This is a genomic window from Oerskovia rustica, from assembly GCF_014836555.1.
Taxonomy (GTDB): domain Bacteria; phylum Actinomycetota; class Actinomycetes; order Actinomycetales; family Cellulomonadaceae; genus Oerskovia; species Oerskovia rustica.
The window spans coordinates 47008-160959 of record NZ_JACSQQ010000003.1 but is presented as its reverse complement, the minus strand read 5'-3'; the positions used below and the strand labels follow the sequence as shown (position 1 = coordinate 160959).

100 protein-coding genes and 1 riboswitch (1 of these 101 only partly in view) are annotated in these 113952 nt (G+C 72.7%); of the genes, 58 read left to right on the top strand and 42 right to left on the bottom strand.

All coding sequences use genetic code 11. The annotated features are described in order from the left end of the window. The 4 genes from H9652_RS02845 to H9652_RS02830 all read right to left on the bottom strand — a co-directional run. A protein-coding gene (locus H9652_RS02845) for a hypothetical protein (RefSeq protein ID WP_191794571.1) crosses the window boundary here: on the bottom strand, window positions 1-140 show its 5' end (the start). 457 nt of this gene lie to the left of the window's left edge; only the first 140 of its 597 coding nucleotides appear in the window; it begins with the start codon at window positions 138-140; its stop codon lies beyond the left edge, outside the window. A 140-nt stretch (window positions 141-280) separates the two neighbouring features. Continuing rightward, complete coding sequence (locus tag H9652_RS02840; RefSeq protein ID WP_191794570.1) at window positions 281-1501, bottom strand: aminoglycoside phosphotransferase family protein; 1221 nt, start codon at window positions 1499-1501, stop codon at window positions 281-283. Between the two features lie 57 nt (window positions 1502-1558). After that, complete coding sequence (locus tag H9652_RS02835; RefSeq protein ID WP_191794569.1) at window positions 1559-3694, bottom strand: DUF11 domain-containing protein; 2136 nt, start codon at window positions 3692-3694, stop codon at window positions 1559-1561. Between the two features lie 151 nt (window positions 3695-3845). Continuing rightward, entirely contained in the window at window positions 3846-4376 is a 531-nt protein-coding gene (locus tag H9652_RS02830) for an Mce/MlaD family protein (RefSeq protein ID WP_191794568.1), read from the bottom strand. A 239-nt stretch (window positions 4377-4615) separates the two neighbouring features. Between H9652_RS02830 and H9652_RS02825 the strand changes: the two genes are divergently transcribed. The 3 genes from H9652_RS02825 to H9652_RS02815 all read left to right on the top strand — a co-directional run bounded on the left by H9652_RS02825 (window position 4616) and on the right by H9652_RS02815 (window position 8938). Further along, window positions 4616-6394 (top strand): M15 family metallopeptidase, encoded by a 1779-nt coding sequence (locus tag H9652_RS02825; protein WP_191794567.1) that lies wholly within the window; start codon window positions 4616-4618, stop codon window positions 6392-6394. Between the two features lie 4 nt (window positions 6395-6398). Further along, window positions 6399-6905: a nucleoside deaminase gene (locus tag H9652_RS02820; protein ID WP_191794566.1), complete on the top strand. Its 507-nt coding sequence runs from the start codon at window positions 6399-6401 to the stop codon at window positions 6903-6905. A 221-nt stretch (window positions 6906-7126) separates the two neighbouring features. Continuing rightward, window positions 7127-8938 (top strand): ABC-F family ATP-binding cassette domain-containing protein, encoded by a 1812-nt coding sequence (locus tag H9652_RS02815; protein WP_191794565.1) that lies wholly within the window; start codon window positions 7127-7129, stop codon window positions 8936-8938. Window positions 8939-8975: 37 nt separating this feature from the next. On the opposite strand, the gene H9652_RS02810 is transcribed toward H9652_RS02815, so the two are convergent. Further along, window positions 8976-10139, bottom strand: a complete 1164-nt coding sequence (locus H9652_RS02810; protein WP_191794564.1) for a PrsW family intramembrane metalloprotease — start codon at window positions 10137-10139, stop codon at window positions 8976-8978. Then, a complete protein-coding gene (locus H9652_RS02805) occupies window positions 10136-10762 on the bottom strand; it encodes a hypothetical protein (protein WP_191794563.1) in 627 nt (208 codons plus the stop codon). The genes H9652_RS02810 and H9652_RS02805 overlap by 4 nt, the downstream gene beginning before the upstream one ends. Window positions 10763-10927: 165 nt before the next feature. Here H9652_RS02805 and H9652_RS02800 point away from each other — a divergent pair, with 165 nt between their 5' ends. From H9652_RS02800 to H9652_RS02785, 4 genes are all read left to right on the top strand, one after another. Further along, the gene (locus tag H9652_RS02800) at window positions 10928-11407 is read left to right on the top strand and encodes an aminoacyl-tRNA deacylase (RefSeq protein ID WP_191794562.1); all 480 of its coding nucleotides are present in this window, start codon (window positions 10928-10930) and stop codon (window positions 11405-11407) included. 119 nt (window positions 11408-11526) lie between these two features. Beyond that, on the top strand, window positions 11527-11871 hold the full coding sequence (locus H9652_RS02795; RefSeq protein ID WP_030152374.1) for an STAS domain-containing protein: 345 nt from the start codon (window positions 11527-11529) through the stop codon (window positions 11869-11871). 102 nt (window positions 11872-11973) lie between these two features. Further along, window positions 11974-13263, top strand: a complete 1290-nt coding sequence (locus H9652_RS02790) for an exonuclease SbcCD subunit D (protein ID WP_191794561.1) — start codon at window positions 11974-11976, stop codon at window positions 13261-13263. Beyond that, window positions 13263-16502, top strand: coding sequence for an AAA family ATPase (locus H9652_RS02785; RefSeq protein ID WP_191794560.1), 3240 nt, complete (start codon window positions 13263-13265; stop codon window positions 16500-16502). The genes H9652_RS02790 and H9652_RS02785 overlap by 1 nt, the downstream gene beginning before the upstream one ends. Before the next feature lie 39 nt (window positions 16503-16541). On the opposite strand, the gene H9652_RS02780 is transcribed toward H9652_RS02785, so the two are convergent. The 4 genes from H9652_RS02780 to H9652_RS02765 form a co-directional block, all read right to left on the bottom strand. After that, window positions 16542-17318, bottom strand: coding sequence for a uracil-DNA glycosylase (locus H9652_RS02780; protein WP_404821987.1), 777 nt, complete (start codon window positions 17316-17318; stop codon window positions 16542-16544). 19 nt (window positions 17319-17337) lie between these two features. After that, window positions 17338-17709 carry a VOC family protein gene (locus H9652_RS02775; RefSeq protein WP_191794608.1) on the bottom strand — a complete coding sequence of 124 codons (372 nt, stop codon included), beginning with the start codon at window positions 17707-17709 and terminating at the stop codon, window positions 17338-17340. A 155-nt stretch (window positions 17710-17864) separates the two neighbouring features. Beyond that, complete coding sequence (locus H9652_RS02770; protein ID WP_318243954.1) at window positions 17865-19199, bottom strand: multidrug effflux MFS transporter; 1335 nt, start codon at window positions 19197-19199, stop codon at window positions 17865-17867. Between the two features lie 183 nt (window positions 19200-19382). Next, window positions 19383-20165 carry an LLM class F420-dependent oxidoreductase gene (locus H9652_RS02765; protein WP_191794558.1) on the bottom strand — a complete coding sequence of 261 codons (783 nt, stop codon included), beginning with the start codon at window positions 20163-20165 and terminating at the stop codon, window positions 19383-19385. Between the two features lie 125 nt (window positions 20166-20290). Between H9652_RS02765 and H9652_RS02760 the strand changes: the two genes are divergently transcribed. After that, entirely contained in the window at window positions 20291-20977 is a 687-nt protein-coding gene (locus tag H9652_RS02760; RefSeq protein ID WP_191794557.1) for an LmeA family phospholipid-binding protein, read from the top strand. A 33-nt stretch (window positions 20978-21010) separates the two neighbouring features. Further along, window positions 21011-22171 (top strand): winged helix DNA-binding domain-containing protein, encoded by a 1161-nt coding sequence (locus H9652_RS02755; RefSeq protein WP_225227631.1) that lies wholly within the window; start codon window positions 21011-21013, stop codon window positions 22169-22171. An 89-nt stretch (window positions 22172-22260) separates the two neighbouring features. Here H9652_RS02755 and H9652_RS02750 read toward each other — a convergent pair whose 3' ends face one another. Beyond that, window positions 22261-24156, bottom strand: coding sequence for an ATP-binding cassette domain-containing protein (locus H9652_RS02750; RefSeq protein ID WP_191794555.1), 1896 nt, complete (start codon window positions 24154-24156; stop codon window positions 22261-22263). 5 nt (window positions 24157-24161) lie between these two features. Then, window positions 24162-26156 carry an ABC transporter ATP-binding protein gene (locus tag H9652_RS02745; protein ID WP_191794554.1) on the bottom strand — a complete coding sequence of 665 codons (1995 nt, stop codon included), beginning with the start codon at window positions 26154-26156 and terminating at the stop codon, window positions 24162-24164. Between the two features lie 589 nt (window positions 26157-26745). Between H9652_RS02745 and H9652_RS02740 the strand changes: the two genes are divergently transcribed. The 10 genes from H9652_RS02740 (at window position 26746) to H9652_RS02695 (ending at window position 35649) form a co-directional block, all read left to right on the top strand. After that, window positions 26746-27675, top strand: a complete 930-nt coding sequence (locus H9652_RS02740) for an ABC transporter substrate-binding protein (protein ID WP_191794553.1) — start codon at window positions 26746-26748, stop codon at window positions 27673-27675. Window positions 27676-27905: 230 nt separating this feature from the next. Then, entirely contained in the window at window positions 27906-28829 is a 924-nt protein-coding gene (locus tag H9652_RS02735; protein ID WP_191794552.1) for an ABC transporter substrate-binding protein, read from the top strand. A gap of 29 nt (window positions 28830-28858) precedes the next feature. Then, on the top strand, window positions 28859-29902 hold the full coding sequence (locus H9652_RS02730) for an amino acid ABC transporter permease (RefSeq protein WP_191794551.1): 1044 nt from the start codon (window positions 28859-28861) through the stop codon (window positions 29900-29902). Between the two features lie 86 nt (window positions 29903-29988). Next, on the top strand, window positions 29989-30753 hold the full coding sequence (locus H9652_RS02725; RefSeq protein ID WP_191794604.1) for an amino acid ABC transporter ATP-binding protein: 765 nt from the start codon (window positions 29989-29991) through the stop codon (window positions 30751-30753). A 598-nt stretch (window positions 30754-31351) separates the two neighbouring features. Further along, entirely contained in the window at window positions 31352-31705 is a 354-nt protein-coding gene (locus H9652_RS02720) for a hypothetical protein (RefSeq protein WP_191794550.1), read from the top strand. A gap of 33 nt (window positions 31706-31738) precedes the next feature. Beyond that, complete coding sequence (locus H9652_RS02715) at window positions 31739-32101, top strand: hypothetical protein (protein ID WP_191794549.1); 363 nt, start codon at window positions 31739-31741, stop codon at window positions 32099-32101. A 110-nt stretch (window positions 32102-32211) separates the two neighbouring features. After that, the gene (locus tag H9652_RS02710; protein ID WP_191794548.1) at window positions 32212-32682 is read left to right on the top strand and encodes a hypothetical protein; all 471 of its coding nucleotides are present in this window, start codon (window positions 32212-32214) and stop codon (window positions 32680-32682) included. Window positions 32683-32854: 172 nt separating this feature from the next. Beyond that, window positions 32855-33958 carry a peptidoglycan-binding protein gene (locus H9652_RS02705; RefSeq protein WP_191794547.1) on the top strand — a complete coding sequence of 368 codons (1104 nt, stop codon included), beginning with the start codon at window positions 32855-32857 and terminating at the stop codon, window positions 33956-33958. 1 nt (window position 33959) lies between these two features. After that, entirely contained in the window at window positions 33960-34583 is a 624-nt protein-coding gene (locus H9652_RS02700) for an ABC transporter ATP-binding protein (RefSeq protein WP_191794546.1), read from the top strand. A 1-nt stretch (window position 34584) separates the two neighbouring features. Continuing rightward, the gene (locus tag H9652_RS02695) at window positions 34585-35649 is read left to right on the top strand and encodes a hypothetical protein (RefSeq protein WP_191794545.1); all 1065 of its coding nucleotides are present in this window, start codon (window positions 34585-34587) and stop codon (window positions 35647-35649) included. 126 nt (window positions 35650-35775) lie between these two features. Here the strand turns inward: H9652_RS02695 and H9652_RS02690 are convergent, their stop codons facing one another. After that, window positions 35776-36786 carry an excalibur calcium-binding domain-containing protein gene (locus tag H9652_RS02690; RefSeq protein WP_191794544.1) on the bottom strand — a complete coding sequence of 337 codons (1011 nt, stop codon included), beginning with the start codon at window positions 36784-36786 and terminating at the stop codon, window positions 35776-35778. A gap of 269 nt (window positions 36787-37055) precedes the next feature. Here H9652_RS02690 and H9652_RS02685 point away from each other — a divergent pair, with 269 nt between their 5' ends. Further along, window positions 37056-40991, top strand: a complete 3936-nt coding sequence (locus H9652_RS02685; RefSeq protein WP_191794602.1) for a TM0106 family RecB-like putative nuclease — start codon at window positions 37056-37058, stop codon at window positions 40989-40991. Window positions 40992-41055: 64 nt separating this feature from the next. Here the strand turns inward: H9652_RS02685 and H9652_RS02680 are convergent, their stop codons facing one another. The 4 genes from H9652_RS02680 to H9652_RS20160 form a co-directional block, all read right to left on the bottom strand. Further along, window positions 41056-41763: a hypothetical protein gene (locus H9652_RS02680; RefSeq protein WP_191794543.1), complete on the bottom strand. Its 708-nt coding sequence runs from the start codon at window positions 41761-41763 to the stop codon at window positions 41056-41058. Window positions 41764-41892: 129 nt separating this feature from the next. Next, complete coding sequence (locus H9652_RS02675; RefSeq protein ID WP_191794542.1) at window positions 41893-42267, bottom strand: hypothetical protein; 375 nt, start codon at window positions 42265-42267, stop codon at window positions 41893-41895. A gap of 105 nt (window positions 42268-42372) precedes the next feature. Continuing rightward, a riboswitch (SAM riboswitch) is annotated at window positions 42373-42484 on the bottom strand. A gap of 128 nt (window positions 42485-42612) precedes the next feature. Continuing rightward, entirely contained in the window at window positions 42613-42816 is a 204-nt protein-coding gene (locus H9652_RS02670; RefSeq protein ID WP_030152390.1) for a cold-shock protein, read from the bottom strand. Window positions 42817-42998: 182 nt separating this feature from the next. Beyond that, window positions 42999-44543, bottom strand: a complete 1545-nt coding sequence (locus H9652_RS20160) for a polysaccharide deacetylase family protein (protein WP_191794541.1) — start codon at window positions 44541-44543, stop codon at window positions 42999-43001. 213 nt (window positions 44544-44756) lie between these two features. Here H9652_RS20160 and H9652_RS02660 point away from each other — a divergent pair, with 213 nt between their 5' ends. From H9652_RS02660 to H9652_RS02635, 6 genes are all read left to right on the top strand, one after another. Further along, window positions 44757-45608 (top strand): aldo/keto reductase, encoded by an 852-nt coding sequence (locus H9652_RS02660; protein WP_191794540.1) that lies wholly within the window; start codon window positions 44757-44759, stop codon window positions 45606-45608. Window positions 45609-45929: 321 nt separating this feature from the next. Further along, window positions 45930-47171, top strand: coding sequence for a branched-chain amino acid ABC transporter substrate-binding protein (locus tag H9652_RS02655; RefSeq protein WP_191794539.1), 1242 nt, complete (start codon window positions 45930-45932; stop codon window positions 47169-47171). Between the two features lie 174 nt (window positions 47172-47345). Further along, complete coding sequence (locus H9652_RS02650; RefSeq protein WP_191789974.1) at window positions 47346-48380, top strand: branched-chain amino acid ABC transporter permease; 1035 nt, start codon at window positions 47346-47348, stop codon at window positions 48378-48380. Next, entirely contained in the window at window positions 48377-49768 is a 1392-nt protein-coding gene (locus H9652_RS02645) for a branched-chain amino acid ABC transporter permease (RefSeq protein ID WP_191794538.1), read from the top strand. Before H9652_RS02650 ends, H9652_RS02645 begins: the two co-directional genes overlap by 4 nt. Before the next feature lie 125 nt (window positions 49769-49893). After that, window positions 49894-50787, top strand: coding sequence for an ABC transporter ATP-binding protein (locus H9652_RS02640; protein ID WP_225227649.1), 894 nt, complete (start codon window positions 49894-49896; stop codon window positions 50785-50787). Further along, complete coding sequence (locus H9652_RS02635) at window positions 50774-51493, top strand: ABC transporter ATP-binding protein (protein ID WP_056653240.1); 720 nt, start codon at window positions 50774-50776, stop codon at window positions 51491-51493. The genes H9652_RS02640 and H9652_RS02635 overlap by 14 nt, the downstream gene beginning before the upstream one ends. 121 nt (window positions 51494-51614) lie before the next feature. On the opposite strand, the gene H9652_RS02630 is transcribed toward H9652_RS02635, so the two are convergent. Beyond that, window positions 51615-52832: a glycoside hydrolase family 3 protein gene (locus tag H9652_RS02630; protein WP_191794537.1), complete on the bottom strand. Its 1218-nt coding sequence runs from the start codon at window positions 52830-52832 to the stop codon at window positions 51615-51617. A 320-nt stretch (window positions 52833-53152) separates the two neighbouring features. Continuing rightward, window positions 53153-53560 (bottom strand): winged helix-turn-helix transcriptional regulator, encoded by a 408-nt coding sequence (locus tag H9652_RS02625; protein WP_191794536.1) that lies wholly within the window; start codon window positions 53558-53560, stop codon window positions 53153-53155. Window positions 53561-53668: 108 nt separating this feature from the next. Here H9652_RS02625 and H9652_RS02620 point away from each other — a divergent pair, with 108 nt between their 5' ends. Together H9652_RS02620 and H9652_RS02615 are read left to right on the top strand one after the other, a co-directional pair. Continuing rightward, window positions 53669-54694, top strand: coding sequence for an NADP-dependent oxidoreductase (locus H9652_RS02620; protein ID WP_191794535.1), 1026 nt, complete (start codon window positions 53669-53671; stop codon window positions 54692-54694). After that, window positions 54687-55592, top strand: a complete 906-nt coding sequence (locus H9652_RS02615) for an alpha/beta fold hydrolase (RefSeq protein WP_225227629.1) — start codon at window positions 54687-54689, stop codon at window positions 55590-55592. Before H9652_RS02620 ends, H9652_RS02615 begins: the two co-directional genes overlap by 8 nt. Window positions 55593-55754: 162 nt before the next feature. On the opposite strand, the gene H9652_RS02610 is transcribed toward H9652_RS02615, so the two are convergent. The 3 genes from H9652_RS02610 to H9652_RS02600 form a co-directional block, all read right to left on the bottom strand. Next, window positions 55755-56372, bottom strand: coding sequence for a carboxymuconolactone decarboxylase family protein (locus tag H9652_RS02610; protein WP_191794534.1), 618 nt, complete (start codon window positions 56370-56372; stop codon window positions 55755-55757). A 210-nt stretch (window positions 56373-56582) separates the two neighbouring features. Then, window positions 56583-57173, bottom strand: coding sequence for a TetR family transcriptional regulator (locus H9652_RS02605; protein WP_138826837.1), 591 nt, complete (start codon window positions 57171-57173; stop codon window positions 56583-56585). 27 nt (window positions 57174-57200) lie between these two features. Next, on the bottom strand, window positions 57201-57701 hold the full coding sequence (locus H9652_RS02600) for an FBP domain-containing protein (RefSeq protein ID WP_191794533.1): 501 nt from the start codon (window positions 57699-57701) through the stop codon (window positions 57201-57203). A 199-nt stretch (window positions 57702-57900) separates the two neighbouring features. Here H9652_RS02600 and H9652_RS02595 point away from each other — a divergent pair, with 199 nt between their 5' ends. From H9652_RS02595 to H9652_RS02585, 3 genes are all read left to right on the top strand, one after another. After that, window positions 57901-59442 carry an amidohydrolase family protein gene (locus tag H9652_RS02595; protein WP_191794532.1) on the top strand — a complete coding sequence of 514 codons (1542 nt, stop codon included), beginning with the start codon at window positions 57901-57903 and terminating at the stop codon, window positions 59440-59442. Between the two features lie 64 nt (window positions 59443-59506). Beyond that, window positions 59507-61246 carry a S41 family peptidase gene (locus H9652_RS20155; RefSeq protein WP_191794531.1) on the top strand — a complete coding sequence of 580 codons (1740 nt, stop codon included), beginning with the start codon at window positions 59507-59509 and terminating at the stop codon, window positions 61244-61246. Window positions 61247-61277: 31 nt separating this feature from the next. Then, window positions 61278-62057, top strand: coding sequence for a uracil-DNA glycosylase family protein (locus H9652_RS02585; RefSeq protein WP_191794530.1), 780 nt, complete (start codon window positions 61278-61280; stop codon window positions 62055-62057). Between the two features lie 34 nt (window positions 62058-62091). Here the strand turns inward: H9652_RS02585 and H9652_RS02580 are convergent, their stop codons facing one another. The 6 genes from H9652_RS02580 to H9652_RS02555 form a co-directional block, all read right to left on the bottom strand. Beyond that, on the bottom strand, window positions 62092-63624 hold the full coding sequence (locus tag H9652_RS02580; protein WP_191794529.1) for a glycosyltransferase 87 family protein: 1533 nt from the start codon (window positions 63622-63624) through the stop codon (window positions 62092-62094). A gap of 71 nt (window positions 63625-63695) precedes the next feature. Then, window positions 63696-64022 carry a hypothetical protein gene (locus H9652_RS02575; protein WP_191794528.1) on the bottom strand — a complete coding sequence of 109 codons (327 nt, stop codon included), beginning with the start codon at window positions 64020-64022 and terminating at the stop codon, window positions 63696-63698. Continuing rightward, window positions 64019-66103: a ferrous iron transporter B gene (gene feoB, locus H9652_RS02570; RefSeq protein ID WP_318243953.1), complete on the bottom strand. Its 2085-nt coding sequence runs from the start codon at window positions 66101-66103 to the stop codon at window positions 64019-64021. The genes H9652_RS02575 and feoB overlap by 4 nt, the downstream gene beginning before the upstream one ends. A 17-nt stretch (window positions 66104-66120) precedes the next feature. Beyond that, window positions 66121-66351, bottom strand: a complete 231-nt coding sequence (locus H9652_RS02565) for a FeoA family protein (RefSeq protein WP_191794527.1) — start codon at window positions 66349-66351, stop codon at window positions 66121-66123. Between the two features lie 75 nt (window positions 66352-66426). Further along, a complete protein-coding gene (locus H9652_RS02560; protein ID WP_191794526.1) occupies window positions 66427-66633 on the bottom strand; it encodes a hypothetical protein in 207 nt (68 codons plus the stop codon). Window positions 66634-66764: 131 nt separating this feature from the next. Further along, window positions 66765-67775 carry a LacI family DNA-binding transcriptional regulator gene (locus H9652_RS02555; RefSeq protein ID WP_191794525.1) on the bottom strand — a complete coding sequence of 337 codons (1011 nt, stop codon included), beginning with the start codon at window positions 67773-67775 and terminating at the stop codon, window positions 66765-66767. A gap of 188 nt (window positions 67776-67963) precedes the next feature. On the opposite strand from H9652_RS02555, the gene H9652_RS02550 reads away from it, so the two are divergent. The 5 genes from H9652_RS02550 to H9652_RS20150 are packed head-to-tail and all read left to right on the top strand — an operon-like array spanning window position 67964 to window position 75390. Continuing rightward, window positions 67964-69274 carry an ABC transporter substrate-binding protein gene (locus H9652_RS02550; protein ID WP_225227628.1) on the top strand — a complete coding sequence of 437 codons (1311 nt, stop codon included), beginning with the start codon at window positions 67964-67966 and terminating at the stop codon, window positions 69272-69274. 25 nt (window positions 69275-69299) lie between these two features. Further along, window positions 69300-70220 (top strand): carbohydrate ABC transporter permease, encoded by a 921-nt coding sequence (locus tag H9652_RS02545; RefSeq protein ID WP_191794523.1) that lies wholly within the window; start codon window positions 69300-69302, stop codon window positions 70218-70220. Continuing rightward, window positions 70220-71182: a carbohydrate ABC transporter permease gene (locus H9652_RS02540; protein ID WP_191794522.1), complete on the top strand. Its 963-nt coding sequence runs from the start codon at window positions 70220-70222 to the stop codon at window positions 71180-71182. The genes H9652_RS02545 and H9652_RS02540 overlap by 1 nt, the downstream gene beginning before the upstream one ends. A 7-nt stretch (window positions 71183-71189) precedes the next feature. Further along, complete coding sequence (locus tag H9652_RS02535; protein ID WP_191794521.1) at window positions 71190-73661, top strand: beta-xylosidase/alpha-l-arabinosidase; 2472 nt, start codon at window positions 71190-71192, stop codon at window positions 73659-73661. Window position 73662: 1 nt separating this feature from the next. Next, window positions 73663-75390 carry a glycoside hydrolase family 43 protein gene (locus H9652_RS20150; RefSeq protein ID WP_191794520.1) on the top strand — a complete coding sequence of 576 codons (1728 nt, stop codon included), beginning with the start codon at window positions 73663-73665 and terminating at the stop codon, window positions 75388-75390. A gap of 77 nt (window positions 75391-75467) precedes the next feature. On the opposite strand, the gene H9652_RS02525 is transcribed toward H9652_RS20150, so the two are convergent. The 4 genes from H9652_RS02525 to H9652_RS02510 all read right to left on the bottom strand — a co-directional run bounded on the left by H9652_RS02525 (window position 75468) and on the right by H9652_RS02510 (window position 78050). Continuing rightward, a complete protein-coding gene (locus tag H9652_RS02525) occupies window positions 75468-75824 on the bottom strand; it encodes an iron chaperone (RefSeq protein ID WP_191794519.1) in 357 nt (118 codons plus the stop codon). A gap of 139 nt (window positions 75825-75963) precedes the next feature. Further along, the gene (locus H9652_RS02520; RefSeq protein ID WP_191794518.1) at window positions 75964-76545 is read right to left on the bottom strand and encodes a VanZ family protein; all 582 of its coding nucleotides are present in this window, start codon (window positions 76543-76545) and stop codon (window positions 75964-75966) included. Between the two features lie 163 nt (window positions 76546-76708). Beyond that, window positions 76709-77446 carry a HEAT repeat domain-containing protein gene (locus H9652_RS02515; RefSeq protein ID WP_191794517.1) on the bottom strand — a complete coding sequence of 246 codons (738 nt, stop codon included), beginning with the start codon at window positions 77444-77446 and terminating at the stop codon, window positions 76709-76711. Between the two features lie 88 nt (window positions 77447-77534). Next, a complete protein-coding gene (locus tag H9652_RS02510; RefSeq protein WP_318243952.1) occupies window positions 77535-78050 on the bottom strand; it encodes a VanZ family protein in 516 nt (171 codons plus the stop codon). Between the two features lie 133 nt (window positions 78051-78183). On the opposite strand from H9652_RS02510, the gene H9652_RS02505 reads away from it, so the two are divergent. Next, window positions 78184-79101, top strand: coding sequence for a phosphotransferase (locus tag H9652_RS02505; protein WP_191794515.1), 918 nt, complete (start codon window positions 78184-78186; stop codon window positions 79099-79101). Between the two features lie 13 nt (window positions 79102-79114). Here H9652_RS02505 and H9652_RS02500 read toward each other — a convergent pair whose 3' ends face one another. Genes H9652_RS02500 through H9652_RS02490 form a run of 3 tightly spaced genes read right to left on the bottom strand, consistent with a single transcriptional unit; the run spans window position 79115 to window position 82004 of the window. Next, window positions 79115-79867, bottom strand: coding sequence for a DinB family protein (locus tag H9652_RS02500; protein WP_191794514.1), 753 nt, complete (start codon window positions 79865-79867; stop codon window positions 79115-79117). 48 nt (window positions 79868-79915) lie between these two features. After that, entirely contained in the window at window positions 79916-80956 is a 1041-nt protein-coding gene (locus H9652_RS02495) for a hypothetical protein (protein ID WP_191794513.1), read from the bottom strand. Window position 80957: 1 nt separating this feature from the next. After that, window positions 80958-82004 carry an SPFH domain-containing protein gene (locus H9652_RS02490; RefSeq protein ID WP_191794512.1) on the bottom strand — a complete coding sequence of 349 codons (1047 nt, stop codon included), beginning with the start codon at window positions 82002-82004 and terminating at the stop codon, window positions 80958-80960. A gap of 96 nt (window positions 82005-82100) precedes the next feature. Between H9652_RS02490 and H9652_RS02485 the strand changes: the two genes are divergently transcribed. The 5 genes from H9652_RS02485 (at window position 82101) to H9652_RS02465 (ending at window position 90025) form a co-directional block, all read left to right on the top strand. After that, the gene (locus H9652_RS02485) at window positions 82101-82874 is read left to right on the top strand and encodes an NUDIX hydrolase (RefSeq protein WP_191794511.1); all 774 of its coding nucleotides are present in this window, start codon (window positions 82101-82103) and stop codon (window positions 82872-82874) included. A gap of 108 nt (window positions 82875-82982) precedes the next feature. Beyond that, a complete protein-coding gene (locus tag H9652_RS02480) occupies window positions 82983-83459 on the top strand; it encodes a VOC family protein (protein WP_191794510.1) in 477 nt (158 codons plus the stop codon). A 195-nt stretch (window positions 83460-83654) separates the two neighbouring features. Further along, window positions 83655-84938: an inorganic phosphate transporter gene (locus H9652_RS02475; RefSeq protein ID WP_191794509.1), complete on the top strand. Its 1284-nt coding sequence runs from the start codon at window positions 83655-83657 to the stop codon at window positions 84936-84938. After that, on the top strand, window positions 84935-85213 hold the full coding sequence (locus H9652_RS02470; RefSeq protein ID WP_191794508.1) for a hypothetical protein: 279 nt from the start codon (window positions 84935-84937) through the stop codon (window positions 85211-85213). Before H9652_RS02475 ends, H9652_RS02470 begins: the two co-directional genes overlap by 4 nt. A gap of 342 nt (window positions 85214-85555) precedes the next feature. After that, window positions 85556-90025: a DUF5979 domain-containing protein gene (locus H9652_RS02465; protein WP_191794507.1), complete on the top strand. Its 4470-nt coding sequence runs from the start codon at window positions 85556-85558 to the stop codon at window positions 90023-90025. 79 nt (window positions 90026-90104) lie between these two features. Here the strand turns inward: H9652_RS02465 and H9652_RS02460 are convergent, their stop codons facing one another. Then, entirely contained in the window at window positions 90105-91214 is a 1110-nt protein-coding gene (locus H9652_RS02460; protein ID WP_191794506.1) for a threonine aldolase family protein, read from the bottom strand. 251 nt (window positions 91215-91465) lie between these two features. Here H9652_RS02460 and H9652_RS02455 point away from each other — a divergent pair, with 251 nt between their 5' ends. Together H9652_RS02455 and H9652_RS19535 are read left to right on the top strand one after the other, a co-directional pair. Further along, window positions 91466-92941, top strand: a complete 1476-nt coding sequence (locus tag H9652_RS02455; RefSeq protein ID WP_191794505.1) for a tyrosinase family protein — start codon at window positions 91466-91468, stop codon at window positions 92939-92941. After that, a complete protein-coding gene (locus tag H9652_RS19535) occupies window positions 92938-93840 on the top strand; it encodes a copper chaperone (protein WP_191794504.1) in 903 nt (300 codons plus the stop codon). The genes H9652_RS02455 and H9652_RS19535 overlap by 4 nt, the downstream gene beginning before the upstream one ends. Window positions 93841-93883: 43 nt before the next feature. Here the strand turns inward: H9652_RS19535 and H9652_RS02445 are convergent, their stop codons facing one another. Then, the gene (locus H9652_RS02445) at window positions 93884-94327 is read right to left on the bottom strand and encodes a YchJ family protein (protein ID WP_318243950.1); all 444 of its coding nucleotides are present in this window, start codon (window positions 94325-94327) and stop codon (window positions 93884-93886) included. A 28-nt stretch (window positions 94328-94355) separates the two neighbouring features. Here H9652_RS02445 and H9652_RS02440 point away from each other — a divergent pair, with 28 nt between their 5' ends. Genes H9652_RS02440 through H9652_RS02430 form a run of 3 tightly spaced genes read left to right on the top strand, consistent with a single transcriptional unit; the run spans window position 94356 to window position 96146 of the window. Further along, window positions 94356-94787 (top strand): VanZ family protein, encoded by a 432-nt coding sequence (locus H9652_RS02440; RefSeq protein WP_191794503.1) that lies wholly within the window; start codon window positions 94356-94358, stop codon window positions 94785-94787. A 46-nt stretch (window positions 94788-94833) separates the two neighbouring features. Then, a complete protein-coding gene (locus H9652_RS02435) occupies window positions 94834-95619 on the top strand; it encodes an SDR family NAD(P)-dependent oxidoreductase (RefSeq protein ID WP_191794502.1) in 786 nt (261 codons plus the stop codon). Further along, on the top strand, window positions 95616-96146 hold the full coding sequence (locus H9652_RS02430) for a MarR family winged helix-turn-helix transcriptional regulator (RefSeq protein WP_191794501.1): 531 nt from the start codon (window positions 95616-95618) through the stop codon (window positions 96144-96146). The genes H9652_RS02435 and H9652_RS02430 overlap by 4 nt, the downstream gene beginning before the upstream one ends. A gap of 18 nt (window positions 96147-96164) precedes the next feature. On the opposite strand, the gene H9652_RS02425 is transcribed toward H9652_RS02430, so the two are convergent. After that, window positions 96165-96794: a hypothetical protein gene (locus tag H9652_RS02425; RefSeq protein ID WP_191794500.1), complete on the bottom strand. Its 630-nt coding sequence runs from the start codon at window positions 96792-96794 to the stop codon at window positions 96165-96167. Window positions 96795-97086: 292 nt separating this feature from the next. Here H9652_RS02425 and H9652_RS02420 point away from each other — a divergent pair, with 292 nt between their 5' ends. From H9652_RS02420 to H9652_RS02410, 3 genes are read left to right on the top strand one after another with little or no spacing between them, the layout of a single operon-like run. Then, window positions 97087-97383 (top strand): hypothetical protein, encoded by a 297-nt coding sequence (locus H9652_RS02420; RefSeq protein ID WP_191794499.1) that lies wholly within the window; start codon window positions 97087-97089, stop codon window positions 97381-97383. A 23-nt stretch (window positions 97384-97406) separates the two neighbouring features. Continuing rightward, window positions 97407-98162, top strand: a complete 756-nt coding sequence (locus tag H9652_RS02415) for an SDR family oxidoreductase (protein WP_191794498.1) — start codon at window positions 97407-97409, stop codon at window positions 98160-98162. Between the two features lie 48 nt (window positions 98163-98210). Further along, window positions 98211-98672: a hypothetical protein gene (locus H9652_RS02410; RefSeq protein WP_191794497.1), complete on the top strand. Its 462-nt coding sequence runs from the start codon at window positions 98211-98213 to the stop codon at window positions 98670-98672. 78 nt (window positions 98673-98750) lie between these two features. Here the strand turns inward: H9652_RS02410 and H9652_RS02405 are convergent, their stop codons facing one another. Then, the gene (locus tag H9652_RS02405; RefSeq protein ID WP_191794496.1) at window positions 98751-100655 is read right to left on the bottom strand and encodes a glycosyl hydrolase 53 family protein; all 1905 of its coding nucleotides are present in this window, start codon (window positions 100653-100655) and stop codon (window positions 98751-98753) included. 54 nt (window positions 100656-100709) lie between these two features. Continuing rightward, window positions 100710-102779, bottom strand: coding sequence for a beta-galactosidase (locus H9652_RS02400; RefSeq protein WP_191794495.1), 2070 nt, complete (start codon window positions 102777-102779; stop codon window positions 100710-100712). A 199-nt stretch (window positions 102780-102978) separates the two neighbouring features. On the opposite strand from H9652_RS02400, the gene H9652_RS02395 reads away from it, so the two are divergent. From H9652_RS02395 to H9652_RS02380, 4 genes are all read left to right on the top strand, one after another. Continuing rightward, entirely contained in the window at window positions 102979-104289 is a 1311-nt protein-coding gene (locus tag H9652_RS02395) for an ABC transporter substrate-binding protein (protein ID WP_191794494.1), read from the top strand. Between the two features lie 106 nt (window positions 104290-104395). Continuing rightward, on the top strand, window positions 104396-105358 hold the full coding sequence (locus tag H9652_RS02390; RefSeq protein WP_404821986.1) for a carbohydrate ABC transporter permease: 963 nt from the start codon (window positions 104396-104398) through the stop codon (window positions 105356-105358). 2 nt (window positions 105359-105360) lie between these two features. After that, window positions 105361-106302 (top strand): carbohydrate ABC transporter permease, encoded by a 942-nt coding sequence (locus tag H9652_RS02385; protein ID WP_191794493.1) that lies wholly within the window; start codon window positions 105361-105363, stop codon window positions 106300-106302. Window positions 106303-106436: 134 nt separating this feature from the next. Continuing rightward, on the top strand, window positions 106437-107417 hold the full coding sequence (locus H9652_RS02380; protein WP_318243958.1) for a LacI family DNA-binding transcriptional regulator: 981 nt from the start codon (window positions 106437-106439) through the stop codon (window positions 107415-107417). A 127-nt stretch (window positions 107418-107544) separates the two neighbouring features. Here H9652_RS02380 and H9652_RS02375 read toward each other — a convergent pair whose 3' ends face one another. Both H9652_RS02375 and H9652_RS02370 read right to left on the bottom strand, forming a co-directional pair. Beyond that, window positions 107545-108198, bottom strand: a complete 654-nt coding sequence (locus H9652_RS02375; protein ID WP_191794491.1) for a chitinase — start codon at window positions 108196-108198, stop codon at window positions 107545-107547. Window positions 108199-108288: 90 nt separating this feature from the next. Next, entirely contained in the window at window positions 108289-109446 is a 1158-nt protein-coding gene (locus tag H9652_RS02370; protein ID WP_191794490.1) for a hypothetical protein, read from the bottom strand. Window positions 109447-109716: 270 nt separating this feature from the next. Between H9652_RS02370 and H9652_RS02365 the strand changes: the two genes are divergently transcribed. The 4 genes from H9652_RS02365 to H9652_RS02350 all read left to right on the top strand — a co-directional run bounded on the left by H9652_RS02365 (window position 109717) and on the right by H9652_RS02350 (window position 113921). Continuing rightward, window positions 109717-110757, top strand: coding sequence for a LacI family DNA-binding transcriptional regulator (locus H9652_RS02365; protein ID WP_191794489.1), 1041 nt, complete (start codon window positions 109717-109719; stop codon window positions 110755-110757). After that, a complete protein-coding gene (locus H9652_RS02360) occupies window positions 110754-111722 on the top strand; it encodes a carbohydrate ABC transporter permease (protein WP_191794488.1) in 969 nt (322 codons plus the stop codon). Before H9652_RS02365 ends, H9652_RS02360 begins: the two co-directional genes overlap by 4 nt. Before the next feature lie 4 nt (window positions 111723-111726). After that, the gene (locus tag H9652_RS02355) at window positions 111727-112554 is read left to right on the top strand and encodes a carbohydrate ABC transporter permease (RefSeq protein WP_030151257.1); all 828 of its coding nucleotides are present in this window, start codon (window positions 111727-111729) and stop codon (window positions 112552-112554) included. Between the two features lie 80 nt (window positions 112555-112634). After that, window positions 112635-113921 carry an ABC transporter substrate-binding protein gene (locus tag H9652_RS02350; RefSeq protein ID WP_191794487.1) on the top strand — a complete coding sequence of 429 codons (1287 nt, stop codon included), beginning with the start codon at window positions 112635-112637 and terminating at the stop codon, window positions 113919-113921. Window positions 113922-113952 lie beyond the last annotated feature (31 nt).

Sequence of the window (113952 nt, the reverse complement as noted above, 5' to 3'; positions counted from 1 at the left end):
CCCAGGACGATCTGCGTCGGGAGGGTTCCGCGGACCGCGAGGCTCGCGGTCGTCGTGGCCCCCGAGACCTCGTGAGGGACGGCACGTACTGCTCGGGCCGAGCGGGCCGAGCCGGCCGGACGTTCGATCGTTGCACTCATGTCGTCTGTCTTCCTCTCCAGGACCGGATCCCCATCCGGTGCGTTGACTCCATTCCACCGGAGCGGGAGGGCTCGGACCTGGGGCGAAGGTCGAGGAACGCGGGGGACCTAGGTCCTCCCGTGCCGGGACCAGCGGTGCGTCAGTCGAACGCGGGATACCCGCCCGACGGCGTGGGTCCCCACTCGCGCTCGGCCCACGCGACGGCGTCGGACAGGACGGTCGCGATGCTCGGGGTGACGTCGCGCAGGTGCTCGGCACCCCAGCGCCAGCGGGACGTCATGAGCTGCCGGTACGACGGCGACCTCCCCTCGGGTCCGACGCGCGGGCGGTCCGCGACCGCTCCGTCGAGGAGCCAGCCCGTCATGGCGAGGATCCAGCCGGCGCACGCGAGCAGGACGTCGCGGGTCCAGGCGGGCTCGACGACGGCGTCGGGCCGGTGCCTGCGCAGGCCCGTGGTGAACGCGGCGAGGAGGCCGTCGGTCAGGCCGGTCGGCGGGTCGAACACGCACCAGCACGTCGAGAACGGCATGAGCGTGTACGCGGCGTCGAGCGCGGGGTGGTGGACGTTCGTGTCCTCCAGGTCGAGGAACACCCACCCGGCCGGTGTGCGGACGGCGTTGTCGGGGCACGTGTCGCCGGGCGAGACGACGGCGGGGCTCCCCGCCGCGCGCAGGCTCGCGACAGCCTCGAGGTCGTCGTGCACGAACGCGAGCATCGCGTCGAGCGGTTCTCGCGCCAGACCCGTGGGGGTGGGCAGGGCGTCGACGAGCCGGCGCACCCCGGCACGGGCGTCCGCGTCGAGGTCCCACCCCTTGACGACGCCGCGCGCCGCGAGCTCGGCCGAGAACCGTTCGACGCGCCGCCCGGACGCACCCGCGAGCTCGCCGAGCGCGGTCGCCCAGTCGTGCGCGCCCTGCCAGGCGGCGTCGCGGTCGCTGCCGAGCAGGAGGTCGGCGAGCGTGGGGCCGTCGCCGACGTCGCTCATGACGATCAGGCGGTGCGCCTCGTCGACGGCCAGCAGGACGGGGGTGTGGTCGAGGGTCAGGAGCCCCGCGACCTCGTGCTCGAACGGGAGGCCGTGCACGCCCGGGCCGTCCAGGAAGCGCTTGACCACGACCGTGCTGCCCGGTACGTGCGCCGCGGCACGGGTCGTGTCGAGGCGGTCGTCCGTGAGCCCGGCGACGACGCGGGCACGGACGACCAGCGACCGCGTCGACCCGCCGAGGGGCTCGGGCTCGGCGAGCGCCGCGCCGAGGGCGATGCCGGCGAGCGCGAGGGTCTCGTCGAGGTCGGGTACGAGGGCTCGCGTGGTCTGCGCGGGCGGCGATGCAGGCGCAGGCGTCGGGGCGGCGGAAGGCATGCCTCAGTCTGCCCGCCGGGCGCCGCGCCGGTCCACGGTTCGAGCGGGGCGAGGTCGTCAGGGCCGCGCGGCTCGTCGCGTGACGAGCACGGACGTCCCTGCCGCGACGAAGAGCAGGGCCACCCACACCGTGGCCAGGGAGTCGGAGCCGGTGGTCGCGAGGTCGGACGCACGTGCGCCCGTGCTCGTCCCGCCGTCACCGGGTGCCGGCGACGCGGCGACGGTGACCTGTGCACTGGCCGTGTCGTCGCCGGGGTCGTCGTCGGGGGTGCTGGCGGAGACGGTCGCGACGAGGGGGAGCGTGGTGCCAGGCGGGGTCGCCGCGTCGACACGGAGCGAGACGGGGACGAGGAGCTGGTCACCGGGGGCGACGGTCCCTGCCTCGCACGTGATGACCGTGCCCGACGCCGGGCACGCGGCAGCGAGCTCGATCACGGCCGTTCCCGGGGTGCCCGTCCCGCCGGCGTTGAGGAACGTCGTGCCGGGGGGTGCGTGGGTCACGACGGTGACGCCTGTCATCGGTGCGTCGCCGGTGTTGGTCACGGCGATGACGGGATCGAGCCGGGCTCCCGCGACGACGGTGGCCGGCGCCTCGAGGGAGACCGCGAGGTTGCCGCGGGCGGGACCGACGACAGGGAGCGAGGTCGCGGTCGCGGAGTTGTCGGACGGGTCGGGGTCGTGGGCCGAGGTCCCGACCGTGGCGGTGTTCGTGATCGCCGTCCCGGCCAGGGCAGGGTCCTCGACGCGCAGGACGACCGCCCCGGTCCAGGTCTGGTCGGTGGTGAGCGTCCCCAGGGTGCACGTGGTCCGGGCGGTGTCGGCGGTGCACTCGTCGGGACCGGAGACGTAGCTCGTCCCCGGGGGCAGCGCGTCGGTGACCTCGACGTCGGTCGCGTCGCCCGGCCCGGTGTTGGTCACCGTCAGGGGCCAGGTCGTCTCGCCACCGACCTGCGGGGGCGCTGTCGGTGCCGTCTTGGCGATCTGCACGTCCGCGACGTCCGCGGCGTCCGTGGTGGGACCGGCGAAGGCGCTCGCGGAGTTGTTGTCGTGGTCCGGGTCCCGCTGAGGGCTGTAGGCGGTCGCGTCGTTGGTGAGGGCCGTGCCCACGGGGGTGTCGGGCAGGACCTGGGTCCATGCCCGGACGGTGATGGAGTCGCCCGAGGCCAGAGCGCCGAGGGAGCATTGTCCCCAGGACGTGCACGTCACGCCGTCCACGCGGTCGAGCGTGAGGTGAGGACCGGGGTACTCGTAGAGAGTGACGGCGTCAGCAGCGTCGGGGCCGACGTTGGACACGGTGACGTCCCACGCGATCAGGTCGCCCGCGACGATCGGGGCCGTGCCGACGAGCGACTTCGTGACGGAGATGTCGGTGGTCCGGGGTGGGAACGGGGTCACGCCGGCCAGGCTCACGACGGTCGAGTCGTGGGTGTACGCCTTGGGTCCGTCCGGCCCGGTGGCGGAGAAGTGAACCCAGGTGCGCGCGCTCGTCCTGGGGGTCGAGGCGTTGTCGGTGTACTTGTAGCTGAGGGTGCAGGTCCCGCTCACGGGGATCGGGGAGGCGCACGTGCCGAGGTCGAGCGTGAAGTCGGGGCCCTCGCCGCCGGTGTCGAGCGCGGACAGCGGGACCCTCGCGAGGTTGGTGAACGTCACGGTCTGCGGTGCACCGGTCGTGCCAGGGACGGCGACGAAGCCCAGGGAGCCCGGCTCCCAGGACAGCGCGTGGACGACAGCCTGGTAGGAGACGGGCTGGTCCGTCGTCGCGGGTCCTGCCGCCCCTGTCGCGTTCCACGTGCGCCCGCCGGAGACGGAGCTGGACGGGCTGAGGATCGTGCTCGGGTCGAACGTCACCGTGATGACGCACTCCTGGCCGGCGGCCAGGGTGACGGTGCCGTCGACCGACAGACCTGGGCAGGCATCACCGCTGACCTCACCCCACGGCTCGTCGGGCCCGGGCGTGTACCACCCGTCCGTCGAGAGCGTGGTGTCCTGCACCGCGGTCAGGCTGTAGGACAGCGTGACGTCCGGGTCGCCGAACCGCAGGTCCTGCCCGAAGTCCAGCGTCGTCTCGGACACCGTCACGTAGTCGTTGAACTCGGCCGCGGAGGCCGGGGGTGCGAGCGCCACGGCCCCGCCGAGGCTCAGCAGGACGACCAGGCCCGCCGCAGCCGGTCTGCGCGTCGGACGGGTGCTCATCCTGCCCCCCGGGATCGTCTCTGCGTCGATGGAGAAGCTTCACCCATGGTGGCACCCGGTCACCCGGCGCGCTCTCCGTGTGCTCGAGGTCGTCCCGACGAACCCGCCCGGTGGCGCAGAGAGCTGGTCGTCCCTGCGCCGCTGGCGGCCGTCAGGACGTCGCGCCCTCGACGTCCTGCGAGAACTTCTCGACCTCGCCGCGGAGGTCGTCGAGCGAGCTGCTCACGGCCTCGTCGGCCGACTTCACGGCCTCGGACGCCGACTGGAGCTGCGCCGACGCCTCGTCGAGCCGCGCCCGGGCGTCCGCGACGCGCTGCTCGGCCTGCGCCTTGGTCTCCTCGGTCGCGGTGGCCGCCTCGTCGAGGGCGGTCTGGAGGTCCTCCGACGCGGTCTTGGCCGCGGTCACGGCCTCCTCGACCTGGGCTCGCTGGTCCGCGGGCAGCGAGCCGAGCGAGTCGACGAGCGACTGGACGTCGCCGCCGATGGCCTCGGCCTGTGCCTTGGCGTCGTCGAGGAGCTGGTCGAGCTGGTCGCTCGAGATGGAGATCTCGGGGATCGTGATGCTGCCGTCCTCGCCGCACGCGCCGAGCACGGACGTGGACAGGACGAGCGCGAGACCGACGGCGGCGCTCCGGCGGGTGCGTCGGGCGCGTGCGGTGTGCTGCGTTGCGTGGGTGTCCATCTCTCCATTGTGCAGACCTCTGATGAGAAGTCACCCATGAAGTTCCCAGACAACGGGTGGCGCGCACGCCCAAACTCCCTCAGGCTGGAGTCTGGTCGTGTTCGCCGATACCCTCGCACGGTCGAACGTCGCAGAACGGACATGGGAGTCTCGTGGTGACCTTGCCGACGCACCGGGTGCGTTCCAGCGGCCCAGGGGGCCGGCATGGCGCGTCTCGCGCCGAGCCCGCCGCCAGCGGTATGCCCGCTGCCGACGCCGCCCCCGTCGCGCTCGACGAGGCGATCGAGCCCGTCCGTCCCCCGACCGGGCCGGGTCATCACGTCGACGCCCGTCACGTGCGGCGCCCGGCGCGGGCGGTCCCCATGATCCTCTCGTCGACGCTGGTCCTCGGGTCGGTCATGACGGTCGGCTTCGTCGGGTCCTCGATCACGCACCGCGAGTCGTGGTCGGTGCAGTACGCGGCGGAGGAGCCCGTGGCCGGTGCTGCGTTCGGCGTGCAGCCACCGGCCTACGAGCCGCCCAGCGAGGACGTCCAGCTCGACCGCGTGGTCAAGATGCTCGACCGGTCGGACGAGGTGATCGGCGCCGACGCCGCGGTCTCGGAGACCGTGCTGCAGGCGCGCTCTGAGCTCGGCATGCTGCTCGCGACCTATCAGGCCCAGCAGGCTGCGGCCGGTGGAGGCCAGCGGGGCTCGGTCGACGCCCCCGGGCCCGTCGCGCCCGGCGCGCTGCCCGGCGAGGGTCTCGCGACGCCACCCGCGGCCCCGGACCCCCTGACCCCGACGACGCCGGACGCTCCGGACGCCCCAGCCGCTCCGGGCGCCCCAGGAGTCGTCGACGGGCAGGCGCCGACCGCGCCACCGGCGACCGGTACGCCATCGACCGTCGTGCCGGTGGGCCCCGGGGTCGCGCCCGCCGCCACCCCGGTGGCCCCGCCCCCGACGAGCCCCGACGACGGGCCCGGGGCCGCGGACGCCCAGGCGACCGATCTCGACCCGGGCACCGCCACGGACGGGACGGCGACCGCAGGCGCTCCGACGGCTCCTGCGGCTCCTGCGGGTGGTGCGGGGGACGGGTTCGACCCCGAGACGGGTCTTCCGTCGGAGCCGGCCCCCGACCCCGGCGACCCCACCGACGACGAGGCTCCCTCGCACGAGGGTCTGGTGACGATCGACGACGTCGTCGCCGCCGCGACCCGGCTCGCCGAGCTCATGGGGCCCGCGTACGCGCTCGCGGCGGTCGGCGTCGTCCCGGCGGACGGGGCGGTCCCCACCGGCGACACCCTGGCCGACCAGCTCGCCGCCGCCGTCGCGAAGTACGCCGACAGCACGTCCCAGTACGCCAACGGACAGCTTCCGGACTCGGTGCTGTGCCCGCTCGCGTTCGCGCCCGGGCAGAGCCTGCGCTGCGACGCCGCAGAGCAGCTCGAGGCGCTCGCGGCCGAGTACCAGAAGGCGTTCGGCAAGCCGCTGCGCATCACCGACTCCTACCGCAGCTACGACGACCAGGTCGCGGTCAAGGCGGCCAAGCCGTTCCTCGCCGCTGTCCCCGGCACCTCCCAGCACGGGTGGGGTCTCGCGATCGACGTCGGCTCCCCGGTCTCGACCGGGAAGAGCGCCGAGTACCTGTGGATGCGCCTGCACGCACCGGACTACGGCTGGGACAACCCCACGTGGGCGCGCCCCGACGGGCGCAAGCCCGAGCCGTGGCACTTCGAGTTCTACGCGGCCGGGGCCATGCCGGACCGGTACACACCAGGAGCCGAGGGGACGCCGACGGCACCTCCCTCGCCGACGGCCCCGACCTCGCCGACCTCGCCCCCGGCGCCCGCGCCGTCACCGACGACCCCCGTGCCGACGCCGACCCCGACGACTCCGGCCCCGACGGACCCGCCGACGACCCCGGCCCCGTCACCGACCACGCCGTCGCCGACCGAGTCCGTCGCGCCGTCGTCCGCGCCGTCAATCGCGCCGTCGACCTCGCCGACGAACATCCCGGCGCCGACCGCGACGTCCTAGACCAGTGACCGCCCCGACCGTCGACCGTCCCGACGCGCGCGACCACGCGTTCCTCCGGGTGTGCGTCGACCTCGCTCGGGGCGCGCTCGACGCGGGCGACGAGCCGTTCGGCTCCGTGCTCGTCGACGTCGAGGGGACGATCCTGCGGTCGGACCGCAACCGGGTCCGCGGCGGCGACGCGACCCAGCACCCCGAGCTCGCCCTCGCGCGCTGGGCTGCCGAGCACCTCGACGCCGAGCAGCGTCGGACGAGCACGGTCTACACCTCGGGAGAGCACTGCCCGATGTGCAGCGCGGCTCATGCGTGGGTCGGGCTGGGACGGATCGTGTACGCCGCGAGCGGTGCGCAGCTCGCCGGGTGGCGTGAGCGGTGGGGAATACCCCCCGGGCCAGTCGCGCCGTTGCCGATCCACGTCGTCGCACCGGGGATCCCGGTGTCCGGTCCGGACCCCGAGCTCGTCGGCGAGGTCAGGGCGCTCCACGCGCGCCTTCTGGGTGTGGCCGACCGGTAGACCGGCGAGCAGGACCGTGGCGTCCGGGTAATCGGCTCGCGGCCCGCCCGCGCGACGCCGTAGGGTGGCACTCATGTGGATCTGAGCCTGCTCGCGAGACCCCCTTCCTCTCGCGCCCCGACGTCGCCCCGCGACACGACCTTCCCGTCGTGCCCCGGCTGCGCTCGACGTCGGCAGGCAGCCTCCGTGCCGCCGCGGCGCCCTCTTCGTCAGGTGATTCCATGCCCCAGCCTTCCTCCGCTCTTCTCACTGCCGTCGACCTCACCAGGTCCTACGGCCACCGCACCGTCCTCGCCGGGGTGAGCCTCGCCGTCGACCCGGGTCACCGCACCGGCCTGGTGGGCGAGAACGGCGTCGGCAAGTCGACGCTCCTGCGCCTGCTCGCGGGGGTCGAGGACCCCGACTCGGGGACGGTCACGCGGCCGCCGGACCTCGGCTACCTGCACCAGGAGCTCCCGTACGGCCCGACGACGTCGGTCGGCGAGGTCGTCGAGGACGCCCTCGCGGGGGTCCGGGAGATCGAGCGCGAGCTCGAGTCGGCGGCAGCGGCGCTCGCCGAGCTGTCCGACGCCGGGGTGTCAGAACGAGCGAGCGGTATGGGCAACGCTCGTTCTGACAGCTCCGGTGCGGACGTCGACGCCCTCACCGCGGCCTACGACCTGGCGCTCGCGCGCGCCGAGCAGTCGGACGTGTGGGGGGCCGACGCCCGTGCGTCCCGCGCCCTCGCGGGCCTGGGCCTCGACGTGATCCACCGCGACCGCCTGGTCTCGCGGCTCTCGGGCGGGCAGCGCACGCGGCTGGGCCTCGCGGCTCTCCTCATCCGCCAGCCGGGCGCGCTCCTGCTCGACGAGCCGACCAACCACCTGGACGACGAGGCCGCCGAGTTCCTCGCCTCGGCCCTGCGCGCCCTGCCCGGGGCCGTGCTGCTCGCGAGCCACGACCGCGTGTTCCTCGACGAGGTCTGCACCGAGATCCTCGATCTCGACCCGTCGCAGGAGGCCAGCTCTGCGGGTCGCACGGGCGGCACCCTGTACGCGGGCAGCTACCGCGACTACCTGCGGGCCAAGCGTGTCGAGCGGGCCCGCTGGGAGCAGCAGTTCGCGGCCGAGCAGGACGAGCTCAAGGCGCTGCGCCGGTCGGTCGCGACGACGGCCCGCAACGTCTCGCACAACCGTGAGCGCGGCAACCAGTCGAAGCTGCTCTACGACGCGAAGGGCGAGCGCGTGCAGTCTCAGGTCTCTCGGCGCGTGCGCAACGCGCAGCAGCGCCTCGACACGCTCCAGGCGGAGCAGGTGCGCAGGCCGCCCGAGCCCTTGCGGTTCGCGCCGCCGCACCTCGTGCGTGAGCGTGCGACGAGCTCGTCCCCGGGACGCTCGGGCGGGCGGCGTGGCCCCCGGGGTGCGTCGGACGGGACCGACGGCCTGGCGCTGTGGGCGCGTGACGTCGTCGTGCAGGGAGGGGCGACCGAGCCCGACCCCGCAGCCCCCGGGCGCCCCCGCCTCGACCTGCGGGCGTCCGGGGTGCCGTCGATCGACCTCGCTCCGGGCGCCAAGCTGCTCGTGACCGGGGCCAACGGGTCCGGGAAGTCGACGCTGCTGCACGTGCTCGCGGGCGACCTGCAGCCGTCGTCGGGCACGGTGGGGCGCGCGCGAGGCGTCGACGTCGCCCTGCTGGAGCAGGACGTCCGCCTGCACGACGACGCGCGCACCCCGCGCGGCCTGCTCGCCCTCGTCACGGGGCAGGACCCCGCGGACCGCCCGCACGTCGACGCGCACGGGCTCGTGGCGCCCCGCGACCTGGACAGGCCCCTGGGCATGCTGAGCGTCGGCCAGCGGCGGCGGGTCGTCCTCTCGATGCTCGTGACGCAGGCCCCCGACGTGCTGCTGCTCGACGAACCGACCAACCACGTGTCCCTCACGCTCGCGGAGGAGCTCATGGCCGCGGTCGAGACGTGGCCCGGCGCCGTGGTCGTCGCCTCGCACGACCGGTGGCTGCGGCGGACCTGGAAGGGCGACGTGGTGCACCTCGGCTGAGGCGACGAGGGGTTGTCGGCGAAGCCGTCGGCGCCCCTCAGAGGGGCACGGTGAGCTGCGCGCGGATCTCCCGCACGACCTCCTTCTGGACCTCGACGGGCGGTGCCCCGTCGGGATACAGGCCCAGCAGCGTCGCGAGCCGGAGCTGCGCCTCCTGGAGGTCGGCCAGCCGGCGGCTCTCGGCCCGCCCGCCCGCGCGGCGGGCCGCCTTGCGCGCCGCGCGGCGTCCGTGGACGGACCGCAGGGCCTCCCTCTCGCCGGGGGTCACGACGTCGTCGGGCTGGTCGGCGAGCGCCGCCTCGAACCAGCGGTGGTCGATGTGCCGCGCGTACCGGAACACGAGCACGAACGCGAGGATCAGGACGACGTACTTGAGGACGACCGACGCGAACGCGCCCGCCTCCGACGCCGGGAAGAAGATCTCGGGGGCGTTCCACGCGAAGTGCAGCACCCAGGCGAGCGCGTAGGTCGCGACCGCCACGGTGACGCGCCGCACCGTGGAGACGTGGAACGCCACGAGGGCGTAGGCGATGCCGAAGCCCGCGATCGCGGTGAACATCGCGTGCCCGCCCAGGCCCACGAGCACGCGGCTCAGGCCGACCTGGAGAGCGCCCACGGCGTCGGCGTTCGGGTCCATGATGGCGCCCTGCACGATGTAGCTGACGTTCTCGCTGACCTCGAAGCCCAGGCCGACCATCGCCCCGTAGACCAGGCCGTTGAGGGGGCGGGTCACGTGTGCGCGGCCCGCGTACAGGACCAGGACCACGCCGAGGAGCTTGATGAGCTCCTCGTCGGTCGGCCCGACGACGGCAGCGGCCCAGGAGGCGAGGCCCACCCGCTCGAACACGGTGATGAGGTGGTCGTTCGCGACCACGACGAGCGTCGGCGCGACGACGAAGCCCCACGCGTAGGCCGCGACGAGCATGCCGCCCGGCTCGTCCTCGAACAGGTCGAGCCGCCGGATGATCGCCGTGAGGAGCAGCGTGACGACGGCCGCGAGCAGGATCCCGATCCCCAGACCCTCGGGGGTGAGGAACACGTCCTGGCGGGCGACCCGCAGCATCCCGAAGCCGGCGACGACCAGGCACACCCAGTACAGCCAGGTCGCCCACTGGTAGTGGGGGAAGAGGCCGCGGCGCCGCCGCCCGGGTGAGCTCGTGGGGAGGACCACGGGGACGTTGCGCAGGCTCTGCTCGGTCATGAGATCGTCACCGCCCCCACCAGGTCGGCCACGGCCCCGGCCTGTGCCTGGAGGTCCGACGCCGTCCCGTACGCGAGGATCGACACCCCGCCCTGGGCGTGCTGCGTCGTGACCTTGACCGAGAGCGAGGCGGCCTCGGGGCCGCCCGACCGGAAGACGCCCGAGACCTCGGCGGGGTCGCCCTCGGACACGATCTGCGCGTCGTACAGGGTCGTGCCCGTCGCCAGCTCGGCGAGCCGGGCCCGCCGCGTGAAGAACACGTTCGGACTCTCGACGCCCGAGACGACCTCGATCTGGACCTCGACGCCCCGGCGGTCGACCGTGAGGCTGCCGCCCTCGAACGTCGACTCGCTCGCGTCCCCGGACGCGCTGATGTCGGCCGTGGTGGACCATCCCGCAGGGAACCGGACCGTCGCGGTCGAGGCGCCGTCGGACACCGTGACGACCCTCCCCGCGGGGATCTCGGTCTCGGTGGGCGGGGTGCCTTCGTCGACCGCCGTCGGGACGAGCCACAGGGCGACCATCGCGAGCAGCACGACGGCCGTCGCGACGGACCCCACGCGGTCCATGCCGAAGCGCCCGCGGCGTTCGGGCCGCAGCAACGGGGGAGGTTCGGGGCGCATCGCTCTCCTTCGGCTCGTCCGGGTCGGACGTCACTCGATGCAAGCATCGGGACGTCAGGTCCGCGACCGGGACGACCGCGGACGCCGCGGGGAGGTGACGTGGACGACACGTGCTGATCCGCCCTTCGCATGGTGAGTGTGGGCGGCGATGCCTAGGGTCGAGACATGAGCGAAGAGCGGGCACGCGCCGCACTGGAAGCGTCCGGGATCGACTTCACGATCACCCGTCACGGCCCGGTGAGCTCCCTCGAGGAGGCGGCGGCGGCGCGGGGGATCGACCCGGCGAACATCGTCAAGACGCTCGTGGTGCGCCGCGGTGACGACGACTACCTGTTCGTCCTCGTCCCGGGCGACCGGACCATCTCGTGGCCCAAGCTGCGGACCCTCCTGGGCGTCTCGCGCCTGTCCATGCCGGACAAGGAGGTCGCCCGCGAGGTCACGGGGTGCGAGCGAGGGACGATCACCCCGTTCGGCGCGACGACGGCCTGGCCCGTCGTCGCCGCCTCCCGTGTCGTCGACCGTGACGGGACGTCCCCGCTCGTGTCGATCGGCGGGGGTGCTTTCGGCGTCGCGGCGAGCGTCGACGGCGCGAGCCTCGCGACGGCGTTGGGCGCGCAGGTCGCGGACGTGACCGAGCCGGTCTAACCTCTCAGAGTTTGACCTTCACGGATCCCGACCGCGGGAACACCGTTCATTGCCCGATCGTTGACCAGGAGGACGGTCCGCGAGGCCACCCTCACCGACTGACGGAGCACGAGAAGAGCATGACCATCCCCAGTACGTACGACTCAGGCATCAGCTACGAGGCGACCCCCGAGGGATCGCTCATCTCCCTGTGGGGAGAGATCGACGCAGCGCTGAGGGACCGCGCGAGCGACGCCATGGCGCAGGTGCTCACGCACCCAGGACCGGTGACGATCGACGTCGGACGCGTGACGTTCATCGACTCGTCGGGCATCGCCTTCATCCTCCAGGTCTACATGCTGGGCTCCGAGGACGGGCGTCCCGTGGTCCTGCAGGACCCGACGACCTCGCTCGAGGACCTGCTCGACATGATCGGCATGGGCGGGACCATCCCCGTCGTGCGGACCGCGACCGCAGGGTCGTAGTCCGCGGGGCCCGTTCGGCCTGCACGGGGTGACGACGAGGTCATCCCTGAGGCTTCGGGCTGTGGCGCAGGGCTGTGGGTGGCGCCCGCTACCGTTCGGGTCATGCGCATCCTGCACACCTCGGACTGGCACCTCGGTCGCACGCTGCACGGCGTCGACCTGCTGGACCACCAGGCTGCGTACCTCGACCATCTCGTGGAGGTCGTCCGCTCGGAGGGGGTCGGAGCCGTCCTCGTCGCGGGCGACGTGTACGACCGTGCCATCCCGCCCGTGGACGCCGTGAACCTCCTCTCGGACACGGTCGCACGGCTCGCCGAGCACGCGGACGTCGTGCTCACGCCGGGCAACCACGACTCGGCGATCCGGCTGGGTTTCGGGGCGTCGCTCATGCGTGCGGGCGTCCACTTCCGGACGCGTGTGCCCGACGTCGGCACGCCCGTCGTCCTGGACCCCGCCGCGCGCGGTGGCTCGGGCGGGCGCGTCGCGGTGTACGCGATGCCCTACCTCGACCCGGACGCCGTGCGGTGGGAGCTCGCGGACGGGTGCTGTGCTGCCGTCGACGACGGCGAGGTCCCTGAGGCGAACCAGGTTCCGACACGTGAGAAGGGACCGTTGCCGCGCTCGCACGAGGCCGTGACCGCGGCGGCCGTGCGACGGGTCAGGGCGGACATCGCGCGCCGCCGCGAGGGTGGCGGTGACCGGTTGCGGAACGTGGTCGTGGCGCACGCGTTCGTCGTCGGCGGGCAGGCCTCGGAGTCCGAGCGGGACATCCGGGTGGGCGGCGTGGACTCGGTGCCCGCCGGGGTGTTCGGAGGAGCGGGCGTGGACTACGTGGCCCTGGGCCACCTGCACGGCCCGCAGACCGTCACGGTGCCCGGTGTTTCACGTGAAACCACAGGTCAGGATCGCGACGCGGCCACGACGGCCCGCTACTCGGGGTCGCCCCTCGCGTACTCGTTCTCGGAGATGCACCAGAAGAAGTCGACCGTCCTGCTGGACCTCGACGCGACCGGAGACGCCCGGACGGAGCTGCTCCCGGCGCCGGTCCCGCGACGCCTCGCCGAGGTCACCGGGACGCTCGACGACCTCCTCGGGGCGTCCGGTGAGCCGCACACCGACGACTGGCTCCGCGTGTTCGTCACCGACCCGGCCCGGCCCACCGAGATGTACGCGCGCGTCCGCGCACGGTTCCCGCACGCGCTCCAGGTCCAGCACCGCCCACCGGTGACGGCCGAGCGCGCGGTGATCTCCGTCGTCGGGCAGGGGCGTGACCCGCTCGAGGTGACCCACGAGTTCGTCCAGCACGTCACGGGGACGGGCCCCGACGAGTCCGAGGGAGCCGCGCTGCGTACCGCGCTCGAACGCGCCCTCGCGAGCGAGCGGAGCGCCTGATGCACCTGCACACCCTGACCCTCCAGGCGATCGGGCCGTTCGCCGGGCGCCACGTGATCGACTTCGGCGAGCTCGCGACCTCGGGCATCTTCCTGCTCGAAGGCCCCACGGGTGCCGGGAAGTCGACCATCATCGACGCCGTCGTCTTCGCGCTGTACGGCAAGGTCGCGTCCGAGGCCGCGAGCGAGGACCGGCTCCGCTCGGCGTACGCCGCCCCCGACGTCGAGTCGTTCGTGGACCTCGTCTTCGAGACGGGTTCCGGGGTCTACCGCGTGCGACGGACCCCCGAGTTCCAGCGCGCCAAGAAGCGCGGCACCGGGACCACGACCCAGCAGGCCGGAGTGAAGCTCTGGCGGCTCGCGGGCGCGGACCAGGCCGTCGCGGCGCCGGGGGCCGACGCCGACGACGTGCCGGGCGAGCTGCTCTCGACGCGGCTCGACGAGGCCGGGCTGGAGATCCAGCGGGCCGTCGGGCTCGACCGCCGACAGTTCGTCCAGACCATCGTCCTGCCGCAGGGGGAGTTCGCGAACTTCCTCCGGGCGGACCCCGAGCACCGTCGCAGCCTGCTCCAGAAGGTCTTCGGGACCGAGATCTACGACCGCGTGCAGACCGAGCTCGCGGCACTGAACCGCGAGGCGCAGGGCGCGGTCTCCGTCGCCAAGGGAGCCGCGACCGGAGCCGTCGAGAACTTCGTCGGTGCCGCCGGGCTCACGAGCGACGCGGCGGCGACCCTGCGCGAGGCCGCGCGCGACGACGTCCGGCTCGCGGGGCCGCTCGACATGGCCGACGAGCCCACGGGCGAGAGCGGCGTCGACGGCGGCGGGGATGGGGACGGCGACAGCGACGGGGCCGGCGGGGCCGGCGGGGTCGGTGACGACGCCGCCCAGGTCGCGGCTGTTGCCGCCCAGCCGTCGGTCCGGACCCTCGTCCACCGTCACGTCACGGCCATGCAGCGGACGGCCGACGAGCTCGGCGCACGGGAGGTCTCGGCCAACAGCGCGCTCGTCGCGGCCCGTGACGCCTTCGAGGCGGCGCGCACGCTCAGCGCAGCAGTCGTGCGCCGCGACGCCCTGCTCGCCGAGCAGGCGGCGCTCGACGCCGCCGCGGACCAGGTGGCCACCGACCGGGAGGTCCTCGCCGCCGCGCAGCGGGCCGCCGTCGTGGAGCCCGTGCTCGCGGGCGCCCGCCGCGCCGCCACGGAGCACGCCGCCGCGCACGAGCGGCTCCTGCTCGCCCGCACGGGGGTGCCGGAGTCGCTGGCCTCGGCCGACGTCACGGCCCTCGACGTCCTGCGGTCGAGCCTCGCCGCTGCGAGCGCGCGCCTCGCCCGGCTCCTGCCCGTCGGGGAGTCGTTGCCGATCCGGGAGCGCGACCTCGTCGACGGCCGCAAGGAGGTCGAGCGCGACCGCGAGGAACGCGCACGCGTCGTCGCGGACCTCGCGGCTCGTCCCGCCAACCGTGCCGAGCGGGAGTCGCGGCGCGACGAGCTCGCCGACGTCGCCGGACGGCTCGGCGAACGGCAGGAGAAGGTGCTCGCGGCCGAGTCCGTGCTGCGTGCGGCCCGCCAGGCAATCGAGACCGGCACGGCTCTCGACACCGCCCGGGCTGGTCAGGAGCGGGCGGTCGCCGACGCCCGCACCGCGTCCGACGCCGAGCACGCGCTGCGCACGGCCTGGCTGGGCGGGATCGCGGGTGAGCTCGCGGCGGGCCTGGAGCCCGGGGACGCGTGCCCCGTGTGCGGCGCGCACGAGCACCCCGCGCCCGCCCGGACGAGCGACGAACACGTGGGCCGGGACGACGTCGAGACTGCGGAAGCCGCGCGCCGGGCCGCGGAGGAGGTCGTCGCGGCGGCGTCCGCCGAGGTCGCGACCCTCGCCGAACGCCTCGACGGGTTCCTGCGGGCGGCGGGAGGTGTCGAGGTCGACCAGGCACAGGTGGCGCTCGCCGCGGCCAAGGAGCTCGTGTCGGCATCCTCCGCAGCCGCCACCGAACGGGCCGCGGCGTCCGCGGCTCTCTCGGCCTTCGACGCCGAGACCGGCGACCTGACCACCCTGGCCTCGACCCTCGCCGAGCGGGTCGCGGGCGAGAGCGCGCGCCTCGACGCCCTCGCCGCGGGGATCGAGCAGGACCGCCGGGACATCGTCGCCGAGCTCGACGCGACCGGACCGCTCCTCGCCGACGCCGACCTTCCGGACCCCTGGGCCGACGAGGGCGCGCCCGCCAACCCCGTCGCGGTGCTCGCGGCAGCGCTGCGGGACCGCGACCTCGCCGTGAGCACCCTGCTCGACGCCGAGGCTGCCGTCGCCCGCGCGTCGGCCGCGCTCGAGGCTCGGGCTGCCGAGGTCGCGGCAGTCGTCGCCGAGGCCGGGTTCGAGGACGAGCACGAGGCGGTCGGCGCGCTCCTGGCGACGGAGAGCCGCGAGGCGCTCGAACGCAGGCTCCGCACGATCGACGCGGACACCGAGCGCATCCGGCGGGGTCTCGCCGAGGAGGCGATCGTCTCCCTGCCCGCGGACGTGGACGTCGACCTCGACGGGGCGCGCGACGCCGTCGGGCAGGCAGAGGCTGCCGAGAGGATGGCCGCCCTCCAGGCGAACGGCGCGTCCCGGCGGGCGACCGCGGCGGCCACCGCCGCGACGGAGATCGAGTCGACCGTGGCCGCCTGGGGCCGCGCCCGCGAGGACGCCGCACCTGTCGCCCGCATGGCCGCGCTCGCCGCGGGGTCCGGCAGCGACAACGCCAAGGCACTGTCCCTCGCGACGTTCGTGCTGGTCAGGCGCTTCGAGGACGTCGTCGCGGCAGCCAACGAACGCCTCCGCGAGATGTCGGACGGCCGCTACGAGCTCGAACGGTCCGACGAGAAGGAGGACGTCCGCACGCGCCGGACCGGCCTCGCGATGAAGGTCCTCGACCACCGCACCGAGCAGGCGCGCGACCCCCGCACGCTCTCGGGCGGCGAGACCTTCTACGTGTCGCTGTGCCTCGCGCTCGGCATGGCCGACGTCGTGACCGCCGAGGCGGGAGGCGTCGACCTCGGGACGCTGTTCGTCGACGAGGGCTTCGGGACGCTCGATCCCGAGACGCTCGAAGCGGTGCTCGGTGAGCTCGGCAAGCTCCGCGCGGGGGGCCGAGTCGTCGGCGTCGTGTCCCACGTCGACGCGCTCAAGCAGTCCATCGCGGAACGCGTCGAGGTGCGGCGGCTCGCGAACGGGTCGAGCACGCTCACGGTGCGGGCGTAGCGCCGGCCTCCGGGGTGGCCTCGGGTTCGGCGCAGGGCGTCAGCGGGAGAGGTCTCGCGCCCGCAGCAGCACCGCGTCGAGCATCTCGGGCGTCAGCCGGCCCGTGAACGTGTTCTGCTGGCTGACGTGGAAGCAGCCCAACAAGGTCAGGTTGCGCCCGTCGGGGTGCGCGACCCGTACCTCGGCCCCGTGACCGAACACCGGTCGAGGCCGCGGCACCGCCCACCCCTGGTCGGCCAGCGTCGCGAGCAGCGCCTGCCAGCCGAACGCCCCGAGCACCACCGCGACCCGTGGGCCGACGAGCTCGAGCTCGCGCCCCAGGTACGGCGCGCACGTGCGACGCTCGGTCGGGGTCGGCTTGTTCGCGGGCGGGGCGCAGCGCACGGGAGCCGTGACGCGGATACCGGTCAGCTCGAGCCCGTCGTCCGCGCTCACCGACGTCGGCTGGTTCGCGAACCCCGTGCGGAACATCGATGCGAACAGGAAGTCGCCCGACCGGTCGCCCGTGAACATGCGTCCCGTGCGGTTCGCGCCGTGCGCGGCGGGCGCCAGCCCGACCACGAGGACCGCGGCCCGCTCGTCGCCGAACCCCGGCACGGGCCGCGCCCAGTAGGTCTCGTCACGGAACGAGGCGCGCTTCTCCGCCGCGACCCGTTCGCGCCAGGTGACCAGGCGCGGGCAGGCCCGGCACCCGACGAGCACCTCGTCGAGCGCCGCGACGCTCCCGGCGGAACGGACCTGGAGGGGGTACGTGACGTCGTCGGGCCCGACGACGGCGCCCACCTCGCGCGGCACGTCGCGTCCCGAGGGGCTCACCGGCAGGACCGGGCTGCTGTCACGCCTGCGGGACGAGCTGCTGCAACGCCCAGGTGTTGCCGTCGGGGTCCGCGAAGTACGTGAACCGGCCCCATGGCAGGTCCTCGACGGGAGGGGCGTCGACGCCGTGGTCGAGGAGGTGCTGACGGGCCACGTCGGCGTCGGGCACGACGATCTGCAGGCCGCGCTGCGCGCCCGACGGCATGTCGGTCATGTTGACGTCGAGCACGATCGAGCAGGCGGAACCCGGAGGAGTGAGCTGCACGAACCGCAGGTCGTCGTTGACGGGGATGTCGTGGTCGGCGTTGAACCCGACCTGGTCGACGTAGAACGCCTTGGCCCGGTCGATGTCCGACACGGGCACGGGGATGAGCTCGAGCTTCCAGTCCATGGTCGTCGCTCCTGCTGATCGGCTGGTGACCTGCGCGGCCCGCCGGGGGGCGGGCACGTCTCCACCGTACGAAGAGAAGCGGCCACCCGCTGACCGGGACTCCCGCAGCCCCGCGGCGGGTGCGGTGGGCTCAGGCGTGGCGGCCGCGGCGGGGCTCAGGCGCGGCGGTTCACCGGGGCCACGGGGGCCGCCGCCTCGGCCGCCTCGACCACTGCCTCCGCCGCAGCGACGACCCCGAGCTCGGAGGCGTCGGAGACCAGCACCGGCTCGTCGGCCGTGTCGGTCGCGGCCGCTGCGCCCGTTGCGGCGCCGTCGGCCGTCCCGTCGACAGGAGCCGCACGCAGCGACCGTGTGAGGCTCAGCAGCAGCAGTCCCGCGACCGAGATGACGCCGAACATCACTGCGGCCATGGTGATCGTGACGTCGCCGCCGAGGAGGCCCGTCAGGGGCGCGATGCCCGCGCCGACGCCGAACTGCATCGCCCCGAGCAGGGCAGCGGCGCTGCCCGCGCGGTGCGCGTTGCGCTCGAGGGCGACCGCGGGGACCGACGGCATGACGAACCCGGCCGTGCCGAGCGTCAGGACGATGAGAGCGACGATGACGGGCAGGCCTGCGCCGCTCAGGGTCGCGGCGAACAGCGCGGCCGACAGCAGGATCCCGACCGGCACGATCACGCGCAGGATCTGCTCGGGCGTCACGCGCCCGACGAGCGCGCCGTTGACCTGGCTGCCGATCGTCACCGACACCGCGCCCGCGCCGAAGATGATCGCGTACTGCTGGGCGCTCAGGCCGAACTGCTCCTGGAAGACGAACGTCGACGCCGAGATGTAGGTGAACATCGCGGCCATGTAGAAGCCGCCGAGCAGCGCGAGGCCGAAGAACGACCAGTCGCGCACGAGCGACCCGTACGAGCGCAGCGCCGCGACGGTCCCTCCCGTCCGTCGCCTCGCGGGGGGCAGCGACTCCTTGAGCCGCAGCGCGGCGAGCACGAGCAGCAGCACGCCGAAGACGGCGAGGGCCACGAACATCAGGCGCCACGAGCCCATGCGCAGGAACTGGGCGCCGATCGTCGGGGCGAGGATCGGCGCGACGCCCACGACCAGCATGAGGCGCGCGATGACCTTGCCGACCAGGAAGCCCTCGAAGTTGTCGCGCACGATCGCCATCGACAGGACCATGCCTGCCGCGGCCGTGAGGCCTTGGACGAACCGCAGCACGGTCAGCATCTCGATCGACTGGACGAACACGATCCCGACCGAGGCCAGCACGTAGATCGAGAGCGCGGACAGCAGCGGGAGGCGCCGACCGATCGCGTCGGAGAGCGAGCCGATGAGGAGCTGGCCCAGCGCCAGGCCTGCGAGGGTCGCGGTGAGCGTGAGCTGGATGCGGGACTCGGTCGTGCCGAGGTCCGTGACGATCTGCGGGAAGGCCGAGAGGTACAGGTCGATCGTGAGCGGGCCGATCGCCGTGAGCGCCGACAGCAGCAGCACGAAGCCGACGGTGATCCGGGTGGCGCGCGTGGGCGCGGACGCCGAAGACGCTGACGGGGCTGCCGGGCGGGAGACCGCGTCAGTGGTGGACGACGCTGGTGGTGGGGTGGCCATGACTGCGCCAACCCCGACCACCAGGTCGTTGTTCCCGGACGGCGTACGGCATCCGAGGGGTGAGACGGGTCAGGCCTGGGCGCGCGCGTCGCGCCACGCGACCCACTGCTTCACGAGGGACAGGTCGTAGTCGGGTCCGCTGACCCCGACGGTGAGGAGCGTCGCGCCGAGGCCCACGAGCTCCTCGCCCACCTCGGCGGGCGGGCGGTTGACCGCGACCGACCGCTCGACGAGCGAGGCCGTGTCCCGACCGACGGCGGCGCCGTGCTCGTCGAGGATCGCGCTCTTGCGGGCGAGCGTCGCGGCGTCGCCGAACGAGTGCCAGGCCGTCGCGTGCTCGGCGACGATGCGCAGCGTCTTCCGCTCACCACCGCCGCCGACGAGGATCGGGATCTCGCGCGTGGGCGCCGGGTTGGACGCGGCCCAGCGGGACTTGATGCGGGGGAGCGCGTCCGCGAGGTCGGCGATGCGCGAGCCCGCGGTGCCGAACTCGTAGCCGAACTGGTCGTAGTCCTTCTCGAACCAGCCGGCGCCGATCCCGAGGATCAGGCGGCCGCCCGAGATGTGGTCGACCGTCCGGGCCATGTCGGCGAGCAGCTCGGGGTTGCGGTAGCTGTTGCACGTGACGAGCGCCCCGATCTCGACGCGGCTCGTCTGCTCGGCCCACGCGCCGAGCATGGTCCAGCACTCGAAGTGCTTGCCGTCGGGGTCGCCCGTGAGCGGGAAGAAGTGGTCCCAGTTGAAGATCACGTCGACCCCGGCGTCCTCGGCGCGGGCGACCGCGTCACGGATCTGGGGGTAGTCGGCATGCTGGGGCTGGAGCTGGACACCGATGCGTACGGGACGAGTCATGGGGATCACCCTAGACAGACGGCGTGCCGCGGTGGCGAGGCCTTTCCCGAGGACGCACCCAAGTCCGCAGGTCACAGATGTGCAACGGCCAGGCGATGTCCAGATTCGGCACCTACTGTGGGCGGATGAAGCGATGGTGGTGGGTGGTCGGCGGGCTCGTCGTCCTGGTGCTCGTGCTCGTGGTGGTGGACCGTGTCACGGTGCGCATCGCCGAGGCGACCGCGGTGCGGTCCATGGAGCAGGGGGACGTCGAGCTGATCGACGCGAACCTCGACATCCTGGGCTTCCCGTTCCTGACCCAGGTCGCGGGTGGCGAGCTGGACCATGTCACGGGGTCCGCCGCGACGGCGACGTTCGGCGGGTACACCGTGACCGACCTGCATCTCGACGCCCACGGCGTCTCCACGAGCGACCCCTACGTCGTGCGGTCGGGGACCGCGACGGGGTTCCTCGCGCCGTCGTCGCTCGACGCGGTCGTGAGCAAGGCGGCCGGCGACCAGGTCACGTTCAGCACCGAAGGGGACCTGCTCGTCGCGAGCATGGACGTCCTGGGGGTGCCGCTGTCCGCGAGGCTCACGCCGCGCGTCGACGGCAACACGATCGCGGTCGACGTCTCCGCGCTCACCCTCGGCCCTGCGACCATCACGATCTCGGACCTCCCGGCCCCGATCGCGAGGCTCGTGACGAACCTGACGGTCCCGCTCGACCTCCCGCCCGGCGTGAGCCTCACCTCGGTCGGGGTGAGCGACGGGGCGATCCGGGTCGAGCTGTCCGGGAAGGACGTCGCGCTCGCGGACCTCGCGGTGTCGTGAGCCGCGCGTGAGAGACCGGGTGGGGTGAGAGACATGGCGGGTGCCGGGTCGTCCGACGCGGCGACGGTCGTCGCGACCCGCCTCGCCGCGCACCACCTGCGGGGCGCCGGTCTCGCGAGCGTGCGCGACGTCGTCGGGCACCTGGGGGCCGTCCAGTCGCAAGAGTTCCACCCGTCCCTGTGGGGGATCGCGCAGCGCACCGAGGGGACGCCGTCCGCCGCGTCGGTCCGCGACGACTTCTCCGCGGGAGCGTTCCTGCGGACGCACGTGCTGCGCCCCACGTGGCACCACGTCCTGCCCGACGACGCCCGCTGGCTCCTGCGCCTCACCGCGCCTCGGGTGCATCGCCTCAACCGGCCGTACTACCCGGACCTGGGTGGTCCGGCGCAGGACGCGGCCGCGACCGACCTGCTCGCCGAGGCTGTCGCGGGAGGAGACCATCGCACGCGCGCCGAGCTCGCGGCGCTGCTCGCGGACCGTGGCCTGCCGTCGAGCGGGCTCGCGTTCACGTACATCGTGATGCGCGCCGAGCTCGACGGGGTCCTCGTCAGCGGCGTACTTCGCGGTAGGCAGCAGACGTACGCGGCGTTCGACGAGCGCGTGCCGGCCGGGTTCGGGCCCCTCGGCGCGACGTACGACGACGACGCCGCGCTCGTCGAGCTGCTGCGGCGCTACCTCCGTGGCCGAGCGCTCGCGTCGGTCAAGGACTTCGCGGGCTGGTCGGGTCTCACGCTCACGCGGACGCGCGAGGGGCTGGCGCTGCTCGGCGCGGACGTCGAGCAGGTCGCGGGTGCGGGCGATACCGAGGGCCTGTCGTTCTGGCGGCTCGTCGACGGCCCGCCGCCCGCCGCGCAGGGCGCCACCGAGCGCGTTGTACAGGTGGACCTGCTCCAGGGGTACGACGAGTACTTCGTGTCGTACAAGGACAGCCGTGACCTGGCCCGCGACCCGCTCTCGGCCGAGGTGCCCGCCGTGCTCCCGCTGCGGCTTCCCGGCAAGGAGGTGTCGCCGTTCCTGCACGTGATCGCCGTGGACGGCCGCGTCGTCGGGCGGTGGCGGCACGCCCTGACCGCGAAGACCCTGCGCCTCGACACGCAGCTCTTCCGGCCGCTGACCCGGGGCGAGCAGCGGGGCTTCGAGGCCCAGGCGGAACGGCTCGCGGCCCACTGGGGCGTGGCGTACGAGGCGTCCTGACGCGGTGCCGGACCCGGTGCCGGACCCGAGGTGGGTCAGGCAGCTCGACCGAGCCACCCGACCCACCCCACCCACCTCGGGTGCGACCCCTACGCGTACGCGCCCGCCTGGAGGCCGAACAGCTCCGCGTACAGGTCGCCGCGCGCCATGAGGGCCGCGTGGTCGCCGTGCTCGCGGACCTTGCCGGCGTCGAGCACCACGATCTGGTCCGCGTCGCGCACGGTCGAGAACCGGTGCGAGACGAAGCACGTGATCGCGCCGCCGGCCCGTCCGGCCTCGTCGGCCGTCGCGACGAACCGCTCGAACAGGGCGTGCTCGGCCGCGGCGTCGAGCGCCGCGGCGGGCTCGTCGAGGACGAGCAGCAGCGGCTCGCGGCGCAGGAGCGTGCGCCCGAGCCCGAGCGTCTGCCACTGGCCGCCCGACAGCCCGACGCCGTTCCCGTACCCGTGCCCCAGGAGCTGGTCGAGCCCGCCCGCCTGCTTCTCGACGATGCCGCGACCGCGCGCCCGGTCGAGCGCGGCCCACAGGTCCTCGTCGACGTCGAGCGACGCGAGCCGCCCGACGCCCACGTTCTCGCGGATCGTGAGCTCGAACCGCGCGAAGTCCTGGAACAGGGTCGCGGTCCGCGCCTGCCACTCGGCGTCGTCGAGGTCGCGCAGGTCGACGCCGTCCACGAGGATCCGCCCCGACGTCGGCCGGTACAGCCCGCACAGGAGCTTGACGAACGTGCTCTTGCCCGCGCCGTTGTCGCCCACGACCGCGAGGGTCGACCCCGCGGGCACGTCGAGGCTCACGCCGTCGAGGATCACGCGGTCCGTGTCGGGGTAGGCGAAGGTCACGTCCTCGAAACGCACGCCGCGCGTGAGCCGCGCGGGCACACCGCCCGAGCCCACGGGCTCACCCACGGGCGCGGTCACGGTGCCCGACGACGCGGTCGCCGGGTCCTCGCCGACCAGGGCGCCGGACGCACCCGGGTGCGCGGCGCCGTCGGGCACGGGCTGTCCCGGCCCTGCCGCGGAGGCAGGTCGCGCGACGGCCGCGCGCAGCTCCTCGACGTGCGACACCGTGCGCCCGACCCCCTGCAGGGTGCCGAGCAGCGCGAGCGCACCCGAGACCTGGACGCTCACCTGGACCGCGAGCGTGATGACCAGGACGACCTGACCCACGTTCGCCGACCCCGTGACTGCCTGGCGCACGACCAGGAACACCGCGACGCCGTACGCGCACGCGAACCACGCCTGCCCGGCCGCGCGCAGCAGGGCGCTGCGGCGGTGCGCCGACCACACGCGGGCCGTCGTCGCCGACCACGCGGCACGCTGGCGCGCGACGATCGGGGCCTGCGCGCCGAACAGGCGGACCTCCTTGGCCGAGCTGCCCGTGGTCGCGAGCGAGACGAGGTGCGTCGAGAGCTGGACCTCGTGCGCGGACGCGTCGCGCGCGGAGTCGAGCACCTTTTGCGCCGTGTTGTTGAGGAGCACGGGCGGCAGCGCGGCGAGCGGCAGCAGCAGCAGCCACGGCTCGACCATCGCCAGGATGACGGTCGTGATCGTGACCTGGAGCAGGAGCCCGCTGAGCTGGAGCGTCGCCTCGAGCGCGGACCGCACCCGCTGCAGCCCCTCGGTGACCAGGGTCAGGAGCTCGGCGAACCGCGGCCGGTCGAACTGGTCGATCTGCGGGTTGCCGTGCGCGAGCCTCGCGACCTCGTCGGTCAGCTCGAGCTGCTGCAGGTCGGCGAGCTCGAAGTAGTACAGGTGCGCGAAGTGGCCCATCATGAGCTCGAAGATCAGCAGGGTCGCGACGCACACGCCCAGGCTGACCGCGAGGCTCGTCTGCTGGTCGAGGGCGGCGTTCGTCAGGGCACCGAGCGCGACGCCGACGAGCGGCCCGGCGAGGTAGCCGATCGTCATGAGGATCGCCGCCGTGAGCAGGCGCCGCCTGTCCGTGCGGTAGCCCAGGACGAGGAAGAAGCGTGCGGCTCTGAGCATGGTCCTCACGATGCGGTCTCCTTCTCTGCGGTGGAGCGGCTGGGGTCGTCGGTCTCTGTGGACGGCGTCGCGCCCACGGACGCGGTGTCGCGGAACCGTTGCGCCTGGAGCTCGAACAGGTCGGCGTACCGGCCTCCGAGCGCGACGAGCTCGACGTGGTCGCCGCACTCGACGACGCGGCCGTGCTCGATCACCGCGATCCGGTCCGCGTGGCGGACGGTCGAGAAGCGGTGCGAGATGACGACGCTCGTGATGTCCTCCGTGGTCGCGAGGAAGCGGTCGAAGAACTCCGCCTCGGCACGCACGTCGAGCTGCGCCGTCGGCTCGTCGAGGACCAGGACGGACGAGCCGCCCTGGATCGCGAGGAGCGCCCGGGCGAGCGCGACCCGCTGCCACTGTCCGCCCGACAGGTCGCGCCCGCCGGGGTAGCGGCGCGACAGCGTGGTGTCGAGCCCTTCCGGAAGGCCGCTCAGGGCGTCGAGCGCCCCGGCCCGGCGGGCCGCGGCCGTGACGGCCTCACGGTCGTCGAGCAGCGCGGGCGCGCCCAGGCCGATGTTCTCCGCTGCCGTGAGCTCATAGCGCACGTAGTCCTGGAAGATCAGCGCGAGCTGCCGCTGCCAGTCCTGCGTGTCGAGGTCGCGCAGGTCGACGCCGTCGACCAGGATCCGGCCCTCGACCGGCTCGTAGAGCCCGGCGAGGAGCTTGACGAGCGTGGTCTTGCCCGCGCCGTTGAGCCCCACGATCGCGGTGGACCGCCCGGCGCCGAGCTCGAGGTCGAGGCCGTCGAGCACCCACGGGGTGTCGTCGGTGTAGCGGAAGCGCACGCCCTCGAAGCGGATGCCCTGCTCGGGGCGTCGCGCGGCGACGGGTGCCGCCGGGCGAGCCGGGCGTGCCGAGGCGATCTGCTGCTCGAAGGTCCGCAGCGCGTGGAACGAGTGCAGGCCGAACTGGGTCTGCACGTCGGCCTCGGGGAAGTAGACGCCGAACCGCATGGGGATCAGCACGGCCTGGAGCGCGACGCCGAGCTGGAACAGGTTCAGCCTGCCGGACGCGGCGGCGTCGGCCAGGAGCGCGAGGACGACCGCGCCACCCACGAGGCCCACGCACGAGAGACCGATGATCGGCCAGAACTGGAGCTTGCGGCTCCCCGCCCAGGCGGGCTCGTAGGCGGCCATGGTGTCCGCACGCAGGCGGGCCCGCACCCACGGGAGCAGGCCCAGCAGACGGATCTCCTTGGCCGCCCGCGCCCCCGTGGCGAGGTCCCGCAGGTAGAAGACCTTGCGACGCGAGCCCGACAGCGCGTCCCACATGTCGGCGAACTTCCCGAGGGTCCCGCGCACCCCGAACCGCATCGAGAGCCCGGTCGCCAGGATCACGACCCCCGCGAGGGGGGAGACGACGACGCCCACCAGCACGATCGCGCCGAGCAGCTGGACGTAGCGCGACAGGAGCGACAGCAGCGCCGCGGCCGCGTCGCCCGGCGGGCGGGCCTCGCGGGCGAAGGCCGCGCGGGCGTCGGCCAGCAGGTCGAGGGCCTCGGGGCTCTCGAGCGCGTTCAGCGGTGCGTCGTGCAGCGCGGCGCTCATGAGCCGGTCGATGCAGTGCTCGTCGACGCGGCGCGCGACGACCTCGGTGACGCCCGCCTGGAAGGGCGCGAGGACCTGCTGGACCACGAACACGCCGACCGCGAGGGCAAGGGTCGTCCAGAGCTCGGACCAGCCGGGGGTACCGGGCGGGCCGCCCGTCCCGCGCGTGCTCTCGGCGACCAGCGGGACGAGGTACAGGACGTAGCCGATGAGCACGATGAACGCGAGCGGCAGCAGCCCCAGGAGGACGTTGAGCAGCGCGGCCGCGGCGACGAGCGGCTTGCCGGCCTGCGGCAGGAGCTGCGCGAGGTCGATCCAGCGCGACGCGCGGGCGGCGAACACGGCCTTCAGCGCGCGCGTACGGGGGAGGCGCGCCGCGCCGTCGGGAGCGGGCGCGGGTGGGTCGTCGGTCATCGATACCTCCGGTGGGTGGGACGGGTCGGTCTGCGGGCGCGCCCGCCGGCGAGGGCGCGCGGCCCGACGGCGTCGCTCACGTCCGGGGACGGGCACGCCGACGGATGGGTCGGGTGGGGTGCGGGTGTGTCGCAGCGGCCCGCCGGGTCGCGTCGGTGCGCGGGCCGCGGGGACTGCGTGCGGCGGGCGTACGGAGGCTGCGGGACGGACTGCGGGATACGGACGGGGCGGGCCCGGAACGGTGCTGGTCGGCTCCGAGGAGCCTGCCGAGCGAACGTCCCGTGCCGCGTCATCCGGCGGTGACCTGGCGGGGTGTGCAGGGGGAGGGGCGCCAGCGGTGGCACGTCGGTGTGCGTGTCATGGGCGGCTCCCCTCCGGAGGCGTGCGGCTGCCGTCGGTGGCGGCCGGCTGTCGGTGCGCGCCGACAGTAGCGCAGGTGGTTGGTGAGGGTCGCTTCCTTTTCGCAGGGTGGTCTGCCGAGGGGTACCCGGGCTGGCCAGGTGCCGAACCGAAACCCGTCCGTGACGCGAGCGAGACGTATCACCCCTAGAGTGACGCGCCTCGACGTACCCACCCGATCGGAGCTCTCATGCGCAAGATGCCACTCCTCGTCGCGGTCGCGGCCGCTGCGACCCTGGCGCTCACGGCCTGTACGGACGCCTCGCAGCCCGCCGACTCCTCGTCTGCCGGCGCCTCGGACGAGACGGCGACGGTGACCCCCTTCGACCTCACGTCGGTGCAGAAGGACGACGCCGCGGCGGCGCTGCTGCCGGCCGAGATCGCGAGCGCGGGCAAGCTCGTCGTCGCGTCGAACACCGAGTACGCGCCGGCCGAGTTCATCGCGGCGGACGGTTCGACGCCGGTCGGGTACGACATCGACATCATCTCGGCCGTGGGCGCGGTCCTGGGGCTCGAGGTCGTCGTCGAGTCGGCGGACTTCCCCGGCATCATCCCGGCGCTGGGGACCAAGTACGACGTCGGGATCTCGTCGTTCACGATCACGGCCGAGCGCATGGCCGAGGCCAACATGATCAGCTACTTCAACGCGGGCGAGGCGTTCTCGGTGCAGAAGGGCAACCCGAAGGACGTCGACCCGACGAACATCTGCGGGCTGACCGTCGCGGTCCAGACGGGCACGGTCGAGGACGACGGCGCAGCCGAGATCAGCACGACGTGCGAGGAGGACGGCGAGCAGCCGCTCCAGATCCTGCGCTACGACAACCAGGCGGACGCGACGACCAACCTCGTCGGCGGCAAGGCCGACATCATGTACGCGGACTCGCCCATCGTGTCCTACGCGATCGAGCAGACGAAGGGCCAGATCGAGCAGATCGGGGAGGTCTTCGACTCGGCGCCCCAGGGCATCGTGACCGCGAAGGCCGACACCGAGCTCGCGGCCGCGATCCAGGCGGCCCTCACGGTCCTCATGGAGGACGGCACGTTCACCGACATCCTGGCCTCCTGGGGCAACGAGGAGGGCGCTCTCGACGAGGCCGTGGTCAACCCGCCGGCATCCTGACGCTGCGTGTGGTGCCGGTCCCGCCGTCGGTCGGGCAGCCGCGTCCGACGGGCTGACCGCCCTCGGGACCGGCACCGTCGCGCGCCCCCGTTTTGCCAGTCCGGCCGCCCGCGCGGGAAACTGGAAGGGCAACGGTGCGGCGCCGCTCCGTGCTGCCCGCGTTGCGCGGTGCACGACCCACCCCCCTGAGGCCGGCGCCGGAGATCACCACCACGAAACGAGAGACCCCCATGCGCAGGCTGCCCGTCCTCACCGCCCTCACCGCCATCGCCGCGACCCTCGCGCTCACGGCGTGCACCGACGCCTCCTCGGGCTCTGGTTCCTCGCCCACCGAGGGCGGCTCGTCCGCCGAGGCGTTCGACCCGTCGACCATCGCCAAGGACGAGACGATCGCGGCGATGCTCCCGGCCGACGTCGTCGAGGCCGGCACCCTGACGGTCGGCACCAACGCGACCTACGCCCCGGCCGAGTTCATCGGCGACGACGGCAAGACCATCGTCGGGTACGACGTCGACCTCGCCAAGGCGATCGGTGCCGTCCTGGGTCTCGACGTCGAGGTCACCAACGCCGACTTCGCGTCGATCATCCCCGCGATCGGCAGCAAGTACGACATCGGCATCTCGGGCTTCACGATCACGCCGGAGCGCACGGCCGCGGTCGACATGGTCAGCTACTTCCGTGCGGGCGAGGCGTTCGCCGTGGCCAAGGGCAACCCCAAGGACGTCGACCCGTCCGACGTGTGCGGCCTGAGCATCGCCGTCCAGACCGGCACGGTCGAGGACGACGCGCTCGACGGGCTGATGGCGGACTGCGAGGCTGCGGGCAAGGCGGACATCACGCCGCTGCGCTACGCGAGCCAGGCCGACGTCACGACGAACCTCGTCGGTGGCAAGGCCGACGTCATGTACGCGGACTCGCAGGTCGTGGCGTACGCCGTGACGCAGACCGGTGGCCAGATCGAGCAGCTCGGCGACATCTTCGCCGACTCGCTGCACGGCATCGCGATCGCCAAGGACGACACCGCGCTCACGCAGGCCGTCCAGGCCGCGGTGCAGAAGCTCATGGACGACAGCGACTACACGACCATCCTCGACACCTGGGGCAACACCTCCGGTGCGGTGACCACGGCCGAGCTCAACCCCGTGGTCTCCTGAGCCGATCCCCTGACAGAACAGAGGTAGCCATGGCCCAGCCGCCCAGCACCCCGACTCCCGACGGTCGCCCGAGCGGTGGCCCAGCGAGCCACGGCACGGCGACCAAGCCCGCAGACCGGATACCGGACCGCATCCACGCGGTCCCGGTGCCGCGGCCGGGGCGCTGGGCGGCGGCCGTGGTCCTCCTGGTCCTCGCGGCCATGGCCGTGCACGGCCTGGTCACCAACGAGAAGTTCCGGTGGGACGTCGTCTGGCTCTACCTGCGGGACGTGCAGATCATGCGCGGCGTGGGCTGGACCCTGATCCTGACGTTCTCCTCGATGGCCATCGCGGTCGTGCTCGCGGTGATCCTGGCGATCATGCGGCGCTCGGACAACCCGGTCATGCGCGCGACGAGCTGGTTCTACATCTGGTTCTTCCGCGGCACCCCGATCTACACGCAGCTCGTGTTCTGGGGCCTCATCTCTGTCCTGTACCCCAAGCTCAGCCTGGGGATCCCGTTCGGGCCCGAGTGGTTCGTGTTCGACACCGCCGACCTCTTCACGGCTGCGCGCGCCGCGATCCTGGGCCTGGCGCTCAACGAGGCCGCGTACCTCGCGGAGATCGTGCGCGCCGGTCTCGGGTCGGTCGACCCGGGGCAGGCCGAGGCCGCCAAGGCGCTGGGCATGAAGGACGGCAAGATCCTGCGCCGCATCATCCTGCCGCAGGCCATGCGCGTGATCGTCCCGCCGACGGGCAACGAGACGATCTCGATGCTCAAGACCACGTCGCTGGTCCTCGCGGTGCCGTTCAGCCTGGACCTGACGTTCGCGTCCAACGCGATCGCGAACCGCATCTTCCTCCCGATCCCGCTGCTCATGGTCGCGGCGATCTGGTACCTGCTGATCACGAGCATCCTCATGGTCGGCCAGCACTTCATCGAGCAGCACTACGGGCGCGGGTTCGGCACGTCGACGGGCTCGTCTCGTCGTCGCAAGCCGGGCAAGGGCCCGAAGAAGCCGAGCAAGCAGGAGGCGATAGCGGCGTCGGGCACGACCGCGAACGCCGACCCCTTCCTGGAGGTGACCCCGTGACCGCGGACGCACTCGACAGCACGTCCGGCGCAGCGGCCGCGGCGACGGGCCCGACGGCGTCGCTCGCCGACGCGTCCGTCGCGCCCATGGTGGAGATCGCCGGGGTACACAAGGCCTTCGGTGACGTGCACGTCCTCAAGGGCGTGGACCTCGAGGTGCCGCGGGGCTCGGTGTGCGTCGTGCTGGGCCCGTCGGGCTCGGGCAAGTCCACGCTGCTGCGCTGCATCAACGAGCTCGAGGACCTCACGGCGGGACGCATCTACGTCGACGGCGACCTGATCGGCTACCGCGAGGTCGACAAGAACGGCAAGAAGCGGCTGCACCGCCTGCACCCCAAGGTGATCGCGGAGCAGCGGTCGCGCATCGGCATGGTGTTCCAGCGCTTCAACCTGTTCCCGCACATGACGGCGCTCCAGAACGTCATGGAGGCGCCGGTGCAGGTCCGCGGGCTGTCGCGGGCGCAGGCCAGGGCGCGAGCCGTGGAGCTGCTCGAACGGGTCGGCCTCGCGGACCGCATGGACCACTACCCGGCCCAGCTCTCGGGTGGTCAGCAGCAGCGCGTCGCGATCGCGCGGGCGCTCGCGATGGACCCCGAGCTCATGCTGTTCGACGAGCCGACGTCGGCGCTCGACCCCGAGCTCGTGGGCGAGGTCCTCGCGGTCATGCGCGACCTCGCCGAGAGCGGCATGACGATGATCGTCGTGACCCACGAGATCGGCTTCGCGCGCGAGGTCGGCGACCACGTGGTGTTCATGGACGACGGCGTCATCGTCGAGCAGGGCGACCCCCGCGAGGTGCTCACGAACCCGCGCGAGGAGCGGACCCGGGAGTTCCTGGCGCACGTGCTGTAGGACCTGAGCCCGCCCCAGCGCCCGGCGCGGACGGCGGCCCCTGGACCGAGAGGCTCAGGGGCCGTCGGCGTCTCACGGTCGTCGGCAGCCCCTTGACGGGCATTGTGCGAACTCGATAGAGTGCTCCAATCCTCGCCATTGGCAGGAGTCTTTACAGATAACTCCCTGGTCGATCCGCTGCCGCTCTGGTCGCCGTGGGCGTCTGCGAGGGGGTCGAGAGCGGACGTGGTGTGAATATTCACGCCTCTCCATTTCTCGTTTCGTCCTTGGGGTGCCATGGCCAGGCTCGCAATGGCGCCTGGCGCTCTTGTGGCGGCTCGCCGTGCGATCTTCTGCTATCCGATCAGATTCCTTGATTGCAAGGCGTTTCGCCATGCCTTGAGTTTGACCGGGGGCGGCTCATCGGCATCACCGCATGCTTTCGGTCAGGGTTGACAGCATTGCCCGGCCTGGCTACGGTCGAAACCGCGGCCTCATGGATGAGGTTGACGGGCTGGGACGATCCGATGTCGCCGACGCGATATGTGACCTGGCAAGCTATCCATGCGTCGCTGCTGCAACTTGTCTTGCCGCGGTGGCCTGGAGGAATCAGGGGAGAATGTTGAAGAAGAATCGGCTTCGAGTGGCCGTGGCGTTTGGCGTCGCGCTCGCTCTGGCCGGAGGAGTGTCCTCCGCCAGTGCTATCGGGCGCGCAACTGCGATGTGCCCGAAGAGCAATTCTAGTTCGTTCGCAGGGTACACCAACGCGTCGTACGGCGAGTCGTTCCAATCTTTCGACGGAGCGTGCGGCAGTGTGGGCTTGCGAGTCAAGTACTCGAGGGATGGTGTGCCGGGATATGTGACGAGCCAGAAGTGGGGCAGCCAGATCGTCACCTACCAGCTCAGCGGCACGGTGGGCGGGATCCACACCGTCGGCTACGACAAGAAGGTGGAAAAGACGATCTACACCTGACCTCCAACCGCTGGCGATTGAAATGAGCTTTCGATGAAGATTCTCACGAGAAGTCTGATCGCTGCGGCGATCGCGGTCACGCTGTCCGGAGGGGTCGTCGCGCTCCCGGCGCAGGCGATCGGCAGCACGTCGATGGGTTGCACGCACGGGGTCCTCGCGACCAAGGGCTCGGCAGCCGGACGGACCACGGCAACCTACGGTGAGACGTGGGGCACGAAGGGCTGCGGGGAGTTCGGTATTCGCCTGAAGTACTCGCGCAACGGTCAGCCGGGATACGTGTCGAGCTGGAAGTACAGCGCCACGCTCGCGACATTGCAGCTGTCGGAGACGGTGGGCGGCGAGCACACCTTCTACACGGGAAACCTCATTCGGGTGAAGGGGACTCTCTACACGTAGTCCCGGGCTTCTCTCCTGTTCGAGCGGCACGATGCCTCAATCGTGCCGCTCGAACATTGATCTGTCGAGATGGGTGAATCGTGAAATCAAGAACCGCACTGAGTGGCGCAGTGGCATCGCTGCTCCTCGTCGTGGCGTCGGGCTGCGTTTCTGGCGGTACGGAGAGTGATTCGACTCTTGTGACGTCACCACAGGTGGAGATGTCGGCCGAGCAGGCCTCCGCGCTGGAGGACGACGAGGTCGACCGTGAAGAGTATGAGGCCGGTTTCAGGCGGTACGTCGCCTGCATGAACGGGGCCGGGTTCGAGGTGCTGGGTGGTGACGTGTCGAGCGCGGTGATCAGCTACTCGATCGCTCAGGCCGCCATTGACGAGGGTGTCGAGGCCGAATGTTACGGGAGCGAGTTCGAGCACCTCGACAGGAAGTGGCAAGTGGCGAACGAGGACACGTCGGACACGGCGATGTTCTTCCGTGATTGCTTGGAGAGGAACGGTATAGAGCCGCCGGATACGCTCGAGGAGATCCTTGTCGCCCTCGAGGAGGCAGGGATCGAGCGGCCAAGCTGCGCGACCGGCGGATGATGTTTCGGTACCGTCGAGAGAACCTGGTCGGGAGAATCCCGTCATGAAAATCGTTCGGAGTGCGTCTCGCGCAGTTGTGTCTGTTCGCGGTCGGGAGGATGACGGGGTGTTCGGCAGGAAGGCTCTGCGACGAGGGGTTGACCGACCCCCAGGTACGGCGAGGGGTTCGAGCGTGCGATTCTTCGCGCCGGTCATCGCACTCTGGGCGCTGCCGCTCCTGGCACTCTTCGTAGTGCTTCCGCAGGCGGCGGACATCGAGGAGCAGGCCGTCCGTGACCCGTTGCCCGCGACGGTCGTCGTGGGGGAGCGCGAACGAAACTACATCCAGGAGGCTGTCCTGGTGTTCGACCTCGCCCCCTCGGCCCCCGTCGCTGTTCAGGTCGACGGCCTGGTCACGTCTCTGCACGTCGCCTCCGGGGACGAGATCACCCAGGGTCGGGACCTGGTGAGCCTCGACGGGGTGAAGCTACGCGCCCACCTGGGTGCACAGCCCTTCTACCGTGAGCTCGGCGAGGGCGCCAAGGGCAGTGACGTGGCCGAGCTCTCCGCCTACCTTGCCGCGACCGGTCATGCCAACACCCTCGGTCGGGACAACGCGTTCTCGGCGAGCATGACCAAGGCTGTCAAGGCCTACCAGAAGTCCGTCGGCGCGGCCGAGACCGGCATCTTCACCCCCGGGCTCACCATCTACGTCCCGCCAGGGGTCGCGCAGGTGCGGCAGGTCGGCGCGACGGTCGGCGCCCGCCTCGCCGCAGGCGACGCACTGCTCACCGGGCCGGACCGGCCGACGTCCCTCGCGGTGGAGAAGTCGGGAGAGGCGCCCCTGCGCGTGCTCGGCCTCCCAGGTCCGTTCATCGCGCACCTGCGCGCCACCCAGCTCCCGCTCACGTCGCTCACGCCCGAGGCTCCCGAGGTGGACGCTCTGTACACCGCGCTCGTCAAGGGTGGGGCCACGGTCACGGCATCCGAGGAGGGCGCTCCGCGCGCGACCGTCTCAGGCGTCCGTATCTCAGTTGCCGAGCCTCGAACGGTCGGGACCGTGCCCGCGGGCGCCGTCTTTGCGTCGCCCTCGGGAACCCTGTGCGTGTTCGTGCTCGACACCGAGAGCGCCGGCGCGGGCGGGAAGGCAGAGGGGAGCGACGCCGTCGTTCTCGCTGAGGCCGGACCGCTCGAGGGCGAGCTCGCCGTGACGGCGGTCGACGCTGACCTGGTCGGGGCCGCGATCGTGCGTGATCCGTCGAGGTTGAGTGCAGACGAGCACGCGGCCTGCGCCTGACATGGAGATCCATGTCGAGAACGTCTCCTACCGGTTCGGCGAGCGCGAGGTGCTCACCGACTTCTCGGCCGACATCGAGGCGGGTCGGGTCACAGCGCTCGTCGGTCCCTCCGGCAGCGGCAAGTCGACGCTGCTCGGTGGGATCGCCGGGTACGTCAAGTCCGCCTCCGGTCGGGTCACGGTGTCGTCCGGCCCGCGGTCGCCACGCGAGGCGCCACGCCCCGAGCACATCGGCTGGGTCCCGCAAGGAGCCAACGCGCTGAGCGGACGAACGGTCCTCGACAACGTCGCGATCGGCGTCCTGAGCCGAGGGATCACGTTGCGCGAGGCGACGGAGATCGCGAGGGCCGCGCTCGACAAGGTGTCCCTGGGCGACCGTGCTGCGAGCCTCGCGCGCGAGCTGTCGGGCGGCGAGCTGCAACGCATCGCGTTCGCCCGGGCCCTCGCCTCAGGGCGACCCATCATCCTCGCGGACGAGCCGACGTCGAGCCTCGACGCCGCCAACACCGAGAACATCGTCGAGCTCCTGTACGCGCTGCGCTCGACCGCGACCGTCGTCGTCGCGACGCACGACCCCGCCCTGATCGCCGCGGCCGAGCGCTGCATCAACCTCCGAGAGGCCTGACGTGCACGAGACCGACCGATGGTCGCTCGCGCTCCTCGCGCGTGAAGCGACCAGGAACGTGTTCTCGACCGCGGCACGCCTGTTCCCCGTGGTGCTCCTCGCGGTCCTGCTCGGCTCCGCGCAGGCGTCCCTCGCCGTCCAGCAGGGGCAGGGCCTCGAACGGCAGATCGCCGAGCTGCGCGCCCAAGGTCGAAACGTCCTCGCGGCCACGCAGGCCGTCCAGGACAGCCCCGTCCTCATCGACCGGGACTCGTGCGAGGGGCTCACCGCTCTCTCCGTGGTGGAACGCGCAGGGATCCAGGTGCTCGACGCCCCGTCCATGGACCTGCCCCAGCTCGGCGCGAAGGTTCCGGTGCGTCCCGTGAGCACCACGCTCCTTCCCGAGCTCGCGACACACGACGCCGTGGTCGGCCGGAGCATCGCCGAATCCGCGGGACGCGGCCCGAGCCAACGATTCGACCTCGTCACAGGAGCCAGCGGCTCCGGGACCGTGAGCGCACTGGTCGGCTCGGGCGACGGCGCCGGGCTCGGTGGGACCGGGGCCGTGTTCGTCGCCGCCGACCGATCGATCGCGACCAGCGCCACCTGCTCGGTCGTCCTGACCCCCTTCGCGGACGCGTCAGCAGCCGCACCGGTCATCGCCGCGGCGCTCGACGTCCAGGACAACCCCGTCCTCGTCTCGACCGAGCTCCGGGAGACGACCGACGTCGTCGCACTTTTCCTCACCCGCATCGAGCGGTTTCTCCCGCTCCTCCTCGGGGCGATCGGCGGGCTGACGGTGGCCGTCGTCGGCAGCCTCCGGTCGAGCGAGCTGGCCGCCTACCGGTTGTCGGGCACGTCGCCGCGTTCGCTCGGGGTGCTTCTGGCACTCGAACAATCGCTGGTGGCCGGGACGTTCGTCACGGCCTCGGCCGCGACGACGCTCCTCCTGGCCGGTCAGGCGCTCGCTCCCGCCGCGAGCGTGCTGTGGACGATCGCCGGGGGCCTGGTGTGGCTCGTGGTCGGCAACATCGTCGCCCTGCCGGTGCTGCGCCGTCGGCCCTCCGACATGGCCAAGGACCGCTGAGGGGCCGACCAGCGCCGTAGGGTACGGTCCCCCCGGGCGTGCGCTTCACCGTCGGCGGGCCGGACGTCACCGTCGGCGGCCGTGCCCGTCACCCTCGGCGGGGTGGGGCGTCACCCTCGGCAGGCGTCAGCGTTCGCAGGCCACGCCGTTGCCGTCCCAGTCGAGTCCGGGGTTGAAGCCGTCGTCGCCCTGCTTGAGCGGGGCCTTGCCGTCGCGCTTCGCGGCCTCGCACGTCAGGTAGATGCCGTTGACCTTGCCGTCCTGCCAGCCGCCGTCGTCGTTCCCCGCCTCGGACTCCTTCTCCGCGATCGCTGCCTCGCGCTCGTCGAGGCCGATCTGCCGCTCGTCGAGCTCGGTCTCGCGCGCGGAGACCGCGGTCTCCCGGGCGGCGACCGCCTCGGTCGAGGCCGCGATGCCCGCGAGCTGGGTGTCGAGGTCGGCGCGCTCGGCGTCGAGCTTGGCCCGTTCGGTCGCCATCTGCTCGGTCGTCTGCGCCGCGGCAGCGGCGGCGTCGCCGGCCTCCGACTGCGCCTTGAGCGTCACGCCCAGCCCGAGGATGAGCCCGACGGCGACGCCTCCGACACCGATGCCCAGCGGCAGGAGCCAGCGCATGTACGAGCGCTCCTCCCGGGGTTCGTCGTCCCCCGAGAAGATCGCGAGCGGGCCGTGCGCCGACGCGGTCGGCTCCGCTGAGGGGGCGGGGAGCGGGATCGCGGGACCGGCCGCGTGCCCAGCGGCGGCGCCACCCGCGGCAGCGGCACCGTTGACGACCGGCAGGATCATGGTCGACGACGGCGCCTCGGCCGGGGCGCCGCCGCCGCCGACGTCGCGCAGCGAGCGGCGTGTCGGCCCGGACGGCGTGCTCGTCGGTGACGGTGCCGACGGGGCTGCGGCCCCGGGCGTCACGGGGACGATCGCGGTCGGGAAGTGGAGCGGGATGCCGCCGCCCGGCGTCTGCCGCGACCACGCCTCGGCCCCGGCCGTCGGCGGGGCGGGCGGGGGCGTCGGAGCCGCCTCGACCCAGAAGACCCAGCCCGCGGGGGCGGCCGGCCAGGCGGGGTCCGGGTGCCAGTCCGACGAAGGGGAGAAACCGGGAGGTACCAACCAGCCGGGCGGCGGGTTGAAATGTACGGCCATGGGAGCTCTCCTTCGACGGTTCCTGCGCGCTCACTATGCTGCAGGACGGCCCGTCGAGGCCAATTCCGGGGTGTCCTGAGGCGCTCCCCGGGCGTCCCCGCGATCCGGCGCGGTCCGCGACGGCCCGCGATGCGCCCCGGCGAGGCCCGGGATGTGGGCGGCGCCCGGTAGAAAGGAACCGGGCCGGGGCGACGCCGGGTCCTCGACCGACGGGCGGTCAGCGATCGCCCGTGACCGCCCAGTGACCGCGAGGAGTCGCCGTGTTCCTGATGGACCAGCAGGACCCGTCCACCGAGCCTCTGCTCGTCTTCTCGGCGAGCGACCTCGTCGCGGCGAGCGAGTGCGAGTACCGCCTGCTGCGCACGCTCGACGAGAAGGTGGGGCGTGCCGCGCACGCCGCGGTCGAGGTCGACGACATGCTCGAGCGCACCGCGACCCTCGGTGACGTGCACGAGCAGCAGGTGCTCGCGGGCTTCGTCGACCTGGTGGGGGCCGACGCGATCCGCGAGGTCCCGGTGCCGCGCACGGTGCGGCGCGCGGACCTGGAGGCCGCGCACGCCGCGACGCTCGACGCCCTGCGCGACGGCGTCGACGTCGTCTACCAGGGCTCGTTCTTCGACGGACGCTTCCACGGTCGCGCGGACTTCCTGATCCGTACCGACAGCCGGGCGGCCCACGCCTGGCCCCACGCAGCCGGCCCGACGACGTCGGGCACCCGGGTCGTCCCGGGTACCGGTGGCCCGGAGTACGCCGTGTACGACGCCAAGCTCGCGCGCCGCGCCAAGGTGCCCGCGCTGCTCCAGCTCGCCGCGTACGCCGACCAGCTCCTCGCTGCCGGGGTCGAGACGTCACCGGTGCTGCACCTGATCCTCGGGACGAGGGCCGTGACCGACCACCGGCTCGCGGACGTCCTGCCCGTCTTCCGCGAGCGGCGCACCGAGCTGCTGCGGCTCCTGGACGCGCACCGGGCGAGCGGTGAGCCCGCTGCCTGGGACGCGCCCGGCCTGCGCCAGTGCGGCGCGTGCGCGTACTGCGCGCAGCAGGTCACCGAGCACGACGACGTGCTGCGCGTCGCCGGGCTGCGCAGCACCCAGCGTGTCCGGCTCCGCGCGGCCGGCATCACGACGATGACCCAGCTCGCGACCGCCACGGCGCCCCCGCAGGGGCTCGCGGCGCGCACGTTCGAGACGCTGCGCGTCCAGGCCAGGCTCCAGGCCGGGCTCGTCGACGTGCCGGTCGACGGGGGAGGGGTGCCCGACGTCGGGCCCGGCCCCAGCGGGTCGGTCACGTGGAGCACGCCCGCGGCCGGGGGCGTCGGGGACGGAGCCGGACCCGAAGGTACGGCCGAGCCCGAGCGGCACACGCTGTCCTACGTCGTCGTCGACCCCGCCCCGCTGCGCGACCTGCCGCGCCCGGACCCGGGCGACGTGTTCTTCGACTTCGAGGGCGACCCGCTGTGGTCCGCGCCCGACGCCTCGCCCGAGGGCATCGTCTGGAACATCGACTACCTGTTCGGGCTCGTCGAGCGCCCGGGCAGCCCGGGCGAGAAGCCGCCCTTCACCGCGTTCTGGGCGCACGACCTCGACCAGGAGAAGCAGGCGCTCGTCGACTTCGTCGACTACCTCGCCAAGCGCCGCGCCCAGTACCCGGGGCTGCACGTCTACCACTACGCGTCGTACGAGAAGACGCACCTGCTCTCGATCGCGGCCCGGCACGGCGTGTACGAGCAGGAGGTCGACGACCTCCTGCGCGAGGGCGTCCTCGTGGACCTCTACTCGACCGTGCGCCACTCGCTCAAGGTCTCGGCGCCGTCGTACTCCATCAAGAAGCTCGAACCCCTCTACATGGGCGACCAGCTCCGTGGCGGGGACGTCACGGACGCGGCGGCGTCCGTCGTGGCGTACGCGACGTACTGCGCGGCGCGCGACGCGGGCCGCGCCGAGGAGGCCGAGCGCCTGCTGCACGGCATCGCCGACTACAACGAGTACGACTGCCTCTCGACCCTGCGCCTGCACGAGTTCCTCCTGGGGCTCGCGGGGCGTGCCGCTCCCGCGACCTCCGCCCCGGGCCCGCTTGCGACACCCCTCGGCAACGGCTGGGAGGACGACCTGCCGCCCGCGCTCGAGCTCTCCGACGCGGAGGTCGCGCGGCGCGCCAAGCGTGCCGAGGCCGAGCAGGTCGAGCTCGACGTCCGGGCGCTGGCGGGGGGCGTGGACGGTCGCTCGGGGGACGGGCGGACCGACGACGAGGAGGCCGTCGCGCTCCTGGGCGCGGGCGTCGGCTACTACTGGCGCGAGGCCAAGCCGTTCTGGCAGGAGTTCTTCGCGCGCCTCAAGGAGCCGGTCGACCAGTGGCAGGCGCCGCGCGCGTACTTCCTGGTGGAGCGCGCCGAGGTGATCGAGGACTGGGCGAGGGCCACGCCGCGCAGCAACCCGTCGCGGCGCCTGCGCCTGTACGGCGAGCTGCCGGACGGCTCGGAGCTCAAGGCCGGGTACGACGGCGCCACCGCGCTCTTCGAAGGACCGGCACCCGACGGGATCGAGCCCGCCCGCGGTGCGGTCCGCTGGTCGACGGGCAGCGTGCGCGTCCACGGCGTCGAGCGGGGCCGTCTCGGGAACGGGCGCGAGGTCGACGTCCTCGACGTGCGCCTGCCCGTGCCCAAGGGCGTCTCGCCGCACGAGGCGCTGCCCATGGCGCTCGCGGTCGGACAGGTGCTGCCGACGCCGCAGCAGGAGGCGTCGATCCGGGCGCTGGCGACGGCCGTGCAGGCGCAGAACCCCGCCGGCGTCGCTGCGCCCCTCGACCTCCCGGACCACCCCGCGCTCGACCTGCTCCGCCGTCGCCCGCCGCGCACGGTGTCCGGCGCTCCGCTGCCCGTCCTGGGCGACGGCCCCGAGCGGTACATCGACGCCGTGACCGACGCCGTACGGGACCTCGACGGCTCCTACCTCGGTGTCCAGGGGCCGCCCGGCACGGGCAAGACCCACCTCGCGTCGAAGGTCGTCGGCCGGCTCGTGGCCGAGGGGTGGCGCGTGGGCGTCGTCGCGCAGTCGCACGACGTCGTGGAGAACGTCCTCGCGGGGGTCATCACCAAGGGTGGCGTGCCCGCGGACCGCGTGGGCAAGAAGGCCTCGGGTCCCAAGGGCCGCGACGTGTCGAAGGTGGGGCGGGACGGGGGACCCCTGCCCGACGACGTCGCGGCGGCCTCCCTGCCCGAGGGCTCGCGGCTCGTGCCCTGGCGCCTCGTCGACTCCCCGCAGACCGCGGCCTTCGTCGCCGAGGGGCCCTGCGTCGTCGGCGGGACCGCGTGGGACTTCGCGCACGCCGAACGGTTCGGCGACGGCGAGCTCGACCTGCTCGTGATCGACGAGGCCGGGCAGTTCTCGCTCGCCAACACCATCGCGGTCTCCCGGGCCGCGCAGCGGCTCCTGCTGCTCGGCGACCCGCAGCAGCTCCCGCAGGTCTCGCAGGGGCAGCACCCCGAGCCCGTCGACCAGTCGGCGCTCGGGTGGCTGACCCGTGCGGGCGGCGGCCACGACGTGCTGCCGCCCGAGTTCGGCTACTTCCTGGCCCGCTCGTGGCGCATGCACCCCGCGCTGTGCGACGCCGTGTCCGAGCTCGCGTACGAGGGCCTGCTGCACGCCGAGGCCGCTGCGGGCGAGCGGCTCCTCGTGGGCGTCGAGCCCGGTGTGCACGTCGTCGAGGTCGAGCACGCGGGCAACGCGGTGTCCTCGGTCGAGGAGGCCCAGGAGGTGGTGCGGCAGGTCAAGGCGCTGCTCGGGACGACGTGGTACCCGGGAGGGCCCGGTGGGTCGGACGGCGCCGCACGTGCCTCACGCGCCCTCACGGAGGACGACTTCGTCGTCGTGGCCCCCTACAACGCGCAGGTGTGGACCGTGCGCCACGCGCTCCAGGCCGCGGGGCTGGGCGACGTGCGGGTGGGCACGGTCGACAAGTTCCAGGGCAAGGAGGCGCCCGTCGCGATCGTCTCGATGACGGCCTCGGCCCGCGAGGACGTGCCGCGCGGCATGGAGTTCCTGCTCTCGCGCAACCGGGTCAACGTCGCGGTCTCGCGCGGCCAGTGGTGCGCCGTCGTGGTCCGTTCGCCCCGGCTCACGGACTACCTCCCGAACCATCCCGAGGAGCTCGCCGAGCTGGGCGCGTTCATCGGGCTGTGTCGGTCGGGCGTGGCCCCGCTCCGCTGAGTGCGGAGTACTCGTCGTCGTTCGGGGCTCTCGGCGACGAGTGCTCCGCACTCAGGCGTTGGACTCAGAAGTCGCCGAAGCCGCCGAAGTCGCCGCCACCGAAGTCCCCGAAGCCGCCGAAGTCGCCGCCCGCCTCGGTGACGTCCCCGCCACCAGTGTCTCCGGCCCCCGTGTCGCCGGCTCCCGGGTCCGTCTCGCCGCCCGTCTCGGTCGCGCCGGGGTCGCCCTCGCCCGAGGTCCCGCCGTCGCCGGCGAAGTCCGCGGTCGGGTCACCGAACATCGGGCCGAACAACATGTTGGCGACCGCGGAGCCGATCACGACGCCCGCGATGGTGCCGAGCATGCTCGAGCCGATCATCGAGCCCATGCCCGGACCGCCCGGACCGCCCTGCCGGCCGCCGAACGACCGTTCGAGCGTGCCGGGGTTGCGCATCTCGGCGCGGGTCGCCATGCGGGCGAGCGACTGCGGGTCGTCGGAGGTCGCGCGCTCGGCGGGCGGCAGGTTCTCACCGAGCTCGGCCAGCACGCGGCGCCGCTGCTCCGGCGTCAGCCGCTCGAACGCCTCGGCGTGCGCCTGCTCGACGGCCTCGGGGGGAGCCGTGCGCAGCAGGTAGCGGTAGCGGTCGATCGCGACGTCGTCCTCGCTGCGTGCGGGGCCCGTCGGGGCCGGGGGCGGGGTGCCGTAGGCAGGGGCGCCGGGGCGGTCTGCCGAGCCGTAGGGTGAGCGCTCGTCCTGCGGGGTGCGGCCGAGGAGGCGGTCGAGGAATCCCATGAGCGTGTCCTTTGGTCGAACCGTCGAGGGCGGACGCCCTCACTGGTCCAACGCGGCGCCCGGCTCACCCGTTCCGCCGAGTGCATGATGCGGCCGAGAGACGCCCGGCGGGTCGCGGCCGGAACGCACTCAGCGGGGAGAGCGCACCGGTTCCGGCGTCGGGCCCACCCCGCCGAGCAGCCGCACGTTGAGGCCCTGGCCCTCGACCTCGAGCGCGTGGTACTGCTCGTGCACCCGCACGGTGGCACCGGGGCCGACGTCGAGCAGCGTGTGATGCCACACCCGGCACGCCCCCTCGCCCGACGCGTACTCGACGACGACCTCGGCTCCGCCGTCGTGCGCCCGCACCGCGAGCACGACGCCCTCGCGCCAACCCCAGGGCCGGTTGCGGAGCATGCGCTCGTGGACGGGGTGCAGGAGGTGCCCGGTGTCGAACCGTTCGCACACAGCGGGCGGGGGACAGGCGACGACCGTCGCCCGGCGTTCCATGACGCGCTCGGCCATGGTGCTCCTTCTCTCCGTGCCCGACGGCGGAGCTCGCCCCCGTGCGCACAACCACCCGGGACCGTCCCCGGGTGAGGGGCACGAGGAGGCGCCCTACGACGTCGGGCCTCGCTCTTCCCCCACGGTCGTGGGGGCGGGTCTTCCTCCGGGAGCACCGTGCGCGTCGCGCGGTTGCCGGACCAGCACGCCGGAGGGCGGTTCGCTGGTCCTCTGGACCGTTCTCAGTTCTACCACGGCGTCACCGCCCGAGCACCAGGGTGCCTGGTCCTGGACGCACGAGTGCCCCCGACCGAGACGGTCGGGGGCACTCGTTCAATGATCAGCTACGCCCGGAGGCGAGTGAGATCAGAGCGGGCGGATGTTCTCCGCCTGCGGGCCCTTGGGGCCCTGCGTCACGTCGAACTCGACGCGCTGGTTCTCCTCGAGCGAGCGGAAGCCCTGCGTCTGGATGGCGGAGTAGTGCGCGAACACGTCGGCGCTGCCGTCCTCAGGTGCGATGAAGCCGTAGCCCTTTTCGCCGTTGAACCACTTCACGGTTCCCAATGCCATGGGGATCTCCTTCTAGAGTTTCAAACAGCTCCATGATCTGGAGCCGAACATCACGGTGTTCGTCGTCAACTCTTGGGTAACAAGGTTCGCGGTGGCATGGGGCCGTTGCGCAAGGACAAGCGAGGCACTGCAATCTCACCGGCTACGGTACAGGGGTTACTCCGACTGTGCTAGCCCTGATGCTAACGATTGAAGTACGCGTGTCCGCCAACCAGGCCAGGGCCGAGCAAATCGGGCACCGTCACGAGCGTGTAGCCCGCGGCCCGCAGGCCGTCCACGATGCCCGGGACGGCGTCCACGGTGGAGCCGTGGATGTCGTGCATCAGGAGGATCGCCCCAGGTCGGACGCCTGCGAGAGCCCGCTCGGTCGTCATGGCGGTGTCCTTGTTCTTCCAGTCCTCGGTGTCGACGTCCCACAGGATCGCCGGCTCGTTCCGCTGGGAGAGGACACTCGTCACAGTGTCGCTCGTCGCGCCGTACGGAGGGCGAACGAGCGTCGGTCGGACGCCCGACGCGGCCTCGACCGCGTCCGCCGTCGAGGTCAGCTCGTCCGTGATCTGGTCGGTGCCGAGCTTCGAGAGGTCGGGGTGGGACCAGGTGTGGTTGCCCACCGCGTGCCCCTCGGCGACCTCGCGACGGACCAGGTCGGGATGCGACTTCACGGAACGGCCGACGAGGAAGAACGTCGCCCTCACCTGCTTCTCGGCGAGCGTGTCGAGCAGTCGGGACGTGTGCTTGCCCGGGCCGTCGTCGAAGGTCAGGGCCACGCACCGCAGCACCGAGCAGTCGGGGGCGCCGGACGGGTCGGGCGCGACGGGCGGGGTCACGGGCGGCGGCTCGACGGGGGGCGGTGCGATGCCCATGAACGGGGCGCCGCTCGCCGCGACGTCCGCGATCTGCTTCCCGACGGCGGACAGGGCCGTCCGGGTCGCGTCGGGCTCGATGCGCACGGCCAGCTCTCCGTCGGAGCGGGCAGAGACCAGGCCGGGCGCGAAGACCAGGGTCGCGGCGCCGTCGGGCCCGAGACGCACGTCCCGGAACGTGTCCTCCGACGAGGGCACCGGCTCGTCGAACCCCAGACCGGCCGAGGCGAGCGCCGCGTCGACCCACTGCGCGGCCTGCGTGCGTCCGTCGGCCGTGAAGAGGTCCGACGACCACGTCGTGGTCGCGCGCGGGAGGTCGGTGTAGAACGTCTGGGAGCCGACCTCGCCGTTCGCCCCGCCCGTGAAGGCGTACGTCGTGGCACGCACCCCCAGCACGTCGCCCTGCGCGAGCACCAGGTCCCACCCGACGTTGAGCTCGTTGCCCACCCCGTCCGGGTCGATCGCGGCGTCGTACGCCTTCTCGGTCGCGTCGACGAACCGGCCGAAGGCGTGCGAGAGGGAGCGCTCCCCAGGGATCGAGACCGTCGAGATCGAGCGCGCGTCACCGGCGTCCGCGGTCGACTCCTGGTGGATCTCGAGGTTCTCGACCGAGGCCGGGTCCAGGACCGCCGGCGGGTCGACCCGCTCGGCGGGGGCCGGGGGCTGCGTGGGTGACGGGGCGCCCGTGGGGGAAGCTTCCCCGGACGGGTCCGCAGCGGCGCGCGTCAGGTAGAACGTGACCCCTGCGGCGACGACCAGGAGCGGCACGAGCACGGCGAGGACCCAGACGGCACGGTTCCGCGGGCGCGCGGGAGCGGAGCCGCCCGGCGTCTGGTCGTGGGTCGGAGGAAGGGACTGGGGCACCAGACCACCGTGCCACCCGCACCCGGTGCGCGTCGCGACCGGCACGGCGGATGAGAGCAGCGCCACAGTCGTCTTCAGCACCCTCGTGCACGGTCGTCGCAAGGGCTCCACAGCCTTCACCTCTCGGCCACCGAGGGACTTCCCCCCGCGTGCCCGTCCGCCGTCGCAGGGGACGGGTGGTGCCCACCGCGCGCGCCGGGGTAGAACTGGACGATGGTCTCTCCCGCGCAGGTTCCAGACGTCGTCCTCAACAACGGCGTCACCGTCCCGCAGGTCGGGCTCGGCGTCTTCAAGGTGCCCGACGACGCGACCCAGCAGAACGTCGAGCAGGCGCTCGAGTCCGGCTACCGGCACATCGACACCGCGGCCGGCTACTACAACGAGGCCGGAGTGGGTGCCGCGCTGCGCGCGAGCGGCCTGCGCCGCGACGAGATCTTCGTGACGACCAAGCTCCGCAACGGCGACCAGGGGTACGAGTCGGCCCTGCAGGCGTTCGAGGACTCGCGGGAGGAGCTCGACGTCGAGGTCGTGGACCTCTACCTCGTCCACTGGCCCGTCCCCAGCAAGGACCTCTACGTCGAGACCTGGCGGGCGTTCGAGAAGCTCTACGCCGACGGCGCGGCGCGGGCGATCGGCGTCTCCAACTTCCTGCCCGAGCACCTCGCGCGCCTGCTCGCCGAGACCGACGTGGTGCCGGCCGTCAACCAGATCGAGGTCCACCCGACCTACCAGCAGCGCGCGACCCAGGCCGCGACCCGGGCCGCCGGGATCGCGGTCGAGGCGTACTCGCCGCTCGGCCGCGGAGCGGACCTCGACCACCCCGCGGTCGCCGCGGTCGCCGACGCCCACGGCGTCACGCCCGCCCAGGCGATCCTGCGCTGGCACGTCCAGAGCGACCGGATCGTGATCCCCAAGTCGGTGGACCCCGAGCGGCTCGCGACGAACATCGACCTGTTCGGGTTCGAGCTCTCGCCCGACGAGGTCGCGGCGATCGACGCGCTCGACTCCGACGCCCGGCTCGGCTCCGACCCCGCGACGGCCGCGTTCTCGCAGTACCCGTCCTGACCCGGTTCGCCGGGCATCTGCCGCTCCTGTGCCGGATCGAGACGTTCCCGTGACGGCGCCGTAACGAGGGACGGAGTCTCGTGTAACGGCGCCCGCGTACGTTCCAGGCACTCAGGTCGCCGGACCGGGGGCCCGGGACCACGGGCGCCTTGTCCGGTTCGCCGCGTGTGAGTCCCTGGTTGCAATTGTGCATCTGGGGTTTCGCGCTCGTCCGACCTGTGCCATCGTCAGCACGATATTCAGTGCTGAATATTCAGGTGATCCACCGCGGGTGCGAGGTCTCTGAGCACCCGGGTGCGATCTGGCGCACGGAGGTTCGGAATGCAACGCACAGCACGTCGAACGACGGGTGGACTGGCTCTCGCGCTGGCAGCCACCCTCGCCATCACCGCATGCGGCACCCAGTCTCAGGGGGACGACGGAGGATCGACGGAGACGTCGAGCGAGACAGGGTCGGCCGATCTCAAGATCGTGCCGTCCGTCCAGATCGACATCGACGGGGCCGAGGTCCCGGTCGAGACGTCGGGCGACCCCGTCGACCCGGCCGGCGACGGCGCGGCCGAGTGTGCCGAGGGCACCTCGATCGCCATGGCCGGTGCTCTGACCGGCCCCAACGCGGCGCTCGGGCAGAACATCCTCTACGGCGCCAAGGTCGCGGTGGACGCGTTCAACGCCGCGAACGCAGGCTGCCAGGTCACGATCAAGGAGTTCGACACCGAGGGCGACCCGCAGAAGGCGACCCAGGTCGCCCCGCAGATCGTCGGCGACGCGAGCATCATCGCGCTCCTCGGCCCGGCGTTCTCCGGCGAGACCTCCGCGACGGGCGACGTCTTCAGCCAGGCGGGCCTCCCGTCGCTGTCGGCGTCGGCCACCAACCCCGACATCACCAAGAACGGCTGGAAGACGTTCTTCCGCGGTCTCGCGAACGATGCGGTCCAGGGCCCGGCGGTCGCCAAGTACATGGTGGACACGCTCGGGTACGAGAAGGTCTGCGTGGTCCAGGACAACTCGGACTACGGCGTGGGTCTCGCGAAGGAGATCACCGCGGGCCTCGGCGACGCGGCCGACGACTCCTGCTCGGCCGAGGTCAAGGTCGGCGACAAGGACTTCGCGGCCGCGACGCAGCTCATCTCGAGCTCCGACGCGGACGCCGTCTTCTACGCGGGCTACTACGCCGAGGCCGCGCCGTTCGCGCAGCAGCTGCGTGACGCGGGCGTCGACATCCCGTTCGTGTCCGCGGACGGTACCAACGACCCGCAGTTCGTCACGCAGGCGGGCGCGGCGTCCAAGGGCGCGATCCTGTCCTGCCCGTGCGGTCCGGCTCCCGACGACTTCGCGGCCGCGTACGAGGCGCTCAACGGTCAGGCCCCGGGCGTCTACTCGGTCGAGGGCTACGACCTGGCGACGATCATGCTCACGGGTATCGCGTCGGGCGTCACGGACCGTGCCGGGATGCTCGACTTCGTGACGAACTACGACGGTGAGGGCCTGGCCCGCACCTACAAGTGGGACGACACGGGCGAGCTCTCGTCCGCGCTGATCTGGATCTACGAGGTCCAGTAGCCGGTCGGCGCCTGCCTGCCCGCAGCGCCGCCCCCTTCCCGGTCGAGCACGGCCGGGCCGGGGGCGGTGTCGCCTGACGGCAGCCGCCGAGCGGACCGCGGGGGGCCCCCCCCCCGCGCGGGGGGGACGCACCGCGGTCGGCCGACCGCCCTCCCACCGGCTTCAAGGAGCAGCATGTCGATGCTCGTCCACGGCGTCCTCGCCGCCGACCCACTCATCGGATTCGACCTCGCGGCGCTGGGCCGCAACTTCTGGGCCCTCACCGTCGACGGCCTGACCTACGGCGCGGTCTACGCGCTCGTCGCGGTGGGCTACACGCTCGTCTACGGCGTGCTGCGCCTCATCAACTTCGCCCACTCCGAGATCTTCATGCTCGGCATGTTCGGGCAGTACGCCACGCTTCTCGCCCTGGGCTTCTACCCGAGCGGCGACGCGTTCGACAAGGGCATCCTGCTCACGGTCCTCTACCTGGGGATCGCGATGATCGGCGGCATGGTGGTCGCGGGAGGGGCCGCCGTCGGGCTCGAACGCGTGGCCTACAGACCCCTGCGCAAACGTGGGGCCCCGTCGCTCGTCTTCCTCATCACCGCGATCGGCGCGTCGTTCGTGATCCAGGAGTTCGTGCACTTCGTGCTCCCGGCCCTGACGGGCGGTGAGCTGGGCGGCGTGAACGCCGAGCAGCCGATCCGGCTGGTCGAGCCCGAGGTCCAGTTCACGCTCTTCGGCGCCAACGTCACCAACGTGACCCTCATCATCATCTTCTCGGCGCTGATCCTGGCGCTCGCGACCGACATGTTCATCAACCGGACCAAGTTCGGTCGCGGCATCCGCGCGGTCGCGCAGGACCCCGTGACGGCGACCCTCATGGGGGTCTCGCGCGAGCGCATCATCATGCTGACGTTCCTCATCGGCGGCGTCCTGGCCGGTGCCGCGGCGCTGCTGTACACGCTGCGCGTCCCCAACGGGATCATCTACTCGGGCGGCTTCATCCTGGGGATCAAGGCGTTCTCCGCGGCGGTCCTCGGCGGGATCGGCAACCTGCGCGGGGCGCTGCTCGGCGGCCTGCTGCTGGGCGTCATGGAGAACTACGGCCAGGTCGTGTTCGGCACCGAGTGGCGCGACGTGGTCGCGTTCGTCCTGCTGATCGTGGTCCTGATGTTCCGTCCGACCGGCATCCTCGGCGAGTCCTTGGGGAGGGCGCGAGCATGAGCACCAGCACTCCTGCGGAGAACGACGGCACGACCCAGCCCGTGCGCCCCCGCCCCGAGCTCCCGCCCGCGGGTCAGACGCCCGTCGCCCAACGCCCTCACGGCGGGCTGGGGGACCGGTTCCGGCTGTGGTGGGACGCGCTCGCGCGGCCCGCGCAGTGGGGGGTCGGGGTCCCGTTCATCCTGTTCGTGGCCCTGCTGCCGATCCTGAACATCCCGGTCCTGACCACGGTCGGCACCAACTTCGGGGCCGTGATGGCGCAGTTCGGGATGTACGCGCTCATCGCGATCGGCCTGAACGTCGTGGTGGGGCAGGCGGGTCTGCTCGACCTCGGCTACGTGGGCTTCTACGCGATCGGCGCGTACACGCTCGCGATCCTCACGAGCCCGGACAGCCCGTGGAACGTGACCCAGCCCGAGGGCTGGCTGTCGGACGACTGGGCGTGGCTCGCGATCCTGCCCGTCGCGGTCGCGATCACGGCCATGTCGGGCCTGGTCCTGGGGTCCCCGACGCTGCGCCTGCGCGGCGACTACCTCGCGATCGTGACGCTCGGCTTCGGTGAGATCGTGCGTCTGCTCGCGGACAACCTCGACGAGATCACGGGCGGTGGCCAGGGCCTCAAGTCGGTCGCCTACCCGCGGCTCGGCGTGACCGAGGAGCTGCCCAACGGCGTGTTCTCGGCGGGCAACGTCGGGACGACGCTCAACTCGGGCGTGTGGTGGTTCTGGCTGTCGCTCGTCTTCATCATCATCTCGCTCATGCTCGTGGGGAACCTCGAGCGCTCGCGCGTGGGCAGGGCGTGGGTCGCGATCCGCGAGGACGAGGACGCGGCCGAGATCATGGGCGTGCCGACGTTCCGGTTCAAGCTGTGGGCGTTCGTCATCGGGGCGTCGATCGGCGGCGTCTCGGGCGCGATCTACGCGGGCCAGGTGCAGTTCGTCATCCCGACGAACTTCAACATCATCAACTCGGTCCTGTTCCTGTGCGCGGTCGTCCTCGGCGGCCAGGGCAACAAGCTCGGCGTGATCCTGGGGGCGTTCATCATCGTGTACCTGCCGAACTTCTTCCTGGGGCGCACGTCCCTGTTCGGCATCCCGATCGACGGCAACGAGATCGCGAACTACAAGTACCTGTTCTTCGGGGTCGCGCTCATGGTGCTCATGATCTTCCGGCCGCAGGGGCTCATACCCGTCCGGCAGAAGCTCCTCACCTACGGGCGTGAGCTGTACGTCGCGGCGCGCCGCACGCTCGCCAAGATGCCCGACGGCGGCCCGCAGGCCGCGTACGCGACGGCCGCTCCGGCGTCGGGCACGGGGAGCGGGACGGACGGCCCCGCCGGGAACGGCGCCGGGGAGCGCGACGAGACCACCGACGGGGGGAACCGATGAGCAACGATCCTGGTGGCATGGGGGCCGGCGGCGACGTCGGCGACGCGCACCTGTCGCTGTCCGCGGACGCGGGCGAGCCCATGGCCGAGAAGTACCTGCCCGGTGCCGGGCTCGCCGAGCCCGTGATGGTCGACGTGACCGAGGTGCGGCCCGAGCTCGCGGACTCCGCGCTGGTCGACGCGATCGTCGCGGCCGACCGCACGGTCCGCACCGAGGTGGGCGAGCCGCTGCTGCGCATGGAGGACGTGTCGGTCGTGTTCGGCGGCCTGACCGCGCTGGACTCGGTCTCGTTCGACATCCGGCGCGGGGAGATCCTGGGGCTGATCGGGCCCAACGGGGCCGGGAAGACCACGGCCTTCAACGCCATGACGGGCGTCTACCGGCCCACCAAGGGCCTCGTGCGGTTCGACGGGCAGGTCCTGGGCAAGGCCAAGCGCAACCAGATCACGCGCCTCGGCATCGCCCGGACCTTCCAGAACATCCGTCTCTTCAACGAGATGACGGCCCTGGAGAACGTCGTCGTCGGGACCGACGCGCGGCACCGGACCTCGGTGCCCGGAGCGCTGCTGCGCACCAGGAGGCACCGGCAGGAGGAGCGCGACGCGATCGACCGGTCCATGGCGATCCTCGAGTTCGTCGGGGTCGGGGCGCGTGCCACGGAGAAGGCGCGCAACCTGTCCTACGGCGAGCAGCGGCGCCTGGAGATCGCGCGGGCGCTCGCGACCGAGCCCAAGCTGCTGTGCCTCGACGAGCCCGCGGCCGGCTTCAACCCGGCGGAGAAGGAGGCCCTCATGGACCTCATCCGCCACATCCGCGACGACGGGTACACGGTCCTGCTCATCGAGCACGACATGCGCCTCGTGCGGGGCGTGACGGACCGCATCGTGGTGCTCGAGTTCGGCAAGGTCATCGCCGAGGGCACCCCCGAGGACGTCACGTCCGACCCCAAGGTCATCGCCGCCTACCTGGGCGTACCCGACGAAGAGCTGCCCGAGGGAGACGCAGATGCCCCTGCTTGAGATCACGGACATGACGGTCGCCTACGGGCGGATCGAGGCCGTGCGCGGAGTGTCGATCACGGTCGAGGAGGGCGAGCTCGTGACCCTCATCGGGGCCAACGGCGCCGGGAAGACGACGACCATGCGTGCGGTCTCGGGGATCCGGCCGCTGTCGCGCGGGAAGATCGTGTTCGACGGCAAGGACATCACGCGCATGAAGCCGCACCTGCGGGTCCTGGAGGGGATCGTGCAGGCGCCCGAGGGGCGTGGGATCTTTCCCGGCATGACGGTCCTGGAGAACCTCGAGATGGGGGCCTACGGGCGCACGTTCGAGAACAAGGCCGTGCACGACGAGACGCTGGCCCGCGTCTTCGAGCTGTTCCCGCGGCTCGAGGACCGCACGTCGCAGGTGGGCGGGACCATGTCCGGGGGCGAGCAGCAGATGCTCGCGATCGGGCGCGCGCTCATGGCGCGGCCCCGGCTCATGCTGCTCGACGAGCCGTCGATGGGCCTGGCGCCCATGGTCATCCAGCAGATCTTCCGGATCGTCTCGGAGATCAACGCGCAGGGCACCACGGTGCTGCTGGTCGAGCAGAACGCGCGGCAGGCGCTGTCGCGCTCGCACCGCGCGTACGTGCTCGAGACGGGGGAGGTCGTGCGTTCCGGGGGCGGCCGGGAGCTGCTCGCGGACCCGAGCATCAAGGAGGCGTACCTCGGGGTCGCGTGAGCGGGGGCCCGCCCCCTGTGCACACTGTCCCCAGGTCTGTGGATAACTTTGTGGACAGGCATGGGGACAACGTGTGGAGCACGGTGTGGACGGGCGTGGACAGGCGCGGCCGACGGTCCCCTCAGGATCCCAGGCGTTCCTTGGCCGCCAGGACCCGCAGCACCGCAGAGTCGACCTTGGCCGCGAAGGCGGGGTCGGCCTGCGCGCGCTCGACGAGGGCCGTCGCCATCTCGGGGACCACGGTCGGGTCGGCCGAGGCGAGCACCATGTCGCCGCCCGCGGCGATCGTCAGGACCGCCCGATCGCCCGGGGACCATGCCTGCACCTGCTCGGCCTTCGACACGTCGTCGGTGATGACGACGCCCCCGAAGCCGAGGTCGCCGCGCAGCAGCCCGTCCACGACCACGGGCGAGAACGCGGCGGGGAGGCTGCCGTCGATCTGGTCGTAGATCGCCGTCGACGTCATGACGAACGCCGCGCCCGCCTCGATCCCCGACCGGAAGGCCGCGACCGACGGGTCGTCGCGTGTCGTCGCGGCGTCGCGGACGTCCGCCGTCGTGTCGGTGTTGCCCCCGACGCGGCCCAGCCCCGGGAAGTGCTTGATCGCGACGTCGACGTCGTTCGCCTCCATGCCCGCGCTGAACGCGTTCGCGTGCGACGTCACGGTCTCGACCCCGAACCCGTAGTTCCGCTCGAAGTACCCGATCGGCGCGTTGGTCGCCGCCGTCTCGGGGCTCGTCACGACGTCCATGACGGGAGCGAGGTTGAGGTCGATCCCCGCGTCCGCGAGCTCCTTGCCCCACGTCGTGGCCTGGTTCTGGAGATCCGCGGGGGCGAGCGCGGACTGCTCCATGGCGCTCGGCATGTCGGAGAAGCCGGGCCCGCGGAGCACCTGGACCTCGCCGCCCTCCTGGTCGGTCGAGACGAACATCGGTGTCCCGTGCGTCGTCTCGTCGGACACCAGGGCCGTGAACGAGTCGACGAGGTTCTTCACGCGCACCGACCCTGCCTGGGTGCGGCCCGCGAGGAACACGTTGCCCACGTGGTGCTGGTGCACCGCGTCGTAGCTCGCCTGGTCGATCTGCCCCACGTTCACCCCGACCATGAGGAGCTGGCCCACCTTCTGCTCCAGGCTCCACCCGGCGAGGGGGTCCGGGGCGTCGGCGGTCGGGTCGGGGGTGGGGGGAGGGGTGGGCGTCTCGGTCGCGGTGGGGCTGGGCGTGCCCGACGGCGGAGCGCTCGTCGGGGAGGGCGTCCCGCCCCCCGGGGAGCACGCGGCGAGCAGCAGGACGGTGGTGAGCAGGGCGGCGCTCGTGGCGCCTCGACGGGACGACCTCATGCTTCGACCCTAGGACGGTTCCCGGGTGCACCGCGTCGCAGGGTGGCGCCGGAGGCGTGTTCTTCGCGTCACGTGCCGGGGTGCCGGGTGCTCCGGTACCGAGCATGATGCGCTCGATCTGGGTGGTGGGGCGGTCGGGGAGTCGGAAGGTGCCGGCGGTGAGACATGACGCGCCGGCCAGCCGCCCGACCGCCGCTGGTGTCTCATGAACGGTCGTTCCTGAGACGGCCGGGATGTTCACTCAAGTGTCGATGAGCGTGTCGTGGCCAGTCGTGATCGATCTGTCGCCCTGTCTGGCCGGCACAGAACGCTGGCGCGCGTCAGGCGCCGATGTGCGCTGCGCGCAGGGCGGAGACGGCTGCTTCGATCGCGTCGGGGCCGTCGCCGATGTCGGGCGCGTAGGCGCGGGTGGAGGGGTCGAGTCGCCCTCCCAGGTGTGCGAGCTCGACCAGGAGCGGCATCGTCGCCAGTCCGAGTTCGGTGAGCGAGTACCTGCCCTGCTTGCCGCGGGCGGTCTCGGCCTTCGTCAGGAGGCCCTGATCGACGAGGTCGGCCAGGCGGCGCGACAAGACAGGCGCGCTGATGCCCTCCTGACTGCCGGTGAGCAGCTCGCGGAAGGACCGCCGGTCGTGCAAGGCGATGTCACGCAGGATCAGCAGGCTCCACCGATCACCGAGCAGCTCCAGGCTGCGATTGATCGGGCACGACGATCGCGGTTCGGAGATCATCGCCCTCCATCCAGGTAGTTGCACTTCGTGATCACTCACTCTACGCTGAAACCAAGCAGTAACACAATGCAACTACTTGGCTGGTTTCGGCCGGCCCGAGGAGACACGATGAAGGCCTTCGTCCTGGAGACGTACGGAAAGCCGCTCCGGGCGGTCGAGATGCCCGAGCCGATGCCGGCCCCGCACGAGGTTCTCGTGCGGATGGTCGCGGCCGGGGTCAATCACGCCGACGAGCGCACCCGCATCGGCGAGTTCAAGGCCGTCTTCCACCTCGACCTGCCCAAGGTCATGGGTGGAGAGCTCTCCGGCGAGGTCATCGCCGTCGGTGAGGACGTGACCGGCTTCGGCCCCGGTGACCGGGTCTACGGCTACACGGGCGTCGTCGGCATGGGCTCCTGGGCCGAGGTCGTCGCCGTCGACGCCGCCGCCCTGGCACCCGCCCCGTCGAGCATCCCTCTCGTCGACGCTGCCGCCCTGCCCGTCGTCGCCCTGACCGCATGGCAGGCGCTCGTCACCCTCGGTCAGGTCCGGCCGGGGCAGACCGTCCTCGTGCACGGCGGGGCCGGCGGAGTCGGCTCGGCCGTGATCCAGCTCGCCAAGCACCTGGGTGCCACCGTCGCCACGACGGCGTCGGCCGACAGCGCCGACCTCGTCAGAGCCTTGGGCGCCGATGTCGTCATCGACTACCGCAGCGAGGACTTCGTCGACCGGCTCGCCGACACCCCCGTCGACATCGTCGTCGACACCCAGGGCGGCGACATCACCACCCGCTCCCTGCGTGTCCTGCGTCGCGGCGGCCTCGTCGTCGGGATCGCCGGGACACCCGACCCGCACTTGGCCGATCAAGCCGGCGCGGGACGCGTCGTCAAGGCCGCGCTCGCCGTCCTCAGCCTCCGCCTGCGGCGGCAGGCCCGGCGCCTCGGCGTGCGCTACCGGTTCCTGTTCATCCAGCCCGACGGCGAAGCCCTGGCCGCGACTGCCGGTCTCGTCGATGACGGCGTCCTGCGCCCGGTCGTCGACCGCGTCCTGCCTCTTGACGACACCCTGGTCGCACTCGATCAACTCCTCGCTGGTCGAGCTCGCGGCAAGATCCTCGTCACCACGACCTCCGAGGAGGACGCCAACCATGCCTGACGCACCCGCCACCCCGACGGGCCATCGCACCCGCGAGACCGTCGGCGGCGCAGCACGAGCGATGACCTGGGTCACCGCCCCCACCCTCCATCTGGACGTCGCCGGCGACACCCTCGCCTACCGCGAGCTCGGCGCCGACGCAGGCACACCGGTCCTGCTCCTCACCCACCTGGGTGCCACCCTCGACGAGTGGGACCCGCGCGTCGTCGACGCCCTGGCCGCTGGTCGCCGCGTCATCGCCGTGGACCTCCCCGGAGTGGGCGGATCGACCGGCACCGTCCCCCTGACCGTCCAGGGCATGGCCGACGCCGCGCGCGCGTTCGTCGCCGCGCTCGACCTCACCAGGATCGACCTGTTCGGCTTCTCGCTCGGCGGGTTCGTCGCGCAGCAGGTCGCCCTCGATGATCCCGGACTCGTGCGGAGGCTCGTCCTCACCGGCACCGGGCCAGCGGGCGGCGCCGGGATCGACCACCCCACCGGCGGCGCCTACATCTACGTCGACATGGTCCGCGCCGCGCTCGCCCGCACCGACGTCAAGGAGTTCCTCTTCTTCCCCCGCACGCCCGCAGGCAAGGCCGCTGCGAAGGACTACCTCACGAGGATCCGCGAACGCGTGACGGACCGCGACGACCCCATCACTCTGACCGCATTCCGGCGCCAGATCACCGGCATCAAGGCCTGGGGCCGCCAGCAGCCGCAGGACCTTGCCGCGATCACGGCGCCGACGCTGATCGGCAACGGTGACCACGACCGCATGGTCCCCACCGCGCTGTCCCGCGACATGCTCGCCCGCATCCCCGACAGCACCCTCGCCATCTACCCGGGATCAGGCCACGGCGGCGTCTTCCACCACCATCGCCACTTCATCCCCACGCTCCTGGCACACCTCGACGCCTGACCCCAGACCCCCGTGCACCAGTACGACGTCGACGGTCAGCCGCCGAGCGCGCGAGACACCCCGACAAGTGCCCCTGCGGGAACATCGCCAATGAGCGCTGTGATTCACAGGGCGACGGGGGCCTTGCGGGGAGCCGCGGGGGGGGAGGGGGGCGGCCGGGCGTCAGCCGGCGAGGTGTCGGCCCACGGGGTCGGGGGTCGCGATCGGCCGGCCGACGGTCAGGGCGTCGCGCATCGCCGGGTCGAGGTCGGCGAACACCGCGTCGGCCTGCGTCCCGGTCGCGTCCAGGACCGAGCTGAAGAAGCAGCGCGCCGACGCGGCCAGGATCACGTCGAGGATCTCGCCGTCGTCGAGCCCGAGGTCGCGCAGCTCGGTGAGGTCGGGCTCGGTCATGTCGGCGGCCCCGGCCGCGACCTTGTCCGCGAGGTCCATGACGGCGCGGTCGATCGGCGAGAGCTGGACGGTGTCGTGCCCCTCGGCGACCTCGCGCACGGCGTCGGCCCCGGCGTGGTGGGCGGCGCGGACCGCGCCGTGCGCGAGCGCGCAGTACGTCGACCGGAGCCGCAGCGCCGCCGCGAGGGTCGCGAGCTCGTACCGGCGGGGCGACATGGACGCCTTGATCGCGCCGTTGAGCCCGATCCACGCGTCGAGCACCGCGGGCCGGTTCGCGAGGAGCCGCGTGAGGTTCGCGACGTACCCCAGCGTCTCGTGGTCCTTCGCGAACGCTGCCGCGACGGCGCCGCTGGGCTCGCTCTCGTCGGCCTCTCGGATCCAGCTCATGGCAGGTCTCCTTCCCGGGCGGCTGTGCGCTCGCGGTAGGGAGCACCGCGCCCCGGGGCTGTCCCTCCAGGCTCGCACGGTGCCGGCCGCGCCGGAAGGTCTCCAGCGTCGCCGAGCATGCGGTTCCCGTCGCCCGAGCATGCGGTTGGCGTCCGAGTTCAGCCGAAGAGAGACGCCCACCGCGTGCTCGGCACCGAGAGGGATGGCCCCCTAGGCGCGTGGTTGAGTGCGGAGGCGGGAGAGCTCCTGCGCGATCGCCGAGCCGACGACCTGCCCCGGGGCGATGCCGGTCTCGTCGGTCGGTGCGATCGCGGTCAGCCCGGCCAGGCCGATCCCGACCATGAGCAGGCGCAGGGCGGCGTCGCGGTTGCCGTCGTCGGGCCGTTCCCGGTCGAGGAGCCGTTCGAGGACCGTGCAGACCTGCTGGAGCGATGTCAGGTATGCGGGGGCGAACTCCTGGGTGAACCGCGCGTACGAGCCCGCCTCGGCCCAGAGGGCGAGGGCACCGCCGTCCTGCCCGCCGCGCAGGCCCTCGAAGAAGTGGCCGACCGCTTCCTGCGGGTCGAGGTTCGCCGCCTCGGCCTCGAACTGCTCGACCTCGGTCCGGGTGTACAGGAGCCAGGCCTCGGCGACGAGCTGCGTCGTCGACCCGAAGTGGTGGTGGATCTGCCCCTGGGAGCCGCCGAGCTCCGCCGCGACCGAGCGGGCCGTCACGGCGGCGATGCCGTCGCGTCCCAGGACGACCACGGCCGCGTCCAGGATGGTCCTGCGGCGCGCGTCTCGTGCGAGATAGCTCCCCATGGTGTTCTCCTCGGTGTCGGCAGCGGCCTATTGCATCACGACGGAGCGCACGAACGCGCTGGTCCGGGTGCGCAGCCCGTCGCGACGGGACGCGACGATCTCCGCGGCCGGCGGGTCGAGGGGGCCCGGGAGCGGGGTGCTGTGGACGTTCGTGTGGCAGTCGAGGTCGACGCACACGTAGATGCCGAGGGTGTCGAGGCGGGCGCGCTTGTCCGCCCCTGCGCGGGCGGCCGAGAACAGGGCGACCTCGTTGAAGCGCCGGGTGAAGCGGCACAGCACGCACATCACGGCGCGGCTCGCGAGCTCGTTGCGGGTCGCCGACTGGCGGAGCATGACGCCGTGGGGCACGTCGTCGACGAGGGCGACGAGGTACGCGCGCAGGGGTGACCGGGGGTCGCGCCAGCCGAGGTAGTCGAGGCGGGACCAGTCGAGCGTGTCGAACGTGGCGGGGAGCCGCAGGACCTTCGTCTCCTGCGTGGTGGTGTTCCTGAAGGCGTGGCGGGTCTCCTGCCGGGTCAGTGGTCGCACGTGCGGCTCCGGTTTCCGTCGAATTTGTACGGGTGTTCAAGTTGGACACTAGTACAGATTCGTGGGGCGGAGCACGCCCTTTCTCCCGCCCCGACCTGGTGGCACCTCAGGGAAATCACCCTCCCGCTCCCTCGCCGACGCGCGCCCGCGGGTCTAGCGTCGAGAACAGGTACGCCCGTCGCTCGACCGGGGGGATCTCATGTGGGCGATCCGTGGACGCGTCGTCGCACTGTCGGACGACCGGTCGGTCGCGCCGTCCGAGTCCGCGGTCTTCACGGGCCGCGTGTGGATCGACGACGACGGCCGCGTCGCCGCCGTCACCCGCAGCACCCGGCCCGGTCCCGCACGCTTCGACGGATGCCCGGTCGTCGACGTCGGCAGCTCGCTCGTCCTGCCGGGCCTGATCGACCTCCACAACCACCTGGCCTACGACACGCTGCCCCTGTGGACCGAGCCGTCGCAGGCCGTCCCGTTCGCGCACCACGACTCGTGGCCCCGTGCCAGGACCTACGCCGCGAGCACCACGTGGCCCGCGTACGCGTTCATCACCGCGAGCCCGCACGAGCTCCTCGCGTACGTCGAGACCAAGGCGATCGTGGGCGGCACGACCTCGGTCCAGGGCTCCCCGCCCATGAACCGCCCGCGCGACGGGTGGCTCGTGCGCGAGATCGACGACGAGAGCTTCGGGACGGGGGACCGCAACAAGGTCCTCGCGTCGGTCCTCACGGCCAAGCCCGCCGACCTCGCCGACCGCGCGAACCGCATGCGCGCCGGATCGCTGTTCGTCTACCACTGCGCCGAGGGGCAGCCCGGCAGCCTCGTCGCCCGCGAGTACACCGACGCCGAGTCGGCCGGCTGCCTCCAGCCCCGGTTCGTCGCGGTCCACGCGACCGCGGTCGATGCGGCCGGCTTCGCGCGCTGGGCCGACCCCGGCGCCGTCGTCTGGTCGCCCTTCTCCAACCTGTGGCTCTACGGCGTCACCACCGACGTCCCCGCGGCGAGGGACGCGGGACTCGCCGTGTGCCTCGGGGCGGACTGGGCGCCGTCGGGCTCGAAGAACGTCCTGGGCGAGCTCAAGGCCGCGCGCCTCGCCGCCGACCACGCCGGGTGGAACCTCAGCGACGAGGACCTCGTGCGCATGGTGACCTGCGTGCCCGGCGACGTCCTCGCACGCGGCTGGGGGCGGCAGACCGGGCGGCTGCAGCCCGGGGCGCTCGCGGACGTCCTCGTGCTGCGCGCCGAGCGTGGCGCCGACCCGTTCGCCTCCGTCGTCGCCGCGACCGAGGAGGACGTGGACCTCGTCGTGATCGACGGCGTCGCGCGCTACGGGACTCCCGCGCTCACGGCCGCCGCGGGCGCGCCCGACCTCACGGCCCTCACCGTCGGCTCGCGCGACATGCGCCTGAGCCTCACGCACCCCGACGACGGCACGACGCCCTGGGGGTGGGACGACGTCGTCGACCGGCTCGAGGCCGTCCGTGCCGACCCGCAGGCCGAGATCACCGCAGCCCAGGCGCGCGCCGCGGCATGGGCCGGGAGCATGAGCGACGAGGGCGCGCCCCTGCGCCTCGCGCTCGACATGCCCACGGGCGTCGGCCCGGTCGGCGGGCTCCCGCGCGACCTCGGGACGATCGTCGTCCCGCCGCTCGAGTCCCTGATGCCCGACGACGCCTGGCTCGCCCAGGTCGTCGGGCGCGGCTTCCACGAGGGAGTGCTCGACGGCCTGCGCGCCTACTACTGAGGTCGCGTCGCAGCGATCTCGCCGACCGCCGCTCCACCGCACCGCACCACCGCTGGGAGGGAACGTGACGACCACCGACCCGCGCGACGCCCGCGTCCGGCGCCTGCTCGCCGAGGCCGTCACGGCCACGACCCTCGCCGACGTCCCCGCAGCCGCGCACCTCGACGGCGGCGAACGGCTCCAGGTCGTCGACACGTTCGTCACGGTCCTGGGCGGGCTCTACTCCCACCTGCCCGCCAAGCGCGCGGCCTACGCGAGCGACCCCGTGCAGGGGCTCACGCTGCTGCGGCGCCGCGCCGTCGACCTGACCGACGCCGAGTTCCACCTCGCGCTCACGGGCATCCTCACCGGGCTGCGCGACGCGCACACCCGCTACGTCGGGCCCGTCGCCGCACGCGGGCAGGTCGCGACGCTGCCGTTCCTGATCGAGGCCCACGGGCCCGACCACGAGCCGCACTTCCTCGTGACCAAGGTCGGCCCCGGCGCCACGACCGACAGGTCGTTCGCCCCAGGTGTCGAGGTCCTCGCATGGAACGGCGTGCCCATCGCCCGCGCGGTCGAGGTCCACGCCGACCGCGAGACCGGCGGGCGACCCGACGCGCGGCGCTCGCGCGCGCTCGAGTCCCTGACGTTCCGCGCTCTCGACTACGGGCCGCCGCCCGACGAGCACTGGGTCGTCGTCGAGTACCGGACGCGCCGCGGGGCCACCCGGGAGACACGCTTCGACTGGACCGTCGTCGCCCCCGGTCGGGCCGAGACGGCCGTCAGCCGAGCCACGCGCGCGGCGCTCAAGGTCGCGGTCGACCCCGCCGCGGACGCCGTGCGCCGGGCCAAGAAGCTCACGTTCGTCCCCGAGCTGTGGGCCACCGAGGACGAGGCCGAGCCTGCCGCGCCACCACCGCCGCCCCTTCCCCGGGCGAGCACGACGCGAGCGGGCGTCGCCCGCGCAGGGGGAGCGGCGCCGTCGGGCCGTCTCCCGACCGGGAACGCGGGCGGGGTGGGCACGGACTGGATCCCCACCCCGCTCCAGGACGTCCTCGCCGCGCGGGCGCTCGACGCCGACCACGGCCTGCTGCGGCTGTGGTCGTTCGACGTGGGGGACGACGCCGCCTACCTCGACGAGATGACCCGGCTCCTGGGGCTCCTGCCCGCGGGAGGGGTCGTCGTGGACCTGCGCGGCAACCCCGGCGGGCTCGTCTGGGCCGCCGAGCGCGCGCTGCAGCTCTTCACGGACCACCCGGTCGTCCCCACGCGCTTCAGCCTCGTCGCCACACCCCTCACCCGGCTCATGGCCGCCAGCCCGTTCAACCGGCTCGAGCTCGAGGCGTGGAACGGCTCGCTCCAGGACGCCGTGTCGACCGGCGAGCAGTACGCGCAGCCCCTGCCGCTGACCGACCCCGCCTGGTGCAACGACCGCGGACGGGTCTACCCCGGACCCGCGGTCGCGGTCGTCGACCCGAACACGTACTCGTCGGGCGACCTGTTCGCGGCCGGGTGGGTCGACAACGACGTGGGTCCGCTCGTCGCCGTCGGGCAGGCCACCGGGGGCGGTGGGGCCAACGTCTGGACGCTGTCCCAGGTGCGCGACGCGCTCGCGGGCACCGAGCGCGCGCTGCCGCCCATGCCCGCAGGGACGTCGCTGACCGTCGCGGTGCGGCGGACCATCCGCTCGGGCCGGGGCGACGGCATCCCGGTCGAGGACCTCGGGATCGCGGGCGTCCCGTACGACATGACCCGCGACGACCTGCTGCGGGACAACGTCGACCTCCAGGCGTTCTGCCTGGGGCTGCTCCGCGCCGGCTGAGAGCCGGTCCGCGCGCGAACGGAGGAACGACATGAGCACCGACCACGACCCCGGACCGCCGCCCGAGATCGCCGAGATATTCGAGCGGCTCCCGAGCTACGGCGAGCACGCCGCGCTGTTCTGGCACGACTGGGGTCCCGTGCTCTACCGGGGCCGCCTCGACGGGTCCGCGCGCCTGCTCGTCATCGCGTCCGACCCCGGCCCCACCGAACGCATCGCGGGCCGCTCGCTCGTGGGCAACGCGGGCCAGCGCGTCCAGGGCTTCCTCACCAAGCTCGGGCTGACGCGCAGCTACGTGTGCCTCAACGCCTACGCGTACGCGACGTTGCCCTCGCGCGCGGACGAGGCCGCGCGCGAGATCCTGCGTGCCCCCGAGCACACGCGCTGGCGCAACCAGCTGTTCGACGCCGTCACGGGACCCGGTCTCCAGGCGGTCGTCGCGTTCGGGGCCCAGGCGCGCGACGCCCTGGGGCGCTGGGAGGGCGCCCCGAACGTCCCCGTCCACAAGGTCCCGCACCCCTCGAGCCGCGACCCCAAGGCGCTGCTCGACGCGTTGCGCGACGCGGTCGGCGACCTGCGGGGCGTCGTGACGCCGGACCCCGACGGCGACGCGACCGTCCCGACCTACGGCGCGACCTTCGAGGAGGCCGACTACGCACCGATCCCGCGCGGTGACCTGCCGTACGGGATGCCCGACTGGTTCGGGGACGACGCCTGGATCCGTGCGCTCGGCGAGAACGGCACCGTGCAACGGCCGCGCAGCGACCCGGCGCACACGATCGAGTGGAGGGCGCCGGGCGGAGCGGTCTGAGGCGGGCGCGGGGCCTGAGGCCCCAACGGTCGTCCTACGGCCCCTCGTGCGGGACCAGCACCCGCACGCCACGACGCTCGACGACCGTCGCGGTCGTCTCGTCGAGGGTCCGCGTCGTCGCCTCGTCGAAGCCGTTCCCGACCGAGCGCACCAGGAGCGTCGCCGACCCCGACGTCAGGTAGCGCAACGCCTCGCGCTGCCACGCGGCGTTCTGGTCGCGCGGCACGGGGCGCCCCACGGAGTCCTTCGCCCCGACGTCGTACGCGTACCCCGACAGGTCCACGGGCAGCTCGCAGCCGCGCGCCAGGTCGCGGCTCAGGACCTCGGTCAGCGCGAGCAGCGCGGGGGAGTCGGCGCGGACGCACCCGTCCTCCGGCAGGTGGGACCGCACCGCGGCGGCCGGGAAAGGCACGACGCGCTGCGTCGCCGTCACCCCGGCACCGAGCGTGAAGCCCAGGCACACGAGCGCCGCGACCGGCTGCCGCCAACGCGCCGGCACGAGCGAGGCCGTGGCCGCGACGACCAGCACGAGCGCCGGGACGACGAACGCCGCGTACTGCTGGTACGCCGACGGCGACGCCACGAGCACCACGGTCTGGACGGCGAGCAGCGCGACCCACAGGCGACCGCGCCGCCCGACCCAGGCAGCGACCGCCGCGACGACCACGAGGCCCAGCACGGCCCAGACCAGGGCGAGCTGCGCCGTCGGGGTCCGGGCCCACTCCGCGTTCCCCGTGCCCGCGATCCACGTGAGCCGCTGGAGGACCCCCGTGTCCGTCTCGCGCGGTCGCCCGAGCTGGTCGAGCACGACCATGCGGAACATGTCCGAGCCCGCGGCCAGCGCGAACGGCGCCATCACGACCACGACCGCCCCGACCGCCCCCGCGCCCGCCCGCACCGCGACCCGCCACCCCGCCGTCACGAGCAACCAGACGACCACGACCGCGAGCGGCACGACGCCCCAGATCTTGACGCTCACGCCGAGCCCCAGGACCGCGCCGCCCGCCCACAGCCAGCCCATCCCGGAGGCTGTCGCGGGGCGCCGGTCCGCATCGAGGCCGCGCAGCACCAGGACGACCCCGCCCAGCAGGCACAGCGACCCCAAGGGCTCGAGCAGCGTGATGCGCTCGGCCCACGCCGCGGCGTACGACACGGCGTACAGGACGCCGCCCACGACCATCGCGGTCGTGCCCCACCGGCGCGCGACCCGCGTCACCAGGACGGCGTTCGCGGCGCCGACCAGCAGGAAGCCCACGCGCGCGGCGACCAGGGCGTCGCTGTCGCTCGTCCACGCGGTGAGCGCCGCGAAGGGCGTCAGGGCGAGCATCGAGCCGGGTGGGTGCAGGAGCAGGAAGTCGCGGTAGGGCAGGAGGCCGTGCGCGAACGCCACGGCCGACGAGAAGTACACGCCGTCGTCGTACCCGTGATACCCGCGGAGGCCGACCGTCCCGCCCACGAGGTGCCACCGCACGAGGAACGCGAGCGCCCCGACCGCGGCGGCGACCGCCCAGCCCAGCGCAGCGCCCGGCCGGCGGTCCGGGCGGGGGGTTCGGGGTGCGGGGCTCACTTCCTCGAGTCTGCCCGGCGTGGTGCGGGGCCGCGCGCGGAGGCCCGACGGCGGCGCGCACCGAGCACCGCTCAGCGGGAGCGCGGAGCCAAGGGGCAGCCCGTGCAGGCCGAGGGGAGGCGACGGGTGGGCTGTGCGTCGCCGGGAGTGCCCGGGGTACCCGGAGCACCCGGCGTGCCGGGGCAGCCCGACCCCGAGCAGGGCCCCCCGGCTCGCGGCGGGCCCGCGACCTGCACGAGCCTCAGCCGGACGAGCTGCGCGACGGTCGCGTCGACGAGCCCGGGGTCGAGGCCGAGCGCGACGGCGGCCTCGTCGGTCGTGTCGCCCGCGCGGATCCTCGCCAGCACCGGCCGCACGAGGTCGCGGTGCCGCGCGGGAGCGTGCGCCGTGGTGCTCACCAGACGAGCCGCAGGAGCTGGAACGTCGCGACCGACAGGACCCAGGCGACCGTGAGCTGGGCCGCGACCGCACCCAGGGTCCAGCGCCAGCCGAACAGGCGCTTCTGCTCGGCGACCGTCGCGAGGCACGGCGTGTAGGCGAGCACGAAGACCATGAACGCGAGCGCCGCGGCCGAGGCGTGCCCGCCCGAGGTCTCGTCGAGCGTGGTGCGCAGCTGCTCGCCGAGCTCGCCCGGTGACGACCCGGTGGGCTCGTCCACGGCGTACGCCTGCGCGAGCGCCCCGACCGCGACCTCCTTGGCGACGAACCCGGTGACCAGGGCGGACGTCGTGCGCCAGTCGCCGTAGCCAGCGGGGGCGAACACGGGCGCGACCTGGTCGGTCAGGCGGCCGTACGCCGAGTCGTGCACAGGGACCTCGCCGAACGTGTGGCCGGCGGTGACGGGGATCGCGAGCAGCAGCCACACGGCGACGAGGACCGCGACGATGATCGTGCCCGCGCCGCGCAGGAACGCGAGCACACGCCGGCCCGTGGTCGCCAGGAGCGGGCCGAGGCGCGGCACGTGGTACGCCGGGAGGACCAGCGCGAGGGGTTCCCGGTCGAGGTCGCGGAACAGCGTGCCGCGCAGCGCGAAGGCCCCGCCGAGCACGAGCAGCACGCTCAGCACGTACATGGCGAGCACCACGAGGCCCGTGTGCCGGGGAAAGAACGTCCCGGCCAGCAGGACGTACACCGTCAGCCGCGCGGGGCACGACGCGTACGGGACCAGGAGCCCCGTGAGCAGACGCTGCCGGGCGTGCGGGAGCGTCTTGGTCGCCGCGAGGGCGGGCAGGTTGCAGCCGAAGCCGACGATGAGCGGCATGATGACGCGGCCGTCGAGCCCGACCGAACGCATGAGCCGGTCCGCCAGGACCGCGACCCGTGCTACGTAGCCAGAGTCCTCGAGCAGCCCGATCGCGAGGAACATCATGGCCATGAGCGGCGCGAACGCGACGACGACGCCGACGCCCGCGACGACGCCGTCGACCACCAGGCCCTCGAACCACCCGCCGCCCAGCCCCAGGCCGGCGAGCGCCCACGAGACGACTCCCGCGACGGGACCGGTCACGAGCGCCTCGGCGGCTCCCATGATCGGCGCGGCCGCCCACGTGGCGAGCTGGAACAGCGCCCAGAGGGTCAGGACGAACACGGGCAGCCCGACCCACGGGTTGAGCAGCCAGCGGTCGATCCGGTCGGCTCGGCTCCGGGTCGGGGAGTGGTGGGCGTCGATCGCCTCGACCACGTCGTCGGCCCAGCCGAGCAGCGCGTCGATCCGGTCGAGGTCGCCCGCCGGGCGGTCGTCGGCAGGAGCAGGCAGCCCGACGACGGCGCGCGGGTTCGCCGCGACGGTGCGCACGGCCTCGGCGAGGTCGTCCGTGCCGTGTCCCGTGCGAGGGTCGACCTCGACGACCGGGACACCGAGCCGGTCCGCGAGCCGGTCCGGGTCGACGACGAGGCCGTCGACCGTGGCGACGTCGGTCATGGTGAGGGCGACCACGACACGGTCGGTCAGGGCGCCGACCTGCCCGAGGAGGAACAGCGCGCTGTGGAGCTCGGCCGCGTTGGCGACGAGCAGGCAGACGGCGTCGTCCGTGCGCCGGGTGCCCGCAGTGCCCGCAGCGCCCCCGGTGCCCGCTGTGCTGCGGGCGATCTCGGCCGCGGTCACGGCCTCGTCGGGCGAGACGGGGGTCAGCGAGTAGGCGCCGGGCAGGTCGACGATCGCGAGGGTCGACGAGGCGGCGAGGGCGACCGCGGTCTCCTGGGAGCCGCGCTCCTCCGCGGACCGGCCGGGCCCGGGGCGCCAGGTCCCACGGGCGAGCTCGACCGTCGTCCCGGGAGCGTTGCGGGTGGTCTGGCGGGCGCCCGTGAGGCGGTTGAAGAGGGTCGACTTCCCGGAATTGGGCGTCCCGACGAGCAGGATCCGCGCGGCGGGGAGGTCCGTCGCGTCGAGCGGTACCCCCGGGCCGGTCCCGCGACGGCGACGTCGCGCGGGCGGGTGCGCGGCGCCGTCGTGCCCCTCGGTGCCGCGTCCGGGTCCCACGTCGCAGTGCGGACAGCTCACGACGCGATCTCGAGCCGGCGGACCGTCGCGGCGTCGAGCGCGATGCGGCGGCGGCCGACGAGGACGACGCGCCCGCCGAACGGGGTCCGCAGCGCGACGGTCATGCCTGCGCCCGGTCGGAGTCCCAGCTCGCGCAGGCGAACCCCGGAGCCCGGCGAGGTGCGTGCGTCCTCGCGGACCGACGACAGGACGACGTGCGCCCCCGGTGGGACCTCAGCCAGGTTCATGCTCTCGACGCTAGACGTGAGGTGAGCCTCACCTCACGTGCTGGAGGTCCCGGGCGGCCCGGGCCGTAGGTCCCGTCAGAGGTTGAGGAGTGCGCCCGCGCCGATGCCCGCGAGGATGCCCAGGGCCATGGTCGTGACCGTGAGCACGACCGGGTGCGAGGGGCTGCTGTGCAGGCGCTGCCAGAGGCTCGGGGCAGGGGAGGCGGTCTGGGCGTGGTGGATCTCGCGGCGCGAGAGCCCGGCCGTGACGGGGGCGGGCTCGGTGGCGTGCTGGGTGCTCATGGTTCGTACCTCCGGGGTTGTGCGTTCACCACGGTAGACACGGTTGCGGGGCCGACGTGACGCGAGATGCGCGTGAAGAGAGTCACGTGGCCCCCGGTGGCGGGGCGTACGGGGCTGGGGTATCCCAGGTGCTATCGAGCCGCCGTGCTCCCGCGCACCACGAGGCTCGTCGCGAGGTCCATGCGCGTGTTCGTCACGTCGCCCTCGCGCGCCTTGAGGACGAGCCGCGCGGCCTCCTGGCCCATCTCCTGGAGCGGCTGGTGGACCGTGGTCAGCGCGGGGCTGGACCAGCGGGCCACGGGGACGTCGTCGTACCCGACGATCGAGAGGTCCTCGGGGACGCGCAACCCGTGGCGGCGCGCGGCCTCGAGCACGCCGAGGGCCTGGAGGTCGGAACCCGCGAAGATCGCGGTGGGGGGCTCGGGCAGGCTCAGGAGCTCCTCGGCGCGGTCGGTGCCGCCCTGCGGGTGGAAGTCGCCGAACCGCACCAGGTCGGGGTCGGCCGCGATGCCGGCCGTGCCGAGCGCCGAACGGTAGCCGTCGAGGCGGGCGAGCGAGCACATCATGTCCTCGGGGCCCGTGATGACGCCGATGCGGCGGTGGCCGAGCTCGATGAGGTGACGCGTGGCCATGAGCCCGCCCTGCCAGTTCGCGGAGCCGACCGACGGGACGTCGGGCTCGGGGTCCCCGGCGGGGTCGATGACCGCGAACGGGATGGCCCGTGAGCGGAGCTGTTCCTTGACGGCCGCGGGCAGCGTCGAGAAGACGAGCACGACGCCGAGCGGCCGGCGGGCGAGGACGCCCTCGATCCACTCGGGCCCGGGGGCGTGCCGGGTGCCCGACTCGGTCAGCACGACGCTCGCCCCGTGCTCGCGCGCGACGTCCTCGACGCCGCGGATGAGCTCCATGGCCCAGATGCTCTCGAGCTCGTGGAACACGATCTCGATGAGGGGGGCCGAGGCGGTGGGGCTCTTGCGTCGCCGGTAGCCGTGCTGGACGAGCAGCGCCTCGACCCGGTCGCGGGTCCCTGCGGACACGTCGGTGCGCCCGTTGAGCACCTTGGACACGGTCGAGAGGGACACCTGGGCCTCGGCCGCCACGGCGGCGAGGGTGACCCGGCCGGGAAGAACGTCGTCGGTCATGCGGGTCAGCGTAGCGCCTCGGGCGGAAAGTTTCGATGGGTGATCTCCGAGGTCTCGACGAGCAGTTCCCAGGCTTCTCGCAGCAGGTAACAGTTCAGGCTCGGTGTTGACCCCGAGGATTTCGCGTCTTAGAGTCCAGGGCAACCGAGTACTTTCGGCGCAGACGCCGAAACTTTCGAAAGGGTTCGATGATGAACACAAGAACGCGGAAGTCGCTCACGGCCGCGGCCGTGGCGTCGGCGCTGGTCCTCCCGCTCGCTGCGTGCGCGAGCGGGGACTCCGGTGGGTCGCGCCGCCCCGAGAACGAGATCCACGTGATGGTCTACGGGGACGCGACCAACAAGGTCGAGCAGCAGATGGTCGACACGTTCAACAAGACCTCGGACGTCAAGGTCGTCCTCGACACCATCCCCGGCGCCGACTACCAGCAGAAGCTCCAGACGATCATCGACACCAACGCGGCGCCGGACGTCTTCTTCAACTGGGGCGGCGGCTCGATCGAGCCCTTCGTCGACGCCGACCTGCTGCTTCCCCTCGACGACTTCATCGCCGAGGACCCCCAGCTCAAGGACGCGTTCCTGCCCGCGGTGTTCAACTCGGCCGTGATCGACGGCACGTCCTACGGCATCCCGATGCGCGGCACGCAGCCGGTCATGCTGTTCCACAACAAGCAGGTCCTCGCGGACGCCGGCATCGAGGCCCCCGAGACCTGGGACGAGCTCCTCGCGGCGGTCGAGACCCTCAAGGCCCAGGGCGTCACGCCGATCGCCCTCGGCGGCGCCGACCAGTGGCCGACCCTCATGTGGTACCAGTACGCGTTCGACCGCGTCGCGGGCCCCGAGCTCTTCGAGAAGGCCCTCGCGGGCGACACCGACGTGTGGGACTCGGCCGAGAGCCACGAGGCCCTCGACAAGCTGTCCGAGCTCATCGACGCCGGCGCCTTCGGCACCAACTTCGACTCGGTGAAGTTCACCGACGGCGGCTCGCCCGCGCTCCTGCGCACGGGCAAGGCGGCGTTCGAGCTCATGGGCTCGTGGAACTACTCGACGCACTACGACGTGGACCCCGCGTGGACCGACGCCAACCTCGGCTACACGGCCTTCCCCGCGATCGACGGCGGCAAGGGCGACGCGGCCAACATCACGGGCAACACCAACAACTTCTACTCGGTGCTCGCCAAGACGCGCTACCCGGACGCCGTGCGCGACTTCCTCAAGCTCATGTACTCGGACGAGTTCGTCGAGGCGCAGCTCGCGATCGGCAACCTGCCGACCACGACCAACACCGAGCAGTTCCTGGACCAGGCCGCGAGCCCCGAGTACGCCGCCTTCCAGTTCGACCTCGTGAAGAACGCGCCGCACTTCCAGATGTCCTGGGACCAGGCTTTCCCCCCGGCTGCCGGCACCCCGCTCAAGATCGCGGTCCAGCAGTTCTTCAGCGGCCAGATCGACGCCGACGGCTTCATCGCTGCGATGAAGTCCCTGCCGGCCTCGCGCTGACCCGGTCCCCCGGACGGAGATCGTCATGACCACCCGCGCACCCCAGGGGCGCACGCGCCCGGGCGCCGCCGACCTCCAGGTCGGTCGCCCGGGCGTGGTCTGGGCCCTGCCCGCCGCCCTGTTCTTCGGGCTCTTCGCCCTCCTGCCCATGGTCCTCGTGCTCGTGCTGTCGTTCACGCAGTGGAGCGGCCTGGGCAGCCCCGAGCTCGTCGGGACCGAGAACTGGTCCCGCCTCCTCGACGACCCCGTGATGCTCAAGAGCATCGGGCTCTCGCTCGTGCTGACGGCACTCGGCGTCGTGACCCAGACCCCGGTCGCGATGCTGCTGGGTGTGTGGGCCGCGGGCCACCAGTGGAACCGTGCGGTGCTCTCGGCGATCTTCTTCGTGCCGCTGCTGCTGTCCGCGGCCGCGGTGTCGGTCCTGTGGCGCGCGGTGCTCGACCCGAACTTCGGCGTCCCGGCCCAGATGGAGTGGCTGTTCGGCGACGGCAACCTGTTCGGCAACCAGTCGACCGCGATCGCCGTCCTGGTGTTCGTGAGCCTGTGGCAGTTCACGCCGCTGCACGCCTTGATCTACCAGGGTGCCGCGAAGGCCGTGCCGCCCATGCTCTACGAGGCGGCCGAGATCGACGGCGCCGGGCGCGTGCGCTCGTTCTTCGCGATCACGCTCCCGCAGCTGCGCAACACCATGATCACGTCGGTCATCCTCATGGTCGTCGGCGGCCTGACGACGTTCGACACGGTCCTCATCCTGACCAACGGCGGGCCCGGCACGGACACGACCATCACGGCCTTCTACATGTACCAGAAGGCGTTCCGCGGCTTCGACTTCGGGCTCGCGTCGGCGATCGCCGTGGTCCTGGTCGTCGCGGCGACCGCGATCTCCCTGGTCATGGTCCGCCTGTCCGGGTACGACAAGATGCGCAGCGAGCTGGAGGGCGTGTGATGAGCAACGACCTGAGCGTCACCCCCGCGGAGCAGGTCTCCGGCCCGACGACGTCGCCCGGCTCGGGTGGTGCGTCCCGCCCGGGCGCGACGAGCGCGGGCGTCCCGCTGCGCCGTCGGGCAGGCAGCCGGTCAGGAAAGGGCAGCCGCAACCGGCCCAACTGGGGCGCGGGCGTCGCGGTCACGATCTGGCTGCTGATCGTCGCGATCCCCCTCTACGTGCTCGTCACGGCGTCGTTCCAGACGCAGGCCGGGTACGCCGAGGGCGGCCCCCTGTCCCTGCCGACCACGTTCACGCTCGACAACTTCACCAACGCGTTCGACCAGGGCTTCGGCCGCTACTTCCTCAACACGCTCGTCGTGACGGTCGCCGTGGTCGGGATCGTGGTGCTGCTCGTGCCGCCGCTGTCGTACGCGATCGTGCGCAACCGCTCGCGCGCCACCACGGGCATCTTCCGGATGTTCCTCCTGGGCCTCGCGGTCCCCGCGAGCGCCGTGATCGTCCCGATCTTCTACGTCATCTCGGTCGTGGGCCTGTACGACAACCTGATCGGCGTGATCCTGCCGACCGCGGCGTTCTGCCTGCCGATCTGCACGATCATCCTCAGCGGCTCGATGCGCGACATCACCAACGAGCTCTACGAGGCCATGGCCCTCGACGGCGCGTCGCCCAGGCGGGTGTTCATGCAGCTCGTGCTGCCGCTGTCCAAGGGCGGCGTCGCGACGATCGTCGTCTACTCGGCGCTGCAGGCGTGGAACGGGTTCCTGTTCCCCCTGATCCTCACGCAGTCCGAGTCGACCAAGGTCATCACCCTCGGCCTCTTCAACTTCCAGACGCAGTACGGCGTCAACATCCCCGGCCTCCTCGCGGCGGTCGTCATGTCGATGATCCCGATCCTGCTCGTGTACCTGTTCGCCCGGCGTGCCCTGGTCCAGGGCCTCATGGGCGTCGGCGGAAAGTAGCTCCACCATGACTCCTCAGACGAACCAGACCGAACTGCCCGTGTGGTCCGACCCGACGGTCGGCACCGCGACCCGCGTCAAGGCGCTCATGGCCGAGATGACGCTGCGCGAGAAGGTCGCCCAGCTCTTCGGGGTGTGGGTCGGCGCGTCGGCCGAGGGCGGCGAGGTCGCCCCGCACCAGCACGACATGGAGGACGGCGTCGACCTCGACGCGATCCTGCCCGACGGGCTGGGGCAGCTCACGCGGCCCTTCGGGACCAACCCGGTCGACCCGGCCCTGGGTGCGCTGTCGCTGCTGCGCACGCAGGAGCGCGTGCGCTCGGCGAACCGTTTCGGCATCCCGGCCCTCGCGCACGAGGAGTGCCTCGCGGGCTTCGCCGCGTGGGGTGCGACGGCCTACCCCGTGCCGCTGTCGTGGGGTGCGACGTTCGACCCCGCGCTCGTGCGCCGCATGTCGACGCGGATCGGGCAGGACATGCGCTCGGTCGGCGTGCACCAGGGCCTGGCCCCCGTGCTCGACGTCGTGCGCGACGCCCGCTGGGGCCGTGTCGAGGAGACCATCGGCGAGGACCCGTACCTCGTCGGGACCGTCGCCACGGCCTACGTCCAGGGCCTGGAGTCCGCAGGGATCGTCGCGACGCTCAAGCACTTCGCCGGGTACTCGGCCTCGCGCGGCGGGCGCAACCACGCGCCCGTCTCGATGGGGGCGCGCGAGCGCGCCGACGTCATCCTGCCGCCGTTCGAGATGGCCGTCCGCGAGGGCGGCGTGCGGTCGGTCATGCACGCGTACACCGACACCGACGGCATCCCCTCGGCCGCCGACCGCGACCTCCTCACGGGTCTGCTGCGCGACACGTGGGGCTTCGACGGGACCGTGGTCGCCGACTACTTCGGGATCGCGTTCCTCAAGATCATGCACGGCGTGGCCGGCGACTGGGCCGAGGCCGCCGCGGCGGCGCTCGCGGCCGGGGTCGACGTCGAGCTGCCGACCGTCAAGACGTTCGGCGAGCCGCTCGTCGCGGCCCTCGAGGCCGGGGACGTCGACGTCGCGCTCGTGGACCGCGCCCTCGAGCGCGTGCTGCGCCAGAAGGTCGACCTCGGACTGCTCGACGCCGACTGGGACCCCGTCCCCGAGGTGCTGCGCGACGTGCCCGCGGACGTGCTCGCTGCCGTCTCCGGATCGGGTGACGATGCAGCCGTGGCTGCGCTGCGCGGGACCGTCGACCTCGACGGACCCACGAACCGGGCGCTCGCCCGCGAGGTCGCCGAGCAGGCCGTGGTCCTGCTCGCGAACGACGGCGTGCTGCCGCTCGGCCCGGACGTGCGCCGCGTCGCGGTCGTGGGCCCCACGGCCGAGGACCCCATGGCCGTGCTCGGCTGCTACTCGTTCCCCGCGCACGTGGGTCTGGCCCACCCCGAGATCCCGCTCGGGCTCTCGCTGCCCACGCTCGCCGAGTCCCTGCGCGCCGAGCTGCCGGGCGTCACGGTCGACGTGCTGCCCGCGATCACGCTCGACGGCACGAGCGACCCGTCCTCGACCGGGGCCGTGAGCACGGCCGAGGTCGCGGCCGCCGACGCCGCAGGCATCGCCGCGGCGGTGCACCTCGCCCGCGAGGCCGACGTCGTCGTGGGCGCCCTGGGCGACCGGGCCGGCCTGTTCGGTCGCGGCACGAGCGGTGAGGGCTGCGACGCCGAGTCGTTGCGCCTGCCCGGCGCCCAGCAGGACCTGCTCGACGCGCTGCTCGCCACAGGTCGCCCCGTGGTCGCGACGATCCTCTCGGGTCGTCCCTACGCGCTCGGCGCGGCCGCGACCCCGGCGCCCGGTGAGCCCGGCGCCGCCGCGATCGTCCAGGCGTTCTTCGCGGGCGAGGAGGGGACCCCCGCGGTCGCGGGCGTCCTGTCGGGGCGCGTGGCGCCGTCGGGCCGGCTGCCCGTGAGCGTGCCCGGGACCGAGGGCGCCCAGCCGACCTCCTACCTGGCCGCGACGCTCGCGCAGGCGACCGACGTGTCGAACATCGACCCGACCGCGGCCTTCGCGTTCGGCCACGGGCTCACCTACACGAGCTTCGACTGGTCGGACCTCGTGGTGAGCGCGACCGAGGCCGCGACCGACGGGGCCTTCGAGGCGTCGTTCGTCGTGCGGAACACGGGCGGGCGCGACGGCATCGAGGTCGTGCAGCTCTACGCGCACGACCCCGTCGCGTCGGTCGTGCGGCCCGTGCAGCGGCTCGTCGGGTACGTGCGCGTGCCGCTCGCCGCGGGCGCCTCGGCGCGCGTGAGCGCGACCGTGCCCGCCGACGTCCTGTCCTTCACGGGCCGCGACGGGCGCCGGATCGTCGAGCCGGGCGCGATCGAGCTCCGGTTCGGGGCGTCGAGCGCCGACGTGCGGCTCGTGGCCCCGGTGTCGCTCGTGGGCGACGTGCGCGTGGTCGACCACACGCGCGAGCTGCACGCACCGCTCGTGGTGGGCGAGGTCTGAGGTGACCTTCACCAACCCCGTCCTGCCCGGGACGCACCCCGACCCCAGCATCTGCCGGGTCCCCGGGGCCACCCGGGCGGACGGGACCGTCGCACCCGACGACTACTACCTCGTCACCTCGACGTTCGAGTACTTCCCGGGCCTGCCGGTCTTCCACAGCCACGACCTCGTGACGTGGACCCAGGTGGGCCACGCGATCCACCGCACCGAGCAGGTGGACCTGTCGACCGTGCCGTCCTCGGGTGGGCTGTACGCCGCGACGATCCGGCACCACGACGGGACGTTCTACGTCGTCACGACGCTCGTCCACACCCAGGGCCAGGGCGGGCACCTCCTCGTGACCGCGACCGACCCCGCCGGACCGTGGTCCGACCCGGTGTGGCTCGAGGGCGACGGGATCGACCCGTCGGTGTTCTTCGACGACTCGACCGGGCGCGTGTGGCTCACCGCGACGCGACTCGCCGACCCGGGGGAGTGGGAGGGGCAGACCGAGGTGTGGCTGCGCGAGCTCGACCTCGCCGCGGGCGCGCTCGTCGGCCCCGAGCACGTCCTGTGGCGCGGCGCGCTGCACGGCGCGGTCTGGGCCGAGGGCCCGCACCTGTACCGGGTCGGCGACCACTACTACCTGCTCGCCTCCGAGGGCGGTACCGAGCACCAGCACGCGGTCTCGGTCGCGCGCGCGGACACCGTCACCGGCCCGTACACGGGCAACCCCGCGAACCCGATCCTCACGCACCGCCACCTGGGCCGGGACTTCCCCGTGGTCGGCGTCGGGCACGCCGACCTCGTGGAGACCGCCGCCGGCGAGTGGTGGACGGTCCTGCTCGGCAGCCGCCCCTACGGCGGCTACTTCCCCAACTTGGGGCGCGAGACGTTCCTCGCGCCCGTCGTGTGGGAGGACGGGTGGCCCGTGGTCGCCCCGGGCGTGGGCCACGTCGCGGGCGGTTTCCCCCTGCCCGACGTCGGAGCGCGGCTTCCGGGGGTGGGCTCGCCTGCCGTGGTGGGCCAGCCTGCCGGGGTGGGCGCCGTCGTCGTGCACGAGACGTTCGACGGGCCCGGCGAGGGGCTCGACCTCGCGTGGAACCAGGTGCGGACCGGGGACCCGTTCTGGTCCCTGACCGAGCGTCCCTGGCACCTGCGGCTCCCGCTGCTGCCCGCGACGCTGTCCGACGTCGCGACCCCCGCGTTCCTGGGCCGCCGCCAGCAGCACGCGGACATGGACCTGACCGTGCGCGTCGACGTCGACCCCGCCGGGCCCGACGAGTGGGCCGGGCTCGCGGTGCGCCAGTCCGAGGAGGCGTGGATCGCGGCGGTCGTGACGCGGGCGGCCTCTGTTGCTGTTCCTGGCGGGGCGACGGTCCGGCCGCTGGGCGCGGTGCCCGGCTCCGTGCCGGGCACCGTGCCGGGCTCGGTGACCGGCGGGCGCGAGGTGCTCGTGGTCGAGCGCTTCGGGGGAGAGGAGGTCGTCGTGGGGCGCGCGGCGCTCGGGCCGCTGGGGCTGGCCGAGGGGCCTGTGGACGTGGTGCTGCACGCCACCGGTCAGGAGTACGCGCTCGGGGTCCGGACGTTGCGTGGCTTCCACGCCGTCGCGACCGTGCACGGCGGGCGGCTCAGCTCACCCGAGGCGGGCGGGTTCCTGGGCGTGTGGCTCGGCCCGTACGCGACGGGCCGCGGGACGACGACCGCGACGGTCGCGGACGTCGAGTGCGTGGAGTACCGGGGGCGCTAGCGCGCGCCCCTCGGTCCTGGGCGGCCCAGATCGGAGGCCGACGCTGACCGCCGGGGCGCCGCTCCCAGGCTGAGGCGTCAGGCCCCGGCCGCCTGACGTGACGCCGTCGCCAGGCGTTCGACGAGGTCGTCCGGGAGGGGTCTGTGCGGCGAGAAGGTGATGCCGGTCTTGGTCGTCTTGAGGCCGGCGGCTGCGATCTCGTCGGCATGTGCGGTGATGGCGCCCGGGAGGACGTAGAGCCCGCACTGCTTGCTGAACGCCGCGTAGCTCGCGACGACCGAGCCGTCGACGGCGAACCCCGGCATGTCGTAGGCCACGATCTCCTCCGCTTCCGGCAGGGCGCGGGACAGCAGCGCGCGCAACCGTCTCAGCGACGGCTGGAAGACCTCGGGCGCTGCGGCGATGTAGGAGTCGTGGTCGGCTGCCGTCGTCATGGGCTGTCTCGCTCTCGGCTGTTGCTGTGGAGGCCCGGTCGTCGGGCCGTGGGTCAACCCTCCCGCGGGCCCGCTCCCGCGTACAGGCCACGGGCTCCTCGCGAGCGGAAGAAGAGCTCGGCCTGCCCCTGGGGCGGTGTCACCCGCGCGGCGCCGCGTCGACCTCGCCCCGGCGGACCTCGACCTCGTGCCAGCGGAACCGGTCGACGAAGGCGCTGACGGACGGGATCTTCACGAGCGCCGAGAACACCGCGAAGCCGACGGCCCCACCGGTGACGTTGAAGATCAGGTCGTTCACGTCCGCGATGTGCCCCCCACCGAGCAGGTGCGCCGTCACGAGCTGGGTGACCTCGATCGTCAGGCTGAGGACCGCTGCCGCTGCCACGGCCCGTCGCCACGAGGCCCGGGGCGCGAGCAGCGGCACGAGGACGCCGACCGGGACGAAGACCAGCACGTTCATGACCGCATCGGCGACCTCGTAGTCCGCGAACGGTACGACGGCGAGATGGCTGCCCCAGGGGGCGCTGCTGACGGGCTTGTCGAGGAAGACCGGGAAGACGGTGTTCGCGACGATCCCGGCGACGTAGACGCCGAGCGCGAGGGCGACCGCGGCTCGCGGCACGGAGAAGCGCCTGCTGCGGATCAGCGACCACATCAACCCCGCGAACACCGCCGCGGCCAGAGGGACGACGACCGGGAGGACCGGGACCTGGTGGAACACGGGTGATCTGCACCTTCTCCGAGACGTGTGCTGCGGCTGGTGCCGCGGCTCCACGCCACAGTGCCCGTCGTGCCACGAGCTCGGCATCCGTCCGTGGGCGGACCCGAGGAGACGGCGAGTACGACCGTCGTCGTCGCCCGGGCGCGCTCGCGCGGCCCCCGGATCAGCGGGACGGCACGTCGGGCGGGTCGAGCAGGCGGCGAAGGCGGGTCTTCTTCTCGTTCTCGCGCACGATCCACGCCACGTCCGGGTCGTCCGAGCCGCGCAGCGCGGCGAAGCGCGGCAGACCGGCGTCCGGGTCGCCCGCGACGGCGACGCTCCAGCCGTAGCCGAGGGCCTGGCGCAGCGCCCGGACGCCCGTGTCGCGGCGGGCGTCGGACGGGAGCGCGTGGATCGAGGCGGTCGCGGCGGCGCAGGCGTCCAGGGCGGCCGTCGCGGGGGCGGGGGTTCGCAGGAGGCGCGGCTCGCAGATCCCGGCGACCGCGGCGCGGCGAACCAGCGGGTCCTGGTCGTCGACCCAGGAAGCCACGAGCGCGAGGAGGAGGGCGGGCTCGGCGTCACCGATGCGCTGCAGCGCCATCGCGACGGCCTCACGGACGCGCCACGCCCCCTCGGCCGCACGGACGCGCAGCAGGTCGGTCAGGTCGGTGCGTGCACCGGTGGTGACGTCGACGACGAGCCGGCCGAGGCCGACCGTCCCGCAGCAGCGCAGGTACTCGTCGGGGGAGTCGGCCAGGGCGAGAACGAGGCCCGCCGGCGCGACGTCGGCGAACGCGCCGATCAGCTCGAGGTTCGCCCGAGGCCCGGGCAGCCCTGAGCGGGCGGTGAGGTAGGCGCGCACGGCGGCCGGATCGCCGTCGAGCGCGCGCAAGGCGGCCCGGTGTTCCTCACGCACGCTCATGACCAGCACGCTAGGGTTCCCGTCCCTGCTTGGGTAGGGCCGTTCGGCCGACGTGCGACCGTCGAAAGACCTGTCTCGTCCCCTTCGCTCAGGCGCGTGCCGCCTCGTCGGAGGATTCTGGCTCGCGCGACGGCCACCGTCGTACGGCCCAGATCGCGGCACCGGCCAGGAGGGCGCCGATCGCGGCCCCGATCGAGTTGGTGAGCCAGTCGTTCGTGTCGCACGACCGTCCGAGGGCGGGGAGGAGCGCCTGGACCAGCTCGACCGCGGCGGAGCCCGCGACGCCGCCGAGGAACGCGACGAACGGGCGACGGCTCGCGATCGCCGCGAGCAGGACGGGCGGCACGAAGAGGATCACGTTGGCCATGAGCTCGACGCGGCCGAACGTCGGCAGTGCCCAGGCGACGGTGCACCGCTCGGCGATCTCCCGGCTGGAGGGGACGAGCGTGAGCAGCACGATCGGCACGAGCGAGATCCCGCACAGCGTCCAGGCGATCCGTGGGCGCCCGTACAGCCACCTTCCCGCGACCGGGCCGACGATCACGAGCAGAGCGAGGACCGCCGGGGAGAACCACGGGTACTGGACCAGGAGGGTAGAGATCACGGTGCGAGGACGCTCCAGCTCGGATCGGGCACGAGCGCCCCACGGTAGTCGCCGACGCGACCTGGACTCGCAGGGGCCTCCGTCCCCAGCGCGGCGAGGAGAGGCCGGAGTGGTCGGAGTAGGGTCACTGCGCATGAGCGAGGTCGAGATCACCGCGAGTCTCCTTCGCGACGTTCTGCGCGAACAGCACCCGGACCTGTCCGAGCTGCCGCTTCGCGAGGTGGAGGGCGGCTGGGGCAACCAGATGTGGCGCCTGGGGGACGAGCTCGCTGTGCGCGTCCAGCGCATGGACACCACCCACGACCACCAGCTCAAGGAGCGACGGTGGCTGCCGCTGCTCGCGCCAGACCTGCCGCTGCCCGTCCCCGTCCCTGTCCGGGAGGGCGCACCGTCCGAGCGTCTCCCCAAGATCTGGACGGTCGTGACGTGGGTGCCGGGCCAACCGCTGGACCACGGGTCGATCACGCGCGGCGCGCACGCTGCGGACACGCTGGCGACGTTCCTGCGGTCGCTGCACGTGCCGGCGCCCGTCGACGCGCCCGTCGACCCCGCCCGCGGCACGCATCCCCGGGACTGCAAGGACGGCTTCGACCACTTCTTCGGAGCCGTCGACGCCGAGGCGATCGGTCCCGACGCAGACGGCGTCCGGGCCGTCTGGGACGACGCCGTCGCGGCCGCCGCCTGGCAGGGCCCGCCGGTGTGGGTGCACGGCGACCTGCATCCCGCGAACGTCGTCGTCTCGGACGGGACGCTGGCAGGCGTCGTCGACTTCGGTGAGCTGTTCGCCGGCGACCCGGCGTGGGACCTGGCCGCTGCGTGGGTGCTCCTGCCGGCGGGCTCGGCCGAACGCTTCTTCGCCACCTACGCGATGGCGGATGAGGAGACGATCCGACGGTCCCGCGGGCTCGCCGCGCTCAAGAGTCTCTTCCTGATGCTCATGGGCCAGAACGGGGACCGTGGCCTCCCCGGCGGTAAGCCCGGGTGGGGACCCGCGGGACGGGCCGCTCTCGACCGGGTCCTGAGCGAGCATCGGACCCCGTTCCGCGGCTAGGTACCCGGCCGCCTCACGGTGACGCGAGCGGCTCCTCACGGAGCAGAGCGAGATCCCGGCGGACGTAGCGCAGGTGCGCCCACTCCTCCTCCAGGATCACGCGCACGCAGTCCCCCACGGTGGGGTGCCAGTCTTCGCCGCCCCACGGGTCGTCGCGTTCCTCCGCGAGCAGGCCCGGGGTGGCCGTGGCCAGGAACTCGGTCACCTGCCCCTGCCGCTCGGCCCGCACCGCGAGGATCTCCTCGTACGCAGGCGGCTGCGCGCGGAAGATCGACATGTCGAAGCCCATCCGGTCGGCGCCGGTGAAGATCTGCCCGATCTCGTGGAACGGCTGCTGCCTCCGCAGGATCCCGCCGCCGAGCCAGGCGTCGGTCGCCAGGACGAGGTGCCGCAGGGTCTGGGCCAAGGACCACTCGTCCTCCACGTGGGCGTCCACCAGGTCAGGTGGCGTGCCGTCCACCGTCTCCTGCCACGCGGCCTGCACGGCGACCCACCCCTCGCGCAGCCCCTCGACGGTCTGCGCCTTCTGCAGCTCGCGACCGGGAAACTGCCGGTTGAGCTCGGCGTCCACGTACGGCACCACGTCGACCCCGTTGACGATCAGGCGGCCGAAGAACAGGTCGTGGCTGTCGATGTCGAGGCCGTCCAGGTCGACGCCGCGCATCGTCACACCGCTGACGTCGGAGAACCGCAGGGTGGCGCCCTTGAAGCTGGCCCTGACGAAGGTCGCGCCCTCGAACTCCTTCGTCCCGGAATAGGTCGTCATCGCTCCACCATGACGGACCCGTGGCGGTCCTGCTCGGTGACGACCAGGTCAGCCGACGACCAGCCGCAGCCGGTTCGCCCCGACCCGCACCGTGATCTCCTGGCCCCAGGTCGCGACGAGCCGGTCCGACTCGACGCCGTCGCCGAAGACCACGAGCTGGTCCGACTCGACCGTGAGCCGGAGCTCGCCGCCCGCGTCGAGCAGCCCTTCGGTCAGGTCCGCGCCGGTCGCGGGCGACGGCCACGCCTCGCGCACGAACCAGGCGAGCAGCGGGTCCGTGGGGCTGGGGAGGCGTCGCCCGCCGCGCTCGCGCGCGATCGATGCGCACCAGCCCGTCGCGCCGGCGCCGGTCGCGACGATCACGCCCGACGACGACTGCCGCTCGACCCGGACGGACCCGCGTTCCCCGCCGCGACCACCGGCCGCGCCCCGCTCGCCGCTGCCCCCGCGCGCTCCTCGCCCGCCTCCGGGCCCGTCCGCGGCGATCCGGTACCGCGCCGACTGGTGCGACGGGTGCCCCACGAAGACCTCGTTGAGCGCGGCCAGGTGCTGCCCGTCGTCGAGGTGGGCCACGACCGTCGTGAGGTCCTCGGTCCGCCAGCCGAGGCTGCCGAGGTGCGCGGCGCCGTCGGGCCTGGGGCGGGTAGGACCGGCACTGCCGGGGGTGCTCGCGGCCTTCCCCGCGCGGGTCAGGAGACGGACGGCCGTGGTGACGTCGAGCCGGACGAGCGCGCCCGCGTTGGTCCCCGGCTCGGGGTCGACGCCCAGCACCGGCTGGTCCGTGAGGTACTTGGCGACGTTCGCGACGAGCCCGTCCTGCCCGACCACGACCACGACGTCCTCGGGGGCCACGAGGAACCGGCCGAGGTCGGCGCGCTCGACGTCGGCCCGCCGCCAGCCCTCGGGGATCGCGGCGACGACCCGGGCGCGGGCCTCGGTCACCGCGTCGTGCCGCTCCTGGACCGTGGCGAGCGTGCGGCCGCGCGTGCGGAGGAAGAACTCGGCCTGACCGCGGGTCGCGTGCCGGTCGAGGAGCTCGTCGAGCTCGGTCCGCCGGTGCACGACGACCACGCGCCGCTGGAGGGGCACGTCACGCTCCCCGGCCGGCGGTGGCGCCGCCGGTGGCCGAGCCGCCCCCGGCCCCCGCACCGGTGAACGCGGCGAGCGCCCCGCTGAGGAGGTCGGGCGTGATGGTCAGGCTGCCGATCTTGGGCAGCGCCCCGGCGAGGTCGCGCATCGCCACGGCCAGGATGGTCGACCGGTCCATGCCCTCGTAGACGTCCATGACGGTCCGGAACTTGGCGTTGTTCGCCTCGCCGAGCCGGCGGATCTCCTCGGCCTGAGCGGCCGACGTGAGGTCCCGACGCTCGGCCGCGGCCCGGGCCTCGACGAGCGCCGCGGCGGCGGTCTCCTCGGCCTCGCGCCGGAGGTTGGCGCCCTCCTGCGCGACGAGCCTCTCCCGCCGCGTGGCGAGCTCGATCTGGCTCGCGAGCTCGTTCTCCGAGATGGTGCGCTCGCGCTCGACGGCCAGCGCCCGCCGCTCGTACGTCGAGCGGTCGGCCTCGGCCTGGACGTGCTCGCGCAACGGTGTCTGGAGGGCGCGCTCGACGTCGCCGTCGGGGCGGACCGCGAGCACGTGGACCCCGAGGACCTCGATGCCGGTCGAGGCCAGCCGGGCGTCCGAGCCCAGTGCCTCCACGAGCTGGGCCCGGACCTGGCTCACGCCCTGCTCGAGCGCGGTCGTCAGAGGGACGGCCGCGAGGTGGTCGATCGCGTGGCTCTGCGCGAGCTGGCCGATGATCGTCGCGACCTGGTCGCGGCCCGTGGTCGTCGCGGCGCCGGTGTCGGGGTCGATCCCGAAGTCGAGCCGCTGCGAGACGACGGCCGGGTCCGCGAACCGGTACGTCACGTTGACCTGGACCGTGACGTCCTGGTGGTCGCGCGTCGTGGCGTGGAAGAGGACGGGCAGCTCCTGGTCGTCGACGGGGACCTCGCTGAGGACCGAGGTCCCGGGACGGAACCAGAAGGCCTGGCCGATCCCGCGGTGCGCGACGCGCCCCGTCTTGAGGTGGATCACGGCGCCCGTGGGGCTGCCGAGGAAGTGTCGCAGCCAGGGGTAGCGCTTGATGGTGGCCATGGGAGGCTCCGTCCGTCGTCGTTGTTTGTGTCACTTTGACGATAAGCCAGGATCGTCGTTAGCGTCAACTTGACGATAAGAAGGTAGGGTGGAGGCATGAGCGAGCACCCGGAGACCCCGCCGTCCGCCGCCCGGATCCCCGTCACGGTCGACGTCGTCGCGCTGACGGTCCGCGACGGCACGCTCCAGGTCCTGCTCGTGACGCGGCTCCTCGACCCCTTCCGGGACCGCCTCGCCCTGCCGGGCGGGTTCGTCCTGCCCGACGAGTCCCTGCCGCAGGCCGCCGCCCGCGAGCTCGCCGAGGAGACGGGCGTCGCGGTCCCCGGCCACCTCGAACAGCTCCGCACCTACGGGCCGCTCGGCCGCGACCCGCGCGGCCCCGTGCTGACCGTCGCGCACCTCCTGCTCGCACCCACGTACGGCCTGCCGACCGCGGGCAGCGACGCCGCACAGGTCGACTGGTACCCGGTCGAGGAGGCGCTCGCGGACCCGGAAGGGCTCGCGTTCGACCACCACCGCATCCTGCGCGACGGCGTCGAGCGTGCCCGCGCGAAGCTCGAGTACTCGACGCTCGCGACCGCCTTCTGCGGCCCCGAGTTCACGATCGCGCAGCTCCGAGCGGTCTACGAGGCCGTCTGGGGCACCCGGCTCGATCCCCGCAACTTCCACCGCAAGGCCGTCGGCACCCCGGGGTTCCTCGTCGAGACGGGGGAGTCGACCTCGGGCGGGACGGGCCGGCCCGCCGCGCTCTACCGGCTCGCGCCCGAGGCGGAGCGCTCCGCCGGGCCGCGCGACGTCGTCGGGCAGGACGAGGCGCCCGCCTCCGTGCCCGCCGTGCTGAACCCGCCCCTCATGCGGCCCGCGGGCTGATCCTGCCCTTCCCGGGGTGCTCGCCGGATGCGCCGTGGCGCACCGTCGCTAGCGTGGGAGACGACAGCACGAACCGCTGCTGGAGCGCACGGCACGAGGAGCCCGACGATGAGCGACACGACCGGCACGACCCCGAGCACCACCACCGCCCGCACCGCCGCCACGACCCCGCGCGGCCTGACGACCGTGAGCTTCTGGTCCGACGACGTCCCGGCCGCGGTCGCCTGGTACACCGAGGTGTTCGGCGTCGACCCGTACTACGTCATGCCGCCAGCGCCGGCCCCCGCCGCGTACGTCGAGTTCCGGGTGGGCGACTACCAGCACGAGCTCGGGATCATCGACCGCTCGTACGCGCCCGCAGGGGCCGCGACGGCGCCCGGCGGAGCGGTCGTCTACTGGCACGTCGACGACGTCCGCGCCACCTACGCGCGGCTGCTCGCGCTCGGCGGCACCGAGTACCAGCCGGTCACGCCGCAGGGAGACGGCGGGTTCGTGACCGCGGCCGTCGTGGACCCGTTCGGGAACGTGCTCGGCGTCATGGAGAACCCGCACTACCTCGCGGTGCTGGAGGGACGCAAGGGGTGAGCGCTCGGGTTCGGCGCCGGCGGTCCTCACGGGTGGTCGCCGGGCCAGGACCGTCCGGATGTCGAGCCGTTTCCGCCCGTCAGACGGCGCCCACAGAGCACTTTCGAAGGGGCTTCGAACGCCAGATGAACTCCAGGTGAACAGTCGTCGAAGACTCGCCGACTTGGTTCAGACCGCTGTCATCCAGCGTCCACCATGGAGTACGTGACCGAGACGATCCTGCTCGCGCTCGTGGTGGTGACGGCCCTGGCCTTCGACTTCACGAACGGCTTCCACGACACCGGCAACGCGATGGCCACGTCCATCGCTACACGTGCCCTCAAGCCCAAGACCGCCGTCGCGCTGTCTGCAGTCCTCAACCTGGTCGGGGCGTTCCTGTCCCTGGCCGTGGCGGCGACCATCGCCAAGGGGATCGTGGACGCGAACGTCATCACCCTCGAGGTGGTGCTCGCCGGCCTGGTGGGTGGCATCACCTGGAACCTGCTGACCTGGTTGCTGGGTATCCCGTCGAGCTCGTCGCACGCCCTCATCGGCGGCGTCGTGGGTTCGGTCCTGGCTGCGGTCGGGACGAGCGGGGTCCTGTGGACCGGTGTCCTGTCCAAGGTGATGATCCCCGCCCTGCTCGCTCCCGTGATCGCGATCGGGGTCGCCGCGCTCGGCACCTTCCTGGTCGCTCGCATCACCAAGGACCTGCCGCAGGACACGACGAGCCGCGGGTTCCGCTGGGGCCAGATCGGCTCCGCCTCGCTCGTCTCGCTCGCGCACGGCACCAACGACGCGCAGAAGTCGATGGGCATCATCCTGCTCGCGCTCATCGCGGGCGGCGCCGTCCCGTCCGACTCGGGAGTCCCGTTCTGGGTCGTCCTGTCGTGCGCGTTCTTCATGGCGCTGGGCACGTACCTGGGCGGCTGGCGCGTCATCCGCACGCTCGGCAAGGGCCTCGTCGAGATCGACTCGCGCCAGGGCATGGCCGCCGAGACCTCCTCGGCCGCGGTCATCCTCCTCTCGAGCCACTTCGGCTTCTCGCTGTCGACGACGCACGTCGCGACCGGTTCGATCCTCGGCTCGGGCGTCGGCATGCCGGGTGCGAAGGTCCGCTGGGGCGTCGCGGGCAAGATGCTCGCCGCGTGGGGCCTGACGCTGCCGGCCGCCGGCATCGTCGGTGCGCTGTGCTTCTGGCTGCAGGACGTCATCGGTGGCGTCGGCGGGACCGTCGCGGTCTTCACGATCCTCATCGGCGTCTCGACCGCGATCTGGGTCGCTTCGCGCCGCAAGCCGGTCGACGCGTCGAACGTCAACGACGAGTGGGACGGCGAGGGCGAGACCGCTGTGGTCGACGCCGCCGAGTCCTTCACGGCCGTCGCCGTCGAGGTCACGGCCGAGGCCGAGGCCACGATCGCCGCGACCACGGCCGCGAACGCCGCCGCCCCGAACGCCGTTGCTCCGACCGCCACCGCCCGTGAGGGAGTCCACGCATGAGCGAGTTCATCCACTTCGACGCCCTGCTCCAGGTCGTGGTCGCCGGCGCGATCGTCGGTGCGGGCCTGCCCGCGCTGTTCGCGCTGGGAGTCCGCCTGCTCGCCCCGTCGCAGGGTGCGGCGCTCGCGGTGGAGGGTGCGCCGTCGGGCACGGACTCCGGCCCGACGACGGCGCGCCCCACGGGCCTGCGTCTCACCGCCGCCGTGGTGTGCTTCGGCACGGTGCTGGCCGCGTGCGCGGTGGGCATCTGGTTCCTCGCGTCCGGCGGTCACTGACCTCCCGCACGACCCCCGACAGGAGGCCGCCCCGTCGTTCGACGACGGGGCGGCCTTCGTCGTCCGTGGCGAGCCAGGAAGCGTGCGGACAGCGGGTGCGCCCAGGTGGGGGCGCGTTCACCCTGCCCTTCGGGAACCCGCGACGTGATGAGGTGAACACCACATCCGGGCGGTGATGGTCGAATTACCACGGTCGCCCCACCTTGTCCCGCATTTCGGTGCGCAGAAGTGCGACCGTGTCGCGGGATGTGATCGGGAGCACCCGAAACTCCCGTCATACCGCCGTCGGGGTCTGGTCTTCTGGGTAGTTGGACATCTGTTCCGGTCATCCGAAGGAGCGTCATGAGCACCCCCCACCGGGCTCGTCGAGCGGGTTCCCCGTTCGGCAGGGCCGTCGCCGCCGCCACCGCCGCGGTCCTCGCCCTGACGGGAGCGGTCGCGCTGGGCGCGGGTCCGCTCGTGGCACCTGCGTCCGCCGCGGCCAAGGCGCAGCTCCCGCAGTGCCCGGCGCCGGGTGAGATGCCCAACGTGTCGACCGGCGTCCCGATCTTCACCGACAGCAACGTGGCGGTCTGGGTCGGGGGGAACTACTCGGCGCTCCACAGCGCCGCCGAGTCGGAGGGCGTCCTGGTCGTCGAGGGCGACGCGACGTTCGACGCCCCCGGCAACTTCAGCATCGGCGCCGTCGGGGCGGGGTCGCAGATCGCGCCGCCCGACGGGTCGACCATGCTGCACGTGGGCGGCTCCATGACCGTGGGGGCGGAGACCGGCATCACCGTCGGTTCGACGCAGCCGAACGGCGGCGGGGTGAACGTCGGCGGCACGCTGACGATCGACGGTTCGCTCAGCACCACCGGGTCGGCGTCCAGCGCGCCGGTCCAGCAGGGGATCGGGGCTCCGGCCGCGCTCGCGCCCTGGGCCGACTTCCGCACGGTCGTCGAGGACACCTCGGCCACGATCGCCTCGTGGGGCGGGACGGCCGTGACGCGCTCGGGCAACCAGCTCACCTTCACGGGGTCCGGGACGGACGACCCGCAGGTGTTCACGATCCCCGCGACGCTGCTCGACGGCGCCAAGGAGATGTACTTCGTCGGGATCCCCGACAAGGTCTCGATCGCGATCAACGTGACCGGCACGGAGCCTGTCGACATCGCGCCGAACTACTGGTCCGGCAACGGGACGGGGTTCATCAACGACTTCAACACCCCCGGGTTCGGCAACTGGGCCGCGCGCACGCTCTGGAACTTCGTCGAGACCCCTAGCCTGAGCATCGGGCGCGGCGACCAGTTCCTCGGGACCATCCTCGCGCCCGCAGCGGACGCCACGATCTCGACCGCCACGAACGGGCGCGTGATCGTCGGCGGCGACCTGAGCTTCGGCATCGACGGACTCACGACCGGGCTCGAGATGCACAGCTACCCCTGGACCGGGCCCGGCCCGTTCACGTGCCTCTCGGTCGAGCCCGGTGGGTTCACCGTCGCCAAGAGCGTGGTCGGTGACGGCGCGGACCTCGTGCCGGCCGGCACCGAGTTCACCGTCGCGTACTCGTACACCGCGAACGGGACGCCCGTCACGGGCACCCTCACGGTGAAGGCCGACGGCACGGTCGTGGACGGTCCGGCGGGCCTGCCCGCCGGGACCGTCGTGACGCTCTCCGAGCCCGAGCTGCCCGTCGTCCCCGGGGTCGAGTGGGGCACCCCGTCGTTCGCCCCGTCGGACACCGTCACGGTCGGTGCCTCCGGGAAGACCGCCGTGCGGCTCACCAACACCGCGTCGGCGCAGCTCGGCGGGTTCTCGGTCGCCAAGGCGCTCACCGGGCTCGCCGCGGGGCAGGTCCCCGCCAACACAGAGTTCACCGTCGCCTACACCGTGACGGTCGACGGTACGTCGACCCAGGGGACCGTGAAGGTCCTCGCCGACGGCACCGTGGTCGACGGTCCGCAGGACCTGCCTGTCGGCGCGGTCGTGACCTTCACCGAGATCGACCTGCCGACCGTGCCCGGCGTGGTGTGGGGCGCGCCGTCGTTCGACCCCGCCTCCGTCACGGTCGCCGACGGCACGAACCCCCTGGTCACGCTGACCAACTCGGCCGACGCCGCGGTGATCCCCGTCGGTGGCTTCTCGGTCCAGAAGGTCGTCGACAACGCTCCTGCGGGCACGGTGCCCGCGGACACCGCGTTCACGGTGGCCTACTCCTACGAGCTCGACGGCGCACCGCTGTCCGGCACCCTGACCGTGCGCGCAGACGGCGCCGTCGTCGACGGCCCGCAGAACCTCCCGGCCGGCACGGTCGTCACGTTCGGCGAGGTGAGCCTGCCCGACGTCGACGGCGTCGTGTGGGGAGCGCCGGTCTTCAGCCCGGAGAGCCTCGTGGTCGGCGCGAACGAGAACGCCAAGGTCACGCTGACGAACACCGCCGAGGAAGCACGGGCGGGCGGGTTCTCGATGGCCAAGTCCGTCACGGGCGCGGCCGCCGGCAAGGTGCCCGCGGGCACCGAGTTCACCGTTCGCTACGCCTACGACCTGGACGGCGTGCCCACCTCGGGCACGATGAGCGTCACGGCGGACGGGACCGTGGTCGACAGCCCGCAGAACCTCCGTGAGGGCACTGTCGTGACGTTCGAGGAGATCGCGCTCCCCGCGGTCGACGGCGTGGTGTGGGGCACCCCGGTGTTCAGCCCGGAGAGCCTCGTGGTCGGCGCGAACGAGAAGGCCAAGGTCACGCTGACGAACACGGCGCTCGACGCCCCGGCGGGCGGCTTCTCGCTCGCGAAGGCGGTCACCGGGCTCGCAGCGGACCAGGTGCCCGACGCGACCGAGTTCACCGTGCGGTACTCGTACGACCTGGGTGGCGTCGCGACCACGGGCGACCTGACGGTGAGTGCGGACGGGACCGTCGTCGACGGCCCGCAGAACCTCCCGGTCGGCACGGTCGTGACGTTCGACGAGATCGACCTGCCGTCGGTCGACGGCGTGGTCTGGGGCGCGCCGGTCTTCAGCCCGGCCTCGGTCACGATCGCCGACGGCGAGAACGCCCTGGTGACGGTGACGAACACCGCGAACGCGGTCGTCGTCCCGCTCGGCGGGTTCTCGATGGCCAAGTCCGTCACGGGAGAGGCCGCGGGCCGCGTCCCGGCGGGCACCGAGTTCACCGCGACCTACGAGTACACGGTCGGCAGCGCCACGCTCGGCGGGACCCTGACGCTCCTCGCCGACGGGACCGTCGTCGACGGCCCGCAGAACCTCGTCGCGGGCACCGTGGTGACGTTCACCGAGCTCGCGCCCGCCCACGTGGTCGGCGTCGAGTGGGGCGCGCCGGTCTTCAGCCCGGCGAGCGTCACGATCGGCAGCGGCGAGAACACCGCCGTCACGCTCACGAACACGGCCGACCTCGCCGTGGGGACGTTCTCGATCACGAAGGCCGTCACGGGTGCGGCTGCCGACCTGGTCCCGGACGGGACCGAGTTCACCGTGCAGTACTCCTACGAGCAGGACGGCCAGACGCAGACCGGCACCCTCGCGGGCCTGACCGACGGCACCCCCGTGCTCTTCCCGGGCAACCTGGTCGAGGGGACCGTCGTGACGCTGGGCGAGATCGCCCTCCCGGACATCGACGGCGTCGTGTGGGGGACCCCGGTCTTCAGCCCCGACGTCGTCACCATCGGCGCGGACCAGACCGTCGAGGTCACCCTGACCAACACGGCGGACGCCGAGCCCGCAGGCGGCTTCTCGATGAGCAAGAGCGTCGTGGGCGAGACGGCCGGCCAGGTCCCGGGAGACACCGAGTTCAACGTGGCCTACTCCTACGACCTGGGTGGCTCACCGGCATCGGGCACGCTCGTCGTGCGCGCTGACGGGACCGTCGTGGACGGTCCGCAGAACCTCCCGGTCGGCACGGTCGTGACGTTCGACGAGATCGACCTGCCGTCGGTCGACGGCGTCGTGTGGGGGGCGCCGGAGTTCAGCCCGGCGAGCGTCACGGTCGCCGACGGCGAGAACACCGCGGTCAGCCTGACCAACACGGCGAACGCCGAGCCCGCTGGCGGGTTCTCGCTCAGCAAGGTCGTCGAGGGCTCCGGCGCCTCGGTCGTCCCGGCCGGGACCGAGTTCACGGTCGCCTACTCCTACGAGCTCGACGGTCAGGCCGTGGCGGGGACTGCGACGGTCCGCGCCGACGGCACCGTCGTGAACGGCCCGCAGAACCTCCCGGTCGGCACGGTCGTCACGTTCACCGAGATCGACCTGCCCGCGGTCGCGGGCGTCGTCTGGGGCACCCCGGTGTTCAGCCCGGCCCAGGTCACCATCGCCGACGGCGAGAACGCGGCGGTCACCCTGACCAACACGGCAGACGTCGTGGCCGCCCAGGTCGGCGGGTTCACGATCACCAAGGAGGTCACGGGGACGAATGCGTCGAAGGTCCCCGCGGACACGCAGTTCACGGTCGCGATCTCCGGGACCGTCAACGGCGAGCACACCGAGGGCACCCTGACGGTCCGCGCCGACGGCACCGTCGTGGAGGGCCCGGCGAACCTCCCCGCGGGGACGGTCGTCGACCTCGCGGAGGTCGACCTGCCGAAGGTCGCGGGCGTGCGCTGGGGGAGCCCGGTCTTCACGGTCGACGGCGAGAAGGTCACGTCGGTCACGATCGGCGCGGGCCAGACCGTCGCGGTGACCCTGACCAACACCGCGAACACCGCGGACGGCGGTCTCGCGGCCACGGGAGCCCGCGTCGCGGGCATCGCCGCCGTCGCGCTGCTGCTGGTCGGCGGAGGTGGCGCGCTCCTCGTGGGTGCGCGACGCCGTCGGGCATGAGGTCCTGACCGGACCACCGCCCGAGCGTGCCCCGGCGCGGGCGGGGCCTACCCCGGCCCGCCCCCGCCCGCGGCGGCGTTCACGCGCCGAGCGCCGTGCGGACCGCGGCGGCGAACGCGTCGACGTCCTCCTCCGTCGTGTCCCACGAGCACATCCACCGGGCCTCGACGCGTTCGGCGCCCGTGACGCGGTCGGGAGCGGTGGCCGCCCAGTCGTAGAACGCGAAGTCCGCGCGCAGGGCCTCCGCGACGGCGCGCGGCAGCACCGCGAACACCGCGTTCGCCTGGGTGGGCTGCGTGAATGCCAGGCCCGACGACGCCGCCTGCGTCCCGCCGTCGGGGACCTCTGCCTCGCTCGCCACGGGCGAGAGCGCCGCACGCAGGCGCGCGGCCATCGCGTTGGCGTGCGCCGCGTTGGTGCGCCACAGGTCGTCCTCGAGCAGCGCCGTGAGCTGCGCCGAGACGAAGCGCATCTTGGACGCGAGCTGCATGGTCATCTTGCGCACGAAGTCGACCCCCTGGGCCGCGTCGGGGTCCAGGACCACGACGGCCTCACCGAACAGCAGGCCGTTCTTGGTGCCGCCGAACGACACGACGTCCACTCCGACGTCGGTCGTGGTCGCACGCAGCGACACCCCGAGCGAGGCCGCCGCGTTCGCGAGGCGGGCCCCGTCGAGGTGGACCCGCAGGCCCGCGGCGTGCGCGCGGTCGCTGATCGCGCGGATCTCGTCGGGGGAGTAGACCGTGCCCAGCTCGGTCGCCTGCGTGATCGAGACGACGAGGGGCTGCGCGCGGTGCTGGTCGCCCAGGTCGCCCACGAACCGGTCGATCGCCGCAGGGGTCAGCTTCCCGTCCGGCGACGGGACCGTGAGGAGCTTGATGCCGCCGACACGCTCCGGCGCAGCGTTCTCGTCCTGATGGATGTGCGCGTGCTCCGACGTCACGACCGCGCCCCAGCGCGGCAGCATCGACGTGAGGGCGACGACGTTCGCGCCCGTCCCGTTGAACACCGGGTACGCCGTGGCCGCCTCGCCGAAGTGGTGCCGGACGACCTCCTGGAGACGCCCGGTCCACGGGTCCGCGCCGTAGGACCCGGCGTGCCCCACGTTCGCCGCGGTCAGGGACGCGAGGACCGCGGGGTGGGCGGGGGCGTAGTTGTCGGACGCGAACGAACGCTGGGTCGAAGACACCCGGCCAGGGTAGACCCGGGCCGTCGCCCGCCGAGAGTGACGCACGAGGCCGCCGAGGGTGACGCGCCTGCGCCGCGGGGCCCGCGCGACAAGAACCCCCACGAGGCGCACCCTGGAAGTGCGGGGGCGGTCGCCCCTGCACGACGCAGGGGGACGCGGCGGGCGAGCAGCCCGTCCGCCCGGGCATCGCGGCCCGGGGCACGACCGATCACCCGCTCCCACGCCCCCGCCGGCACACGAGGGGGAACACCATGGCAAGCGCACCGCACCCCGACCCGCAGCTGGGTGGACCGTTCGTCCGTCAGGACGTCTGGAAGCTCTACCTGCAGGGACCCGACGGCCAAGCCGTCATCGACGCGTACGCGAAGGCCGTCGCGGTCCTCAAGGCCGGCCCGCCCACGGGAGCCCGGTCCTGGCTGCACCAGACCCAGGTCCACGGCATGAGCCCGGACCCCCACGACGGGCTGCGCAACCAGTGCCAGCACGGCTCCTGGTACTTCCTGCCCTGGCACCGGCTCTACCTGGGCTACTTCGAGGCGATCTGCCGCGACATCATCCGCAACCGGAACGACATCCCTCAGAAGGTCAAGGACACGTGGGCCCTGCCCTACTGGGACTACGACACGGCCACGACCAACACGCTGCCACCGCCCTTCCGGGACCCCATCGGGCCGGACGGCCTCGCCAACCCGCTCTACGAGGTGCAGCGCAAGAGCGGCGTGAACGCCGGGACGGCAGCCCTCGCCGCCACCGAGACCACCGCGAAGGGCTGGTTCCACCAGCCGCTCTTCACGTCGAAGATCCCGAACACGGCCACTTTCGGCGGGCCCACGACCGGGTTCAGTCATCTCCCCGGCACGATCGGCACCCTCGAAGGCACACCGCACGGCACCGTCCACAACTTCGTGGGCGGCAAGATGGGGAACTTCAACACCGCGGCCTCCGACGCCGTCTTCTGGCTGCACCACTCCAACATCGACCGGCTGTGGGAGGTGTGGCGGTCCCACACCGGGCAGGGGCGCGACCCCGCGAAGAGCGTGTTCACCCAGAAGTTCGCGTTCCTCGACCCGTCCGGGGCCCGCAGAGAACCCGAGAGCTGGGAGGTGCTCGACACCAGCGCGTTCGGGTACGTGTACGCGGACATCGGCGTCCCGCCGTCGGCCCGCACGCTGAAGCGTGAGAGGAGGCGGCCCGTGGCCGGTATCGGAGACGCAGGGGGCGAGGACGATGCTCGTCGCGAGGAGGAGGTGCGGCGCCTCGAGCAGGTCCCGCCCGAGGCCGTCGCGGTCAACCGTGAACCGGTACGCCTCGCGTCCGGGACGGCGAGCGTCGACATCGCGGTCGGGCCGGGCGCGGCCCGGGACCTGACCGACCGGGCGGCGTCGCCGACCGAGCCGGAGCGGCTGCTGCTCGTGCTCGAGCACATCACGCTGGAGGGCGACAACCAGCCGCCCACCTACGCCGTGTACGTGGGCGACACCGAGGACGACGACGCGCTCGTCGGGAACCTGCCGCTCTTCGGAGTCCGCGAGTCGCAGGAGGCCGACGCCGAGCACGGGCTGTCGTACGTCTTCGACATCACCGACGTCGCGGCCGTCCTCGGCGAGAGAGGAGCCTGGGACCCCGGTCACCTGCACCTGACCTTCCACCCCGTCGTCCACGACGAGCAGGAGGCGTTGGCGGCGCCCGAGGTCGTCGTGCGGACCGTCCGCCTCATGGTCCAGTGACCGTCGCGGCCGGGCGTCCTCCGCGCCCAGCCGCCGTGCGCCCGGCAGCCCACGGGCTGCGCGTCCGCGGGGCGGCTGGCCACGGGCGGGGCGTCCGGGCGGCGGGCACCGAGGCGCGACGGTTCCTCGGCCGTCATCCCGAGTGGCCGGTCCTGCTGGCGGCGGCCGCCGCGTGGGTGGCGCTCCTCGGTTCCTGGTCGCCCACGTCGGGCGCCGGCGCCAGCGGACCGGGACCCGCGGCGGGGCACCACGCGCTCCAGGGAGCGGGCGCCGGGTGGTCCTCCGCGTGGCTCGACCCGGCGGCACCCGCGACGGGCTGGGCCGACGGCATCCACGGGTTCGTGCCCGGAGCGGCGGCGGACTGGGGGCACTGGGGGCTCATGGTCGTCGCGATGATGCTGCCCGGGCTGGTCCCGTCCGTGCGGCACGCGGCGTTCGCCTCGCCGCGCAGGCGACGGCACCGGACCACGGCGACGTTCGTCGCCGCCTACCTCGCGCTGTGGATGGTCGTGGGACTCGGGGTGACGTTCGTCGTCGGCCTGCTGCGTCCCGGGGTCATGGCCGCCGCCGCGGTCCTCGTCGCGGCGTCGGCGTGGCAGCTGACCCCCGTCGTCCGGCGAGCCCTGGCCCGGTGCCATCGCTCGGTCCCGCTGGGCGTCGAGGGCCGGCCGGCCGACGTCGCGGCCCTGCGGTTCGGCTGGTTCCACGCCCGCGCGTGCGTGCTCACGTGTGCACCGTTCATGGTGGCGTTGACCTTCGCGGGGCACCCGCTCTGGCTCACGCTCGGGATCGCGACCGTGACGTGCCTCCAGAAGCTCGGCACCGACGCCGAACGCTGGGTGCATCCTGTGGCCGTCCTCGGGGTGCTGTCGGCCGTGGTCCTGGTCGGGACGAGCTGAGTGCGACGCGCCCACCCGCCGAGGGTGACGGCGCGGTGAGCGGTCACCCTCGGTGGGCAGGGACGTCACCGTCGACGTAGTACCAGCGTCCGCCCTCCCGGACGAACGCGCTGACCTCGTGCAGCGACCCGCGCTCGCGGGTCTCCGCGGACCGGTAGTGGGCGACGAACTCCACCACGCCCGTCCGGTCGAGCGGGCCGCCCGCGCTCGTCGCGACGACGTCCAGACGACGCCACGTCACGTCGTCGTCGAGGTCCAGGTCCGTGGGACGCGTCGAGGGGTGCCAGGTCGCGAGCAGGTAGTCGGCGTCGCCGACTGCGAACGCCGCGTAGCGCGAACGCATCAAGGCCTCGGCCGTCGGAGCCCCCACCGTGTCGGAGCCGCCCGCAGCGAGCCCGCGGTGGTACCGCCCGCAGCACGCCCCGTACGTCTCTCCGGACAGGCAGGGGCAGCGGGCGTCGTCGGGCAGGGGAGAGGTCGCGGTCACCCGACCATCCTTCCGTAGGGTGTGAGCCGTGCGCCTCCTCCGCTGGACCTTCGCCGTCTACCTTGCCGCCGTGCTGGTCGTGACGTGCTGGCCGTCCCCGCAGTCGACGGCCGCGCCCGGGTGGGCGCTCGCCGTCCTGGACGCGTTCCGGTCGGTGGGGGTGGCGATGTCGTACGAGTTCCTCGAGGCGGCCTCGAACGTGGTGATGTTCCTGCCGTTCGGCGTGCTGGGGCTGCTCGTGCTGTCCGGGGCTCGTCCCGCGGTGCCGCTCGGGCGGGCGGTGGGGTTCGTGGTCCTGGCGGGGTTCGCCGTGTCGCTCGCGGTCGAGCTGTCGCAGCTCGTGATCCCGGGCAGGTACTCGACCGTGCAGGACGTCGTGATGAACACCACGGGGGCGCTCGCGGGCGCGGCAGCCGTGGCGGGAATTCTGGGCGCCCGACGCCCGTTGACCCGAAGATAGTGTCGCGAAGACACTAAAATTCTCGCATCGTCACCCGGAGGTCCCCATGTCCACCCCCCACGTCACCGGCGCACCCCTCGACGGCTCGCCCTTCCAGGGCAAGGTCGCCCTCGTCACGGCCTCCGGTGCAGGCATCGGGGAGGCGGTCGCGAAGCGGCTGGCCTCCCAGGGGGCGGCCGTCGTCGTCTCCGACGTCGACGACGACGCCGGTGCGCGGGTCGTCGCCGACATCGAGGCCGCGGGCGGGCGTGCGGCCTACCGCCGCGCGAACGTCGCCGACCCTGCAGACGTGAGCGCGCTCGTGGCGTTCGCCGTCGAGACCTTCGGCGGGCTGCACCTCGCGGTCAACAACGCAGGCGTGGGCACCCGGCCCTTCCGTCTCGACGAGATGCCCGAGGACGGCTGGGACCGCACGCTCGACGTCACGCTGCGCGGGACGTTCCTGTCGATGAAGGCCGAGATCGCCCACATGATCGGCCACGGCGGCGGCAGCATCGTCAACATCGCGTCGATCGCGGGCCTCAAGGCGTCGCCCGGACTCGCGCCGTACTCGGCCGCGAAGGCAGGTGTCGTGTCCCTCACGTACGGCACGGCGATCGAGTACGTGACCGACGGCATCCGCATCAACGCCGTCGCACCGGGCGCGATCGAGACGGCCGCGCTCGCGTCGCTGCCCGAGGAGGCCCGCGCCGGGTACGCGGCCGACGTCCCGATGAAGCGCCTCGGCCAGCCGTCCGAGATCGCGGACGCCGTCGCGTTCCTGCTGTCCGACCAGGCCAGCTTCATCACCGGTGTGGTCCTGCCGGTCGACGGCGGCACCCGGGTCGCGTGACCGACGCACCGCAGCACGGGGCGGGGCCGGGCGACGGCCCCGCCCGGGCGGCCACCCCGACGGGCGACCCGCGCGTGCCCGGGTACCGGTCCGACCTGCTCGACTCCCTGGTCCGGGTCATGGGCCTGTGGACGAGCGGTGACTTCCTCGCGGCCGTCGCGGCGCGCGAGGGGATCGACCTGGACACTCCGGCGATCGTGGTGCTCACGGTCGTGTGGCGGCAGGGCCCGCGGCGGCCCTCGGCCATCGCCGAGCACCTGTCCACGGGGCCGTCGAACGTCAGCAAGATCCTGCGCCGCCTCGACGCCGCAGGGCTCACCGAGCGTCGCGAGGACCCCGACGACGCCCGGGCCTCGCGCGTCCACCTCACCGAGGCGGGTGCCAGCGTCGCCAGGACGTTCGTCGCCGCGGGCGACGCGCTCGTCGACGAGCTGCTCGACGGCTGGTCCGCGCAGGACCGCCTGGCCTTCACCGAGCTCATGCGGCGCTTCGAAGGGGCGAGCGAGGCCTTCCTCGACCGGGGCTGACGCGCCCACCGGCGCCCGCTACGCCCACAGCAGGCGCCACCAGGTCTCGCCCGGTGCGTCCGCGCGGTGGATCCGGTGGATGCGGTGCGGCGCGTTGAGGGCGTCGTCGAGGCCCAGCTCGTCGACCACGTAGGCCCACAGGAGCTCGCACTCGCAGTCCGGGACGTGCTGCTCGGTCACGAGCAGGTCTGCCTCGAAGCGGAGGATCGCGCCTTCTGCGACCAGGCGCTCGTCGCAGCGTCCCGGTCCGACCACGAACCCGTGGAGCGTCACGTCGTCCGGGTGCTGGGCGGCGGCCCGGAGCAGGCTCCCCAGCGGCGGTGAGCCGTTCGACCGGTGGGCGAGCCGGGTCGGGGCGAGCCGTGCGAGGAGGGCCTCGGCCAGTGGCCCGTCGAGGTTCGCGAAGAACGTCGGTTCGAGCGGGTCGTCGTCGGGGTGCAGGACCGGTTCCAGCAGCTCGGGCACGGCGTCGTCGAGGAGCCAGCCGTGGGTGTGCGGTCCGTGGACGTGGTGGAAGCCGTCGGGGCCGTTGGCCTCGGCGGCCTGGCGTTGCCAGAGCGCCCGGAGGGTGGGCAGGCCCAGGGGGGAGACCGGGTGCCGGTTCGTCGCGCGTCGTCGGGGGTGGGAAGGGCGGTTGCCGTGGCTCATGCCGGTAGGGTGCCGCGCGGGTGGCGAGCCCCGCCGAGGCGGGACGACCCTCTGTGGACGAGGACGTCGGAACCTGACCTGTGGACGACGCCGGAGACCTGGGTGTCCCGCGACCCGATGGGCACTTCTCCCCTCGGGCCGGTCCGCGTCGTCGGAAAGCGTGCTGCCCTGACCGACGAGATCGCCAGGAGGAGAGCATGAGCGAGGGACTGCAGGGGGCGGATGTCGATGGTCTGCGTCGGCTGGCGGGGGACCAGGTCGAGGCGCTCGTCACACTGCGAAGGGGTCGGTCGTGAACGGCCCGCAGGTGGGAGGGGGAGGCGAGGAGCCGAAGCGGCTCGACGCGAAGAAGCTCGCAGCTCTCCGCCGGTTCGCCGGTGCCGTCGTCGTAGTGATCGTCGTGAACTTCGTGATCGCCGGGGCGGTGGCGATCTTCGGCGGGGACAGCGACCAGGATCCTGTGGGGCGCTGGGTGGGTGTCGGGTTCCTGCTGTGCCTCAACGTGTTCCTCGTGGGGGTGCAGGTCAGGATTCGACGGTCGGACGCCTGGAGGCTCGCGACGTCCGACCGCGACGCCCGGCAGGGCTGAGCCCGACGCGAGAGGATGCGTCCATGACCACGATCCTCGTGACCGGCGGCACCGGCACGCTCGGCACCCCCACCGTGACGCTCCTGCGCGCCGCGGGGCACGACGTCCGCGTGCTCAGCCGGTCCGCCAGGCCCGGCCCGGCCTTCGTGGTCGGGGACCTCACCACGGGCGAGGGCCTGCGGGAGGCGTTCGACGGTGCGGAGACCGTCCTGCACCTCGCGACCCGCGGCCCCCGGGCCGACGTCGAGATGGGCCGCCATGTCGTGGCTGCGGCCCGCGACGCCGGGGTGGGGCACGTCGTGTTCCAGTCGATCGTGGGCGTCGACCAGATCCCGCTCGGCTACTACACGGCGAAGGTCGAGGTCGAGGACCTGCTGGCCGCGTCCGGCCTCCCGCACACGATCCTGCGGGCCACGCAGTTCCACGAGTTCGTCGACAACCTCTTCATCGCGCAGCGCTTCTCGCCCGTGCTGCTCACGCCGGCGCTCGAGGTCCAGCCGATCGCGGTGCCCGACGTCGCCGCGCGCCTCGTGGAGATCGTCGCCGCCGGGCCGTCGGGCCGGGTCGTGGACGTCGGCGGGCCCGAGCGCATCACGGGCCGCGAGGCCGCGCGCGCCTGGCTGCGGGCGACGGGCAGCCGGCGCGGGGTCGCCCAGGTGCGGTTGCCGGGACGGACCTTCGCCGCGTACGCGGCAGGCCACCACATGGTGCCGGGCGAGCCCTCCGGGACGGGGACGTACGGGCAGCACCTGGTCGAGCGGTACGGGCGTTCCCGCTAGCGGCTCCCCCGGTTGCCGGGGCCCGGTCCGCGCGTGATCGTGGGGAGCATGACCCGAGCCCGTGGTGCCTCGCGATCCTCGTTCGACGTCCTCGCCCGGTCGCTCGCGATCGGTGTCGCGGCGGGCAGCCGTGCGTCGCTCGGCCTGGCCCCTCCGCTGCTCACGTCGTCGCTGTCCGGGCCGTGGGCTGTGGTCGCCAAGGTAGTCAGTGCGCTGGGGGTCGCGGCCGAGCTCACGGGCGACAAGCTGCCGAGCGCGGGTTCGCGGCTCGAGCAGCCCGGTCCGCCGATCCGCATGGTCTCGGGCGCGGTGGGCGCGCTCGTGCTCGCGCGCCGCGCCGAGGCCGGGGTCCTCTTCCCGCTGCTCCTCGGGGCGGCCGGTGGCGCTGCGGGTACCTGGGGCGGCGCCGCGTGGCGCGCGGCCGCGGTCGGCAGGCGCCCCGACTGGCGGGCCGCGGTCGTCGAGGACGCGTTCGCGCTCTCGCTCGCGGCGTTCGCGACGCGCCCCTGAGGCGACCCCATCCCGGCCCGACGGCGCCGCTCACCTCCGAGGTGAGCGGCGCGTCGGGCGTGGGGAGTACGGGGGACGTCAGCCGACGCGCTCCCACGGGCCCCACGCGGAACCGTCGGGCTGCTGGTTCCTCGTCCACCAGCGCGCCTGGAACGTCGAGCCGTCGAACGTCGCGCGCTCGCCCGCGACGTACACGCGCGTCGCGACCCAGGGGCTCGTGCCCGACTCGTCGGCCGCGGCGGCCTCCTGCCACGGCCCGTACGCCGAGGCGCCCGGCTCCTGACCCGAGGTCCACCACGACGCGACGTACGCGGCGCCGTCGTGCAGGACGACGTCCCCGGCGGTGTAGACCGCCGATGCCGACCACACGGACGTCGCCGCGTCGGGGGCGAGCTCTGCCGCGACGGGTGCGAGGAGGCGGCCGTCGAGGTCGAACATCGCCTGGTTCTCCCACGCGTTGCCCGACGACGGGTCGGCCGGGTCCCAGCCGTTGCCCTCGACCGACGTCCACGCGGGCTCCCAGTACACGACGCCCAGCCCGCGCCCGCTCGGTGCCGACGCGACGACGTCCTGGACCGCGCGCAGCGCCGCGGCCTGCCCGGTGGGCGTCGCGGGGTAGCCCGGCACGAGCTTCGCCTCGGTGTCGATCACGTTCTCCCACGCGGGCGTGCCGTCGTCGAGCGTGAACGGGTAGGCGGTCTCGACGACCATGACGTCACGGTCGTAGCGCTCGGACAGGGTACCGACCGCGGCCTGCAGGTCGCCCAGGCTGCCGTGCCAGTAGCCGTAGTAGCTCAGGCCGATCACGTCGAAGTCGACCCCACGTGAGGTGACCTCGTCGAACCACCAGGTCAGGCCGCCGATCCCGTTGTTGATGTTCGTCAGGTGCAGGATCACCTGCGCCTCGGGGGCCACGTCGCGCACGGCACGGGAGCCCGCGCTCAGGAACGCCGCGAGCGAGTCCCACTGCGCGGTGTCGTACCCGTCGCCCGGGACAACGTCCCACGTCTGCCCGTAGGGCCACATCAAGCCGGGGTTGATCTCGTTGCCGACCTGCACGTAGTCCGTGGTCACGCCCGCGTCGCGGAGCGCGACCAGGACGTCGCGCGTGTGGTCGTAGACGTCCTGCGCCAGCTCCTGCGTGGTCCCGCCGACCCACGCCGCCGGGGTGCCCTGCGCACCCGGGTCGGTCCAGCGGTCGGAGTAGTGGAAGTCGATCATGACGTCCATGCCCGCGGCCTCGATGCGCCGGGCGCTCTCCACGACGTGCGTGATCTCGTTGTACCCGTCGGCCGGGTCGACCCACACCTTGAGGCGGCCCAGGTTCATGCCCGCCTCCGCGAGGATCTCGACCGGGTCGCCCGGGGTGCCGTCGGTGCTCGCGTACGTCGCCCCGAAGTCCTCGTTCTTGGCGACGCCCGACAGGTCGCCACCGCGCACGTCGCGCACCACGCGCCTCCGTTCGAGCGTCACGTCGTCGACCGACGCCCAAGTGCCCCCCGGCCCGTCCGTCACGACCGCGACCGTGCAGTCGCCGCCCGTCACGTACGCCGAGACCGACAGCCGGACCCACTGGTCGTCCTGCTCGGTGATCGGGGTCGTCGTGGCGTCGTCGGCCCCGCAGCCCGTGAGCGCGAGCCGCGTCGCGTCGAGCGCGCCGCCCGACTTCACCCAGGCGCTCGCCGTCCACCAGCCTGTGGACAGCCCCTCGACGGTCTGGGCCGTCGTGACGTCGTAGGCGTCACCGGCCCAGTGCGTCAGCCGGCCCGACGACGAGCCGTGGCCGGTGCTCTCGGCCTTCGCGGCGCCGTCGTGCCCCGTGGTGCTCGTGACGGTCCAGCCCGTGAGCCCGGCCTCGAAGCCGGGGTTCACCAGGGTGCCGGTCGCCACGGGCGCCGCGTCCGCCGCGACCGCAGGTGCGGCCCCGGCGAACGCCAGCGCGGCCACCAGGACCCCCAGCGTGCTCTTCCTCGTCGATCTCATCCGTCCTCCTTGACGTGGTGCGTTGATGGGTCGAGCAGGGCCCGTGGTGAGCCCTCAGACGAGCGGGGCGCGCAGCACGCGCACCGCCCCCGCCGCGACCGCGGCGGTGCCGGGCGTGGCCTCGCCGCTCACGAGGTCCGTGGCCCCGGCGGGGAGCCCGGGCAGCTTGACCTCGTGCCCGGTGTGGTTGATCGCGACGACGTACTCGGCGTCGTCGCCGCGGCGGCGCACGACCTCGAAGCCCTCGACCAGGCCCGACGGCGCCAGTCCCGCGTCCGCGTAGACGGCGCCCAGGAGCGTGCCGAGGTCCGTGACGTCGAGGCGCGTCGAGACGTACCAGCCCGTGCCCTCGCCGAGCGCGTGGCGCGTGATCGCGGGGGCGCCCGGGGCGGGGCCGTCGACGTACGTGCCCACGACCTGGGCGCCGTCGAGCGTGATGTCGTCGGCCCACACGTCGCCCGCGAGCGTGCCCGTCAGGGCGGGCACCGTCTCGCCGCCGTCGAGCGCGACGGCCAGCGACTCGCCCTCCCGCAGGGGCAGGAACTCCTCGACAGTGAGGCCGAGCGCGCGGCGCAGCGGCGCCAGGAACCCACCCGGGTGCACGGCGTCGTGCTCGTCGACCGCGGCCGAGAAGTACGACACCAGGAGCGTGCCGCCGCCCTCGACGTAGCGCGTGAGGTTGTCGGCCGACCCCTGCGTCAGCAGGTACGACGCGGGCGCGACGACCAGGCGGTACCCCGACAGGTCCTGCGCCGGGTGCGCGAAGTCCACCTGGACCCCGTCGCGCCAGAACCGGTCGTAGAACGCGTCGACGCGCTCGCGGTGCTGCGCGTCCACGCTGGGACGCCACTCGAGGTCCTGCGCCCAGAACGACTCGGGGTCCCACAGGATCGCGACGTCGGCGTGCACGCGCGACCCGCGCACCTCCGCGACCTTGCCCAGGTCGGCGCCGAGCGCCACGACCTCGCGCCACACCCGGCTTCCCGTGCCCGCGTGCGGCAGCATCGCCGAGTGGAACTTCTCCGCTCCTGAGCGCGAGGCACGCCACTGGAAGAACATGATCGCGTCGGCCCCTCGGCCCAGGTGCGAGAACGCGTTGCGCGCCATCTCCCCGGGGCGCTTGGCGACGTTGCGCGGCTGCCAGTTCACGCCCGACGTCGAGTGCTCGAGCAGCAGCCACGGCTTGCCGCCCGCGACCGAGCGAGTGAGGTCCGCGGCGAGCGCGAGCCCCACCTCGTTGCGCGGGTCGCCGGCCCGCAGGTAGTGGTCGTTCGAGACGACGTCGACCTCGCGGGCCCACGCCCACAGGTCGGTCGACGGGCACTCGCCCGCCATGAAGTTTGTCGTGACGGGCACGGTCGAGTGCGCCCGGATCGCGTCGCGCTCGGCCACGAAGCAGGCCAGCAGCGCGTCGTTGGTGAAGCGCGCGAAGTCGAGACGCTGCGCGGGGTTGACGACGGAGGCCGCGACGGCCGGCACGTCCACGTGCTCCCACTCGCCGTAGACCTGGCCCCAGAAGCGGGTGCCCCAGGCGGCGTTGAGGCCGTCGAGGTCGCCGTAGCGCTCGCGCAGCCACTCGCGGAAGGCCGCGGCGCTCGCGGGCGAGTAGTCGTCCGAGACGGGGGCGCCGTACTCGTTGTGCACGTGCCACAGCGCGAGCGCGGGGTGCGAGCCGTAGCGCCTCGCGAGCTCGGTCGTGATGCGCACGCACGCACGGCGGTACTCGGGCGAGCTGGGCGAGACCATGCCGCGCGAGCCGAACCCGAGGACCCTGCCGTCGCGGGTCACGACGCGCGAGTCGGGGTAGGCGTGGAAGAACCAGGCGGGCGGGGACGCGGTGGGGGTGCCGAGGTCGACGCGGATGCCGTGGGCGTGCAGAAGGTCGATCAGGCGGTCGAGCCAGGCGAGGTCGAACTCTCCTTCGCGCGGCTCCATGAGTGCCCAGCTGAACATCCCGATGCTGACGAGGTTGACCCCGGCCTCGTGCATCAGGGCGACGTCCTGCTCCCAGACCTCCTCGGGCCACTGCTCGGGGTTGTAGTCACCGCCGTAGCAGATCGCGTCGACGCCGGGCAGCCAGCCGTCGTAGACGGGGCCGACCGGGCGGGGCTGGACGGAAGTCATGCGCTCTCCTCAACACGTCACTGTGCACGATCACAGGTATGACCGGCGCTGCAACACCTAGGTAACAGCATGAAACACGATGTTGACAAGAGCATGCAGGTCGTGAGTACTGTGACCGTGCACAGCCCACACTGTCGTGAGTCGCCGTGGCCCGAAGCCCCGGCGAGAAGCGCGATGGTTCCTTGACGAGGAGGACCTCATGCGCCTGTCCACAGGCATGAAGGCAGCGGCGATCATCGCCTCCGCCGCACTACTGATGACCGCCTGCAGCTCCGGCGACGGCACGGACGCCCCCGCGGCCGACGGCCCGGTCGAGCTCACCTTCTGGACCTGGGCGCCCAACGTCGACAAGGTCGTCGAGACCTGGAACGAGGCGAACCCGGACATCCAGGTCACGGTCAACAAGCAGGACGGCGGCGACCCCGCGATCACCAAGCTGCTCACCGCGGTCAAGGCCGGCAGCGGGGCGCCCGACATCATGCAGACCGAGTACCAGAAGATCCCCACGCTCGTCTCGGCCGACGCGCTCGCCGACATCTCGGGCGAGGTCGCGGACCTCGCTGACCAGTTCCCGGAGGGCGTCTGGAACGACGTGACCCTGGGCTCCGACGCGGTCTACGCCGTGCCGCAGGACTCGGGCCCCATGCAGTTCTACTACCGCGCCGACATCTTCGAGCAGCTCGGCCTGACCGTGCCCACGACCTGGGACGAGTACGCCGCGACGGCTGCCGCCCTGCAGGCCGCGGACCCGACCAAGTACCTCGGTACGTTCTCCGCGACCGACGCGGGCTGGTTCACGGGCCTCGCGCAGCAGGCCGGCGCCTCCTGGTGGGGGATCGACGGCGACGCGTGGACCGTCGCGGTCGACGACGAGGCGACGCTCAAGGTCGCCGACTACTGGGGCGGGCTCGTCGAGTCCGGCGTGATCGACAACAAGCCCATGTACACCCCCGAGTGGAACGCCGCGCTCAACAACGGCACGCAGATCGGGTGGCTCTCGGCCATCTGGGCACCCGGCGTCCTCGAGGGCAACGCCCCCGACACCGCAGGACTGTGGAAAATGGCCCCCATGCCGCAGTGGGACGCGGCCGACCCCGCGACGGGCAACTGGGGCGGGTCCGCGACGGCCGTGACGAGCCAGTCGAAGCACCCCGAGCAGGCCGCGAAGTTCATCACGTGGCTCAACGCGTCGCAGGAGGGCGTCGACCTCCTCGTCGAGCAGACCGGCGTCTACCCGGCCAACATCCCGGCGTCGGCCGAGGCGCTGTCCGAGCCGCCGACGTTCTTCGCGAACCAGCCCGACTTCTACGAGATCGCGGCCGAGACGGCCAAGACCGCGGGCAGCTTCACGTACGGCCCCAACGTCAACGTCACCTACTCGGCGTACAACGACGAGTTCGGCAAGGCCACCGAGGCGAGGTCGCAGGCCGCGTTCACGGCTGCGGTCGAGGCCATGCAGAAGGTCACGCTCGACGACATGGTGAGCTCCGGCTTCACCGTCAAGGAGTAGGCCCGACGGCGGCCGCCCGGTCAGTCCGGGCGGTCGCCCCTCCCTTCCGCACCGTGCTTCAACCGCCGTCCGCACCCGATCGGCGGAGACCTTCCGAGGAGAGATCGTGACCACGACCACGCCAGCGCGGCCCACCGCGCCGCCCGCGGTGCGACGCCGCCGACCCGGTGCGTCCCGGCGCCAGGGAGCCCCCTGGGCCTTCCTCGCCCCCGCGATCGTGCTGTTCGTCCTCGTCCTCGCACTGCCGATCGCGTACGCGGTGTACCTGAGCTTCCGCACCGAGAAGGTCAGCGGGCTGGGCCTGGGTTCCGGTTCGCGGACCGAGGTGTGGAACGGGTTCGCGAACTACGCGGCGTCGCTCGCCGACCCGGAGTTCCTCGCGTCCGTCGGCCGCGTCGCGCTGTACGGCGTGATCGTCGTGCCGACCATGCTGGGCCTGGCACTGCTCTTCGCGCTGCTGCTCGACTCACGCCGGTCGCGCGCGACCAAGTTCTCGCGGGTCTCGATCTTCCTGCCGTACGCCGTGCCCGCCGTGATCTCCTCGCTCCTGTGGGGGTTCCTCTACCTGCCGGGAGTGAGCCCGTTCTACTACGTGTTCGACCGGCTCGGCTGGGACGTCCCGTCCCTGTTCTCGTCGAACCTGGTGATCTTCGCGGTCGCGAACATCGCGGTGTGGGGCGGTGTCGGCTTCAACATGGTCGTCATCTACACGTCGCTGCGCGCGATCCCGTCCGAGCTGTACGAGGCCGCCGAGCTCGACGGCTGCACGCAGGTCGGCATGGCGTGGCGGATCAAGATCCCCATCGTGGTGCCCTCGATCATCATGACGTTCGTCTTCTCGATGATCGCGACCCTGCAGGTCTTCGCCGAGCCGACGACCCTCAAGCCGCTCAGCAACACGATCTCGAGCACGTGGACCCCTCTCATGAAGGTCTACCGCGACGCGTTCATCCGCGGCGACCTGTACTCGGCGGCCGCGACCTCGGTCATCATCGCCGTCGCGACGTTCGTCCTCTCGTTCGGGTTCCTGCGCCTGGTGCAGAGCCGTGCCTTCGGTCAGGAGAAGTGACCATGACTACCGACGCCGCTGAGACCGCGCTCGTCGCCGAGACCGCCGGCTCCCGGGCGGGCTCCGTCCTGCCTCGTACCCGACGCGTCCCCCGGACCGGCCACCGGTCGGTGGGCGAACGGCCGAGCGGGGCCGCGACCGCGATCCTGCTCGTGGGCGCGCTGTACTGTCTTCTGCCCGTGCTGTGGGTCGTCGTCGCGTCGACCAAGTCGGGGAGCGAGCTCTTCTCGACGTTCACGTTCGCGCCCTCGACGCACCTCCTGGACAACGTTTCCGACCTCAACGCCTACCGGGGCGGGCTGTTCTGGCGATGGATGGCGAACACGGCCCTCTACGCCGGGGTCGGCGCCATGCTCTCGGTCGTCGTGTCCGCGATGGCCGGCTACGCGCTCGCGAAGTACCGTTTCCGCGGGAAGACCGCGGTCTTCAACATGCTCCTCGCGGGCGTCCTCGTGCCGGGCGTCGTCCTCGCGATCCCGCAGTACCTGCTCATGGCCCAGGTCGGTCTCACGAACACGTACTGGGCCGTGCTCCTGCCGAGCATCATCAGCCCCTACGGGATCTACCTGGCCCGGATCTACGCGGGCGCCTCGATCCCCGACGAGATCGTCGAGGCCGCGCGGACCGACGGCGCGAGCGAGCTCCGCACGTTCGCGCAGGTCGCGATGCCCATGATGGCCCCGGGGCTCGTCACGGTCTTCCTGTTCCAGTTCGTCGCGATCTGGAACAACTTCATGCTGCCGTACATCATGCTCGGCGACGACAAGCTCTTCCCCCTGACGGTGGGGCTCTCCGGGCTGCTCAACCAGGGTGCGTCGCAGCCCGCGCTGTACACGCTCGTCATCACCGGGGCGCTCCTGTCGATCGTCCCGCTCGTCGCCCTGTTCCTGCTCCTGCAGCGCTACTGGCAGGTCGACCTGGCCGCCGGCGCGGTCAAGGCCTGAGGATGTCCCTAGACTCACGTGTCGTGGAGCAACCTGGTGAGGACGCCGCCCCCGAGCAGGAGCCGGGGGTCGCACCGCAGCCTGCCCGCGAGAGGCGCGCGGCGCCGTCGGGCAGCACGAAGCGACGTCCCACGATCCGCGACGTCGCCGCTGCCGCAGGCGTCTCGCGCGGGACCGTGTCCCGCGTGATCAACGGAGGCCACTGGGTCTCGCCCGACGCGCTCGCTGCCGTCAACGAGGCGATCCGGACCACGGGGTACGCCGCGAACCAGCACGCTCGCAGCCTCGTGACGGGGCGGTCGAACTCGATCGCGTTCCTGCTCACCGAGCCGCAGCACCTGCTCTTCGAGGACCCCAACTTCTCGATCCTGCTGCGAGGCGCGGCCGAGGAGCTCGCCAAGCGCGAGATGCCGCTGCTGCTCATGGTCGCGGGGACCCCCGAGGAGCGTCGCCGGATCGGCGGGTACGTCGCGGCGGGCCACGTCGACGGCGTCCTGCTCATCAGCTCGCACCAGGGCAACCCGATGCTGGCCGAGCTGCTCAAGCTCAAGGTGCCGACCGTCGCATGCGGTGTGCCGCTCGGGTACGAGGGGCGCGTCGGGTACGTCGCGGCCGACGACCGTGCCGGGGCGCGGACCATGACGCAGCACCTGATCGACTCGGGACGCACGCGCGTCGCGACGATCACGGGGCCGCTCGACACCCCGGGCGGGACGCTGCGCCTCGACGGGTACCGCGACGCCCTGGGGGACCGGTTCGACGAGTCGCTCGTCGCGCACGGCGACTACTCGCGCGAGCGGGGTCGGCTCGCGATGGCCGAGCTGCTCGAGCGCCGTCCCGACCTCGACGCCGTGTTCGTCGCGTCCGACCTCATGGCGGCGGGCGCGCTCGTCGCGCTCCAGGCGGCGGGTCGGCGCGTCCCGCAGGACGTGGCCGTGGGCGGGTTCGACGACTCGGGCGTCGCCGCGTCGCTCCACCCCGCACTCACGACCATGCGGCAGCCTTTCGAGCGCATCAGCGCCGAGATGGTGCGGCTGCTGCTCGAGGTCGTCGAGGGCCAGGAGCCTGCGGCCATCACGCTGCCGACGTCGCTCGTGGTGAGGGACTCGGCCTAGCCCCCCGGCCCCGTCCACAGGGCCCGCGCCGTACGTCGTCCTCCCCGACTGACCCCGCGCGGGTCGGGGGGGGGGGGGGGGGGGGGGGGGGGGGGGGGGGGGGAGCTCCGCCGTCGTGCCGCGGGCCTCAGCAGGTCAGGGCGTCGCCCGTCGTGGTGCCCAGGAACTCGGCGTAGCGGCGGAACAGCGCGACCCGGTTCGCGACCTGGCGCGGGTTGCCGCCGTCGCACTCGAGCGGGCCGTTGATCGCGCGGATCGTCTCGCGGAAGCCGTGCTCCCCGACGATCGCCTCGTGGCACGTCATGGTGCCCTCGCCGGGCTGCGTGTTCCAGTACCAGAGCGCGGTCTTCCAGGCGACGGTCGGGTCCGTCTCGACGAGGAACGGGTTGTTCAGCAGGTCGATGCCCAGGGCGTCGCCCGCGGCCTTGTAGTTGAAGTTCCAGGAGAGCTGGATGGGGCCCTTGCCGTAGTAGGCGTCCTGTCCCGCGGGGCACCCGTACGGCTGCGACGGGTCGCAGTAGTGCGAGTACACGGCCGTGTTGAGCTCGCTCACGTGGAGCAGGCCCGTGCTCTCGTGGCTCACGTTCGCGAGGAACGCCGCGGCCTCGCGGGCAGCGATCTCGGGACCGCCCGACGTCGCGAACTCCGGGTACGCCTCGGTCGCGGCGACCAGGCCCGCGTACGTGTAGAACGGGTTGCGGTCCGGGAACATCTCCTCGAACTGCGCCTCGGTCACCACGAAGCCCGTCGTGATGCCGCTCGTCGAACCTGTCTCAGCCATGAGCCACCCTCTCGTCACTGTCCCCGGCGGAACGTCGTCCGACGACTCGTCGGTGACTCGTCGGTGCCCCGCCTGCGTTCAGCGGTCACCCTAGGGGACGAGCGAGCGCTCCTCGGCATCGGTGTGCAGTGCGCTCCGGGAGCCTTCCTCGACGTCCGGCTCGGGGCGGTCGCCCGGGTCGGGGGAGTCCTCGGGGGAGACGTCCGTGGGCGCTGCACCGCCTGTCCTGGCGTACACGAGGACGGCGACCAGACCCGCGACCCAGCCGGTCACGAGCGGCCAGAAGAGGCTCGCCTGCACGACGGGCAGCACCATGTTCATGGTGGCCGAGTGCAGCCCGAACGCGGTGTACGTCGTGAACGACCGGGTCGCCGCGGGGACCGTCGCGGCGGCGACGGCGGCGAACCAGACCGCGAGCACCAGGGTCCAGCGCCCCGCGCTCGGCGGGAGCCGTCGGGTCGCGAGCCACGTCCCGCCCGCGACGAGCAGGCCCACGACCAGGGCGAGGGCCACCTCCATGCCCTGGACCGGTCGTCCTTGCGGCGCGAAGCGGAAGATCATCGCCCCCGTGGCCACCTCCGCGACGAGGTCGATCGGGCCCCGGGCGCTGCGGTGCCACACGAGCCACGAGCTGCCGGCCCCGAGCACGACCCACACGAGCGCGGCCGTCAGCCCGGCGGTGAGCACGGTCGGCCAGGCGCGGGCCCGCAGCGGCTTGCGCGCCCTGCGCGTCGCGGGGAGCGCCTCCTCGGCGGAACGGTTCGTCAGGGCGAGGGCCCCGACGAGCGCGATCCCGACGAGCCAGCCGTTGACGAGCCCCCACCAGCCGCCGTCGAACGACGCGGAGAGGAGATGGAACGCCGGGTTCAGGGGGGCGGGGAAGGAGATGTCCGCGACCGTGTCCGCGACGGACCCCGCGGTGCCGCCGGCCACGACCCCGAGCCACGTCCCGAGGAAGACGCCCCACGTGCCGGTGCGTCGAGGCAGGCGTCGCGTCGCGAGGTACGCCACGACCATGACGACCAGCCCTGCGAGGAGCGCCGCGAGGATCGTCTGACCCGTGATCGCCGAACCGCCCGGGACCGTGCCGTTCGGGTGGGGGAGGAACGTGCGGACGAGCGCGCTGTGGACCCGGTACGTGAAGTTCGCGTGGACCCAGTCGCTCAGGACCGCCGTCCCGACCCACAGGATCGAGGTGACCAGCCCGGCGACGAGCACGGCGGGGTCCCTGCGTGACGTCATCGGCATGCCCGCGAGGGTAGCGCACACGCATGAGGAGCCCAGGCCCGGAGAGGAGAGCCCGCGGCCCGGTCCTGCCCGACGTCGGAGCGCGCCCTCGCGCGGAAGGTGGGCTCCGTCGTCGGGCCCGGAACCGCCCGGCGGTTGACACCCTCCGAGGCCGCGTGCAAGAGTGCCTCTCAATCCGGAAACGTTTCCAGAGTCTTTCGCACCGCTGCGTTGGAAACGTTTCCAAATCGAGATCTTCCGCACCACCTTCGACGGAGAGGGCAGGAACCGATGGCACCACGTGCAACGTTGAACGAGGTCGCCGAGCGCGCAGGGGTGTCGCTCGCCTCGACCTCCCGAGCGCTGCACGGCTCCGGCGCCAGCAAGGCCATGGTCGAGCGCGTGCGCGCCGCCGCCGACGAGCTCGGATACAGCCCCGACGCCGTCGGACGCTCGCTGCGCATGCGCCGCACGTTCCAGATCGCCTTCGCGGTCGCCGACATCGGCAACCAGGTCTACGTCGAGATGATGTCCGCGATCCACGCGGTCATCGCGCCCTACGGCTACCGGGTCGTCGTGACGACCACGGGCGACACGGCGGAGTCCACCACGGACCTCGTGCGCAGCCTCGCGAACGGCATGGTCGACGGGATCGTCCTCAGCCCCCTGCGCATGAGCGAGGAGCTCGTCCGCGCGATCCACGAGTCCGCGGTGCCGGTCGTCGTGATCGGACGATCGCTCGGCGCCCACGGCATCGACTCGGTGTCGACCGACTCCGCGGGCGGGATCGGCCAGGCCGTGACCCACCTGCTCGACATCGGCCGCCGCCGCATCGCGTTCCTCAACGGCCCCCTCGACACGACCCCCGGTGAGGCACGCCAGCGCGGCTTCGACGCCGCCGTCGCCGCTCCAGGGTTCGCCGCCGAGCACGTCGACGTCGAGATCGCCGAGGACTTCACGGTCGCCGCCGGTCTCGCCGCCGCGCGCACGCTCATCGAGCGCAACGCCGCTGCCGGCGGCCTCGACGCGATCGTCGCGGCCAACGACCTGCTCGCGATCGGCGCGATGCACGCGGCGCGCCAGAGCGGCCTCGACGTCCCCACCGACCTCGCCGTGACCGGCATGGACGACACCGAGATCGGCCGCGTCTTCTACCCGAGCCTCACGAGCGTCTCCCTGGGATCCGCCGAACGTGGTCGGCGGGCCGCCCAGCTCCTGCTCGGACTGGTCGAGGGCAGCGACCAGGAGACCCGGCACGTGGACGTGGGACCGACCCTCCTCGTCCGCGAATCCACCCGACCGACCGACGTACTCGACGGAGAGAAGTCATGACAGCCCCCACCGTGGAGGCCGGCCCCCGACCGACCGCCCCCGCACCCCAGCGGCCGAAGCCGCGCCGGACCGGAGGGATGGCCCGCTCGAAGCGGCGCGAGGCCATCGCCCTCGTCATCCCGTCGCTGCTCCCGATCCTCGTCCTGAGCGTCGCGCCCCTCCTCGTCGGCGTGGGCCTCGCGTTCACCGACGCCCGCCTGGTCCGCAACCCCGAGTACGCGTTCGTCGGGATGGACAACTTCGTCCGTCTGGCCGACAACTCGTTCTTCTGGGACTCGTTCCGGATCGGCATGATCTGGGCCGTCTCCGTGACGCTGCTCCAGCTCGTCGCGGCCATGGGCCTCGCGCTCCTGCTCAACTCCGACCTCAAGCTCCAGGGCCTGACCCGGGTGCTCGCGCTCATCCCGTGGGCCATGCCACCCGTGGTCGTCGCGATCATGTGGCGGATGATCTACTCGCCCAACGCCGGGCCGCTCAACGCGTTCCTCGGCAGCGTGGGCCTGCCCGACGACATCAACTGGCTCGCGGACTTCTCGACCGCGCTGCCGGCCGTGATCGTCGTGGGCATCTGGGTCGGCATGCCGCAGACCACCGTGACGCTGCTCGCCGGGCTCCAGCAGATCCCCGACGAGCTCCACGAGGCCGCGGCGATCGACGGCGCGAACGCGTGGCGCCGGTTCACCGCGGTCACGCTCCCGAGCCTGCGGCCCATCATCACGTCGATCACCTCGCTCAACTTCATCTGGAACTTCAACTCGTTCTCCCTGGTCTACGTGCTGACGGAGGGCGGACCGGGCGGCCGCACCATGCTGCCGATGCTCTACACGTACCTCGAGGCGTTCAAGAACAGGAACATCGGCTACGCGGCCGCCATGGGCGTCGTGCTCGTGGTCGTCGTCGTCCTCCTGCTCGCGATCTACCTGTGGTCCCAGTTCCGCCAAGACCGCGACAGCACGGGGAAGTGATCTGATGCGTCATCTCGTCCGGCCAGCCCAGTACGTGGCGCTGTGCTTCTACATCGTCTTCCTCGGCTTCCCGCTGCTGTGGCTCATCTCGGCGTCGCTCAAGTCGTCGGGGGAGCTCAACTCGCTCACCGTGAGCCTGATCCCGCAGGACGTCGAGTGGGGCAACTACTCGGCCGCGCTCGAACGCCAGGGCCTCGTGCGCTCGGCGTGGAACTCCGCGATCGTCGCGCTCGTCTCGACCGCGCTCGTGCTCCTCATCGCGCTGCCCGGCGCGTACGTCCTGGCCCGGCTCAAGGGCCTGGTCCGCGGCATGGGCGTCGGGTGGATCCTGGTCAGCCAGGTCTTCCCGGTCATCCTCATCATCCTGCCGCTGTTCCTCATCCTGCGGACCATCGGCCTGACCGACAGCCTGGTCGGCCTGACCCTGGTGCACACGACGTACACGCTGCCGTTCGCGCTGTGGATGCTGCAGGGCTACGTGAGCTCGATCCCGATCGAGCTCGAGGAGGCGGGCTCGATGGACGGCGCGAGCCGCCTGACGGTGCTCCGCCAGATCGTCTTCCCGCTCCTCATGCCGGGCGTCGTCGCGACCGCGATGTTCAGCTTCGTGTCGTCGTGGAACGAGTTCTTCTTCGCGCTCGTCCTCCTCCAGTCGCCCGAGAACTACACGCTGCCGATCACTCTCAAGATGTTCATCGGCGGCGAGGGCAAGGTCGCCCTCGGCCCGCTCGCGGCGGGCGCCGTGCTGGCCGCGATCCCCAGCATCGTCTTCTTCTCGATCATGCAGAAAAGGCTCACCGGCGGACTCCTGTCCGGTGCCGTCAAGGGGTGAGCGCAGTGCGCACCCGCCTCGACGGAACCCGTCCCACCCACCCCACCCGCACGACCCCCACGCCTCAGAAAGGCAGACACATGAAGACTCGTGGTGCGTCCATCGCCGCATGCCTCACGATCGGCACCCTGTTCCTCACCGCTTGCGGAAGCGGCGGAGACAGCGACGCCGGTGGAGACTCCGGTCCGATCACGCTGAAGTTCCAGTCGCTGTCCGACCAGCCCGCGGCCATCGCCGCGACCGAGAGCATCGTCTCCGACTGGAACGAGGCCAACCCCGACGTCCAGGTCGAGATCGTCCCCGCGGGGTGGGACGGCATCTACGACAAGCTCATCACGCAGTTCAACGGTGGTGCGGCGCCGGACATCATCCACTACGAGGCCGCGAGCATCGTGCCCTTCGCGGCGGACGGATACCTGGCCGACCTCTCGGAGTACATGTCCGACGAGTTCCGCGCGGACGTCCCCGAGGGCATCCTCAACGCGGTCACGGTCGACGACAAGGTCATCGCGTACCCCACCGAGCTCCAGTCCTACATGGTGTTCGCGAACAAGACGCTGCTCGACGCCGCGGGCGTCGCGATCCCCACGGGCGAGACCATGACGTGGGACGAGATGCGCGCGATCGCGCAGGCCACGACCAAGGACGGCACGTACGGCCTGGGCTGGGGGCTCAAGAGCCCCACCGCCGCGTACATGTCCTTCGCGCCGGGCTTCGGCGGCACCTACTTCGAGGGCAGCGGCGCGGACGCGACGCTGTCGATCGGCGAGGGCGAGATGGCCGTGCCGAACCTCGTGGACGCCATGGCGTTCGAGGACAGGTCGATCCTGCCGGTGACCCTGAGCCAGACCGGTTCGGAGACGCTCGCGACGTTCTACGCCGGGCAGGTCGCCATGACGATCCAGGGCTCGTTCCAGGCCGCGAACATCGCGACCGACGCCCCCGAGGGCTTCGACTGGATCGTGCTCCCGCCGCTCGAGGGGTCGGAGGGTGCGCAGCAGGCCGCCAACCCGCAGACCCTGTCCGTGAACATCGACTCCGCGCACGTCGAGGAGTCCGCGGAGTTCATCGAGTTCTTCACGCAGACCGACAACCTGGCCGCCCTCAACGAGGCCGACGCCCTCATCCCTGCGACGACCTCGGCGCAGGAGGCCCTCGCGGCCAAGCTCGGCACCGAGAACGGCTGGGACGTGATCCTCTCCTCGGGGCAGCACCTCGTCTCCGCGCCGTACCTCTTCGTCGACGCGTACGCGCAGTGGAAGGACACGGTCGCGACGCCGGCGTACCAGCGCTTCCTCGCGCAGGAGATCGACGCCGACGGCGTGGCCACCGAGCTGACGACCGGCTGGGAAGAGATCACCAAGTAGTGCAGCCGTGGGGGGGGGGGGGGGGGGGGGC

Bases quoted from the DNA above. Each gene is read 5' to 3' on its own strand.
- H9652_RS02685 (WP_191794602.1), top strand. From the start codon at position 37,056: ATGGACCAGCAGGACCCGTCCACCGAGCCTCTGCTCGTCTTCTCGGCG.
- H9652_RS02545 (WP_191794523.1), top strand. From the start codon at position 69,300: ATGACCACCCGCGCACCCCAGGGGCGCACGCGCCCGGGCGCCGCCGAC.
- H9652_RS02725 (WP_191794604.1), top strand. From the start codon at position 29,989: ATGGTGGAGATCGCCGGGGTACACAAGGCCTTCGGTGACGTGCACGTC.
- H9652_RS02805 (WP_191794563.1), bottom strand. From the start codon at position 10,762: ATGCGCCCCGAACCTCCCCCGTTGCTGCGGCCCGAACGCCGCGGGCGC.
- H9652_RS02750 (WP_191794555.1), bottom strand. From the start codon at position 24,156: ATGCTCAGAGCCGCACGCTTCTTCCTCGTCCTGGGCTACCGCACGGAC.
- H9652_RS02555 (WP_191794525.1), bottom strand. From the start codon at position 67,775: ATGACCGACGACGTTCTTCCCGGCCGGGTCACCCTCGCCGCCGTGGCG.
- H9652_RS02475 (WP_191794509.1), top strand. From the start codon at position 83,655: ATGGAGTACGTGACCGAGACGATCCTGCTCGCGCTCGTGGTGGTGACG.
- H9652_RS02425 (WP_191794500.1), bottom strand. From the start codon at position 96,794: ATGAGCCACGGCAACCGCCCTTCCCACCCCCGACGACGCGCGACGAAC.
- H9652_RS02730 (WP_191794551.1), top strand. From the start codon at position 28,859: ATGGCCCAGCCGCCCAGCACCCCGACTCCCGACGGTCGCCCGAGCGGT.
- H9652_RS02455 (WP_191794505.1), top strand. From the start codon at position 91,466: ATGGCAAGCGCACCGCACCCCGACCCGCAGCTGGGTGGACCGTTCGTC.
- H9652_RS02810 (WP_191794564.1), bottom strand. From the start codon at position 10,139: ATGACCGAGCAGAGCCTGCGCAACGTCCCCGTGGTCCTCCCCACGAGC.
- H9652_RS02680 (WP_191794543.1), bottom strand. From the start codon at position 41,763: ATGGGATTCCTCGACCGCCTCCTCGGCCGCACCCCGCAGGACGAGCGC.
- H9652_RS02645 (WP_191794538.1), top strand. From the start codon at position 48,377: ATGAGCACCAGCACTCCTGCGGAGAACGACGGCACGACCCAGCCCGTG.
- H9652_RS02410 (WP_191794497.1), top strand. From the start codon at position 98,211: ATGACCCGAGCCCGTGGTGCCTCGCGATCCTCGTTCGACGTCCTCGCC.
- H9652_RS02505 (WP_191794515.1), top strand. From the start codon at position 78,184: ATGAGCGAGGTCGAGATCACCGCGAGTCTCCTTCGCGACGTTCTGCGC.
- H9652_RS02585 (WP_191794530.1), top strand. From the start codon at position 61,278: ATGAGCACCGACCACGACCCCGGACCGCCGCCCGAGATCGCCGAGATA.
- H9652_RS02415 (WP_191794498.1), top strand. From the start codon at position 97,407: ATGACCACGATCCTCGTGACCGGCGGCACCGGCACGCTCGGCACCCCC.
- H9652_RS02405 (WP_191794496.1), bottom strand. From the start codon at position 100,655: ATGAGATCGACGAGGAAGAGCACGCTGGGGGTCCTGGTGGCCGCGCTG.
- H9652_RS02565 (WP_191794527.1), bottom strand. From the start codon at position 66,351: ATGAACCTGGCTGAGGTCCCACCGGGGGCGCACGTCGTCCTGTCGTCG.
- H9652_RS02675 (WP_191794542.1), bottom strand. From the start codon at position 42,267: ATGGCCGAGCGCGTCATGGAACGCCGGGCGACGGTCGTCGCCTGTCCC.
- H9652_RS02825 (WP_191794567.1), top strand. From the start codon at position 4,616: ATGCCCGCTGCCGACGCCGCCCCCGTCGCGCTCGACGAGGCGATCGAG.
- H9652_RS02615 (WP_225227629.1), top strand. From the start codon at position 54,687: ATGCCTGACGCACCCGCCACCCCGACGGGCCATCGCACCCGCGAGACC.
- H9652_RS02620 (WP_191794535.1), top strand. From the start codon at position 53,669: ATGAAGGCCTTCGTCCTGGAGACGTACGGAAAGCCGCTCCGGGCGGTC.
- H9652_RS02515 (WP_191794517.1), bottom strand. From the start codon at position 77,446: ATGAGCGTGCGTGAGGAACACCGGGCCGCCTTGCGCGCGCTCGACGGC.
- H9652_RS02795 (WP_030152374.1), top strand. From the start codon at position 11,527: ATGACCATCCCCAGTACGTACGACTCAGGCATCAGCTACGAGGCGACC.
- H9652_RS02800 (WP_191794562.1), top strand. From the start codon at position 10,928: ATGAGCGAAGAGCGGGCACGCGCCGCACTGGAAGCGTCCGGGATCGAC.
- H9652_RS02785 (WP_191794560.1), top strand. From the start codon at position 13,263: ATGCACCTGCACACCCTGACCCTCCAGGCGATCGGGCCGTTCGCCGGG.
- H9652_RS02550 (WP_225227628.1), top strand. From the start codon at position 67,964: ATGATGAACACAAGAACGCGGAAGTCGCTCACGGCCGCGGCCGTGGCG.
- H9652_RS02480 (WP_191794510.1), top strand. From the start codon at position 82,983: ATGAGCGACACGACCGGCACGACCCCGAGCACCACCACCGCCCGCACC.
- H9652_RS02500 (WP_191794514.1), bottom strand. From the start codon at position 79,867: ATGACGACCTATTCCGGGACGAAGGAGTTCGAGGGCGCGACCTTCGTC.
- H9652_RS02735 (WP_191794552.1), top strand. From the start codon at position 27,906: ATGCGCAGGCTGCCCGTCCTCACCGCCCTCACCGCCATCGCCGCGACC.
- H9652_RS02375 (WP_191794491.1), bottom strand. From the start codon at position 108,198: ATGGCTGAGACAGGTTCGACGAGCGGCATCACGACGGGCTTCGTGGTG.
- H9652_RS02470 (WP_191794508.1), top strand. From the start codon at position 84,935: ATGAGCGAGTTCATCCACTTCGACGCCCTGCTCCAGGTCGTGGTCGCC.
- H9652_RS02775 (WP_191794608.1), bottom strand. From the start codon at position 17,709: ATGGACTGGAAGCTCGAGCTCATCCCCGTGCCCGTGTCGGACATCGAC.
- H9652_RS02740 (WP_191794553.1), top strand. From the start codon at position 26,746: ATGCGCAAGATGCCACTCCTCGTCGCGGTCGCGGCCGCTGCGACCCTG.
- H9652_RS02360 (WP_191794488.1), top strand. From the start codon at position 110,754: ATGACAGCCCCCACCGTGGAGGCCGGCCCCCGACCGACCGCCCCCGCA.
- H9652_RS02790 (WP_191794561.1), top strand. From the start codon at position 11,974: ATGCGCATCCTGCACACCTCGGACTGGCACCTCGGTCGCACGCTGCAC.
- H9652_RS02435 (WP_191794502.1), top strand. From the start codon at position 94,834: ATGTCCACCCCCCACGTCACCGGCGCACCCCTCGACGGCTCGCCCTTC.
- H9652_RS02690 (WP_191794544.1), bottom strand. From the start codon at position 36,786: ATGGCCGTACATTTCAACCCGCCGCCCGGCTGGTTGGTACCTCCCGGT.
- H9652_RS02670 (WP_030152390.1), bottom strand. From the start codon at position 42,816: ATGGCATTGGGAACCGTGAAGTGGTTCAACGGCGAAAAGGGCTACGGC.
- H9652_RS02720 (WP_191794550.1), top strand. From the start codon at position 31,352: ATGTTGAAGAAGAATCGGCTTCGAGTGGCCGTGGCGTTTGGCGTCGCG.
- H9652_RS02830 (WP_191794568.1), bottom strand. From the start codon at position 4,376: ATGGACACCCACGCAACGCAGCACACCGCACGCGCCCGACGCACCCGC.
- H9652_RS02540 (WP_191794522.1), top strand. From the start codon at position 70,220: ATGAGCAACGACCTGAGCGTCACCCCCGCGGAGCAGGTCTCCGGCCCG.
- H9652_RS02485 (WP_191794511.1), top strand. From the start codon at position 82,101: ATGAGCGAGCACCCGGAGACCCCGCCGTCCGCCGCCCGGATCCCCGTC.
- H9652_RS02700 (WP_191794546.1), top strand. From the start codon at position 33,960: ATGGAGATCCATGTCGAGAACGTCTCCTACCGGTTCGGCGAGCGCGAG.
- H9652_RS02610 (WP_191794534.1), bottom strand. From the start codon at position 56,372: ATGAGCTGGATCCGAGAGGCCGACGAGAGCGAGCCCAGCGGCGCCGTC.
- H9652_RS02835 (WP_191794569.1), bottom strand. From the start codon at position 3,694: ATGAGCACCCGTCCGACGCGCAGACCGGCTGCGGCGGGCCTGGTCGTC.
- H9652_RS02535 (WP_191794521.1), top strand. From the start codon at position 71,190: ATGACTCCTCAGACGAACCAGACCGAACTGCCCGTGTGGTCCGACCCG.
- H9652_RS02660 (WP_191794540.1), top strand. From the start codon at position 44,757: ATGGTCTCTCCCGCGCAGGTTCCAGACGTCGTCCTCAACAACGGCGTC.
- H9652_RS02395 (WP_191794494.1), top strand. From the start codon at position 102,979: ATGCGCCTGTCCACAGGCATGAAGGCAGCGGCGATCATCGCCTCCGCC.
- H9652_RS02765 (WP_191794558.1), bottom strand. From the start codon at position 20,165: ATGACTCGTCCCGTACGCATCGGTGTCCAGCTCCAGCCCCAGCATGCC.
- H9652_RS02355 (WP_030151257.1), top strand. From the start codon at position 111,727: ATGCGTCATCTCGTCCGGCCAGCCCAGTACGTGGCGCTGTGCTTCTAC.
- H9652_RS02630 (WP_191794537.1), bottom strand. From the start codon at position 52,832: ATGAGGTCGTCCCGTCGAGGCGCCACGAGCGCCGCCCTGCTCACCACC.
- H9652_RS02465 (WP_191794507.1), top strand. From the start codon at position 85,556: ATGAGCACCCCCCACCGGGCTCGTCGAGCGGGTTCCCCGTTCGGCAGG.
- H9652_RS02365 (WP_191794489.1), top strand. From the start codon at position 109,717: ATGGCACCACGTGCAACGTTGAACGAGGTCGCCGAGCGCGCAGGGGTG.
- H9652_RS02605 (WP_138826837.1), bottom strand. From the start codon at position 57,173: ATGGGGAGCTATCTCGCACGAGACGCGCGCCGCAGGACCATCCTGGAC.
- H9652_RS02815 (WP_191794565.1), top strand. From the start codon at position 7,127: ATGCCCCAGCCTTCCTCCGCTCTTCTCACTGCCGTCGACCTCACCAGG.
- H9652_RS02370 (WP_191794490.1), bottom strand. From the start codon at position 109,446: ATGCCGATGACGTCACGCAGGGACCCCGCCGTGCTCGTCGCCGGGCTG.
- H9652_RS02625 (WP_191794536.1), bottom strand. From the start codon at position 53,560: ATGATCTCCGAACCGCGATCGTCGTGCCCGATCAATCGCAGCCTGGAG.
- H9652_RS02840 (WP_191794570.1), bottom strand. From the start codon at position 1,501: ATGCCTTCCGCCGCCCCGACGCCTGCGCCTGCATCGCCGCCCGCGCAG.
- H9652_RS02755 (WP_225227631.1), top strand. From the start codon at position 21,011: ATGGCGGGTGCCGGGTCGTCCGACGCGGCGACGGTCGTCGCGACCCGC.
- H9652_RS02350 (WP_191794487.1), top strand. From the start codon at position 112,635: ATGAAGACTCGTGGTGCGTCCATCGCCGCATGCCTCACGATCGGCACC.
- H9652_RS02635 (WP_056653240.1), top strand. From the start codon at position 50,774: ATGCCCCTGCTTGAGATCACGGACATGACGGTCGCCTACGGGCGGATC.
- H9652_RS02595 (WP_191794532.1), top strand. From the start codon at position 57,901: ATGTGGGCGATCCGTGGACGCGTCGTCGCACTGTCGGACGACCGGTCG.
- H9652_RS02655 (WP_191794539.1), top strand. From the start codon at position 45,930: ATGCAACGCACAGCACGTCGAACGACGGGTGGACTGGCTCTCGCGCTG.
- H9652_RS02400 (WP_191794495.1), bottom strand. From the start codon at position 102,779: ATGACTTCCGTCCAGCCCCGCCCGGTCGGCCCCGTCTACGACGGCTGG.
- H9652_RS02385 (WP_191794493.1), top strand. From the start codon at position 105,361: ATGACTACCGACGCCGCTGAGACCGCGCTCGTCGCCGAGACCGCCGGC.
- H9652_RS02525 (WP_191794519.1), bottom strand. From the start codon at position 75,824: ATGACGACGGCAGCCGACCACGACTCCTACATCGCCGCAGCGCCCGAG.
- H9652_RS02760 (WP_191794557.1), top strand. From the start codon at position 20,291: ATGAAGCGATGGTGGTGGGTGGTCGGCGGGCTCGTCGTCCTGGTGCTC.
- H9652_RS02715 (WP_191794549.1), top strand. From the start codon at position 31,739: ATGAAGATTCTCACGAGAAGTCTGATCGCTGCGGCGATCGCGGTCACG.
- H9652_RS02560 (WP_191794526.1), bottom strand. From the start codon at position 66,633: ATGAGCACCCAGCACGCCACCGAGCCCGCCCCCGTCACGGCCGGGCTC.
- H9652_RS02650 (WP_191789974.1), top strand. From the start codon at position 47,346: ATGTCGATGCTCGTCCACGGCGTCCTCGCCGCCGACCCACTCATCGGA.
- H9652_RS02745 (WP_191794554.1), bottom strand. From the start codon at position 26,156: ATGACCGACGACCCACCCGCGCCCGCTCCCGACGGCGCGGCGCGCCTC.
- H9652_RS02490 (WP_191794512.1), bottom strand. From the start codon at position 82,004: ATGGCCACCATCAAGCGCTACCCCTGGCTGCGACACTTCCTCGGCAGC.
- H9652_RS02640 (WP_225227649.1), top strand. From the start codon at position 49,894: ATGGTCGACGTGACCGAGGTGCGGCCCGAGCTCGCGGACTCCGCGCTG.